The following is an 83,602-nucleotide window of genomic DNA, read 5'->3' on the forward strand; positions in this document are numbered from 1 at the left end:
CCGTGACTCGCGGCTCGTGCACCGAATCGGCGAGGCGCACGATCGCGGCGTGGTAGTCGTCGCCGACGTCACCACCGATGGTGCCCAGGTCGGCGGTGTGTATCGCGCGAACGGACTGCTCGGCCTGCTCCAGAATGGTCAGCCAGTCGTTGACCGTATTCCACTCCCACACCGTCGCACTGCGCGAAGGTATCTGCGCCAGCAGCTCTTCCGCGCGTTCGAGCTGGCGGGCGGCGATGAGGCGCAGTGGCTCCACCTCCTCGCGCGCACCCCGGGCGTCGAGCACGGTCTGGGCGATCGTCAGCACCCGATCCACCACCGCGGGATCCTTGCCGAGGAGCACGTTGAAACGCATCCGCAGGTCGTAATGCCCGCCGGGTTCGGACGAGCCGGCGACGCCGTCCATCGGAAGTTCCTGCCCCAGCGCCGAACTCAAACGTTCCCGCAGCGGCAGCGGCGGCACCCGGGTGCCGTTCTCGATCTGCTGTACGAGGCTGCGTGAACAGTCCGCCTGTTTGGCCAGCGCGGCCTGGGTGAGACCGGACTCGATACGGAGCCGGCGCACCAGTTCGCCGATCCGTTCGCCACCGTCTGGGTCAGATTGTGTCACGATGCGGAATTCTAATCACATGTGGCCCATTGCATCATCAGCTAAACATCAATTTTTCATTACTCCGATGAACGCACCTCGAACACCGCTCGTCGATAACTCGAATGCGCTGGGCCCGCTGCGGATTCTGCCACAAGGCGCCCGAACTCCTTCCGCGAAGCCAACTTTCACCCCTTCATACCCACCACTGGTAATCAATGCGGATATTCGCTGGGCATATCTGATTCAAGATGGGCATTGAGGTCCCGAAGATATCTCAGATAAGCACAGATGCTTAGTTGACAGCCCCGGAAAGCCGTCCTTAGCATTTAGCTATAGCCACCGGCTCTCCGTTTATCGGAGCGGCAACGACCGCCGCAGCGGCCGGCTTGGTGGAAGGGGAATGCCATGACGCTTCATATCACCGACTGGTTGATGACCAGCGATGTCACCCCGGAATCTGCCCAGCGTCTGCCCTCACTTCCCGGGCAGTGGCTGCTGAGCTGGCTGCCCGGCGAGCTTCTGACCCAGGAGCAGGCGCTGAGCGGCATGATCGTCGACGAGATCCTGTCCGATCCAGCTTTCGTGGACGATCTCGGGGCCGTCGAGATGGCCACCCTGCACGCCGCCGAACTCGGCATCACACTGGACGAGGCGGTGATCCGGCTGTGCGCCCGGGTCCTCGAGCGCACCGCCCTGCGATCCGGCGAAATCGGACCGGGCGATATCGAGCCCGGGGATATCGGGCCGGGCGACAGGGAGGCGAGCACCACGGAATACGGCCCGGTCCGAGGCCACCCACACCTACCGCACGCCCACCGCACCCCGGTCTCGCCGCACCGGCCGCGGCATACCGATCACGATCTGTCGGCGGCGCCGTCGTAGCAGAGCCGCAGGTCGTGGGCGATCCGCTCGCCGTCGACCGCGACACGCGCACTGGCGGGCGGATAGCCGCGACCCACCACCGTGTAGTCCCCGGCGGGAAGATCGTCGATCCGGTAGCGACCGTCGCCGTCCGTCAACGCGGCGGCCACCACCGTGCCGCCCGAGTCCAGCACCGCGACGTGGGCATGGGCGACCGGGCCGCGCTCGGAGCGCACCCGGCCCGACAGCACCGCCGTCGGCGCGAGCTCGATGTCATAGCGCAGCATGCCGGTCGCGGGCACGGTCAACGTCGTGGCATCGGGCCTGCGATATCCGGCGACCGCGACCAGGGTGTAGGTGCCGGCGACGATGCCGTGACAGGCGTAGGCGCCGTCGGGTCCGGTCACCGCCGCACCGACGACCTCGCCCCGCCGATCGGTCAGCGTGACGGTCACGCCCGCGAGGGGCCGGCCCGGGCCCTCGGTGACGATGCCGGACAGCTCCCCGGCGCCTAACAGCGTGAGGTCGGCCGTCTGCGGCTCGGCACCGATCGCGACGTTCACCGCGGCGGGCTGATGCCCCTCGGCGGAAACGATCAGCACATGGTTTCCGAGGTCCGGCGCGCTCAGGCGGTAGGCGCCCGCGCCGTCGGTCGTGGCTCGGGAAACCTGATGTCCCCGTTGGTCGATCAGAGTCAGCGCCGCGCCGGATACCGGTTGCCCGTCTTCGCGGTGAATGCGTCCGGACAGGGGCGCGTCGCCGGCGCTCTCCGGGAACGCGGGGTGCGCCCCCGTTCCGGCGGGTGCCGGCTCCGGCCGGGCGGCTCCCTCGTCGTCCTCCCGCAACCGCTCTCGCTCCCAGGCGTCCGGCTCCGACCCGGCCGTCTCGGCGCCGCCGGCGGGCGCGGCGTCGAGGTCGAGCACGGCCGGCTCATCCGGTGCCGGCTCCGCGCGCTGCGGTTGCGCCGGTGGGGTCGGACTGTCCTGCAGCGGAATCTCTTTCATGAACAGCAGCACCACACAGGCCAGCAACGCCACCCCGGCGGCGGCGTAGAAGACGCCGTGCAGGGATTCGGTGAAGCCGATGAGAATCGGATCGCGCACCTGCGCCGGCAGCACCGCGATGCCGCTGGTGTTGGCCTGCAACTGGTCGAGTTTCCCGGCGTCGAATCCGGGTGGCAGCACACCACCGAAGGCGTCGATGATCTTGTGCGGCAACAGATTGAACAGAATCGTCAGGAACACCGCGACGCCCAGCGTGCCGCCCATCTGCCGGAAGAAGGTCGCCGACGCCGTCGACACACCCATATCCGACCGCGGACCGGCATTCTGCGCCGCGATGATCAACGTCTGCATACAGCCACCGAGTCCGAAGCCGATGACCGCGCTGTACACCAGCGGTTGCCAGAGCGGGCTGTCGTAATGCACCTGCGCGTACAGCGCCGCCCCGCACGCGATGACGAAAGTACCCAGCACGGGCAGGATCTTGTACCGGCCGGTGAGCTTGGTGATCTGCCCGGCGATCAGCGAGCCGATCATGATGCCCAGCACCAGCGGCAGCATCAGCAATCCCGCCTTGGTGGGCGAATAACCACGCACCACTTGCAGATACAGCGGCACCATACTGATCGCGCCGAACATCGCGATACCGACGATGAAACCGCCCAGAATGGTGATGGAGAACGTCGAATTCCGGAACAGCCGCAACGGAATCAGCGCGGCATCCTTCATCAGGAATTCCACGAGGAGGAACAAGACCAGACCGGCGGCGCCGATTCCGTAGCAGAGCAGCGCCCGCGGTGATTCCCAGCCCCAGCCGCGGCCCTGTTCGGCGACGATCAGCAACGGCACCACACAGATCGCCAGCGCGATCGCGCCGAACCAGTCCACGCGATGCCGCTGCCGCTCGTGCGGCACGTTGAGCACCTTCGCGACCACGGCCAGCGCGAGCACGCCGATCGGCACGTTCACCAGGAACACCCAGCGCCAGCCGTCGATACCCCACAACGTGTCGTAATCGGAGAAGAAGCCGCCGAGCACCGGGCCGGCGACCGTCGCGGTGCCGAACACCATCATGAAGTAGCCTTGATACCGCACGCGTTCGCGAGCGGGCACGATATCGCCGATGATGGTGAACGCCAAGGACATCAGGCCACCGGCGCCCAAACCCTGGAACGCCCGGAACGCAGCCAACTCGTACATCGACGTCGCGAACGTACACGCCGCCGACCCCACCACGAAAATACCGATCGCCAGCAAATAAAACGGCTTACGTCGCCCACGCCTGCTGATCGAAACCATGCAAACTATTCGCGATCCGGACAATCGCCACACTCACAATATTCTGATCCAGCGCCGCCAAGAACATCCCCAGCAACAAACCGGACAAAATAGTCAAAATCTGGCGATGCGAAAGCCCTGTTTCGGTTCGGCCGTCGATGGTGGGGTTGATTCGATACCGCAGTTGAGCCGGTCGAGCAATGCGATCAGCGTGGACCTGTCCGCGGCGGGCCAATCGGCCATCACCTCGGCGATCCAGAGGTTGCGCAAGCGCCGATTCTCGGCGAACACCCGGACACCCTCGTCGGTCGCGGCCAGTACGCATGCCCGGCCGTCGATCGGATCGGCGCGACGCTCGACCAGGCCGTGTGCCACGAGAGATCTGGTCTGCCGGCTGATGGTAGAGATCTCGGCGTGCAATTGCTCGGCCAGCTTGCCCGTCCGCTGCGGTCCGTCGTGAACCAGACAGAAGAGCATGGCGTAGGCGAGTTTCTCCAGTCCGTCCGGGCCGGTCTTGGACAGCTGCGTCTTGGCGCGATTCACCGCGCGTACGAACCGGATCAATTGGGCGCCGAGTCGATCGGCGTCGTCGAGCGCTGTGGCAGTGACGGTGCGGTCAAGGCCGGCAGCGGTCATCGGGTGTCCCCTTTTCCCAGATCTGCAGACTTGCTTAGCGCGTACAAGTAGTTGCCGACGCCAACTATACAGACGGCGTACGGCGGTGGTTCATTTCGTTCAGAACAAGGTCATCGGCTCGATCGGCGGCGGATCCACGAGGGCCGGCAGTTCCGCGCCGGCGGACCGCACGTCATCGTAGAACCGCCGGGCCAGCGGTAGCGAATCCGCATTGTCGGGAGTGTGGACGAATACCGTCGGCGACCGTCCTTCCCGCAACCACTCGACGACGAGGTCGCGCCACGGCCGCCAGCCGGCGACGGTCGCCTCGACATCGTCGTTGCCGTGATACCGCACGATCGGATAGTCGGTCAGTGCGCGCAAACGGCGTGGCAGCCTCGGCTTCTTCGCGCTCGCCTCGTACTCAGCCGGGCTGCGCGGTGGTGCGGCGAACAGGGTGGTGGTGTCGAACGGAATCCATTCGGCGCCAACCCGTTCCAGCACGTACTCCAGCCGGTCGGCCGCCTCGGGATCGGCGAAGAACGCGCGGTGGCGCACCTCGACCGCGCAGCGGTACCGGCGCGGCAGGCGCTGCAGCAGTCCGGCGAGCACGCCGAGATCGTCCGGCCCGAACGAGGCCGGCAATTGCGCCCAGAGCGCGTGGATGCGCGGCCCCAGCGGCTCGACCGAGCGGAGGAATTCCGCCAATTCCGTTTCCGCACCGCGCATCCGGCGTTCGTGGGTGATGGTCCTCGGCAGCTTGAGCACGAATCGGAAATCGTCGCGCGTCTGCTCGACCCACGACCGCACGGTGGCCGGACTCGGCGTCGCGTAGAAGGTGGTGTTGCCCTCCACCGCGGTGCAGTACCGGGCATAACCGCCCAGCCGCCGCCGCGAATCCGGCTGATACGCGCGCCACGCCTCGTGGGTCCACTGCGCGCATCCGACCGAGAGTGTCATGGTGTCGACGGTAACCGCCCACGGTGACAGGGAACGCGGGGCAGCTCAGTCCTCCCGCGTGCCACCACGGAAGAACAGGATCTGGTCGCCGTAATCGGCCAGGGCACGCGCCTGCCCCGCCTGCCGGATTCCACTGGCGGGCAGGTTGGTCAGCTTGGCGAACATGCCGGAGTTGCCGAACGCCGCCCGGACCTGGGTTTCGGAGGCGTAGTCCGCGCCGTAGTCGGCGAGCATCGCGAAGTCCAACGGCGCCAGCGGAGTATCCAGCGGCTCCTGTCCGGCCGGGCGGCCCAGGGCGGCGAACTGCCGCGCGGCACCGTCGGCGTACCAGCACAATTCGTAGGTCAGATTCTCGATGGTGTTGACCGCGAGCACCGGCCACTGTCGCGAAAGCCGCAGCGCCAGCGGGTTTTTCCCGGTGGGCGCGAGTTCCCAGAACAGGCTCAGCACATGCACCCAGCTGCCCGCACGCTGCAGCAGCACCACGTCGTCACCGAGGTTCGGAGCGGCGTTGAGGACGGGATCGGGCATATGCCAATGGGTTTCGCCGACCCCGGCGAAGGCGCTGCTGTCCACCGGATGCGCGCCGTCGGCGGCATAGGCCTCGATCACCGCCGCGCGCACCCGGGCCACCGCGTCGGCGGCGGCGCAGCGCACGCTCAACGCACCGTAGGAGGTGGCGATCTCCATGGGCTTGGACGGCGGGTCCGCCAGCGCACCGGCGGCGAGGGGTTTGAGCCCGACCAGGCCGAGCTTCCAGTTGATCTCCTCGATCGTGGTCAGATCGCCGGCGGTTTGGTAGAGGATCTGCTGCTGGGTGAGATATCCGGCGCGCTCGAGCGTCGGGCATTCCAATTTCACCAGGGCGCCATGGGTTTTGCTGGTGAATTCGAGTTCGTCGATCGAGGTCTCACGCAACCGCGTGGTCATCTCGGGCGTGGTCCACGCGGAATACCGTTCGCGATACATCGCCAGGGCCTGTTTGCGCCCGCGGCCGATCATCAGGGTGCGCAGCAGCATGTTCAGGCTGGCCAGATAGCGGCCCGCCTGATCGGGATTGGCGGCGAACAGGCCCGCGCGGATGCGCACCGCCTCGGCACTGGCCGCCACCGCCGATTCGGGATCCAGCCGGCACAGCCACACCCCGCATTTGGACAGACCGTCGGCACACACCCCGGCCGCCATCGGATAGTTCTGCGCCACTTGGTGATACGCGTCGCAGGCCTGGCGGATGGTCGCGGTGGCCAGTTCACGATGGCCGATGGTGCGGGCGGCCTGTTCGAACAGTCGCAACGCCTCGGTGACCTGCCCGGCGAATTGCGCGGTCACATGACCGGCGGTCAGCCAGTGCAGCCGGATCAGCACCGCCTCCTGGGCGGGTTCCAGCGCGGCCGGCGCGCGGTCGCGGTCGGCGCCTTCGGTCTTGGTGTCCAGGCAGGCCTTGGCCAGCTCGCACAGCGACGTCGCCAGGCGCAGTTCGGCCTCGGCCGATCGTTCCTGAGCGGCGGCCCGTCTGTGGTCGGCCACCTGCTGTTCGATCGCGCTCAGCGCACTCGCCATCCCAACTCCCGCATCACCTTCCACATACGGTCGTCGACCGGCCGCATCGTGCCGTGCCGAGTCTGCCACATCCGGGGACCGCGCAGCAGCCGACGACGCCCGCTTGCCGCGCCGCCGCCGGACCGCAGACCGCCGGCAGACCGGGCCGACTCTCGGAAAAGAAGCGAATCGGTGTTAACTTATAGCAGAACCTCGAGTAACTTTGATCGATCGGAGTGGCTATGACCACGGCAGTCGTCGTCGATGTCGTCCGGACCCCGTCCGGTAAGGGAAAAACCGGTGGCGGCCTGTCCCAGGTCCACCCGGCCACCCTGCTGGCCGGAGTGCTGTCCGACCTGGTCGCACGCAACGACCTGGATCCGGCGCTGGTCGACGATGTGATCGCGGGCTGCGTGACGCAGAGCGGGGAACAGGCGTTCAACATCGCCCGTACGGCGGTGCTCGCGGCCGGATTTCCGGAGGCCGTCCCCGCTACCACCGTGGACCGCCAGTGCGGCTCCAGTCAGCAGGCCGCGCACTTCGCCGCTCAGGGCGTGATCGCCGGCGCCTACGACATCGCCATCGCCTGCGGTGTGGAGTCGATGTCGCGGGTTCCGATGTTCTCCAACGGCCAGGGCGCCGACGCCAATCGCGGTCCGATCGCCCATCGCTACCCCGAAGGTCTTGTGCAGCAGGGTATTTCGGCCGAGGTGATCGCCGCGCGGTGGAAGTTCGACCGCGCCGCGCTGGACGAATTCGCGGCCCGGTCGCACCGGCTGGCCGCCGAGACCGCCGCTGCGGGCGGGTTCGATCGCGAGATCGTCGCGGCCGGAACCCTGCAGGCCGACGAGACCATCCGCCCGTCCACCACGGTCGAGGGCCTGGCCGGTCTGCGTCCCGCCTTCGCCGACGACCAGTACCTGGCCCGCTTCCCCGAGATCGACTGGTCCATCACGCCGGGCAACTCCTCCCCGCTCACCGACGGCGCCTCCGCGGCCCTGATCATGAGTGAGGAGAAGGCCGCCGCGCTCGGCCTGCGCCCGCGCGCCCGCTTCCATTCCTTCGCCGTCACCGGCGACGACCCGCTGCTGATGCTGACCGCGGTCGTCCCCGCGACCCGGAAAGCGCTGGCGCGCGGCGGTCTGTCGATCGACGACATCGACGCCTGCGAGGTGAACGAGGCCTTCGCGCCGGTCCCGCTGGTGTGGTCGCACGAACTGAACGCCGACCCGGCCAAGCTGAACCCCCGCGGCGGCGCCATCGCGCTGGGGCATCCGCTCGGCGCCTCGGGCGTCCGCATCCTCGCGACGCTGGTCAACCACCTCGAACAGTCGGGCGGCCGCTACGGCCTGATGACCATGTGCGAGGCCGGTGGTCTCGCCAACGCCACCGTCATCGAACGACTCTGAGGATCGATCGGATCACGTGTGCCGGTCGGCGTCCCCGACGCCGACCGACGCACGCTACCCACGGCGCCGGCAACTGTCGGGCACGATATGCCCGGCGGTTACCAGCGCGTCGAACGCCGCCTGCTTGATACCGCAGCCGTCGGTCGAACAATCGGTGTGCAACTGCATCACCTGATGCGCACGCTCCACTGTCAATGGCCGGGTGGGCGCCGAATGTGCCATCACCACAATGAGATAATCGGTAGACAACTCCATGACATTGCCCCATATCCGGTTCTACATGTTGATGTAGCTACACGGTAACTCCACAACGGGGCGTCGCCGACGGACAAGTACCGGACAATCCGGTGCCCAGAGGACATCTCAACGGGCACACGAGGATTGCCTCACCTAATCAGCCTCCCCCGCTCCGCCGCGGCTAGTCGTCGGAGACGTCCGGGAAGGCCTGCTGGCGGCGGCCGCCGCGCAGGGTTCCCGTCAGATATGCGGCCTTACAGGCACGTCGGGCGATCTTCCCGCTCGACGTGCGCGGAATCGATCCGGCCGGCACCAGGAGCAGTTCGCGCACGGTGACCCCGTGGCGCGCCGAAATCGCCGCCCGCACCACCTCCGCCACCGGCCCCGCATCGAGTTTCGCTGCGCCACTTCCCCGTTCGGCCACGATCACCAGATGTTCGCCTCCGGCCCCGGAGGCGGCGAGTTCGGCGGGCAGCTCGTCACCGCGCACCGAGAACGCCGCCACGAAACCCGGCCGCAGTGCGGCCGACGACTCCTGTGCCGACATCTCCAGATCCTGCGGATAGTGGTTGCGCCCGTCGACGATCACCAGATCCTTGACCCGGCCGGTGATGTACAACTCGCCGTCGTGATACACGCCGTAGTCCCCGGTGCGCATCCAATATGCCTGTGGCGCAGCACCTTCGGCATGGCTGCCGACGGGCTGCCGGGCGCTGAGCCGGTTGTGGAAGGTCGCCTCGGTCTCCTCGGCACGGCCCCAGTAGCCGATGCCCATGTTCTCCCCGTGCAACCAGATCTCGCCCACCCGGCCGTCCGGCAGTTCGGCGCCGTTGTCGTCGACGATCACCGCCCACTGTGAACGCGCCACATATCCGCAGGACACCTGTGCCACGGCGTCTTCCGCATCCGGGGCGACCTCGACCAGGTCTCCGGCGTTGAGGCGGGTGCGGTCGGCGTAGACGACCCGCGCGGCGTCCTCGCGCCGGGTGGCCGACACGAACAGGGTGGCCTCGGCCATCCCGTAACACGGCTTGATCGCCGTCTTCGGCAATCCGTAGGGCATGAAGGCATCGTTGAATTTCGCCATCGACGACACCGACACCGGCTCACTGCCGTTGATCAGACCGATCACATTCGACAGATCGAGGTGCTCACCCGCCTTCGGGCGTCCGCGCGTCGCAGCGTGCTCGAACGCGAAATTCGGTGCGGCGGCATAGGTTGCGGCGCCGTCGGAGGCGGCGGCCAACTCCTTGATCCAGCGATAGGGCCGCCGGACGAACGCACTCGGCGACATGATGGTGATGAACTTGCCGCCGATCGCCGGCAGAATCACACACAGCAGACCCATGTCGTGGAACAGCGGCAACCAGGTGACGCCGCGGGCGGTTTCGTCGATGCCGAGCGCGTCGATCATCTGCAGCAGATTCGTGCCGACCGAGCGATGCGTGATCTCCACGCCGGCGGGCGTGCGGGTGGAACCGGAGGTGTACTGCAGATACGCGACGCTGTCGATATTGATATCCGGTTCGGTCCAGCCCGCGCCGACGCTGTCGGGAATCGCGTCGACGGCGATGATGCGCGGGCGCTGACCCGTCGGCATGCCGCGGAAGAATTCGCGCACCCCGGCCGCCGCGGAACTCGCGGTCAGAATCGCGGTCGGCCGGCAGTCGCCGAGGACGGCGTGCAGCCGGTCGGTGTGGCCGGGTTCGTCCGGATCGAACAGGGGTACAGCGATATTGCCCGCGTATACCGCCGCGAACATCGCCACCACGTAGTCCAGGCCCTGCGGCGCCAGAATGGCCACTCGATCCCGCGGCCGGGTCACCTGCTGCAACCGGGCCGCCACCGCCCGCAATCGCGCACCGAACTGACGCCAGGTGAGCTCGTGGTACTCACCGTCGCGCTCGCGCGAATAGTCGATGTAGCGGTAGGCCAGCTCGTCCCCGTTCGCCGCACTGTGCTTGTCGACGAAATCGATCAGGGTCGCGTCACCCAGGATCTTGATGTTGCCGTGTTCGTCCAGATAGTCATCGAAGGTCTCGCCGATCATTCCCTCATCCTTTTCACGCACGAACATCACGCACGAACAGTCACGCAGGAACGAAAGCCCGGAGCCCGCACTCGGCGGAGCTCCGGCGGGGGCAACTCAATACCGGCCGAAGGTCAACGACACGTTGTGACCGCCGAATCCGAAGGAATTGTTGACCGCGTAGTCGATCCGTCCCGCCCGGGCCTGGCCCTTGACGATGTCCAGATCGACATCCGGATCCTGGTTGTCCAGATTGAGCGTGGGCGGGACGATGCTGTCGCGAATGGACAGCACCGTGAGCACCGATTCCAGGGCCCCGACGGCGCCGATGGAATGTCCCAGCGCCGATTTCGGCGCGTAGACCGAGGCGTGATTGCCGACCGCCGCGGCGATGGCACGGGCCTCCGCGGTATCGCCGATCGGGGTGGCTGTGGCATGCGCGTTCACATGTCCCACATCGGTTTTCGACAGTCCGGCGGTCTGCAGCGCGCGGGTGATGGCCCGCGCCGCGCCTGTGCCGTCCGGATCCGGCGCCACCAGGTGGAAACCGTCGGAGGTGAGGCCGGCGCCGAGCAGCCGGGCGTGCACGGTGGCGCCGCGAGCCCGGGCGTGTTCCTCGGATTCGAGCACCATCATCGCCCCGGCCTCACCGAAGACGAATCCGTCGCGATCGGTGTCGAAGGGACGCGAGGCGCGTTTCGGATCGTCGTTGCGCGTACTCATCGCCCGCATCATGGTGAACGCGGCGATCGGCACGGCCTGGATCGACCCCTCCACACCGCCGGTCACGACCACATCGGCATCGCCCATCACGATCATCTTCCACGCATTGGCGATGGCCTCCGACCCCGAGGAACACGCCGAAACGGGGGTCGCGATACCGGCTTTGGCGCACAATTCCAGCCCGACCACCGCGGACGCGCCGTTGGGCATGATCATCTGGACCGCGAGCGGGCTGACCCGGCGATATCCGCCGTTGGCCATCTTGTCCTTGACGTCGATGAGCGCCTCCACACCACCGAGCCCGGTGCCGATGGAGACGCCGAGCCGCTCCGGATCGACCTCGGGCGCACCGGCGTTGCGCCACACCTCGCGCCCCAGCACCAATGCCATCTGCTCGACGTAGGACAGCCTGCGGGTCTCCTCACGGCTCAGAACGGTGGACGGAACGACCTTGAGGTGACCGCCGATGCGGACCGGAAGTTCGAACTGGTCGATGAAACCGTCGTCGAGTACGTCGATTCCGCTCTCACCGTTCAACAGCCCCTTCCAGGTGGAGTCGACATCACCGGCGATGGACGTGGTCGCGGCCAGGCTGGTGACGACGACATCGCGGTAGCGCATACGGCTGGAAACCGTCATTCTCGGCTCACTTTCGACAGGCAACACTGCGGAACAGGGGCAACACTGCGGCGAATACAAGCTGGAGCGACAACGGTGGCGGTGGAGCGGCTACATTAGCGAGACGAACACGACCGGCACAGCCCTGAGTGCCACCCGGCAACCCGGTCGTGACTGCACTGTACCGGTTTCCTCCCGCAGCGCCGCACGGCGATCCACAACGAGGAAGGGCAACACCGTGGTCAGGAATCTCACCCAACTCGAGTTGCTACTGGAACTCGAGCCCGTAGCGGAGAGCAACGTGCATCGGCATCTGTCGATGGCGAAGACGTGGCATCCGCACGACTACGTCCCGTGGGATGCGGGACGCAATTTCGCGGCCCTCGGCGGAACCGATTGGGACCCCGCCCAGTCCCGGCTGAGCGAGGTCGCCCGCGCCGCGATGGTCACGAATCTTCTCACCGAGGACAATCTGCCGTCCTACCATCGCGAGATCGCCGAGAACTTCTCCACCGACGGCGCCTGGGGAACCTGGGTGGGGCGCTGGACGGCCGAGGAGAACCGGCACGGCATCGTGATTCGCGACTATCTGGTCGTGACCCGCGCGGTCGACCCCGTGGCCCTGGAACGGGCCCGGATGGTCCACATGACCAACGGATACGACGCGATGAAACTCGTGCGCGAAAGCGACAAGGCCAGCGTGGTGGAGCGGGCCGACACCGGATTCCTGCACTCGGTCGCCTATGTGACCTTCCAGGAACTGGCCACCCGCGTCTCACACCGCAACACCGGGAAGGTCTGTGACGATCCGGTCGCCGACCGCATGCTGGCGCGCATCTCCGCGGACGAGAACCTGCACATGATCTTCTACCGCAATATGTGCGCGGCGGCTTTGGATCTGGCGCCCGACCAGGCGCTGGAGGCGATTACCGATATCGTGTGCAATTTCCAGATGCCGGGCGCCGGAATGCCGGATTGGCGGCGCAACGGCGTGCTGATGGCCAAACACGGAATCTACGATCTGCGCCAGCATCTGGAGGAAGTGGTGATGCCGGTGTTGCGCAAGTGGAATGTGTTCGATCGCAACGACTTCACCGCGCGCGGCGACCGGGCACGCAATACCCTCGGGGAATTCCTGGAGAAACTGCGAAACGATTGTGCGCGTTTCGAAGAACAGCGGGACCGGGCGCTGGCCCGGGAGGCCCGCAAACGGGAGCTGGTGGGCTCCCGGTCGTGAGCGGCGGCAGCGCGGCGGTGTAAGCGACTGCATCCCCGAGCATTTCGATTGGGTTTCGAAAGCGACAGAGCGGCAGAACACATTGCCAGAAAATAGCCGCGGGTGCACACTGGGAGTTATGACCGCTTCACCCCGCGCTGCTCACTCCACGGACCGCGAAACCGTGGCGCTGATCGACGCATCCCATCCCGTCGTGCACGTCGAATTCCGGATCGGCGATCCGCACCGGCAAGCCAAGATGCGCGCGGTCATGGACCGGCTGCGCGTGGGAAACCGGTTCCGGAACCGCTGATTTCGCCTGCCGCCCCGACCGCCCGCTAGACCGCGATACCGACCAGGTGGCCGACCACATAGGTCGTCGCCATCGCCAGCGCACCGCCCGCCAGCACGCGAATCGTCGCGCGCCCCACCGGCGCCTGCCCCAGACGGGCGCCGATGGCGCCGGTCGCGGCCAGTGCCACCAGAACCGCCGTCGCGGTGACCGGAACCCGGATCGCCGCCGGTACCAGCATGGCCAGCAGCGGCAGCAACGCCCCGATGGTGAACGCCGAGGCCGACGACAGCGCGGCATGCCACGGGTTGGTCAGTTCGCTCGGATCGATGCCCAATTCGGCCTCGGCATGGGCGGCGAACGCGTCCTTGGCCGTCAACTCCTCGGCGACCTTCCACGCGGTGGCCGGCGTCAGGCCCTTGCCCTCGTAGATGGCGGCCAGCTCGGCGAGTTCACCCGCCGGGTCCTCGGCGAGTTCCCGCCGTTCCACGTCCAGCACCGCGCGCTCACTGTCGCGCTGTGTGCTCACCGACACATACTCGCCCAGTGCCATCGACACCGCGCCCGCCGTGAGTCCCGCGACGCCCGCGGTGACGATCGCCGACGTCGACGTAGTGGCGGCCGCCACACCCACGACAATCCCTGCGACGGAGACGATTCCGTCGTTGGCACCCAGCACCCCGGCCCGCAGCCAATTCAGTCGTACCGACAAACCCGGTCCGTGAGTTTCCGGCCGGACCGCACTCTCCATTACCGCCGTATCCGCTTGCACCAGACAAAAATAACCCGGCCTCCTTTTCCTCGCCAGCAAAGAAAGGCTGCCCGAATTTAGGTAAACCATTGCACAGGAAGGTATTCCATACCTTATTTCGAAAAGCCGGAACACTCGCCCGACTATTGCGTCGGTAATCGAATTGCGTTCGTCGCCAAGACTTTCGGCGGTGCCTCCCGGCGGGCCCCGCACGGGTTGCGGCGCTGTCCGATTCGCGCCGGTCGCCCGGGGGACCGCGGGCGGTCCCGGCCGGGTGGTGTGCGCCACCCATCGATGGGAGGGCCGGATTGCGGGGTGATTGCGGCTCTCGGCGCTTACACTTTGCGAGACCAACTGGAAAGGGACTGGCGCAGAATGGACGCGGTCGTCACGGAAGTTGCGGTCGAAGGTAAGCGGCTCATCGACGAGGTGTGGCTGGGGCGGATCAGTCGCGAGCAGGCGGTACATCGGTTCGTGCAGGTGGGCGACGGTTTGGTCGAGTTCGACACGGCCGCCGACATCGTCGACGACGGACTGGCCTGGCTCGATTCCCACGCCTCCCGGCTACGACTACTGGCCTGGTGCTCCTGGCTGGAACTACCGGTCTTCGGCGGCCTGGCCGTGCTCGGCGTGCTGACCGAGGACTACCTGTCCACCGGATTCTCGCTGATCCTGCTGGCCGCCCTGCAATTGGTGCACCGGCACATCGGTCCGCCCCGGCCGCCGATCCGGCGGCGACAGCGCAGCATCTGAGCGCTCGGACTTCCAGCGCCGATACGCCTCCGGCAGACATCGCGCGCACGGACGGTATCCGGCGGCGACGGCGGTGGCCTCGTCGGCGAAGAACACCCGATATGCGGCGTAGTTGCCGCGGCGCAGGGCGCGCAGTGCCGCTGGACAGTCCAGCCGCCCGTAGATGCGCTGACGCCGATGCCCGCCGACCGTGCCCGCGGTCGGGCTGCGGTACGGCACGGCGTCGGAGCCGAGCAGCACGTAATACCGCGCCGGAGCACGGTCCCCGTCATCCATCGACACCCCTGTCGACGCCGCCCTCACGCATCGTGGAAAACCAGGCCGAGGGTATGGCGGTATCCACTGCGCACCACGCTCACGCCGTGGCGCATGGGCGCGGCCGACCAGCCGCGGGTGGACCGCACCGGGCGCTCGCGGGTGGTGAAGACCAGCCCGTGCCCCTGCGGCAGAGTGACCGCCGCGCCGCGGGATTGGGCGCGCGGGCGCTGTTCGACCATCAGGAATTCGCCGCCGGTGTAGTCCGCGCCGGCGGCATCCAGTCCGATCACCACCTGCAGCGGAAAGATCATGTCGCCGAAGAGGTCTCGATGCAGCGCGTTCCAATCGCCCGGGCCGTAGCGCAGCAGAATCTGCGCCGAGCGGTTCTGCCCGGCCCGGTGGCACTGGGCGATCCAGTCGTCCAACTCGTCCGGCCACGAACCCGGGCGGCCCAGTCGTTGCGCCCACATCCGCGCGATGGGCAGCAGTTTCGGATACAGCGCGGCGCGCAACTCGGAGACCACCGGAGGCAGATCGTGGGTGAAGTAGCGATATTCGCCGGACCCGAAACGGTGGCGCGACATCTCGATGGTGGAGCGGAAGCGGTGGTCCTCGGCGTACAGGGCCGCGAGCGAGCGGCATTCGTCCGCGCTCAGCAGGCTGCCGCTGAGCGCGTACCCGTGCTCGTCGAGGTCGTCCGCCATCCGCGTCCAGTCCTGCGCATCCACCCGAGCGCCGAACGGCGTCGCGGTAAGCCCCGGTCCGGTCGCTGCCGGACCGTTTTCACGCGGCATGTTCGAGCTCCAGCAGTTGCCGCTTGCGCTCGAGCCCGCCCGCATAGCCGGTCAAGCGGCCGTTCGCGCCGATCACCCGATGGCACGGTCGCACGATCAGAACCGGGTTGGCACCGATCGCGGCCCCGACCGCCCGCACCGCAGCCCGCGGCGCACCGACCCGGGCGGCGATGTCGCCGTAGGTCACCGTGCGGCCGTACGGGATGTCGTCGAGCGCCTGCCACACCCGACGCCGGAATTCGCTGCCCTCGACCGCGTAGTCGAGTTCGAAGCGGGTGCGCCGCCCGGCGAAGTAGCTGTCGAGCTGGTCGGCGACCGATTCGAACGGTGCGCGATCCTCGGTCCAACCGGGTTGCGCTACAGCACCTTTCCCGCCCGCGATGGACAGGGCGGTGAGGGCGACACCACCCGGGCGCACCTCGCCGACGAGCATGAGCTCACCGAGCGGACTCGCCGTCGTCGTGTAGACCGTCATTGCTGATCCTTTCGGTATTCGATCCGTACGCTCCCCAATCTGCCGGAGCCCCGGATCGAATACCGGCGGAAATCAGACATCGCGTCCGAGCCGCGCGGCGGGTGCGCGCACCGCGGGAATGAAACGATTCGCGCAGGCGTCGGACCGGATATGCGACTTCCCGATTCCGCGCGCGAATTCGTCGGCGCCGGCGCCAACGCGACCCTGGTCACCCTGAATGCCGACGGCAGCCCGCAGATTTCCGTCGTCTGGGTGGCGTTGCAGTCCACTCCCGAGGGCGACGAGCTGGTCAGCGCACATCTCGGCGAATATCTGAAGGTGCGCAACGTGCGCCGCGATCCGCGGGTGGCGCTGACCATCGTCTCGGATCAGCCCAGCGAGTTCATGCGGCCGTATCTGTCGGTCACCGGCACCGCGCGCATCGTCGAGGGCGGGGCGCCCGAACTGCTGAAGGAACTGGCCGCCGTGCTCGCCGCACCGGGTCTGAACTTCCCTCCTGCCGACGCACCGCCGGGACTGCTGACCCGCGTACGGATCGACAAGATCGGCGGCGTCGGCCCCTGGGCGAGCTGACCGGACCGGTCCGGCGCTGTGCTCAGGCGTTCGACAGCGCCGCCGTGCGCCGGACCGGCTGCAGCGTCTTGTCCAGATTCGTGCGCATGGTCGTGGCCGAATCCAGCAGGTAGTTCTGCCGCACCTTCCACGGATGCCGATCGCCCTGCCGCGGGAAGTCGCCGATGGACCGCTGGATGTAACCGGCGGCGAGGTCGAGCAGCGGATGTTCGGTGAGCTCGCCCTGCGGCTGCGGTACCACCGCGTCGTATCCACGCCGGTCCATATGTGCGATCACCCTGCACACCAGCCGTGAGGTCAGGTCGGCGCGCAGCGTCCAGGACGCATTCGTGTAGCCGATGCAGACCGCGAAGTTGGGAACGCCGGTGAGCATCGTTCCCTGCCAGACGAACCGGTCGGACAGGTTCACCGGCTCACCGTCGACCTCCAGCGTGATACCGCCGAAGGCCAGCAACTTCAGGCCGGTCGCCGAGATGACGATGTCGGCGGGGAGCACCCGGCCCGATGTCAGCCGGATGCCCTCGGGCACGAAGGTGTCGATGTGATCGGTGACCACCTCGGCCTTACCCTTGCGCATCGCCTTGAAGAAGTCGGCGTCCGGCACCGCGCACAGCCGCTGATCCCACGGGTTGTACTCCGGGGTGAAGTGTTCGGCGACCAGCTTCTCGTCCTTGAGAATGCGAGTGGTCAGCCCGGTGAGCAGCTTGCGCGCCGCCTGCGGACGACGTCGGCAGTACTGATAGAAACCGACGTTGAAAAGGATGTTCTTCGTGCGGATCACGCGATGCGCCAAGCCCGCCGGCAGCAGTTCCCGAATCTTGTCGGCCTGCTTGTCCCGGCCGGGCACTGCGGAGATCCAGGTCGGTGAACGCTGCAGCATGGTCACCAGTTCGGCCTGCTCGGCCATCGCCGGAACCAGCGTCACGGCGGTGGCGCCGCTGCCGATGACCACGACCTTCTTGCCGGCGTAGTCGAGATCCTCCGGCCAGAACTGCGGATGCACCATGGTGCCGGAAAAGGTCTCCACGCCCGGGAATTCGGGCGCGTGGCCCTCGTCGTAGTCGTAGTAGCCGGCGCACGAGTAGAGGAAGCGGCAGCTCAGCGTGCGCTCCGCATCGCCCTGCCGCAGGGTCAGCGTCCATCGCGACTCGGCGCTGGACCATTGTGCCGCAACGACTTTGGTGCCGTAGCGAATATGCTTGTCGATCCCGTAGCGGCGTGCCGTCTCGGTGATGTAGCGCAGAATCGAGGGACCGTCGGCGATCGATTTGGCATCGCGCCAGGGCTCGAACGGGTAGCCGAGGGTGAACATATCCGAATCCGAGCGGATGCCGGGGTACCGGAACAGGTCCCAGGTGCCGCCCAGCGACTCGCGCGCCTCGAGAATCGCATAGGACTTTCCGGGCAATTCGGTCTGCACGCGGTAACCGGCGCCGATTCCGGACAGACCAGCGCCCACGATGACGACGTCGACATATTCACCAGCTGCGGTCATGGTTCCAGTCTCCTGGTTCCGCCCGCGGCATTCTTGACTTTGCGCGACAAGTATTTGATTCTGGACGACATGTCGGTGATCCGCTCGGCCGGTTTGCGCGGTTTTCGCGCGACCGTGGCCGAACTCGGGGGAAATGCGGAGGAATACGCGGCCGCGGCCGGTTACCCGATCGCAGCCCTGGACGCGGACGATCTGCTGGTGTCGGACGAGGCGATGGCGCTGGTGCTGGAGATCGCCGCCGACCGGCTGCGATGTCCCGATCTGGGCCTCCGGATCGCCGCCCGGCAGGACCTCGGCATGCTGGGACCACTCGCGCTGGCCATCCGCAGCTCGCCGACCCTGGCCGATGCGCTGGAGTGCACCTCGCGCTACCTGTTCGTGCACGCGCGCTCGCTGAGCCTGACCATCGAACCGGATCCCTACGGCGACCGCGGTGTGACGGCCCTGCGCTACGGCGTCGAACCGGGGTTCCCCCAACCCGTCCAGGGCACCGATCTCGGCCTGGGATTTCTGCATCGCACGCTGATCCGGCTGGTCGACGGCCCGTACGGCCTGCGCTCGGTGGAGCTGCCGTACCGCCCGCCGGGTCCGCGCGCGGCCTACGAGAATTTCTTCGGCGTCCCGGTGCGCTTCGAGCGACCGGCGGCCATGCTGCGGCTGCCGAGCAACCTCACGAGCCGGGCGATCGCGGGCGGTGATGCGAATCTGCGCCGGCTGGCGGTGGCATTCCTGGCCGAACAGGCCGGTGACACCGGCGCCTCCACGGTGCCGGGGGTGCGGGCCGCCGTACAACAGCTGCTGGGCACGACCGCACCGCAGATCGATTCGGTAGCAAGGCTTTTGACGATCCATCCGCGCACCCTGCAGCGACGCCTGGCGGCCGAGTGCACAACCTTCGCCGCCATCGTCGACGATGTGCGCCGCAGTGAGGCCCGACGCTATCTGACCACAACGGATCTGCCGATGAGCCAGATCGCCTCACTGCTCGGCCTCGCGGAACAGGCCACCCTGACCCGCTGCGCGCGCCGCTGGTGGGACAGCACTCCCACCGCGATCCGGCGCACCGCCCGGGCCTGAGCGGCCGACCGGATCAGTGCGTGACGCTGGGGTCCCAGCGGCTGGCGGTGATGGTGAATCCTTGGATCGAGGACAGCGGCATCATCGCCTCGTAGTTGCGCTGATAGCCGGTCTTCGTGATGCGCCAGCGGCCGTCGGATTCACGGCGGTAGGTGTCGCGGTAGTACGCGGCGCCGCGAATCATGATCCCGTGCTCGGGAACGATGACCGTATCCTCGAGACACCAACTGCCGGAGGCGGAATCGCCGTCCACCGCGATCTCGGGATGACTGCACACATGCGAGGTGATCATGGTGCCGGTCATCGCGCCGCTGAGATAGCCGACGATGGCGTCGCGGCCCTCGAACTGCAGCGGCTTACCGCCCGACGGCGAGCCGTAATCGGCCACCGCGTCCGCGGCGAGGGTATCGGCGAACTCGTCCCACTCCCGCAGATCCAGCGTCCGCAGATAGCGGTATTTCAACGCACGAATCTCTTCCAACGCAACCAGATCCATCGCGGTCACCTCCTGGTTTCGGCCCCGCCAGCACAATAGAACACGTTTCTGTTTCGGTCCGGGCTTTCCCGATGACCGGGACGGCCCGGACCGATTCGCCGCATCAGGCGTGGGTGCCGCCGTCGATGCGCACCTCGGTGCCGGTGATGAAGGCGCCGTCGTCGGACGCGAGCATGGCCACCACGCCGGCGACCGTGTCGGGCGAGGCGAAGCCCTGGCCGAGCATCGGCATGAGCTTGGTGAACAGCGAGAAGTCGGCGTCCTCGGGCAGGCCCGGGCCGCGGCCGTCGGTCATATCGCTCGAGATCGAGCCGGGCGCCACGGCCACCGCGCGCAGGTTCTGCTTGGAGTATTCCGAGGCCAGCGCATGGGTCATCGACATGATGCCGCCCTTCGACGCGGCATAGGCGGCCATATACGGGTGCGCGAAGTAGGTGGACGTGGAGGCGAAGTTCACGATGACACCGCGGCCGCTGTCCAGCAGCGCCGGCAGCGATTCCCGGATCATCAGGAAGGTGCCGGTGAGGTTGGTGGTGATGATGCGGTTCCAGTCCGCCAGCGGCATCTCGTGGGTATGCGCCGAGCGGAGAATGCCGGCCGCGTTGACCAGCGCGTCCAGCCCGCCCAGGGTCTCCACGGCCTTGGCGACCCCGGCCTGCACCGAGGACTCGTCGGAGATGTCGATCGTGACGGTGGTCAGCCGATCGGCGCTGCCCTTCTCGGCGGCCTGATTCGCGGTTTCGGCCAGCCCCGCCTCGTTGACGTCGGCGGCCACCACGGTGCCGCCCTCGGACAGGATGCGATGCACGGTGGCGCGGCCGATCCCGGATCCGCCGCCGGTGATCAGAACCCGGCGGTCTGCGAAACGCTCCATTGCGAAGACTCTCCTCAACTGCGATTTTCTCGTTTGATTGACACAGTACGCCTGAGTGGCACGTTGTGCCAGAGTGACAATTCGCGCTTAGACTGTGCGGACAGGAGGTGACTCATGCCCGAGTCGAGAACCGGCCCGTCCGCCCCCGCATCGCCACGCCCGAACCTGGCCGCGCGGCGCAAGTCGGCGACCCGGATGGAGATCGCCCACACCGCCGCCCGCTTGTTCGCCGAGCGTGGCACCGCGGCGGTCACCGCCGAGCAGATCGCCGCCGCCTCCGGCGTCGGCCTGCGCACCTTCTATCGCTATTGCCGCACCAAAGAGGATGCCGTGGAACCGATGCTGTCGGCGGGTGCGTCTCGCTGGCTGGACATTCTCGGCGACGGACCGGACCGATTGCCTACGATCGCAGAACTGGAGACCGCCGCGATCCGCGCCCTGAACGTGGTGGACCGCGACGAACTCGACATCACCCGCGGCCTGTTGCGCGCGATGGCCGACGATTCGGCCCTGCGCGCGGTCTGGTTCCGGGTCAACCTCACCGGTGAGCACGCCCTGCTGGAGTTGCTGACGAAACTGTCCCCGGACACCGATCCGCTGCGCCTGCGCACTCTGGCCGCCGCGGCAGCCGGCGCGATCCGCATCGGACTCGAGCAATGGGCCGACGACGACGGCCCGGTGGCACAGCCGGGTAGTGTTGCCGAAACATCCTCGGCCGCAGCGCGAACCGATACGCGAGCGAGCGGACCGGCTCCCCTGGTGGTCAGATGTATGCGCGAACTCACCGCCGGCGTCTACGCACAAGCCCCTGCGGACACGACAACGGCGAGCTGAAAACGGCCACGGCGCCGGACCGCGCGATCCGCCCACGGCGACGTGCGGGCCTGCGCCGATCCGCCGCACGACGGGTCCATGAACTCTGCCGGAGAGATCCGTCAATCCACCTGTGCGGCATCATGTTTCAGCTTGCGCCAGCCGCCCGCGCGATTGTTCGCGATGATCTGGCGCAGCATCGCCGACAGCGCGGGGGCGTTGATCGTCTCCCCCTCGCGAATCGCCACGGTGCGCGCCGTCGTGTTGTCGTGACCGCCCGTGATGATGCCCTCCGGATCGGGCACCATCGCCCCGTCGTAGAGGAATATGTCGACGTGCGTCTTCGTCGCCAGAAGCGCGCAGATGTTTCCGTCGAGGACGAAATACGGTCGCACTCTGCGCTTTACGGTCTCGGTGACATCCCGGTCGGCGGCGTGAACGAGTTCGCGCACCTGGCGGCAGAGATCACGCTGCCACGCCGGTAGCGCGTCGATGTAGGCGTCGACGCGCGGGTCGGCCGCGTAACTCACCATGCCGGACTCCTGGCGGATGTCAGCTCTTTCCGGATTTCGCTCCGGACTTCTTCTCGGACTTGGCATCGGACTTGGCCTCGGACTTACCGTTCGCCTTCTTACCCTTCGGCTTCTGGCCGTTCGCGGAGGCATCGAGCGAGCGTTCGGCCCCGGATCCGGCCACCGCGGCGACGAGCAGCCCGGACTCGTCGGCATCGACGCGCACGGTGTCGCCCGGGTTCAGCTCGCCACCGAGCACCAGCCGGGACACCTGATTCTCCAGCTGCTTCTGCACCGTCCGACGTAGCGGGCGAGCGCCGAATTCGGGCTGATAACCGTTCTCCGACAACCAATCCCGCGCCGCGTCGGTGACGTCTAGTTCGATGTCCTGGGCGCGCAGGCGGCGCCGAGGGCCGTCGAGAACCAGATCGACGATGCGGCGCAGCTGTTCCTGGTCGAGCCGGTGGAACACGATCGTCTCGTCGATGCGGTTGAGGGATTCCGGCCGGAAATGCTGTTGCAGCCGCTCCATCAACCGCGGGGTGATGGCGTCGAGCTCCGCCGAAGTGGCCTTCAGAATCAGATCCGATCCGATATTGCTGGTCATGATCACGATGGTGTTCTTGAAATCGACCGTGCGGCCCTTGGCGTCGGTGACGCGCCCGTCGTCGAGCAACTGCAGCAGCACATTGAAGACGTCCGGATGCGCCTTCTCCACCTCGTCGAACAGGATCACCGAATACGGCTGGCGGCGAACCTTGTCGGTGAGCTGTGCGGCATCCTCGTAGCCCACATATCCGGGCGGTGCGCCGACCAGACGGGACACCGTGTGCTTCTCCTGGAATTCGCTCATATCGAATCGGATCAGCCGGTCCTCGTCGCCGAACACCGCCTCCGCCAGCGCTTTCGCCAATTCCGTCTTGCCCACACCGGTCGGGCCGAGGAACAGGAACGAGCCGATCGGACGGTTCGGATCCTTCATCCCGGCGCGGGCGCGGCGCACCGCCTCGGCGACGGCCACGATCGCCTCGTCCTGCCCGATCACCCGCTTGTGCAGCACGTCCTCCAGCTGCAGCAGGCGCTGTCGTTCCTCGACCGTCAACTCCGACACCGGAATTCCGGTCTGCTTGGACACCACCTCGGCGATGTCGTCGAGAGTGACCGTCGGCGGCTCGTCGGCGGTGATGTGGCCGACCCGTCCCTCGGCGGCGGCGATCTCGCTCTTGAGTTCGTCCGCGCGGGCGTAGTCCTCGGCCGCGACGGCGGCATCCTTCTCGCGCTCGAGGCGAGACAATTCCTCCTGTGCCGCACGCAGATCCGGGCCCGGCATGCGGGTGCGCAACCGGACCCGGGCGCCGGCCTGGTCGACCAGGTCGATCGCCTTGTCGGGCATGAACCGGTCTGTGATGTAGCGGTCGGACAGCTCCGCCGCGGCGACCAGCGCCTCGTCGTCGTAGTGCACCTGATGGTGCTCCTCGTAGACGTCGGCGAGTCCGCGCAGGATTTCGATGGTGTCGGCGACCGACGGTTCCGGGACCAGCACCGGCTGGAAGCGGCGCTCCAGGGCGGCGTCCTTTTCGATGTAGCGCCGGTATTCGTCGACGGTGGTGGCGCCGATCGCATGGAGTTCGCCGCGGGCCAGCGCCGGTTTGAGCAGGTTGCCCGCGTCCATCGAACCCTCGCCGCCGGTGCCGGCGCCCACGATGGTGTGCAACTCGTCGATGAACAGCACCAGTTCGTCGGAGTGCTCGCGGACCTCGTCGAGAATCTTGGTCAGCCGCTCCTCGAATTCGCCGCGATATTTGCTGCCCGCCACCAGCGAGCCCACATCGAGGGCCACCACCCGCCGGTCGGCCAGGGTGCTGGGCACATCGCCGTTGACAATGCGCTGCGCCAGGCCCTCGACGATCGCGGTCTTGCCGACACCGGGGTCGCCGATGAGTACCGGATTGTTCTTGCGCCGCCGGGAAAGGATTTCCACGGTCTGCTCGATCTCCTCGGCGCGGCCGACGACCGGGTCGACCTTGCCCGCGCGGGCCTCGGCGGTCAGATCCCGGCCGTATTCGTCGAGCGTCGGTGTGTCGGTGGGCTTCTTCTGCCCCTCGGCGACGGGCAGTTTCGCCCTCGAAAGAGCCTGCGCGGCAGGACTTTCCAGATTGTCGGCAATGCCCAGCAAGATATGCTCCGGGCCGATGTAGCTCGATCCCGCTTCGGCGGCGTTGCGCTGCGCGGTGCGCAGGGCCAGTTTGGCGCCGGGTCCCAGGACGACTTGGCCGCCCGCGGTCGCGGTGGCCTCTCCGCTGCCGGCGGCACCGCGCATCTGGGCGGCGACCTGATCCGGATCCCGGCCCAGCTGGGCGATGATCCCGCGCGACGGTTCGACCTGGGTGGCGGCGTAGAGCAGATGTTCGGCGGTGACCTCCGGATTACCCCAGTCCTGCGCGGCCGAGCGGGCGATCGCGATCAGCTCCTTGGCGCTGTCGCTGAGCAGCCGGCCCAGATCGATGCGCTGTACCGGTGGCTGCGCGGCCATCCCGGGGCCGAAGAAGCGATTGAACAGATCGTCGAAGGAGTTGAACGAACTGGGCCAGGCAGCGGTCATGTCCACACCTCGTATCTCGGAATCTCGTCGTCGCAGCGGCGAGCGAACGGACAGCTACGGTCCGCACCGCCGCACTCACCTCAGAACCACTCCGAAACGGTCGGGTCCCACCGTACTCCCGGCCGTCGTTTCCGTGGAGGTCACCGAAGCATCCGTTACTTCCCAGCGATCCCCGTGGAAGTTTCCGGCGATCCATCTGCCGGGAAGTGGGTATCGATGGGAGCATGGGCGCGTCCGGCGAAGATCACGACCGATCGCGCACCGATACCCGGCGGGATTCGACACGTTGATCTTGCCGCGGTGCCACACTCGAAGATGGTTGGGCTCGAGGAGGAACTGTGACTACAGCACCATCTCGCGGCGCCGCCGAGATCGAAGCCGCAAGGCCTTATCCCCGGCGGATCGCCCCGAAGGGTTCGCAGCTCTGGACGATCGTCACGACGACCGATCCGAAGCTGCTCGGCATGATGTACATCGTCAGCTCGATGGCGTTCTTCCTCGTCGGCGGGCTGATGGCGCTGCTGATGCGGGCCGAGCTCGCTCGCCCGGGTCTGCAGTTCCTGTCGCCGGAGCAGTTCAATCAGCTGTTCACCATGCACGGCACCCTGATGCTGCTTTTCTATGCCACGCCCATCGTGTTCGGCTTCGCCAACTGCATCCTGCCGTTGCAGATCGGCGCGCCCGATGTGGCGTTCCCGCGGCTGAACGCGCTCAGCTACTGGCTCTATCTCTTCGGCGCCTCGATCGCCACCGCCGGATTCGTGACTCCCGGCGGCGCCGCGGACTTCGGCTGGACCGCCTACACCCCGCTGTCGGATATCGTGCACTCCCCCGGCGTGGGTTGCGATATGTGGATTCTGGGTCTGGCCGTCTCCGGTCTGGGCACCATCCTCGGTGGTGTCAACATGCTCACCACCGTCATCGTCCTGCGCGCGCCGGGTATGACCTTGTTCCGGATGCCGATCTTCACCTGGAACATCGTGGTGACCAGCGTGCTCGTCCTGATGGTCTTCCCGATCCTCACCGCGGCGCTCATGGCCCTGGCCTACGACCGCCGCCTCGGTGGCCACATCTACGATCCCGCCACCGGCGGCAACCTGCTCTACCAGCACCTGTTCTGGTACTTCGGCCATCCCGAGGTCTACATCATCGCCTTGCCGTTCTTCGGCATCGTCACCGAGATCTTCCCGGTGTTCAGCCGCAAACCTGTCTTCGGCTACACCGCGCTGGTCTACGCAACGATGAGTATCGGGGCGCTGTCGGTGGCGGTCTGGGCACATCACATGTTCGCCACCGGAGCCGTACTGCTGCCGTTCTTCTCCTTCATGACTTTCATGATCGCCGTCCCGACCGGAGTGAAATTCTTCAACTGGATCGGCACGATGTGGAAGGGCCAGCTCACCTTCGAAACGCCGATGCTGTGGGCGCTCGGATTCCTCGTCACCTTCCTGTTCGGCGGCCTGTCGGGCGTCATCCTCGCCAGCCCGCCGCTGGACTTCCATGTCACCGACACATATTTCGTCGTGGCGCACTTCCATTACGTGCTGTTCGGCACGATCGTGTTCGCGACGTTCGGCGGCATCTACTTCTGGTTCCCGAAGATGACCGGCCGGCTGCTCGACGAGCGACTCGGCAAGATCCACTTCTGGACCACCTTCGTGGGCTTCCACACGACCTTCCTGGTGCAGCACTGGCTGGGTGCCGAAGGCATGCCGCGCCGCTACGCCGACTATCTGCCCTCCGACGGATTCACCACGCTCAACACTGTGTCCACCATCGGTTCGTTCATCCTCGCCTTGTCGATGATCACCTTCGTCTGGAATGTGTTCCGCAGCTACCGCTACGGCGAGGTGGTCACGGTGGACGACCCGTGGGGGTACGGCAATTCGCTGGAGTGGGCGACGACCTGCCCGCCGCCCCGGCACAACTTCTACGAACTGCCCCGAATCCGGTCGGAGCGGCCGGCATTCGAGTTGCACTATCCGCACATGATCGATCGCCTGCGCGCCGAATCGCATATCGGCTGGGGCGCCCCGCATGCGGATGTGCACGAGACCGCCCCGGCCGAACAGGAACGGGCCTAGATCGTCGGGACCGCCGGTGGCGGCAGCGGTTCCAGCGGGCCGAGCCTGCGATGGACCACGTGCTGCTGCACGAAGGTCCAGGTATTGCTGGTCGCGAAGTAGACCAGGATGCCGACCGGCATCACCAGGCCCGCGACCAGTGTGCCCAGCGGAAACAGCCACAGCGTCATCGCGTTGATCAGCCGCATCTGCGGGGTGATCTCGAGCTGGCGAGCGATCGACGCCCGCGCGGTGCAGTGGGTCGCGACGGCCGCGATCAGCACCAGCGGGATCGCCACGACGGCCACCGACGCCACGCTGTCGGTGGAGGTCAGCGTCGCCGACAGCGGTGCGCCGAACAGATCGGCGTGCAGGAACGACCGCACCTGCTCCGGTGCGAACACGTAATTCGCGGTATCGGCGTTCTGCGCCGCGGACATCGCCGTGGTGCTGCCGAGGAACGGCACATACGAGCCGCCGCCGGTGCGGTCGAAGGAATGCAGCACATGCAGCAGCCCCAGGAACATCAGCAGTTGCACGAGCACCGGCAGGCAGCCGCTGAGCACGTTGAAGTTGTGCTGCTGCTGCAATTTCCGGGTTTCCACGGCCAATCGCTCGCGGTCGTCGCCGCATTCGGCGCGCAGCTGCCGCATCTTCGGCTGCAGAACGGCCATCGTGCGGGAGAACCGGACCTGAGCAAGGAAGGGCCGATACAGGGCAGCGCGCAGGGTCACCACCAGCATGACGATCGCCAGGGCCCAGGACAGGCCGCTCGCGGCGCCGAACAGGACGGCGAATCCGGTGTGCCAGAGCCAGAGAACGGCGGCGACCGGGTAGTACACGAAATCGAGCATGGGATATCACCTCACTTCGAGGCACCCGTGAAGGTACGGGCGAGTGAACAGGGGCGGCTGGACAGCTGCGCGTTCACTGCGGCCGGCTGGGAGCACCGGCGTGGGTTAACGCGCGATCAGCTCCAGCGACCCGGCGCCCTGGGCCGCACCCGGCCCGCCGTATCCGGATTGCTCTGTCGCAGAAAAGATCCCCGCCGCCGCTGCTGCGCCGACACGGGTGGTCCACTGCTGCCACCGATCGGCTGCAGTCGCACCCGGCTGGAGTAGGCGGCGACCACCGCCAACGCGAGAACCGCCGCGGCGGCAACCGCCAGCAGTGAATTCGGTTCGCCCGCAGGCATGATCGTGGCGGCGACCACGGACAGCACGAGGGCGCACAGCATCAGCGCCGTCGAACGGATCCGCATCACCATGCCGATCAGGGTACCGAACGGCACGGCGCACCGAGCTGAGCCGACGGCCTGGTGTCCGGGCAAAGGGACCGACGGCAGACCCGGCAAAACACCCACAGCGAACCAAGCACTTGCTAGTGTCGGAGTGATGATCTCGACGATCGTCTGGGGTACGGGCAATGTCGGCCGTGCCGCGATCCGCGCCGTGCACGCGCACCCCGAACTGGAATTGACCGGGGTGCTCGTGCACGATCCGGCCAAAGTGGGGCGCGATGCGGGCCGGCTGGCCGGACTCGACCACGACCTCGGTGTCCCGGCCTCGGCCGATGTCGACGCCCTGCTGGCGCGCCATCCCCGCGCGGTCGTGTACGCGGCGTCCGGGGATATCCGGCCCGACGACGCCCTGCGCGATATCGTGGCCGCGATCCGCGCGGGCGCCGTGGTCGTCACCCCCGCCCTGTACGCGCTCTACGATCCCCGCAACGCTCCCGCCGAGGTGCGCGAGCCGGTGCTGGCGGCGATCACGGCGGGCGGTGGTTCGCTGTTCGTCTCGGGTATCGATCCCGGGTGGGGCAACGATGTGCTGCCGCTGCTGGTCAGCGGGCTCGGTCACCGGGTCGACACGATCCGCTGCCAGGAGATCTTCGACTATTCCACCTACGACCAGCCGGATTCGGTGCGCTACCTGGTCGGGATGGGACAGCCGATGGACTACGAGCCGCCGATGACCGCGCCCGGCGTCCCGACGATGGTGTGGGGCGGTCAGATTCGCCTGATGGCACGCGCCCTGGGCGCCGAACTCGACGGCATCCGCGAGACGCTGGACCGGCGTGCCCTCGACACCACGGTGACCACCGCGGCGATGGGTGACTTCGACGCGGGCACCCAGGGTGCGGTGCGATTCGAGGTGCAGGGCATGGTCGGCGGCCGGCCGCGCATCGTGATCGAACACGTCACCCGCATCCACCCCGACTGCGCACCCGACTGGCCGCGCCCGCCCGACGGCGCGGGCGCGCATCGCATCATCGTGGAGGGCGATCCGCGCATCGAGGTGACCGTCGAGGCCGAGACCGAGGGCGGTAACCGCGCGGCCGGCGGAAATGCCACTGCCGTCGGCAGATTGGTCAATGCCATCGACTGGCTGGCCGCGGCCGAGCCCGGCCTCTACGACGCCCTCGACGTCCCCTTGCGCCCCGCGGTCGGCAGATTCGCGAGCGACCCATCCGAAAGGACACCGCAATGAACATCGACATCCCCGAAGGGAAGGATCCGATCGGCTACGTCTGGGGTGAGATGGTGCCGGGGATCGGGCCCGCCGCCTCGAAACTGTCGCTGGCGGTCTACTCCCACAGCACCCTCGGACTGCGAGAGTTCGAGGCGGCGCGGCTGCGGATCGCGCAGATCAACGGCTGCCTGTTCTGTCAGGACTGGCGCACCGAGCGCGACGGGCAGAAGGTGGAGATCGGCTTCGAGCAGGCCGTCACCGATTGGCGCACAACCGATTCCTTCGACGATCGAACCCGGCTGGCCGCCGAATACGCCGAACGCTACGTCCTCGACCACCACAATCTGGACGACGAGTTCTGGGCCCGGATGCGTGCGCACTACAGCCAAGCCGAGATCGTCGAGCTGAGCATGTGCATCGGTTCGTGGTTGGCGTTCGGCCGGCTCAACCGCGTCCTCGGACTCGACACCGTGTGCGTGCTGCCGGGCCACTGAGGGTCCGGGCGCTGCCCGGGGGTGCTACTGCTCGGGCAGGGCTGTCACTGTTTGGGCAGGGCCCCGGCCATTCCGCCGACGTCGGTCACCTTCCAGCCGCTGCCGGGATCGACATCGACCGTGTAGGTGACGGTGGTCTGCGCGCCCTGCGGCGTCTGTGCGCTGGTGGAGTTCACGTCGAGGAAGACGTCGACCTTGTAGACGCCGTTCTCGTTGCTCATCACCTTGGCCGCGATCGGGGTCGCCGACGACGTCCACTTCAGCGGGACCAGGATCTCCTGCAGTTTCGGTGCGGTGGCATCGAATTTCCCGGCCAGCTGCGGCGAGGTGCCGGCCTTCAGCTTGCCGATCCACGCGCCGACGTTCCGGTAGTCGATATTCGAGGCGCCGACCGCGTAATCCGTGGCGACCTGCTCGGCATGCTGCTGCGCGGCCGCCCGGTCGTCGCGGTCGCGCAGATCGCCGCGCGCCGACAGCCACAGCGATCCGAAAACCGCGGCCGACGCGATCAACGCCACACCGGCCGCCACGGTGGCGACGGTCGACAGCCGGATCGACAGTGTGCGAGGCGTTTTCGCGGTGGTCTCGGCTGCGGTCTTCTCGGCAGGCGCGGCCACGGAGGACTCGGCCTCCGCGTCGACTGCCCGCTTCGGTTCGGTACCGATGTCGTTCGACATGGTGTCCTCCTTCTCGGTGGTACTACTTGACATTGATGCGCACCCGCACGGTTCCGTCGGTGCCCACATCGTCGAGGGCCTGCGTGATCAGATCGGAGATGTCGATGCGCGGCGCGGAATCGGTGGTCGCCGCCGCCAGCGGCGCGAGCGCCGGGCCAAGGGATTTCAGTTCCGGGCCGAGTTGCGCCAGCCGGTCGGTCAGCTTCGCAAGGAACGGCACCAGGCCGTTGCCCTCGGTGTAGCTTTCGGCGGGACGGGCGTCCACCATCCGGCCCACTGCCGCGACCAGATCGTTCAGGGCGTGGGTGAACCGCACGAACGCCGGTGCCGCCGTACTCGTGGCCGGACCGGCCCACTCGATATCGGCGGCGGCGGCCTGAAAGCTGTTGAGCAGATCCGCGATCCGCGGGCTGCGGCTCATGATCGCGGCGGCCAGCAGATCTCCGGAACGGGTCAGATTCGGAATCGCGGCGTCGGTGCCGTTCAGCGCGGAGCTCGCGGTGGCGACCAGCGAGCCGACCACCTCGGGATCGAGCTGGTTCATGGTCTTGGTGACCAGCCGCGCGACGTCCGGAATCGACAGCGGCATGCGCACATTCGACGTTTCCAGGCGCTGGCCGTCGTGCAGGTACGGCCCGTTGCCCGAGGTGGGCCGGAATTCGACGTACGGTTCGCCGAGGGCCGACAGATGTTCGATGGTCACGGTGCTGTCGGCCGGCACCCGTTTGTCCGCGGCCAGCCGCATCCCCACCTCGACACCCGCGGCGGTATGCCGCACGGCGGTGACGCGGCCGACCTCGAGTCCGGTGAGCAGCACCGGCGATCCGACACCCAGACCACCGGAATCGGTCAGCACCATGGTGGTTCGGTTGTAGTCGGCGAACGGGTCGGCTCGTACGACGCCGAAGGTCAGATAGCTCGCTCCCAGGACGGTGATCGCGACGATACCGCCCAGCGAGGTCAGCGCGCCCCACCTCATCGCACTACTCCGATCATCCGCAGGGTCGCCAGGATGCGGTCGGTCTGCTGATCGGGCGGCACGTCCGCGGACGCGTCCGAGCGCACGCCGACGATATTCACCTTCGGCCCACGTTCGACGAACGGAATCACCTTGTCGCGCAGCAATTCCACGACCGCCTGCACGTTCGACGGCCGGCTCAGGTCCACAGGTCCGGCCGAGAGCAGCAGCGGCGCGAAGGCCTGGGCGGCACCGTCGGCGCCGCGCAGCACCGGCCCGAGCCAGGTCAGCGACGCACCCACCGGCCCAGCCCACCGAAGATCTTGGTCACGCCCACGATGGAATCGGTGATGCCGTTCATTCGGTCGACCGAGGTCCGGCTGAGAATGTCGTCGAGTTCCGGCTGAATATCGTGCAGTACCTGAGCGTTGGTGCCCAGACCGTTGAGCAGCGCGTCGACGCTGTCCAGGTTGTTCGACAGATCCGTGGCATCGGTGGCCATGGTGTGCGAGATGCGGGCGGTCTGCGCCGGATCCTGCGGCAGGGTGCGATTGAACTGCTCGATGACGTCCTGCAGCTGGGTCACCGCACCGCCCTGGGTGAAGGCGGCGATCAGCGCCATCGTATCTTCCAGTTGCACAGGCGGTTTCGACTGTGCCATCGGAATCGTGGACCCGTCGTGCAGCAGAGTGCCGAAACCGTTCGGCGGGGTGGTCAGCGCGACGTGGATATCGCCGAGCACCGTGTTCTGCCGCAGTTCGGCGACGGTGGTCGCGGGGAGTCGCGCCGATGTCGAGATGTCGGCGTCGACCACGACGTAACCGCCGCGTCCGCCCGAGGCCGCCGGATTCACGACGGTGACCCCGGAGACCGTGCCGACCTGCGCGCCGTTGGCCATGATCTTGGCGCGCGCCGGCAGGTTCAGCACATTCGAGAACTCGATGCGCACGTGGTAGGTCGGGCCGGACACGGTGGTTCCCGGTACCGGCACCGACGACGGGTCGAACGCGCATCCGGCGGCCGACACTGCTGCCGCCAGGACGATCACCGAGCCGGCGGTGAATCGACGAAACCTCATCGCGCACCTGCCATTCCGAATATCAGGGCCGCCATGTCCACCTTCGCCAGGCCGTCGGCGGCGGTGCAGCGCCCGGGGGCGAGCGCGTCGATCGCCGCGCACACCTGATCGGCGTGTTCCTGCGGAATCGCCACCTTCGGCGGGGCGTAGCCGATGCCGGAGTCGCCGATCGTGTGCACGGCCCGGGCGAGAACCGGTGTCAGCGAGATCATCTGGGCCAGTGAGCCCACATTCGCGCGCAGGAATTTCACCAGCGGAACGGTGTCGTCGAGGGCGCGCATGATCGGATCGCCGAACAGGGTGGTGATGTCGTCGAGCATCGGCAGCACCTGCCCGAGACCGTCGAACAGCGCCGCGCCGGGCCGCAGCAGATCCTCGGTGGCCTGGTCCAGGACCGGCCCCAGGCGGGTGAGCATGGTCTTCAATTCACCCCAGTGCGCCTCCACATCCTTGGACACCGAGGCGAACGCGTCGAAAATGCCTGCCAGATGGGCGATATCGGCATCGGGCGCGGACAACGCGGTACCGAGTTTCTGCACCAGCGCGTTGATCTGCGCCCCGGTGCCCGCCGTGGCGTCGTTCAACGAGGTGAGTCCCCGCGCCAGGGCATCGGGGTGCGCGGCGTCCGGGCCCTGGATCTGCGACGACAACTGGGCCAGCGCGTTCAGGGTGTCGCTGATGCTCTTGGGCGTCAGGGTTTTGGTGAGGCAGCGGGCGGGATCCCAGCGTGCGGTCTCCTTGCCACCGGACACCACCGCGAGTTCGCGGGAGGCGACGATGCTGTCCGACAGCGTCGTCGCACCGGCGTCGGCGAGTATCGGATGATCGGATCGGACGTCGAATTCGACTTTGACCGTATTGCCCTGTGTGGCCACGGATTTCACGGTTCCCACGGTGATGCCGCGCATGGTGACCTGGTTGCCGGGATAGAGCCCGACACTGTCGGGCATGATCGCGCAGTAGGCCGTGGTCGCCCGCATCGGCTGGAAGGCGACGAGATAGCCCACCACCGCGACCGCGACGACGGCCACCGTCCCGGCGATCGACATGAAGGCCCGCGAACCGAGCAGCTTGTGCAGCATCAGCAGTCCTTCCCCGGCACCGGAATACACAGGTGGGCGGCCGGTGCGCCGACCGTCTGCCCCGACTGGTCGACCGTGACCGCGTCGTCCGCACCGCTGAGTTGCGCGAACTTCTGCTGCAGGCTCCGCACCGTCCCGATCACCGGCTCGAGTTCGCCGCCGAGCTTTTCCAGCTGCGGCAGGGCGTCACTCAGCTGCTGCAGTTTCGGTTTCAGCGCCGAATCGTAGGTGGGCGCCAGCGCCGCGACCCGCTCGATCACCGCGCGCAGCAGCCGCACGCCCTCGCGCAGTTCGGCGCGCTTGTCGACCAGCAGCGTCTCCATCTGGTTGACGTTGACCATCAAGCGGCCCAGGTCGTGTTCGGCCCCGTCGTACATCGTGACGTATTCGTCGGCGACCGCGATCGCGTCGGTGACCTGGGTGCGCTGCCGGTTGAGCGCGTCGACATAGGTGCCGAGCGTGTTCAGGGTGGTGCGCAGCGCATCCGGCGCGGCCTCGATGGAGGTGTCCAGGGCGGCCAGATTGCGGCGCAGCGTGTCGCCGTCGATCTGCCGCAGCGGTTGCGCCGCATCCTGGAAGGTCTGCACGAGGCTGTAGGGCAGTCGCACCCGATCCATCGGAATCGGCTTGTCTCCCAATGGTTTACCGCCCGCGGGAAACAGTGCGACGTAGTTGCCGCCGACGATGGTCAGCATCCGGATGTCCAGCGTGGACTGATCGCCGACGAAGACGTCCGAATCGACGGTGAACCGCATCCGCACCCGATCCGGATGCAGCTCGAGCGATTTCACCGTGCCTACCGGGATGCCGGCGACGCGAATATCGTCGCCGACCTTCACCGACTGCGCTTCGGACAGTTCGGCGGTGTAGGTCTTCTTGCCGAACGGCACCACGTAGAGGATGCCCGCGGCGGCCGCGCAGACCACCACGAGCGCGACGCCGACGATACCGAGCCGGATTTCGCGCCGGCGGGTGGTCGCCGCATCCGCCACGCGCCTATCCCGCGACCGGAAGAGACTCGCCCGGAACAGTTTCAGCCGTTGCATATCGCCACCTGCTGTCCCGCGACGAGCACCCGCACCACCTGCGGCAGTTCGGCATTTCCCTTGGAGCACTGCGGTTTCCAGCCCGCCACCGGCTTCGGCGTCGCCGCATCCAGCCCGCCGAGCAGGGCCGGCAACTTGCCGAAGACGTCCACAGCCTCCTTCGGGTCGGGGAACAGCCGCCGGATCAGTGCGTCGACGTCGTTGCCGGACTGCAGGCCGAGGGCGTCGAACAGGCTGTCCAACGGTCCCAGCACCGACGGCGCGGCCATCGCGAACTGCGCCAGCCCCCCGATATTGGTCTGCAGGGCCTGGAAGATATCGGTGAGCCGGGCCAGCAGCGGCACCAGATAGTGCACCCGCCCGCCGACGCGCTGCGACAGATCCGACATGTTGTGGATCAGGGCGCCGATCACCTGCTGGCGGTCGTCCACATAGGCGGCAAGCCGGCCGATCGCGGCCAGCACCGGTTCGACATTGCTGCCGTCGCCCTCGATCAGCGCGACCATACTGGCGCTGAACTGGTTGATCGCCTCCGGGGAAATGGTGGCCAGCACCGGTTTCAGGCCGTTGAACATGCTCGTGACATCGAACGACGGCACGGTGTGATCGCTGCCGATCGTGCGTCCGGCCGGCAGCCGCGTCCCCGGCTTCGGCTGCTGCTGCAGGTCGATATAGCGCTGACCGGTGAGATTCTGATAGCGGATGGCGAGCTTCGAATTGTCGAAGATCGGCGCATCGGTCTTCAGCGACAACCGGACTCGTGCCAGTGTCCCGTCGAGGGAGATGTGCTCGACCTTGCCGACCTGCACGCCGAACTGGCGCACATCGTCGCCCACCTTGAGCCCGTTGGCATCGGTGAACAGCGCCTGATGCGTAGCGGTATCGCCGGCGACGGGCCGCTCGATCGCGGTGAACACGACCGACAGCACGACGATCATCACCACCGCGAACAGGCCCAGCCGCCAGGCGGCGGCGCCCACCTTCATCGGATCCCTCCCAGCAGCGGTGCCAGCACCGGCACGCCGCGCACATCGATTTCCGTGTCGAGCACCGGGCCGTCCGGGGTGTCGTGCAGGCCGGCGCGCAGGCGGCGCACCAGTTCGGCGAGATCGGCGCCGGACTGCTGCGGCCGGGGGACCATCCGCGCCAGCACCGCGAGGACCGGAGCCACCGCGTCCGTGCTGCCGGACAATTCGGATCCGGCACGAGTGCCCAGACCGGCCAGCGCGGGCAGGACCGAACCGGTCAGCGCCGACGTTCCGGCGTCGTAGGAGGCCCGATTGTCTTGCAGCCGTGGGATATTGCTGATCAGGTCGAGGACCTGGATGGTCGCGCCCGCGAAGCGGCCGCCACCGTCGAAGGCCGGGCCGAGCCTGCCGACCAGTTCGGAACTGGGCATCTTCTGGTTGTCGGTGATGGTCTGTGCCACCGAGATCAACGCCCGGGCCAGCGGCGTGAAGCCGCGCACGTCGTTGGAGACCTGGGCGATCACCGTGGCCATCTGCGGGGTCAGGAGTGCGTTGCCGGTCTGCGACAGCCCACGCAGCAGTCCGCCCATGGTCGCGTCGTAGACCGCGTCGGCGTGCTGCCCGGTGAGGTCGATGGTGGACCCGCCGCGCAGCGGGGCGCCGCCGGAGCCCGGCCGCAGCTCGATCTCGCTGATGCCGAACAGGTTCGCCGGCGCGTAGTCCACCCGCAGGCTGTCGTCGATGCCGTGCAGCTGAGATCGGTCCAGTCGCAGCGTGATTCGCTGCGTGCCGCCGTCGGCGGGCACGATCGCCGCGACCTCACCGACCTGCACACCGTCCACCCGCACCGGTGTGCCGGTCAGCACCCCGTCGCCGATCTGCTCGGTGTGCAGCGCGATGCGCAGGCTGTCGTCGGCGCGCAGGCCGCGATAGGCCAGCGAGGCGATCGCGACGGCGGCCACTAGAGCGATCGCCACGCCGCCGACCAGCAGCGAGCGCCGCTTGTCCACCGCCACTCCGGGCATTCCGTAATTCGGCACCTGTACTACCCCGTGAAGTCGATCGACGCGTTGAAACCCCACAGCATCAGCGTCAGCACCATGTCGATGGCCACAATCGCCACCGACGACGCACGCACCGCGCGACCGGACGCGATGCCGACGCCCTCGGGCCCGCCGGTGGCGAAGAAGCCGTAGTAGCTGTGGATCAGGATCACGACGGTCGCGAAGATCGCCACCTTGATCACCGCGGCGATCACGTCGAATCCGGAAACGAACTGGAAGAAGTAGTGGTCGTAGACACCGGCCGACTGGCCGTGGACCAGTGTGATGAGTCCGCGGCAGGCCAGATACGACAGGATCAGCCCGATCAGGAAGGTCGGCACGATCGAGACGGCGCCGGCGATCACCCGGGTGGTCACCACGAACGGGACCGACCGCAGGCCCAGGGCCTCGATCGCGTCGATCTCCTCCGAGATGCGCATCGAGCCGATTTCGGCGGTCATGCGACAGCCGGCCTGGGCGGCGAATCCGATGGCGGCCACGATCGGAGCCAGCTCACGGGTGGTGGCGTAGGCCGAGACGATGCCCGAGACCGGGCCCATGCCCAGGATGTTCAGCATGGTGAAGGATTCGACGGCCACCGAGGCGCCCATCACCAGGCCGAGCACGATCATCATCGGCACCGTGCCGCCGCCGACGATCACCGACCCGCGTCCCCAGGTCATATCGGAGATGATGCGCAGCGTCTCGTCGCGATACCGCCTGAGCGTCAAGGGAATCGACGACAGCACCTGCCAGATGAAGGCCAGGACGAAACCCAGTCCCTCCACGCGAGCCAGCAGCAAGCCGCGGCGGCGATAGAAGCGCACGAAGTGGCTGAGCCCCTTGGGCATATAGGTCGAGATCGCCACGTCAGACCAGCCTCGTCGGCAGGAACATCTCGACCACCTGGGTCACGCCGAGATTGACGATCGCGATCGACACCACCGACAGCACCACGGCCGCGTTCACCGCATCGGCCACGCCGCGCGGGCCGCCCTTGGCCTCCAGTCCGCGCTGGCAGGCGATGATCACGACGAGAAATCCGAACAGCACGGCCTTGAGCAGCGAGACCCACACATCGGCGACGGTGGTGAAGGATCCGAAAGTGGCCCAATAACTTCCGGGGGTGACGTTCTGACCGCCGACGGCCACGGCATAGCCGGCGACGATGCCGACGAAGATGATCAGGATGTTCAGCAGCGGCGCGACGAGGATCATCGCCACCAGGCGCGGGATCACCAGCCGGTGAATCGGCGAGATGCCCATCGTGTTGAGCGCGTCGATCTCCTCGCGGATGGTCCGCGCGCCCAGATCGGCGGCGATCGCGGCCGCGCCCGCGCCGCCGAGCAGAAAGCCGGTGGCCAGCGGCGCGCCCTGTTTGATCACCCCGAGCCCGCCGGTCGCGCCGAGCAGCGAATCCGCGCCCAGGGTGTGGATGAGGTTGCCGACCTGCACCGAGACGATCACGCCGAACGGGATGGCGATCAGGATCGCGGGGATCGCGGTCACCGTCACCAGCCGCCACGCCTGCAGAATCGCTTCGCGCCACTGGAATTCGCGCCGCACGACGTCGGTGGCCGTGCCGGTCACCGATTCCCGGGCGATATCCACGGCCCTGCCGAAGGTTCGCAGTGCGGACACGACGGTGTCCGAGAAATTCTTGCGAACGATACGAACAGCGGACGCGCCCGAGGAGGCCCGGGTCACCGGCGCCATGATCGGCAGGCCGCGTCCGGGCGGTGTGGCTCGAATTTCACAATCGTCTCTCCGTGATCGGCAACACTGCCAACACGAAGCTATCGGTTACAGCTAGTTACAGTAAAGCTGATCACGGTGTGAGGGTGACCGCTCCGAGGGGCGTTCGAAATGCGGCGATAAATCCAGCTCACGTGCATGTTTTCTTAAGTGAACGCGAGTTCTGGAACCTGTTATCAGCAACGATCGGCTATCGCTATGACCCGCGTCACGTGTGACCGGCCACAAGGCGGCTACCAGAGACCGGGGACGAGCCGCCTCGTGCGAGCGCGGTAGTCCTCGTAGGAACGGCCCAGGGTGTCGACCATCGCCCGTTCTTCCACATCGATACGACGCAGAAATGCCAGGGTGGGCACGACGATCAGCAGCAGCAGCGAAATCCAGTTCCCCGCAGCGACACCGAAACCGATGGTGAGCAGCAGAACTCCGGTATAGGAGGGGTGCCGCACCCAGTGGTACGGCCCGCGATCGACGACGGCCTGATCGGCATCGACCTCGACGGTGGTGCGAAAGGCCTCGCCCAGCACCGTGATCGCCCAGAGTCGCACACCGAGCCCCACGATCATCAGCGCGACTCCGGCAATCTGCCAGACAACCTCGTGATGGGTGGTGAAGCGCAGATCGCTGTCGGCCGGCAAGACGATCGAGACCACGTTCGCCACTGCGATCGATACGGCGACGACGATCATGATAATGGTCCGGGTTCCGCGGTCGCGGGCGGTGGATCCTTTGCGGCGCAAACGGTCCCGAATCGCCAATCCGATCTCGAAGAGCAACCAGATCCACGTCGTCACCACCGCGGCATTCACGACGACCCTCCCATGGGCTCGCGGCGGACCGGGCGCCCGCCGGTACCGAATAAACCACCGCCACCGCGTCCGGCACATCGGGAAAGTCCCGGAGATCTCCCCCGATCTCCATCCAGGAGGCCTCGCGCCGTTCCGACAGAGCTGCGCAGTATTACTGTATTGATCCGACGGCGAACGGGCATGCCGCGTGAAGGGGAGCCGATGAGCGCCGAACTGATTCCGGGCGAGCTGACCCATGACGGCCGGCGCCGGAGCTTTCATCTGCGACCACCCCGGGATCCGGACAGTCCGCTGATCGTCGCGTTGCACGGGAATATGGGACCGGATGCCGAGGGCGGCGGTCTGCTCATGCACGACTGGACCCGATTCGCCGATCACGCCGAGGAATGGGGTGTCGGTGTCGTCTATCCGGACGGCTGCCACGGCAGTTGGGCGGACGGCCGGGGCGTCACGGCCGCGGAGGAGAACGGGGTGGACGATGTGGGGTTCCTGCGCACCCTGATCGACTGGTGCGCGGAGAAGTTCCGGACCGCATCCGATCGAACGCTGGTGGCCGGAATATCCAACGGCGCCTTCATGTCCCATCGTCTCGCGCTCGAATGCAGTGAACGGGTCGCCGTCTTCGCCGCGGTGGCCGGGGCGCTGCCCGCCGATCTGACCGCGGTGCGGCCGACCCACGCGGTGTCGGCGATGCTGATCAACGGCGATGCCGATCCCCTGGTGCCGCTCGCCGGCGGCCATTCCCGCCACCGCGGGCCGGACGGCGAACCGCGCGGGCGGATTCTCGGCGCCGCCGCGACCGCCGAGCACTGGGCGAGCCTCGACCGATGCGCGGACGAACGAACTACCGTCACGACCGCCGGCTCACGACGCGTCACCGCCGCACACGGCATCGGCGATACCGCCGTGACGGCATGGACGGTAGTCGGCGGCGGTCACACCTGGCCGGGTGTCGCCGTCCCGGAGGAGTGGGCCGGTGCTCCCGGTGCGGTATCCACCCTGGAATTCGATGCCACGGTCGAAATCCATCACTTCGCCCGCCCGCTGCTGCGACCGGCGGCGCGGCGGCTACGTCCACCTCGGTCGGAGAAGGAGAACCGATGAGCATCCTCGGCAAACTGCTCGCCAATCGCCGCGCCGGTACCTCGGAGCTGGCGTGGAATCAGCCGAACCTGTGCAGCGACACCGTCTTTCGGCTCACGAGTCCGGATTTCGAGCCGGAGACCACGCTCGACATCCGGCATGCCTCCCACCGAATCGGTGGCGCCGACGAGTCCCCGGCGCTGGACTGGAGCGGCGCGCCCGACGACGCGACAGGCTTTCTGCTGGTCGTCGAGGATCCCGACGCTCCGATGCGGAAGCCGTTCGTCCATTGCGTCGCGCTCCTCGAGCCGTCGCTGCGGAGCCTGGCACGCAACGCATTACGTGCCGATACCACCGAGCCGGGGGTACGGGTGCTGCGCTCCGGTTTCGGCAGCGGGTACATGGGTCCCGCGCCGGTCAAGGGACACGGTCCGCACCGGTACGTCTTCCAGTTGTTCGCCCTCGGCGCGCCCCTCACCACAGCCGCGGGCACACCTGTCGAGAACGCGAAACCCCGGGATGTGCTGGCGGCCGCGCAGGCCGTGGGCCGGGCCCGGATCGACGGTTTCTACGAACGTCGTTGAGGCTCAATCGCCGTTCGGCCGATAGCTGCGCAGGGCCTGCCGCAGTACCGCCAGTCGCTGGTCGCGAAAGTCCGTGCGGCCCTGCTCGATCGCGTCCAGTACGTCGAGGGCGGGGTCGGCACATGCCCAGAAGCGCAGCTTGGTCTCGGTGACGGGCTCGAGATCCCGCGCGCGACAGCGTTGGATCTCGCGCACGAAGTCGCGTCCCGCCTCCGGGTACAGGTAGCAGAGGTCGTAGTCGGGGTCGCCGATCTCCACATCGCCGAAGTCGATCAGGCCGCTGATCGCGCCGCCGGTTATCAACAGATGATCCAGGCTCATATCGGCATGGATGAGGGTCGGTTCGAAGTCGAAGTTCGCGTCGTCGTCGAGATATCGCTGCCAGGCCGCGGACAACTCCTCGGCCTCGGCCGCGTCCAGCAACGGAAGCACCTCGGCGCGAACGGACTTCAGATCCGCGGCGAAATCACCCCGCAGATCGGTGACCTCGACACCGAAGCTCCGTGCCCGGTCCACCGGAAACGAATGGATCCGATCGATCAACTCCGCGATCGTCCGCGCCGCGTCCGAGCGCAGCAATTCCCGCTCGACCCATTCTTCTTCGTCGAGCGATTCGCCCGGTACCAGCGGATACACGCAGAACTCGCCCGGCCCCAGCGGATTCGGCGCGGTGAACAGGAATTGCGGAATCGGCACCGGCAGCAACGGGGCCAATTCCGGAAGCAGACCGGCCTCGCGCGCGATTCCTTCCGCGCCGTGCGGGTCCTGGGGCAGACGCAACACGTAGGGCTGTCCCACCGAATCCAGCTGCAGCGCAACGCTGTCCAGCCCGGCGCCCAGCAGACGCAGCGAACCACTCGCCAACTCCGGCCGGGGCGAGCCGGCGAGGGCGCCGCGTACCCGGTCCTGCCAGTCGGGGGGAAGCTCCACGCTCGCGCGCATATCCATGTCCGAATCGTAGGACCGGTGTCCACCGGTTATCGCCGAGCGGCGATCGGCGCACGCCGGGCGGCCGGGGTGATGGCCGTCTAAGATCGGCGGCGTGCCGGAATCCGGGAGCTCAGTACCCGCCTCGGTCCAGGTGTGGCGGGCGTTGCAGCGGGTGTACGTCGACCTGCGCCCGGAGCTGGATGCCCAACTCCGTCGCGGCTACGGCATGCCCGCCAGCTGGTACGACATGCTCGTGGAACTCGCCGGCACGCCGCGTCTGCGGATGAGCGACCTCGGCGCGACCATGGTCCTCAGTCGCACCCGGGTGAGCCGCCTGGTCACCGAACTGGAGGCGCGCGGCCTGGTCACCCGCGAAACCAATCCCGCGGACGGCCGCTCGGCGTACGTCGCCATCACCGTGGCCGGGCGGCAGCGGTTACACGAGGCCACCCCCCACCATCACGCGGTCGTCGACCAGCATTTCGCCGGTCTGGGTGCCGACGAACTCGGCGCTCTCGCCACCGCCCTGCACAAGGTGCTCGCCGAGGACCGTCCGTGACCCGGTGGCGCACAATGGACCGATGTCCGCTCTCTCGACGGTGCTCGATCCGCTTCGGCACACCGCCGGCTATGCCCGCTACTTCCTGAACAAGAGCGCGCGCGACCGCGAAGATGCGCAGGCATTGCGCGAGCTCGAAGCCCGGCCGCTGACGCTGCCCGCCGGTCTCGAACTCGAATGGCTGGGCACCGCCGGGTATCGGATGACCTACGAGGGCGCGACACTGCTCGTCGATCCGTTCCTCACCCGGGTGCCGTTGTCGACGGTGGTGCGCCGCCGCACCGCGCTTCCCGATCCCACGTCGATCGACCGCTTCCTGCCAGGCCTCGGTGACGTATCGGGAATCGTTGTCGGACACGGTCATTGGGACCACGCGCTGGACGCTCCCGAGCTCGCGCGCCGTTTCGTCTGCCCGGTCTACGGCTCACGGTCGGTGCGCAATCTCATGGCCCTGCACGGACTCGGCGAACAGGGTGTGGAGGTGGAGCCGTACCGCCGCTACGAACTCGGACCGTTCACGGTGACCTTCGTGCCGAGCGTGCATTCGAAGATCCCGTTCGGCACCCGGATCCCCTCCCCCGGCGACACCAGCTGCGAATCCCTGGCCGCGCTGGCGCCGATGGCGTACGGCTGCGGACAGACCTGGGGCATCCATATCGCGGTGGCCGGTATCGAGATCTACCACCAGGGCAGCGCCGACCTCATCGATGACGCGATCCGGCACCGCGAGGTCGACATCTTCCTCGCCGGAGTGGCCGGACGGTCGGTGACGCCGGACTACTGGCACCGGATCCTGACGCGGCTGCGCCCCGCCACCGTCGTGCCGATGCACTACGACGATTTCCTCCGGCCGCTGGACGCGCCCATGGGCTTCACGGTCGATATCGCCCTGGCCGCGGTGCCCGACGAGATCGGCGCCGTGAGTCGCGCGATCGACGTGGTCGCCCTGCCGGCTCTCAGTCCTCGCGAACCGGACGCCCGATGAGCAGATGAGCCGGAATCGGCTGCCGGTCGATCTGCCGGTGTTCGACCGCCAGCCCTGCTCGTTGCAGCGCGCCCGATACCTCGTCGACCGGCCGCAGCCGGAAGCCGTGCGCCGTGAACGGCATCTTCGCCATCGCCGCCGGATCCCCGATGCCGACCACCACCCGGCCACCCGGGCGCAGCACCCGCGCCAGCTCCGCGCAGGCCTGGTCCAGATCGTCGATGAAATAGACGGTATTCACCGTGATCACCGCATCCAGGCTCGCCGATGCGAGCGGCAGCTCGGTGAGCGCGCCTTCCACGATCCGCAACCGGCCGGTGCCGATATCGCGGGCGAAGCGAGAACGGGCACGCGCCGACATATCCGGAGAGATCTCCACGCCGTGCACGGTCCCCGCCTCACCGACGGTGCGCAGCAGGATCGACAGCCCCACACCGCCGCCGAAGCCGATATCGGCCGCGGCCTGTCCCGAGCCCACCTCGGCCGCCTCGACCGCGGCGTCGATGGCGAAGCGATTGGCCCGGTTCAGCATCCGCGCCACCACCTTGCCCAGCACCCCGTGCGGATTGCCCAGCTGTTCGGCGACCGTGGACATAGCGCGTGTGACAAGGGAATTCATGGCACGCATGCTACCGATCCGGGCTCGCCTCGGCGGCGGACGCGGCTCGCCTGCGGCGCAGGTCCACCACCCGGCCCGCTCGACGGCCTACTCTGCATCCGTGAACGACTCCGACAATGTGCGCGACTCCGGGAGCTGGAAGCATCCGCACGAACCCCACGGCGGCGGTTTCGCCTCCCGGCTGAACTGGTTGCGGGCCGGAGTGCTGGGCGCCAACGACGGCATCGTGTCGACCGCGGGCCTGGTGGTGGGCGTCGCCTCGGCCACCGCGGCCACCACGCCCATCCTCACCGCCGGTGTGGCCGGGCTGGTCGCGGGTGCGCTGTCGATGGCGGCCGGTGAATACGTCTCGGTCAGCACCCAGCGCGACAGCGAACGCGCCCTCCTCTCGCTGGAGAAGCGGGAGCTCGCCGAAGATCCCGATTACGAACTGACCGAGTTGACCGAGATCTATCGGCACAAGGGACTGTCGGAGGCGACCGCGCGGCAGGTCGCGCAGGAATTGACCGCCCACGACGCCTTCGCCGCGCATGCCGAGGCGGAATTGGGTCTGGACCCGAACGAACTGACCAACCCGTGGCAGGCCGCGTTCTCCTCCGCGCTGGCGTTCACCTGCGGCGCCCTGTTGCCGCTGCTGGCGATTCTGCTGCCGCCGGCGAACTGGCGCATTCCGGTGACCTTCGCCGCCGTGCTGGTGGCGCTGGCCGCGACCGGATCGCTGAGCGCGCGCCTGGGCGGCAGCAATCGACGCCGGGCCGTGCTCCGGGTGGTGATCGGTGGTGCGCTGGCCATGATCGTGACCTACGGTATCGGCCAGATCCCGGGCGTATCCAGCGGCTAGTCGCGGATCTGATTGTCGCGCACGATGATTCCCGCGGCCCGCGCGAAGGCGGGCGCCATCTCCATCAGCTGGGGTGTGGTGATGATCGCCCCCTTCAGCGTTCCGATATCGGCGATGAGGTCCAGGGCGGCCGCGCCCCGCAGGTCCACATCCTTCAAGGTGGCCCCGTGCAGGGCGACGCCTTCGAGCCGCGATCCGGGAAAGTCGACCTTCCGAAGTGTGGCGGCGGAGAAGTCGGTATCGCGGAAGACGCAGTCGGCGAAGGTCACGTCATGCAGTGTGGCCGCGCGAAAGTTCACCGATTCGAATTTGCACCCCTCGAACCGGATGCGGCGCAGCTGCGCGTCGACGGCGATGACTCCCGACCACGCGGAGTCGACGAATTCGGCATTCAGCCACCGAGTTTCGCAGGCGTCGATCCCGATCCACCGCACCCCGCGCAGCCAGACGTCGTCGAATCGGCAGTGATTCAGGCTGCCGCCGCCGAGGACCACACCGGTCAGCGCCGACTCGCTGAACCAGGAGCCGCCCGCCGACACCTCGTCCAGGGACGTGGCGTCCAGGTGGACCCGCTCGTACTCGGTGTCGGGTGCGAGCGGTTCCACCAGCGGCGTCAGACTCCGGGCATACGGCAGATCGGCGAGGTCGCGAGGCATTCCTGCACCCTAGACATGCGCACCGACAGGCCCGCGGCGGCTCACTTCACGAATTGGTGGTCGGTGCGCACCCTCCCGTCGGTGTCGAAGGTCAGCACCTCGAGTCCGGATCCGGCGACCGTGCCGTCCGCGCGCGAACGCATCACCCAGGTCAGGGCCACGGCGGCCCCGGCGTGCCGAACCGGCTCGCCCTCGGGCTCGAAGACATGCTCACCGTCGGCGACGAACATGTCGTATGCCCGGGTGACACGGGTGAACATCGCGTCGTAGCCGCGGACCTCGATCGCCGGTGCGGAGACCCCGTAGTGGCGGGCGGTGTCGCGAATGCCCTCGGGCGGATTGACCATGACCTGATAGCCGTCCTCGGCCCAGAGCTCGCGGATCAGCGCGCGACGCCGGTCGGCATCGGGTTCGTTCCACTGCCCGACCCAGCGGTCGAGCAGATTCTTCAATTCGATATCGGTGGGTTCGTAGCTCATGCCGCCGAGTCTGTCCGCCGGCCCGCACTCGCGCGATTCCCTCCAGGGTATGGCGGAGCGCCACGCCGGGGCCGACGATGATCCCATGACGACAGTCGCGCAACCGGGACCCTTCGCGCAGGAACTGCGACGCTGGCGGGGGCTGCGGCGGTGGAGCCAGCTCGACCTGGCCATCCGCGCCGATACCACGCAGCGCCACCTCAGCTATCTCGAACAGGGCCGCTCCCGGCCGGGCCGATCCATCGTGCTGCGGCTGGCGGAATCACTGGAACTGTCGCTGCGCGAACGCAATGCGCTGCTGGCGACGGCCGGCTACGCCCCCGCCTACGACGAATCCGGTGTGGACGCACCGCAATTGGCTCCGGTGCGCGAGGCGCTGCGCACGATCCTGTCCGGGCATATGCCCTATCCGGCGCTGATCGCCGACCGCTACGGGTGTTTGATCGAAGCGAACGCCGCGTTCGACGTCTTCACCAACGGCTGTGCGCCCGAACTGCTCACCGCGCCGATCAATGTGCGCCGCTTGGCATTACATCCGGACGGCCTGGCACCTCGGGTGGTCAACTTCGCCGAATGGGGCCGCCATGTCACCGAATCCATGCGGGCACGCAACCGCCACTCACCGGATCCGCGCGCCGAGGAACTGGTCGCCGAATTCGAGAGCTACCTCCCGGACGCCGACCCCGGGCCCGGCTATCTGGGCTTCGCGGTGCCGCTGCGACTGCGCGGCGAGGCCGGCGAGTTGCGTTTGATCACCACGCTGACCTCGTTCGCCACCGCCACCGACGTCTCGCTGGCGGAACTGCATCTCGAGGCCTTCCTGCCCGCCGACGAATCCACCGCGGAACTGCTCCGCCGGCGCGCCGGGTGACCGATCGCGCTCGACCGGCCGGCGTCGAAACCTACTGCACCGGTTCGAAATCCATGCGGCCGTCTTCGGTCACCGCGTAGATGCCCGAGGCCAGATCCAGCGCGACCACGGTCCGTGCCGCGGCCTCGGCGATATGAATGCGCGGCGGATCGGGCCGGTCCGCGTCCTCCGGATAGTAGGTTCCGGGACCGTAGAACTGGCCGTAGCGCAGGACGACGCCACCGATCCCGAGCACCGCATCCTCCAGGAACTGCTTGGCGGCCTGTCCCTCTCCGGTCATCTCCCACGCGACGCTCTGGGCGAGAAAGCGTTTCGCGCCCGCTGCCTGTGCCGCGGCGATCAAATTCGCGGTGCCCTCGCGGCGCATCCGCGAATTCGCCGCCCGTCCGGCGGGCAGATCGGCGGGATCGTCGGGCAGGTCGGTGAGCTGGTGCATCACCAGATCGGGCGCGAAATCGCGCACCGCCTGTTCCAGCGCCGCCGCGTCGTAGACATCGCAGACGACCGGCAGCGCGCCGAAGCCGGTGAGCATCGACGTCTTCGACTCCGAGCGCGTGAGCCCGGCTACCTCGAATCCGGCCGAGACCAGCAGAGGTGTCAATCTGGCGCCCAGCACCCCGGTCGCGCCCGCCACAAAGATCCGCACGACGAATCACGATAACCGCCCGACGCCGGTCGGCCGGTCCGACACTCTCGACTACCCGGTGTGTGCGCTCCTTCGTTCGTCTCGCTCTTGCCCGGCCATACTCGTAGACGTATATTCGTAGACGAGTAAGGAGGTGTGGGCGATGCTCAAGAAGCGGAAAGTCGCCAATCTGCTGGCCCTGGCGGTCCTGGCGACGCTGATCGAACGTCCCATGCATCGCTACGAGATCGCGGCCCAGATGCGCGAACGCGGCAAGGACCGCGATATGGACATCAAGTGGGGTTCGCTCTACACGGTTGTGCAGAATCTCGAGAAGCACGGATTCGTCGAGGTCATCGGCAGCGAGCGCGACGGCGCCCGGCCCGAACGGACGATCTACCGGCTCACCGACGCCGGCCGCGCCGAGGCCGAGGACTGGATCCGGGAACTGATCTCGACCCCCGAACCCGAACCCCATCGGTTCGTGGCGGGCCTGTCCGTCGTGGCCCTGCTGTCGCCGGACGAGGTGATCACACTGCTCGACGAGCGCACCCGGCTGCTCGCGGCGGAGATCGCCGAGCGCCGCCGCGAAATCGAGGAGCAGACACGATTTCTGCCGCGGCTCTTCCTGGTCGAGGCCGAATTCGGCGTCGCGATGCTCGAGGCCGAGGCGGCCTGGGTCGCCGAACTGCGTACGGAACTCGCCTCCGGCACCTTCCCCGACATCGATTTCTGGCGGCGCGCCCACTCGGAGCAGATTCCGCCCGCCGAGGTCGCCGCGATGGTGGAAGGAGGGACGTTCCGACAGCCGACCGACGACTGAAATCCACGCTACGACAATCCACCGACGAACCGGGCCCGGCGCAGTGCGGCAACACCGCGCCGAGCTCGATCCACTTACCTCTCGAACCGCATTCACGCAGGCGAACCCAGCCCGAGTATGGCAACTTCAGGATAACTGGGCAGCGCGTGCGCGGATCGGATCGGGTTCATCCACTCGAGGAGAATTCCCATGTCCGCAGTCACATCCGCCCTCGTCATCGGCGGCGGTGTCGCCGGCCCCGTCGCCGCCACCGCCCTGCGCAAGGCCGGAATCGAGGCGACTGTCTACGAGGCCTATCCGGGACCGGCCTACAACATCGGCAGCGCCCTGGGTTTCGCACCCAACGGCCTGGCCGCCCTGGACACCATCGGCGCCGGCGATGCCGTGCGGGCCGTCGCTCTGCCGATCACTCGCACCGTGATGTCGTTGGGCCACAAAGACATCGAGCTGCCGACGGCCGCCGGCCTGGAACCGCTGCACGCGATCGATCGCAGCGCCCTGCATCAGGTCCTGCACGATCATGCCGTCGACACCGGCGTGGCGGTCGAATACTCCAAGCGCCTGGTCGGCGTCGAGGAACATCGCGACGGCGTGACCGCCCGGTTCGCCGACGGCTCCACCGCCACCGCCGACATCCTCGTCGGCGCCGACGGCATCAAGTCGCGCGTGCGCGCGCTCATCGATCCGAACGCCCCGGGCGCCGACTACACCGGCATGCTCGGTTTCGGCGCCTACACCGCATGCTCGCACCCGGTCACCCCGGAGACCATGGTGTTCGCCTACGGTCGCAACGCCTACTACCTGTATTGGTCGATGCCCGACGGCCGGATCGCCTGGGGCGCCAATCTGCCCCACAAGCAGTATCTTTCGCTGACCGAGGCGCGGGAGGTCCCGGCCGAACGGTGGTTGCGGACCCTGCGCGAGGTCTACGGCGAGGACACCCCCGGCGCCGAACTGGTTCGCAACACCCGGCCGGAAGAATTGGTCGTCACCGGCGGCCTGCACATCATGCCGCCGGTGCCGCACTGGTATCGCGATCGCATGGTGCTGGTCGGCGACGCGGTGCACGCGCCGTCCAACAGCACCGGCCAGGGAGCGTCGATGGCCATCGAGAGCGCGGTGCAGCTCGCTCGCTGTCTGCGCGATTTCGATTCACCGGCAACGGCTTTCGCCGCCTACGAACGGATCCGTCGTCCCCGGGTGGAGAAGGTGGCGGCCCGGGGAGCCAAGATCAACCAGTCGAAGACCGTCGGCCCGGTGATGCGCCGGATGATGCCGCTGGTCATGCCGCTGGCGACCAGACTCTTCAAAATGGAGGAGGTCATGGCCCGCGAACAGAGCTACACCATCGACTGGGACGCGCCGGTCGACGAGCGCGCCGAACTCGCTATCGCGTAAGTATTCACCTGGAGGGCAGGGTAATCGAGCCCGGGCGCTGCGGCCGGCGGTGATCACACGGTCAGCCGCAGCGCCTCCGGCCGTTCCACTTCCTCCAGCAGTTTCGCCGCGATATTGTCCAGCGCGCGGTCGAAGAGTGCGCGATCATCCGGGTCGGCGCAATCCCAATCGTCGAGGTAGCGGCACAGCCACTTGCGCCAGGCGGCGAGAATGCGGTCGTACTCGGCTTGGCCACTCGCGGTCAGATCCATTCGGTCGCCGTCGAATTCGATGTAGCCGGATCGCACCGCCTTGTCGTACACCGGTTCCAGCACTTCCGGCGGCATCCAGTGCGCTCGCGCCACCGCCGCCAGCTCGGCCGAACCGCGGGCGCGCTGCAACATCTTCACCTGCCCGATGGCCCAGGCCTGATCCCGGCCGAGCGGACTGTCCGCGGCCGCCAGGATCTGCGGATCGGGCAGCTCGTCGTCGCGCAGTCTGCGCAGTACGTTCGCCAGCGAATGTTCCAGGCGGACAATATGATCCGGAGAATCGGGTACCGAGAAACCGCCGCCCACATCGGCCGCCTCCGCGCGTACGCTGTCGCGCAACGGCACCTGCTTCAGGAACCACGCCACGACGAAACCGACCACGGCCACCGGCACCCCCCAGCGGAAGACGTAGTCGATGGTGTCGGCATAGGCGTCGATGATCGGGATCGCCTGGGCGTACGGAAGCTGGTGCAGCAGTTGCGGACTCTGCGCCACCGTGGGCGGCACCCCGGGCACCTCGGTGAGTGCCTGGCGCAGATTCGGTTCCAGCTGATTGCTGTAGAGCGTGCCGAAGATCGCGGTGCCGAAGGCCGACCCGACGGTCCGGAAGAAGGTGACACCCGAGGTGGCGGTGCCCAGGTCCTGGTACGGGACGGTGTTCTGCACGACGATCGTCAGCACCTGCATCGCCAGGCCGATGCCCAGACCGAGGATCAGCATGTACAGCGATTGCAGCCAGAAGCCGGTGGTCCGGCCCATGGTCGACATCAGATACAGCCCCACCGCCATGACCGCGGTGCCCGCGACCGGGAAGTATTTGTAGTAGCCGGTCCGGCCGACCACCTGCCCGGAGATGATCGAGGTGGTGAACAATCCCACCACCAACGGCAGGGTGCGCAGTCCGGACGCGGTGGCCGAGACACCGTTGACGTATTGCAGATAGGCCGGCAGATAGGTCATCGCGCCGAGCATCGCGAAGCCGACGATGAAGCTGAGGATCGAGCAGACGGTGAAGACATTGCTGCGGAACAGATGCATCGGCAGCATCGGCTCGGCCGCGCGGGTCTCGACGAAGACGAACGCTGCCAGCAGGACCACCGCGGCCGCGAACAGTCCGATGATGGTCGCCGAACCCCACGGATACTCCTGGCCGCCCCATTCCAGTCCGAGAATCAGACAGCTGACGCCGATCGCGACCAGTGCGATGCCGGCGTAGTCGACCACCGGCCGCACCGCGGCGCGGATCGACGGAATCGCCCGTGCCGCAACGGCGATCATCAGAATCGCCAGCGGCACGTTCACGTAGAAGCACCAGCGCCAGCTGGCATGGTCGGTGAACAGCCCGCCCAGCGTAGGGCCGACCACGGTGGTGATGCCGAAGACCGCGCCCAGCGCACCCTGATATTTGCCCCGGTCACGCAGCGGGATCACATCGGCGATCAGCGCCATCGAGGTCACCATCAGCCCGCCCGCGCCGACCCCCTGGATGCCGCGCGCGACGATCAGCAGCGTCATGCCGTGGGCGAGCCCCGCCACCATCGACCCGATGATGAAGATCAGGCCGCTGAGCTGGAAGATCAGTTTGCGGCCGAACAGGTCGCCGAATTTTCCCGCCAGCGCGGTGGCGACGGCCTCGGCCAGCAGATACGCCGTCACGACCCAGGCCATATGCCCGGCGCCACCCAGGTCGGCGACGATGGTCGGTAACGCGGTCGACACGATGGTCTGGTCGAGCGCGGCCATCAACATCCCCAGCACGACGGTGGCGAAGACGACGTTGACGCGGGTATGGCTCACGGGTGCGGGCGATTCCGCGACTGCGGCGACACCGGACATTAGCTCAGTATGTGCCCTGGGCCCGATTCGATCGGCATAAAAAGGGAATACGCCAGCTCGCGTCCCTCATCCGCAAATCTCCGGCATTCATATCGCCCATGCCGGAGCCATGGTCGATACCCTGACGACACGGCGGCCGAACCCTACCGCCGGAACTTACTCTGGAGTAAGGTCACGCGGTGAGGATGCGACGAGGCTCCTTCTCCCAAACGTAAACAGTGAGGTCTCACCATGGCGTGGAATCCCAGCGAGATCCCGGCGCAGCACGGACGCACGTTCGTGATCACCGGAGCCAACGGCGGTATCGGCAAGCACACCACCCGAGCACTGGCCGCCAAGGGGGCGACCGTGATCATGGCCTGCCGCAACACCACGACAGCACAGCAGGTCGCCGACGGTATCGAGGGTGATGTCAGAGTTTCCGCACTGGATCTGGCCGATCTCGCCTCGATTCGCGAATTCGCCGAGCGCACCGGGGAATTCGATGTGCTGATCAACAACGCGGGACTGATGAACATCCCCTTCTCGCGGACCGAGGACGGCTTCGAAACCCAGTGGGGGGTCAACCATCTCGGTCACTTCGCGCTGACCGGACTGCTGCTGGACCGTATCGGCGACCGGGTGGTCACTCTCGCCAGCATCGCGCACCGGCAGACGCCGAAGCTGTGGATCGACGACCTCAACTACGAAAACCGCCGCTATCAGCGCAACCTCGCCTACGCACAGTCGAAGTTGTCGAATCTGATGTTCGCGCGCGAACTGCAACGGCGCCTGGCCGAGTCCGGATCCGCCAAGCGGGCCTATGCCGTCCATCCCGGCGTCTCGCCCACCGATCTGTTCACCCGGACCGAGACCCCGCTCGACAAGGTCGCCAAGCCCTTCATCGCATTGGCCGGGCACTCCCCGCGCAAGGCGGCGGAGTCGAGCCTCTACGCGGCCACCGTGCCGGACGCCGATCCGAACACCTACTGGGGACCGACGCTGCTGTTCGGTTCCCGCGGTCCGGTGCGGCCGTCACCGTCGAGCGGGCTGTCGAAGAACACCGATCTGCAGCGGCGGCTGTGGGAGGAATCCGAGCGGCTGACCGGCGTGACCTACAAATTCTGACCAGCGCCGATCGCCGGGCACCTCACACTACGGCCCGTGTAGTAGACCGAGTACCGTGGTAGGCGTGTCCGCTCCACATCGTCGCCCGGCCCTGATCATCCTGGTGGTCGTGGCCGCGCTGGCGTGCCTGGGGTTGGGCTGGTGGCAGTGGGGACGGTTCGAATCCTCGTCCGGAACCGCGCAGAACCTCGGTTACGCGCTGCAATGGCCGCTGTTCGCCGGATTCGTGGTCTTCGCTTATTTCCGGTTCGTGCGACTCGAACGCGATACCGCCGCCCAGCACACCGAGGCGACGGAACCGGCCGAGGCATCGAGCCCGGCCGACTCCGCGACCCCGGCTCGGCGGAAGACCAAACGGGCTGCTCCGCGCGAGATCCCGGCCGGCATCCTGCCCGAACGGCCGACCGCCGCCCGCGACGACGACCCGGTGCTGGCCGAATACAACAAATACCTTGCCGATCTGCACGCACAGGATGTGCGCGAGCGGATGCACGCCGTGGGGCTCGACGGCCCCGACACCGAGAGGAGAGCCGGTTGAGCGCCGACCACCCCACCACCCCGGCCGCCACCACCACACCGGCACCGGCCGGCACGCCCGCCCCCGCGGCCCGCGACACCGGCCGCATCCGGTCGGCGCTGACCCGCTACCGCGTGCTCGCCTACATCACCGGTGTCTGGCTGCTGCTGTTGTGCGCGGAGATGGTGTACAAATACCTGCTGCTCGACGACAGCAGCAAGGCGCCGCACTGGCTGTTCTACATCGGCCAGATCCACGGCATCTTCTACATGCTGTACCTGGTGTTCACCATCGACCTGGGCATCAAGACGCGCTGGAAGCCGCTGACGCTGGTGATCACCGCGCTCGCCGGAACCATCCCGTTCCTGTCCTTCGTCTGCGAGCACTACCGCACCCGCCAGGTCCGAGCCGAGTTCTTGAGCTGAGCCGCTGAGCCGCGCTCAGGACTCGGCCAGGTCTGCCAGTGCCGGGAGCAGGGCGCGCAGGGCTCGGCCGCGGTGGGAGGCGGCGTCCTTGTCCGCCGGAGTGAGCTGGGCCGCCGAGACCGATCCGCCGGCCGGGACGAACAAGGGGTCGTAGCCGAAACCGCCGTCGCCGACCGGCTTTCGCGCGATCCTGCCCGGCCATTGGCCGAGGGTGACGACCTCACGGCCGTCGGCGACCAGAGCGCAGGCCGAGACGAAGCGGGCGCCGCGGCGTTCGTCGGGGACGTCTCCCAGCTGGGCGAGCAGCAGCTCGTTGTTGGCCGCGTCGTCGCCGTGGCGGCCCGCCCAGCGCGCGGACAGCACGCCCGGCATACCGTTGAGAGCGTCGACCGCGAGGCCGGAATCGTCTGCCACACAAGGCAATCCGGTGGCCGCCGCACCGTCGCGAGCCTTGGCGAGAGCATTCTCCTCGAAGGTCGCACCCGTTTCGGGGGCCTCCGGGAACGGCGGCACCTCGTCCAGGCCGATGATCTCCAGACCCGCGACGCCCGCCTCGGCGAGGATGCGGCGCAGTTCGCCGAGCTTCTTCGCGTTGCGACTGGCCACCAGTACCCGGCGCGCCATTACTTCCTCTTCTCGCCCGGCTCGGGCAGATGTCCCGGATACGGCAGCGCGAGCGCCTGCTTCTGGACCTCGAACAGCTGCTCACAACCGGCCAGCGCGGAATCCAGCAGCTTGTCCAGAGTCGAGCGGGGGAAGGTGGCGCCCTCGCCGGTGCCCTGGATCTCGACCAGGGTGCCGGTGTCGGTCGCGACCACGTTCATATCGACCTCGGCGCGCGAATCCTCCTCGTACGGCAGGTCCAGGCGCACCCGCCCGTCCACCACACCGACGCTGACCGCGGCGATCATGCACGAGATCGGCTGCGGATCGGCCAGGCGGCCGGCGGCTCCGAGGTAGGTGATCGCATCCGCCAGCGCCACATAGGCGCCGGTGATCGCCGCGGTGCGGGTGCCGCCGTCGGCCTGCAGGACATCGCAGTCGAGGGCGATGGTGTTCTCGCCGATCGCGGCCAGGTCGATGCACGCCCGCAGCGACCGGCCGACCAGACGGCTGATCTCCTGGGTGCGCCCGCCGACCTTGCCCTTCACCGATTCGCGCCCGCTGCGGGTGTGAGTGGCGGCCGGCAACATCGCGTATTCGGCTGTGAGCCAGCCCAATCCGGAGTCGCGCCGCCACGGGGGCACGCCCTCGGTGACGCTCGCGGTGCACATCACCCGCGTCTGACCGAATTCGACCAGTACCGAACCCGCCGGATGCGTGGTGAATCCCCGGGTGATCCTTACCTCGCGGAGCTCGTCGTCCGCTCTGCCATCGGCTCGTCTAGACACCACGCCAGCCTAAGGGATGGGTACGACGCCCCTCCCCCGGCGGGGCACCAACATCTCCACCCGGCGGGGTCGGCGCTCAGATGTCGATGACCTCGCCCGGCGAGACCGCGTGCACGGGCCCGCTGAACTGCTCCTTGGCCTCGGCGATGACGTCCTCGCGCGAGGTCCACGGCGGAATGTGGGTGAGCAGCAGTTCGCCGACATTCGCACGGGCGGCGATCATTCCGGCCTCGGTACCCGAAAGGTGAATCCCCGGTGGGCGATTGGCCGGATCGTGCGTCCAAGAGGCTTCCGACAGCAGGATGTCGGCGCCCTCCGCGAGTTCGAAAACGGCGGGGCACAATGCGGTGTCACCCGTGTAGACCAGGGTGCGGCCGGTGGCGGTGGTGATGCGCAGGCCGTAGGACTCCGGCGGGTGGTACATCCGGCGGGCGACCACCGTGTGGCCGGGACCGAAGCGCACCTCGGCGCCTTCCTCCCAGGGGCGCATATCGATCACGTCGGACCAGTCGTCGCATTCGCCGCCGATCTCGGCCGAGGCGTTGCCGATTCGCAGCGCCGAATCCGAGGGGCCCTGCACGATGGCCTTCCCGGTCGGCGGGTTCGGGTGATACCGCCGCCACACCAGCAATCCGGGCAGGTCCAGGCAGTGATCGGCGTGCAGGTGGGTGAGGAAGATGTCGACCTCGCCGGGATCCAGGTGGCGCTGCAACGCACCCAGCACGCCGGGACCGAAATCGATCACGGTGGGGGTCATATCCGGACCGGTCAGCAAATAGCCCGACGCAGGGGAATCCGGGCCGGACACACTGCCCGAACACCCGAGGACGGTGAGGCGCATTCCCCCATGCTGCCACGCTGCATTCTCACTCAACTGGGGATCCCCCAAATCGCCGGCCGAGTTCCGCAGTCACCCCGACGATGCGAGGCGGCCGGCACTCTCCCCGCGACGATGACGACGTTCATTCGATGAGAGTACCCAGCCGGCCAGCAGTCCACCCAACGCACCGAAAAGATGCCCTTGCCAAGAGATTCCGGACTGTCCGGGCAGCACACCCCACAGAATCGAGCCGTAGAGCACACCCACGACGACGCCCACGAGGATCTGCCACAGGTTGCGGGTGAACAGGCCGCGCGAGATCAGATAGGTGAGCCAGCCGAACACCAGGACCGAGGCGCCGATGTGCACCGAACCGCTCGCTCCGGTGAGCCAGGTGCCGATCCCCGCCACGATCCAGACGATGGCGGTGGCGGCCAGACCGCGACCGATCCCGGTGAGCAAGGTCAGCAGTCCGAGCACGATCACCGGCAGGGTGTTGCCGATCAGATGCGCCCAATTCGCGTGCAGGACGGGGGCGAAGACGATGCCCTCCAGACCCGCGGCCGTCCGGGGCCTTACCCCCGCACCGTCGAGGTCGTGGTTCGAGACGGTGTCGACCCCCTCGACCGCGTACAGCAGCGCCACGAAGCTGAGGGTCATCGCAATCGCCCGCTGCCACAACAACTTCAGCGCGGCGGTGCGTCCGGACTCGGATGCCGGCGTAGCGGGAACGGGCCGCGGCGACGGAGATTGCGAACCGGACGGTACGGAACCGGCGGGCGTTCCCGCGGACTTCTGCAGTTCGGCCCGCAGCGCGGCAATCCGATCCGGGTCGAAGGACGGGCCCATCTGCTCGGCCACCGCCATCACCTCCTCGCGAGACCGGCCGTCCGGTCGCTCGCCCTCAACGGTACCGCTGCGGCGAGGAACCGGACTCGGACCGGCGCTGCGGCCGGTCCACCGGGATTACGCCCAGAGCTGACCTTCGAGCCGTTCCTCGGCTTCCTCGAGCGTGCCGTCGTACGCGCCGGTCGACAGGTATTTCCAGCCACCGTCGGCCACCACGAACGCGATATCGGCCCGCTTGCCCGCGCGCAACGCCTTGTTGCCCACACCGAGGGCGGCGTGCAGGATCGCACCGGTGGAGATGCCGGCGAAGATGCCCTCCTCCAGTACCAGCTCCCGGGTGCGCCGCACCGCGTCGTAGGGCCCGACGGAGAACCGCGAGGTCAGCACCGACTCGTCGTAGAGCTCCGGAATGAAGCCCTCGTCGATGTTGCGCAAGCCGTAGACCAGTTCGCCGTATCGCGGCTCGGCGGCCACGATATCGATCTCCGCGACCTTCTCGCGCAGGTAACGACCGGTTCCCATCAGAGTCCCGGTGGTGCCCAGACCGGCGACGAAGTGGGTGATCTCCGGAAGGTCCGCCAGGATCTCCGGGCCGGTGCCCTGATAGTGCGCGTCGGCATTGGCGGGATTGCCGTACTGGTACAGCATCACCCAGTCGGGATGTTCGGCGGCGATCTGCTTGGCCTTCGCGACGGCCTGGTTGGAACCACCGGCCGCCGGCGAGTCGATGATTTCGGCGCCGAACATGGTCAGCAGCTGCCGCCGCTCGACCGAAGTGTTCTCCGGCATCACACAGACCAGGCGATAGCCCTTGAGCTTGGCGGCCATGGCCAGCGAGATGCCGGTATTGCCACTGGTCGGCTCCAGAATCGTGCAGCCGGGCCGCAGCGTGCCGTCGGCCTCGGCCTGTTCGATCATGCGCAGGGCGGGTCGGTCCTTGATCGACCCGGTCGGGTTGCGGTCCTCGAGTTTGGCCCACAGCCGGACGTGGTCGTCACCGTCCCATTTGGGCGACAGCGTCCGCAGACCCACCAGCGGGGTGTTGCCGAGGGTCTCGATCAGCGATTCGTAGCGTGCCACGGAAATCAGCGGCCGAGCGCGCCGCCGGCGACGGTGCTGTCCAGGCCGCCTCCGGCGACGGCGGGAAGAATGGTCACCGATCCGTTGGCCGGAACCTCGGCCTCCAGCCCGCCGGCGAAGCGCACGTCCTCGTCGTCGACGTAGATGTTGACGTAGCGGTTGAGCTTGCCGTCGGACAGCAGGCGCTGTTCGAGTCCGGGGTAGTTGGTCTCGAGGTCACCGATCACCTCGGCGAGGGTGGAACCGGTCGCCTGGACCCGCTTCTCACCTCCGGTGAGGGTGCGCATGATGGTCGGGATGGACACGGTTACCGACATGGGTGCTCCTGTTTCTTCTAATCGCCTGGTTCGCGGACGCGTCGGGCTCAGGCCCGGGGGTATTCGGTCACGATCTTCACCGGTTCCTCGGTGACCACACCGTCGAGGATCCGGTAGCTGCGCAGTTCGTGCTCGTGCGGGTCGCGGGTGGACACCAGCACGTAGTGGGCGTTCGGCTCGGAGGCGTACGAGATGTCCGTCCGGCTCGGATAGGCCTCCGTGGCGGTGTGCGAGTGGTAGATCACCACCGGCTCCTCGTCGCGGTCGTCCATCTCCCGCCAGACCCGCAGCTGTTCGCCGGAGTCGAATCGATAGAAGGTGGGCGAGCGCTCTGCGTTGATCATCGCCACGAATCGCTCGGGGCGGTCGGAGCCCTCGGCGCCGGCGATCACACCGCAGGCCTCGTCGGGATGATCGGCGCGGGCGTGCGCCACCATCGCATCCACGAGATCGGCCCTGATCACCAGCACAGTTCGAATCCTTCCGCTCACGCCCGCGACGCGCCCGGCCCGCGCGGGTCGTATCGCTGCCGTCAACGGCCGAGGATATTCGGCTATTCCCACCCACCGCGCGGCCGGGCCTGATATGGCACGTCGGAGGGCGGCGGAATACCTCGATCGGGGCGGACGCCACTCAGCCGAACAACTCGCGGTAGGTCGGAATGCCCGCCACCGGGTTCGCCCGCAGGACCGCGTCCACGATCGCCCGCTCCACACAGACCGCGGCCGCGGTGCACAGTTCGTCGAGCAGCAGCAGATCCGCCGGAAACGCGGGCGGCAGCGCGATATTCGATTCCGTGGTCACTGTGCCGGTGGCCAGCGCGAACAGAGTGTCGCCGTCCAGCGGGGAATGGGCGGGACGGATCGCGCGGGCCAGCCCGTCGTGCGCGGTGACGGCGAGGCGGCGACATCCCGCCGGATCCAGCGCCGCATCGGTGGCCACCACACCGATGGTGGTGTTGAGCACGGTTCCCTTCACCGGCAGGGCATTGGCGCGGGCCAGCGCTTCGGTGGTGGCGGGTGCCAGACCGTGCTCCGGTCCGTCGGTACCCGCTCCCCACGGCAGACCGGTCCGCGGATCGAATACCGAGCCGACCGGATTGGCGACCACCAGCGCACCGACGGTGTGACCGGCGGCCGGGCCCGCGGTGAAACGCACACTGGCCGTGCCGATTCCGCCTTTGAGGGAACCGGCTCGCGCGCCGGTACCGGCGCCCACACTGCCACGCTCGAACACCGCACTCGCCGATTCCGTTGCGCGATAACCGAATTCCGCGGTCGGCCGGATATCCCACGCTCCCACCGGAAGATCGAAGATCACCGCGCCCGGAACGATCGGCACCACCCGCGAGGGATCGGCCGGATCCATCGGAATGCCCTCGCCGTCCTCCTCCAGCCGGCGCATCACCCCGTCGGCGGCCGCCAGCCCGTAGGCGCTGCCCCCGGTGAGCAGCACCGCATTCACCTGCCGCACCGTCTGTCCGGGATCGAGCAGATCGGTCTCGCGGGTACCCGGTCCCCCGCCGCGCACGTCGACCGAGGCGGTGGCGCCGCCCGGCACGCGCACCACGGTGCATCCGGTCGCGGCGCCGGAACCCAGCGTCGCGTCCGGATCGAGTTCGTGATGATGGCCGACGAGCACACCAGCGATATCGGTGATCGAATCGCGAGGTCCCGGCACCGAAGTCACATGTCCTCCTGCAGAGGTCGGCATCCGCGCGGCGAGAGCGGAGTCAGGGAGCGAGGGCGTGCAGCAACGAATCCTGCATCCAGGTGAGCCAGTGGTAGACGTCCAGGTGCGGGGCGCGGGGGTCGTCCGGATCGAGTTGGTCCGGCGTGTCGGGATCGATGCCCAGTGCGGTGCCGAGCGCCAACCGCACGTCGTTGAGCGCGTTCAGCCAGGCGTCGGCCTGTTCGGGGGTGAGCACGATCTTGCCGCCGCGCTCGGGCAGGGTTTCCAGAACCACCGTACCGGCGGCGACCTTCGCGTCGATGATCTCGGGTTCGTGCAGGCTGCGCAGAGCGCTGTTGAGATCGGCGCGGTCGGCGTCCGGGGAACCGGGTTCCTTGCGATGAAAGTCGGGCAGCAGCCGCGCCAGCCGCGGGTCCTCCGGCGGAGCGCTGTTGCCGGTGCGAAGTCCGGTCAGCTCCGCGAGATCGTCCTCGGGGGTGGACCGGGCCCGATCGGTGAGCAGTCCGGTTACCGCCCCCACCAGCGAACGCAGAACGTCCGCCTCCCTGGGGTCCATTTCCGACCGCAGCTTGAGCCCGCTCAGCGAGTTCTTCCTGCTCCACTTGCGCACGGGGCTACCGTAGCCGTCGCGGTCACTGGTCACGTTGCATGGTCGCCCAGAGTCCGGCGGCATGCAGACGCTGAACGTCGTGCTCCATCCTGTCCCGGGACCCCGACGACACCACCGCCTTGCCCTCGTTGTGTACCTGCAGCATCAGTTCGGTTGCCTTGGCTTTGCTGTAACCGAACAGCTTTTGGAAGATGTAGGTGACGTAGTGCATCAGGTTCACCGGGTCGTCCCAGACCACCGTGACCCACGGCCGGTCCTCGGCCTCCAGGATCTCGGTGACCTCGACGGTTTCCGGTGTGGCCTGAGCCGCCGACAACTGTCCGGCTACGGCGCATACGCGGCTGGTTCGCCCCGCCCACGACTGCTCCGACCATGCCGTGTCCTGCGGGCCCGTCGCTCGCGCCGCTGCCTGGTTCGCGCCGACCGGACCGGCGGCGATCCGGACGGCGTCTCTCATGCACAGACCCATACCCTCAGAGTACGACGCGCCTCCGGATAAACAACACCCGCGCCGAGCAGGTCCCGAAGGCCATCCGCGCCGCCGCGCGTCCGGTATGTCTACAGTGGCCGCGTGGACACATCGGCCGCCGCCGCGAGCACCGCCCTGCTGACCGACCAGTACGAGCTGACCATGCTCGCGGCCGCCCTGGCGGACGGTTCGGCCCAGCGGCAATGCACCTTCGAGGTATTCGCTCGCCAGTTGCCACACGGCCGCCGATACGGCGTCGTCGCGGGTACCGACCGGTTGCTCACCGCGTTGCGGGACTTCCGTTTCGGCGAAGCCGAACTCGCTGTGGCAGCGCGATTCCTGGACCCGCGGACCCTGGAATGGCTGCGCGATTTCCGCTTCACCGGCGATATCGACGGCTATCTGGAAGGCGATCTCTACTTCCCCGGCTCGCCGATCCTGTCGGTGCGAGGCAGTTTCGCCGAGTGCGTGGTACTGGAAACGCTGATCCTGTCGATCCTCAACCACGACAGCGCGATCGCCGCCGCGGCGGCTCGGATGGTCAGCGCGGCCGCGGGACGCCGGATGATCGAGATGGGTTCGCGCCGCACCCACGAACTGGCCGCTCCCGCCTGCGCCCGCGCCGCCTATCTGGCCGGATTCGACGCCACCTCGAATCTGGAGGCGGTGCGGCGCTACGGGATTCCCGGCGCCGGCACCAGCGCTCACGCCTTCACGCTGCTGCACAGCGGCCCGGACGGACAGCACGAGGCGGCGGCGTTCCGCAGTCAGGTCGACGCGCTGGGCATCGGCACCACACTGCTGGTGGACACCTTCGACATCACCGCCGGGGTGGCCCGGGCCATCGAGGTGGCCGGGCCCGAATTGGGCGGTGTGCGTATCGATTCCGGCGACCTGGGCGTCTTGGCGCGGCAGGTGCGCGATCAGCTCGACGCCCTCGGCGCGAAACACACCCGCATCGTGGTATCCGGCGATCTGGACGAATACGCGATCGCCGCCCTGCGCGCCGAACCGGTCGACGTCTACGGCGTGGGCACCTCCCTGGTCACCGGGTCGGGCGCGCCGACCGCCGGAATGGTCTACAAGCTGGTGGAAGTCGAGGGCGTACCGGTGGCCAAGCGCAGCAGTCACAAACAGTCGCGAGGCGGTACCAAGCGCGCCGTGCGACTGTCCCGCGATACCGGCACCATCGTCGAGGAGATCGTGTATCCGGCCGCGGCACCCCGACCCACCGGCAACGGGTACGAGGTGCGGGATCTGCTGATTCCGCTCATTCGCAAAGGCGAGCCGGCAGCCGATTCACCGGACCTGGCCGGCAGCCGGGAGTTGGTGGCACGCGGGCTGGTCAGCCTCCCCTGGGAAGGTTTGAAATTGTCCGCGGGCGAACCGGCTGTAGCGACCACATTCCTACAATGAAGGAGAGGCAACCGGCGCGAAACGAGGTGCGGGAGATGGGTAGAGCACTCATCGTCGTCGATGTGCAGAACGACTTCTGCGAGGGCGGCTCCCTCGCGGTCGCGGGCGGGGCCGCGGTGGCCCGGCAGATCAGCGAGTATCTGGTCGCCCGGGGCGACGACTATGCCGCCATCGCCGCCACCCGCGATCTGCACATCGATCCGGGCGGCCACTTCTCCGATCGGCCCGACTTCGTGGACACCTGGCCGCGTCATTGCGCCGCCGGCACCCCGGGTGCGGATTTCCACCCGAACCTGGAGATCACACATTTCGAGGCGGTGTTCTCCAAGGGCGCCTACAGTGCCGCCTATTCCGGCTTCGAAGGCGCGACCGAAGACGCGGTCGGATTGGCGGAGTGGTTGCGCGCCAAGGGCATCGACGCGGTGGACGTCTGTGGCATCGCCACCGACCACTGTGTCCGCGCCACCGCCGCCGACGCCCGCGCAGCGGGTCTGTCCACGCGGGTTCTGCTCGATCTCACCGCGGCGGTGTCGGCGGAGACGACGCAGATCGCGCTGGATCGTCTGCGTGCGGCCGGTGTCGAGTTGTCCGGACAGGTCCCTTTGCTGAACTGACCCGAGCCTTGCTGAACTGACCCGAGCCGCGCCGCGGTCCCGGGCGGACCGGACTTCGACCCCGCCCGATCTCAGCCGGCCAGGAAGCCGACCAGCGCACCGGCCACCGCCTCGGGGTTCTCGACTTGGGGATAGTGACCCGTCGCGGGCGGCTCGTCCAGCACTTCGAAGCGCGCTCCCGGCAGCCGTTCCCGCAGGCGCGGAAGGAGATGGCCGCCACTGATCGGATCGGCCGGACCCCATACGAAAAGCGTGGGCCCGGAATACGTTTCGAGCGCCTGCTGCCAGCGTTCGGCATTGGCCCGGCGCTCGGCGTGGTAGCGGTTGAGCGCCCATTGCACGTGCTTACCGCCGCCGTCGGTCATCGCCAGCCACATCTGATGCAGATCGGCATCGGGGACCGGGCGCCCCAGGATCCTGCGCAGGGTCATCCGGAAGGTCGTCTCCGACATGAGCGGATTCAGTATCTTGCCGATCGGGGTGGTCATCAGATGCTGAATCGGCAAGGGCCGGTACAGGTCCGGGTACAGGCCGCCGTTGAGCCAGGCCATCCGCTGTACCCGCGTACTGTCACGGGCCAGCAACTCCTGTGCCACGCTGACCCCGTAATCGTGTGCCACGAGCGCGGTGCCGGTGATTCCGAGCCGCTGCCAGAGCTGTTCGACCAGCGTGGCCTGTTCGGTCATCCGGTAGTCGTGCCCGCGCGGTTTGTCGCTGGCACCGAAACCGAGGAAATCCAGAGTCGTTACCCGGCAGCCGGATTCGGTGAGGGCGGGCAGGATCGAGACCCAGTCGTGCGAGGACGTCGGATATCCGTGCAGCAGCGTCACCGGCCGCCCGTCGATCGGGCCGTCCTGCCGGTGGAAGATCCGGTGGCCACTCAGCTCCAGGTGCGAACCCCCGGCGATCCAGGTGCGGTAATCCGGCTCCACGCGCATCTCCTTCCCCGTACCGCACCCCCTGATGCGGATTACCGCCAACCCTACTGGCCGCCCCGGACGCGGCCACCGGATCCGGCGTCACCGCGACGGCCCCTGTGGACAACCGCCGGCCTGTGCACAACCTCGCGCGGACGGGAGCGGGCAGGCACGGGCGACCGCCGCCGGTCGGGTCGATTGTCGGCAGGGGGCGCTAGTCTTCCTGGGTGCCCGAACTCCCGCCCGTACCGACCCTGCTGGCGACCGCCGTGGAAGCACTCGGCGGTACGGCGCGTACCGGTCAGCAGACGATGTCGGCCGCGGTCGCGCACTCCATCGACACCAAGGAGCACCTGGCCGTCCAGGCCGGAACCGGCACCGGTAAGTCGCTGGCGTATCTGGTGCCGAGCCTGCGGCACGCGGTGCAGAGCGGACGGACGGTCGTGGTGTCGACGGCCACCATCGCGCTGCAGCGGCAGCTGGTCGACCGCGATCTGCCGCGGTTGGCGCAGGCGCTGGAGAAACCACTGGGCCGGCGCGCCCGGTTCGCGATCCTCAAGGGCCGCAACAACTATCTGTGCCTGCACAAGATCAACAGCGCGATCCCGGACGAACCACCGGAGACCGAACTGTTCGACGCCTTCGCGATCTCCCGGCTCGGGCGCGAGGTGCAGCGACTCAACGAGTGGGCCTCCGATACCGAGACCGGCGACCGGGACGAACTGGTCCCCGGCGTCAGCGACCGGGCATGGCGCCAGGTCAGCGTGTCGGCGCGGGAATGCCTGGGCAAATCGCGCTGTCCGTTCGGCACCGACTGTTTCGCCGAACGCGCCCGCGCGGAATCCGGACAGGCCGATGTGGTGGTCACCAACCACGCGCTGCTGGCCATCGATGCCATCAGCGGCATCCAGGTGCTGCCCGAACACGATGTGGTCGTCATCGACGAGGCGCACGAACTGGTGGACCGGGTCACCGGCGTGGCGACCGCGGAACTGTCCACCGCCACCATCACCGCGGCGGCCAAGCGCTGCACCAAACTCGTCGACGAGGGCGATCTCGACCGGCTCGAGGGTGCGGCGGAGGCTTGGCACGAATTGCTCGAGGATCTGCCGGCGGGCCGCTGGGACGAGTTACCCGCCGGCGGCGATCAGGTTCTGGCCCTGCTGCGCGATGCCGCCTGGACCGTCCGCACTTCCCTCGCACCTCCCGGTTCCGGTGCGCCACAAGGCGATCCGGAGGCCGCCGCGGCCCGCAACATGGCGGTGGCCGCGGTCGAGGAGGTGCACGATACGGCCGTGCGCGCGCTGACGGCGTTCGAGGAACCCGATCCCGCGGCCCGACGCGATGTGCTGTGGCTGGCGGTGGACGAGGTGCGCGGCGTCGCCCGGCGCACGCTGCACATGGCCCCGCTCTCCGTGGGCGGGTTGCTGCGCAGCCGGTTGTTCGGCACCGCGACGGTCATTCTCACCTCGGCCACGTTGCAGGTCGGCGGATCCTTCGACGGATTGGCCGTCACCTGGGGCCTGCCCCCGCAGACACCCGATCGCGCCGGAACCGACGTCCCGGGCGCCGACCGCGCGGACAAGGGCATCCGCCGCATCGACCCGACCATGGCCAACGGGGCCGAAGCGCCCGCCGACACCTCGGCCATGCGCTGGAATTCGCTGGATGTGGGCTCACCCTTCGATCACGCGAAATCCGGCATCCTCTACGTCGCCAAACATCTCCCGGCCCCCGGTCGCGACGGCCTGGCCCCGTCCTATCTGGACGAGATCGAGCGGCTGATCGAGGCGGCCGGCGGGCGCACGCTGGGGCTGTTCTCCTCGATGCGGGCCGCCAAGGCCGCCAGCGAAATCCTGCGCGAACGCCTGGACACACCCATCCTGTGCCAGGGCGAGGACGCCACCGGCACGCTGGTCCGCCGCTTCGCCGACGATCCCGCGACCTCGCTGTTCGGCACGCTCTCGCTGTGGCAGGGCGTGGACGTTCCGGGACCGTCGCTGAGCCTGGTCATTCTGGACCGGATTCCCTTTCCCCGGCCCGACGATCCACTGCTGGTCGCCCGGCAGCAGGCTGTCCAGGCACGCGGCGGCAACGGCTTCCTGACCATCGCGGCCAACCACGCCGCCCTGCTGCTGGCTCAGGGCACCGGACGGCTGCTGCGCAGCGTGCACGATCGCGGCGTGGTGGCGATTCTGGATTCCCGGCTGGTGACCGCCCGGTACGGCGGATATCTGCGCGCCTCGTTGCCGCCGTACTGGGAGACCTCCGATCCCGAGGTCGTCACCAAGGCGCTGCGGCGCCTGACCGCCACGGCCGCCGATCTGACCACCGCCGCCGAAAAATGAACCGTACCGTTATGTGACACCACCCACATTGGCTGGGAAACTACTTCTATCCGGAAGTAGGTTGGCGGGCGATACTTCCGGTGCACCCCCAATTCCCACATCGGAGTATCCGAGGTCCCCGCGTCGCGAACCCTGCACGCGACGTGGGGACACTCATATCGCCCGGGTCGCGAAACTACTTCACCAACAGGGTGATCACCGCGGCCACCACACCGATCACGACCGCACCGACTCCCCAGACGATGCCGTGCCGCTGCCACGGCCGCCCGTGGTCGACTGAGAACCGGCCCGGGCCGGTGAAGCCCAGTGCCACCGCGACCACCGCGAACAACAGGGCGGATTCGTATCCGGCGAGCCCGTGCGGCCAGGTCACATGCATCGCATTGATCATGGTGCCGAGCACGATCGCGGCAGCCAAGGGCGTCACCAGCCCGAGGAACAGCAGTCCGCCGCCGACGGCCTCACACAGCCCGGCCAGGGTGGCGAAGAATTTTCCGGGGTCGTAACCCATCTGCTGGAATCCGTCGGCGGTCGCGGACAGGCCGTAACCGTTGAACCAGCCGAAGAGTTTCTGGGTGCCGTGCACGAACAGCAGTCCGCCGAAGACCAGCCGCAGCAGTAGGAGGCCGATATCAGCGGCGACGGGATCGGCGACCGTCCGGAATTCCAGCGGGCGGGCGGTCCGGGTTTCGGTGTTGGCAGTCATGATCGCGGAGTCCTCATCTCGTTAGTTGGCGAAAGCAAAACGGACTGCGGTCCGATTGATAACACGGTCACCAACCGAACCCGGTTCACGGAGTTGTTCCGTGCGGTTCGTTCCGTCCGGCTTGCTCATAGGACGAGGAATCCCCGCCGAACTCATCGGCGGCCGCCGAGCGGTCTACTCGGCGAGGAAGAAGAAGTACGCGAGGAAGACCGCCATCAGCACCCACATGACCGGGTGCACCTCCCGCCCGCGCCGCCGCGCGACCATGACGACGGGATAGAAGGTCAGCCCCATCGCGATTCCGTTGGCGATCGAGTAGGTCAGCGGCATCATGATCACGGTGATGAACGCCGGGATCGCGAATTCGAGCTTGCTCCAATCGATGTCGCCGAGCGCCCGCGACATCAGCACACCCACCACGATCAGCGCCGGCGCCGTCACGGCGGGAACGTCGGCCACCACCGCGAAGATCGGGAAGAAGAACATGGCGGCCAGGAACCACCCCGCGGTCGACACCGCGGTGAGCCCGGTACGCCCGCCCGCACTGACACCGGCCGTGGATTCGACATAGGCGGTGGTCGTCGAGGTGCCGATGATCGCGCCCGCGGCGGTACCGATCGAATCGGCGGCCAGCGCCTGCGCGGCGCGCGGCAGTTTCCCGTCGGGCCCGAGCAGCCCGGCCTGGTTGGCGATTCCGATCAGCGTGCCCGAGGCGTCGAAGAAGTCGACGAACAGCATGGTCAGCACGACGATCGCCATCTGACCGGTGAAGGCGTGCGGCAGATTCACGATGGCTTGGCCGAAGGTCTGGTCCAGCCCGTGCGGCAGCGCCACCACCTGATGCGGCAGGTGCACCAGCCCGCTGACGATGCCGACGACCGTTGTGCAGACGATGCCGTACAGCACCGCGCCGTGCCAGCCCAGCACCAGGAAGACCACCGTCACCAGCAGTCCGAACAGAGCCAGCAGCGTGGTCCCCTTGGTGAAATCACCCAGGTGTACGAAGGTCGCCGGATCCGAGACCACGATCCCGGCGTTCTTGAAGCCGAGGAAGGCGACGAACATGCCGATCCCCGCGCCGACGGCAAGTTTCAGCTGCAGCGGAATCGCGTCGATGATCTTCTCGCGAACCTTGGTCACCGCGAGGATGAAGAAGATGATGCCCGACAGCAGCGTGCCCGACAGCGCAACCTGCCAGTCGATCCCCATCCCCAGCACGACCGAATACGCGAAGAAGGCGTTGAGCCCCATCCCGGGCGCCAGCGCGATCGGATAGCGCGCCCATACCCCCATCACCAGCGTGCCCACCACCGCGGCCACCGCGGTCGCGGTGAACACCGCCTGGGTCGGAATGCCGCGCGATCCGAGTTGACCGTGGTCGCCGAGAACCGCCGGGTTGACCGCGAGCACATAGGACATCGCCAGGAAGGTGACGGTGCCGGCCATGAGCTCGCGCTTCACGGTCGATTCGAGCCTCGCGATTCCGAAGTAGGAATCGAGGCGTCCCTTGGACCGTGACAGGACGTCGACACTGCTCATGTACTGCTCTCCACCCTTGCCCCGGACCTATCGGACTGTGCCGAGGGCACCGTATCGGTCCCGGACCGTTCGATGCCATTCAGATCGGCGAACATGCGGCAAATCACGTTCGCCGATATCCCCGCTGACCAGACGTTCTACGGCCGCGCCGCGGCGACCAATCCGAGTTCTGCCGGACCCGACAGCAAACGGTGTCTGGGCAGCACGCGGACGGTATACCCGACAGCACCGGAATGCGGCACCGGCGTGGTGACCGCGAACTGCTCGGTGCCGGCATCCGTGGCGATGTGGTCCATGTCGACGACCTCGGTATCGGTCAGCTCGTCGTCGGAACCGACCCGGCCCAGTACCGCCTGCACCACCACGTCGCCGACGGACAGCCCGGCGAGATCGATGCGGGCCCGCAGCGACAGTTCCGCGCCGATCACCGGAATATCGGGCAGGCCGGAGCTGTCGACCTGCAGGACCTTCACCTGCGACCACGCCCCCTCGAGGCGGCGGCGGTAGTCGGCCAGCTCCCGCGCCCCGACGAAGTCGTCGGCCGCGATCGCGGCATACGACGCGGCGGCCGGGAGATAGTAGCCGGTGGTGTAGTCGCGGACCATGCGCGAGGCGAGCACCTTCGGGCCGAGGGTGCGCAGCGTGTGGCGCACCATTTCCATCCAGCGCACCGGCAAGCCGGAGTCGTCGCGCTCGTAGAACCGCGGCAGCACCGAACGCTGCAGCATCTCGTACAGCGCGGCCGCCTCCAGATCGTCGCGCCGGTGTTCGTCGCGGACGCCGTCGGCGGTCGGGATGGCCCAGCCGTTGTCGCCGTCGTACATTTCGTCCCACCAGCCGTCGCGGATGGAGAGATTGAGGCCGCCGTTGAGTGCGGCCTTCATCCCGGAGGTCCCACAGGCTTCCAGCGGACGCAGCGGATTGTTCAACCACACATCGCAACCCCAGTAGAGGTAGCGGGCCATCGACATGTCGTAGTCGGGCAGGAACACGATGCGATGCCGCACCGCCGGATCGTCGGCGAACCGCACCACCTGCTGGATCAGTGCCTTACCCCCGTCGTCGGCGGGATGGCTCTTACCCGCGACCACCAGTTGCAGCGGCCGCTCCGGATCGAGCAACAGCGCGCGCAGCCGGTCCGGATCGCGCAGCATCAGCGTGAGCCGCTTGTAGGTGGGCACCCGCCGGGCGAATCCGATGGTCAGCACCCCGGGATCGAAAACCTCGTCCACCCAGCCCAATTCGGCCGGGGCCGCGCCGCGTTCGAGCCAGGATTCCCGCAACCGGCGACGCACCTCGGCGACCAGCACCGCACGCAGCGTCGCCCGGGTCTCCCACAGCTCGCGCAGATCCACCGACCGCAGCTGTTCCCAGCCGCGCGCCTCGGCCACGAGCTCCGGCCCGACGAGATCGCGCGCCTTGTCTATCCATTCGCGAGCCGCCCAGGTCGGGGCGTGCACCCCGTTGGTCACCGAACCGATCGGCACCTCGGCCGCGTCGAATCCGGGCCACAGCGGCGCGAACATGTCGCGGCTGACCTCGCCGTGCAAGCGCGAAACACCGTTCGCGCGCTGGGCGAGTCGCAAACCGAGGTGGGCCATGTTGAATACCGACGGATCGGCCTCACGTCCCAGCGCCAGGATCCGGTCCACCGAAATTCCCGGCAGCAGTGGTGATTCCCGTTCCCCGTGGGCGCCGCCGAAGTAGCGGCGGACCAGCCCGGCGGCGAACCGGTCGATGCCGGCGGGCACCGGAGTATGCGTGGTGAAGACGGTCGCGGCCCGCACCGCGGCGAGCGCGGAGTCGAAATCCATTCCGCCCGACATGTATTCGCGGATCCGCTCGATCCCGAGAAATCCCGCGTGGCCCTCGTTCATATGCCACACGTCCGGATCCGGCAGACCGCGAGCCCGGGTGTAGGCGCGGATCGCGCGCACGCCGCCGATGCCGGCCAGAATCTCCTGTTTGATGCGGTGGTCCTGATCGCCGCCGTAGAGCCGATCGGTCACCGCCCGCAGTTCCGGATCGTTGTCGCTGATATCGGAATCGAGCAGCAGCAACGGAATTCGCCCCACCTGCGCGATCCACACCCGAGCGCGCAGCACCCGGCTCTCGGGCATGGGCACGTGGACGAGCACCGGGGCGCCCTCCTCGGCCAGCAGTCGCAGCGGCAGACCTTGCGGATCGAGGTCGGGATAGCGCTCGGCCTGCCAGCCGTCGGCGGTGAGCGACTGCCGGAAATAGCCCGACCGATACAGCAGGCCGACGCCGATCAGCGGCAATCCCAGATCCGAGGCCGCCTTGAGATGGTCACCGGCCAGAATTCCCAGCCCGCCCGAGTAATTCGGCAGCACCTCGGTCACACCGAATTCCATGGAGAAGTAGGCGATACCGCGCGGCGCCGGGGTTTGCGGTTGCGCGGCGATATGTTCGGCGAACCAGCGGGGTCTGGTCAGATAGTCCCGCAGGTCGGCCTCGGCGGCGTCGACGGCCGCCTGATAATCGGGGTCCGCGGCCCACTCGTCGAGCCGGTCCGCGTCCACCTCGCCGAGCATCCGCACCGGATCGCGGCCGACCCGCACCCACAACTCGGGATCCAGCTGCGCGAACACATCCTGAGTAGGCCCGTGCCACGACCACCGTAGATTGGCGGCCAGCTCACCGAGGGCGGCCAACCGCTGTGGCAGATGGGCACGGACGGTGAAACGACGCAATGCCTTCACCGGGTAGACCCTACACGGCGGCACCGGGCCGCACCCCGCACGCCGAGACCGGGCCAGCGCGCTGACCTGCTGCGAAAGGTGTTATCCCCGCAGCGTCCGAGCGAGCAGGGCCAGCAGTTCGCGCCGGTGCCGCGCATCGGCTTCGCGGTCGTAGGCCGCGGTGTCGGTCTGGGTGTAACCGTGGTGTGCGCCGGGGTAGACCTCGGTGCGGTAGCGCACTCCGGCCGCGGCCAGCGCCTTGTCGAACGTCTCGATCTGGTCGGGCGTCAGCGACCGGTCCTGGTCGGCGTGACCGAAATACATTTCCGCCGTGGCACTCTCGACGGCGAGATGCGGGCTGTCGGGGCCGTCGACGACCAATCCCCCGGTGTGGAAGCCGGCCGCGGCGGCGATCCGGTCACCGAACGCGCCGGCCGTGTACACCGCCAACCGGCCGCCCATGCAGTAGCCGGCGGTGGCCATCGGCCCGCCGGCCGTGTGCTCGAACGCCGTGAGCCAGTCCAGATAGGCGCCGGCGTCGCGGACCACGAGATCGCGGGTGAGTTCCCGCAGCATCGGGACGATCGTGGCGAACAGGTCCGGGCGCTGCTGCGGATCGATGAAATCCGGCAACTCGACCAGCGGCGCCCGGCCGTGCCGGTAGAAGACGTTGGGCACCAGCACCGTGTATCCGGCCGCGGCGACATCGTCGGCCAGCGCCCGCAGGCTCGGACGCAGTCCGAACGCGTCCATGTACAGCAACACACCGGGGTACTTCCCGCCCGCCGCGGGATAAGTGACGTACGCGTCGGCGACACCGTCGGGCGTCGCGATCTCCACGGCCTGCCCCTGCACCGCTGTCATGCGCAATTCCCTTTCTCTCGGCTCTCTCGGCGAATTCGTTCGTGCCGGTAGTCCGCACCGGCGTCCACAGAAACGGAACCAACGCCCCGGAAAGTCTGCCACGGGCACCTCCGGCCCGCAATCGCCCAGGCCCACGTCGCGCGTGTTCGTGGTCGCGGCCGGACTACCGGTACGGTTGGTGCCGTGACCGGTCGCATCGCCATCGATGACACCGCCCCGGCCGTCGCGGGCGGATATCCGGCCAAGGCCGTGGTCGGCGAGGTGGTGCCGGTACGAGCCGTGGTGTGGCGCGAGGGCCACGACGCGGTGGCGGCCACCCTGGCCGTGCGCGGACCGGGCGGCGGACGCACCCAGCGGATCCGGATGGCGCCCGAGTTCGAACCCGATGTCTTCAACGCGGTCTTCACCCCGAATACGCCGGGGCTGTGGACCTTTCGCGTCGAAGGCTGGGGCGATCCGATCACCGGGTGGCGGGCCGCGGTCGAGGCGAAACTCGCCGTCGGCCAGAGCGCGGCGGATCTGGCCAACGATCTCGAGATCGGTGCCCGGCTGTTCGAACGGGCGGCCCAGGCGGTGCCGAAACGCCAGTGGGAGAAATTGCGCGCCGCCGCGGCCGCGCTGCGCAGCGATGCGCAACTGCCGGCGCGGGTGGCACCCGCCTTCAGCGCCGAGGTGGCCGAGATCCTGCGCGAGACGCCGCTGCGCGATCTGGTGACCCGCGGTCCGGTCCACACCGTGCTCGTCGAGCGGCGACGAGCGCTGGTCGGCTCGTGGTACGAATTCTTCCCCCGCTCCACCGGCGGCTGGGACGCCGACGGAAATCCGGTGCACGGCACCTTCGCCACCGCGACGAAGGAACTGCCACGCATCGCGGCCATGGGTTTCGATGTCGTCTACCTGCCGCCGATCCACCCGATCGGAACGGTGAATCGCAAGGGCCCCAACAACTCTCTGACCTGCGGTCCCGACGATTTCGGCTCCCCCTGGGCGATCGGCTCGGCCGAGGGCGGCCACGACGCCGTCCACCCGCTCCTGGGAACCGAGGCGGATTTCGCCGAATTCGTCCGTGCCGCGGGCGAACTCGGTCTCGAGGTGGCGCTGGATCTGGCGCTGCAGTGCGCGCCCGACCACCCGTGGGTGCGCAGCCATCCGGAATGGTTCACCACCCTGCCCGACGGCACCATCGCGTTCGCGGAGAATCCGCCGAAGAAATATCAGGACATCTACCCGCTGGATTTCGACAACGATCCGGACGGGCTCTACGCCGCCGTCCTGGGCGTCGTGCGGCATTGGATCGCCTTGGGAGTCACCATCTTCCGGGTAGACAATCCGCACACCAAACCGGCCGACTTCTGGGAATGGCTCATCGCGCAAGTGCGCCGGACCGATCCCGACGTGATCTTCCTGTCCGAGGCATTCACCCGCCCGGCCCGGCTCTACGGTCTGGCGCGGCGCGGATTCTCCCAGTCCTATACCTATTTCACCTGGCGCACCGGCGCCTACGAACTGGCCGAATTCGGTCGCGAACTCGCCGCCAAGGCCGACGAGGCCCGGCCCAATCTGTTCGTCAACACTCCCGACATCCTGCACGAGAGCCTCCAACACGGCGGTCCGGGCATGTTCGCCGTGCGCGCCGTGCTGGCGGCGACGCTGGGCCCGAGCTGGGGTATGTATTCCGGTTTCGAACTTTTCGAGCACCAGGCGGTGCGCCCCGGCAGCGAGGAATATCTCGATTCCGAGAAGTACCAGTTGCGCCCGCGACGATTCGCCGAGGCCGCGGCCCGCGGCGAGTCGCTGGAACCGTTGATCACCCGGCTGAACGAGATTCGCCGAGCCCATCCCGCGCTACAACAATTGCGCTGCATCGCCTTTCACCACGTCGACAACGAGGCACTGCTGGCGTACTCGAAGATCGACCCGAGCTCCGGAGACGCGGTGCTGGTCGTGGTCAACCTCAACCCGTTCGGCGCCGAGGACGGGATGATCTCGCTCGACATGCCGGCCATCGGACGGGAATGGCACGACCGGCCGACGGTCCACGACGAGATCAGCGGCGAGGAATACCACTGGGCGCAAACCAATTACGTGCGACTCGACCCCGTGCGCGCGCCCGCTCACATCCTCGCCCTCCCCGCGGTCTCCGCGGCCGCGCGCACCGAATTGGCCTACCGCAGGACCTTCCGGTGACGGCACGCCGGACCACGGCACGGCGGCCGCGCCGATGAATCGGCGCGATCTGATGTTGCTGGCCGCCGGTACCCACACCGACCCGCACACGGTCCTCGGCGCCCATCCGCATCCGGACGGTACGGTGATCAGAACCCTTCGCCCCCATGCCGATTCGGTGTCGGCGCGCATCGGCGGCGTCGACCATCCGCTGCACCCCATCGGCCACGGCGTCTTCGAGGGCGTGGTCGAATTTCCGGATCTGTGGGACTACCGCCTGATCGTGTCGTATCCGGGCAGCCGGACCGTGCTGACCGCCGACGGATACCGGTTTCTGCCGACCGTCGGCGAACTCGATCTGCACCTGCTCGGCGAGGGACGACACCGGCGGCTCTGGGAGGTACTCGGCGCCCATCCGCGCCGCTACACCACCCTCGACGGCGAGGTCACCGGCACGTCGTTCGCGGTATGGGCGCCGAATGCGCGCGGCGTGACCGTCTTCGGCGATTTCGACAGCTGGAGCGGAACCAGTACACCGATGCGCCGGCTCGGATCGTCCGGGGTGTGGGAGGTGTTCGTACCCGGCGTCGCGGCGGGCACGCGCTACAAATACCGCATCCACGGCGCCGACGGACGGATCGCCGACCATGCCGATCCCCTCGCCTTCGCCGCCGAGACCCCGCCCGCGACGGCATCGGTCGTCGCCGACGCCGACTACCGGTGGACCGATCAGGACTGGTGCGCCACCCGTGCCCGGCGCGACCCCACCCGCGAGCCGATGAGCGTCTACGAAGTTCATCTCGGCTCGTGGCGGCCCGGGCTGGACTATCGCACCGCCGCCGAACAGCTCGCGGAATACGTTCGAGCCCAGGGCTTCACCCACGTCGAACTGCTACCCGTGGCGGAACATCCCTTCGGCGGCTCCTGGGGCTATCAGGTCACCTCCTACTACGCACCGACCGCTCGCTTCGGCTCCCCCGACGATTTCCGGGCCTTCGTCGACCACCTGCACGCCCACGGGATAGGTGTCATCCTCGATTGGGTGCCTGGCCATTTCCCGCGCGACGAATGGGCCCTGGCCCGCTTCGACGGCACCGCCCTCTACGAACATCCCGATCCTCGCCGCGGCGAGCAATTGGAATGGGGCACTTATATTTTCGACTACGGCCGCAACGAGGTGCGCAACTTCCTGGTCGCCAACGCGCGGTTCTGGCTCGAGGAGTTCCATATCGACGGGCTGCGCGTCGACGCCGTCGCCTCGATGCTGTACCTGGACTACTCGCGTCCGCCCGGCGGCTGGGAGCCCAATGTGCACGGCGGACGGGAGAATCTGGAGGCCGTCGCCTTTCTGCGCGAGTTGAACGCCGCCGTCCACGCCGATCATCCCGGCGTGGTGACCATCGCCGAGGAATCCACCACCTGGCCGGGCGTCACCCGGTCCACGGAGGTCGGCGGGCTGGGCTTCACCCTGAAATGGAATATGGGCTGGATGCACGACACCCTCGGCTACTTCGGACGCGATCAGGTGCATCGCAGCTGGCACCACAACGAGATCACGTTCTCGGCGGTCTACGCGTGGAGTGAGAACTATCTGCTGCCGATCAGCCACGACGAGGTGGTGCACGGCAAGGGCACGCTGTGGACCCGCATGCCCGGCGACGACTACGCCAAGGCCTGCGGCGTTCGCGCGTTGCTGGCCTATATGTGGGCGCACCCGGGCAAACAGCTGCTGTTCATGGGCCAGGAGTTCGGCCAGTTCCGGGAGTGGTCACACGATCGCGGACTGGACTGGGGCGAACTCGCCAACCCCCTGCACGACGGTATCCGCGCCCTCGTCGCCGATCTCAACACCGTCTACCGCGCCCACCCCGCGCTGTGGACCCAGGACACCGCGCCCGGTGGCTACGCCTGGATCGAGGCCGACGACCACGCGCACAACCTGCTCGCCTTCCTGCGCTACGGCACCGACGGCTCGGTCGTGGCCTGCGTCTTCAATTTCTCCGGCGTCGAACACCGCGACTACCGCATCGGCCTGCCGGCCTCGGGCACCTGGCGCGAAATCCTCAACACCGACGCCACCTCGTACGGCGGCAGCGGCACCGGCAACCTCGGCGCGGTATCGGCATCCGCCTGCCCCTGGCACGGCCGGCCCTATTCGGCGGAGGTCACCGTCGCCCCCAACAGCGCGATCTGGCTGGCCCCCGATCACCACCGCAGCATCGGCAACGGCCGCAACGGATGACGCAGCGCGCACCACGTGGCGCTCTCGGCGATGACGATCGGATGGTCGGTGCGCACGGTCGTCCGGGCTCAGAACTTCCAGGGCGCCGGCAGGTCCGGGACCACACACCCGTAGGTGTGCTCGATCGACACCGGGGTGCCGCGAACCGTACCGTGCGCACGCAACTCCACCGGGTAGTACCGGAAACAGCGAACTCCGGAATCCGAATCGGGTAAGGCCAGTTCGGCATCGGCCAGATACGCGCACGCGGCGGCGGCCTCGGGATGTGAGCCGCCGGTCGGATCGCAGGTCAACGTGACAGTGCGAGGCGAGCGATCGGGTTCGGTGCGGGTGAAGATCAATTGGGTGGCCGCATCATGGGCTGCCGCGCTGCCCGCCGGCATCAGCACTGCCGCGGCGCATACGGCGCCGATCAGACCACGCATCGTCGCCTTCACATCGGCCTCCCGTCCCCGCGCCGACGGCGGATTCCGCCGGCGCCTGCGCCGATTATCGGTCGTCGCGGCCGATCGGTCGACCACCGCGACGACCGGGCGTGGCTCAGTACAGTGCTGGGCTCAGTACAACGCAGTCGCCAGCTTGCGCCGGGCCGCGACCACCACCGGATCGGCGGTGTCGAACAGCTCGAACAGTTCGACCAGGCGGGTGCGCACGCGGTTGCGGTCGTCGCCCGCGGTCCGCTTGATCAACCCGATCAGCCGATCGAAAGCGGCCTCGGGCTGCTGGTTGAACAGTTCGGCGTCGGCGGCGGTGAAGGCGGCGTCGATATTGCCGGGATCGGCGTCGGCCACCGCGATCGCATCGGCCGGCAGCTCGCGGGCACGGCCGAAGAACCGCACCTGGCGCAGCGCCGCCTTGGCTTCCTCGTTGGCGGGTTCGGCGGCGAGAATCGCCTCGTAGGCTGCTTCGGCCCCGGCGATATCACCGCGATCGAGCGCCTCTTCGGCGGCGACGAACCGCGGATCCTCGGGCACGGGCGCCTCGCCTTGGTCGTCACCGGCGCCGGGAAGTTTGCCCCGCACCGCGTCGACGACCGCGGCCAGCCACTGCTTGACCTGTTCCTCGGGCTGCGAGCCCTGGAAATCGGCCAGCGGCTGCCCGGCGGCCACCGCGATCACGGTCGGAATGCCCTGCACCCCGAAGGCCTGCGCGATCCGCATATTCGGCTCGGCCTCGATGGTGGCCAGCTCCCAGCTGCCCCCGGCGCTGCCGACCAGCCGCTCGAAGAGCTTGACCAGTTCGACACTTCCCGGGCTGCGCTGCGAATACAGGACGACGACAACCGGCACCTCGAGCGATCGCCGCAGCACCTTGGTCTCGAAATCGGCCTCGGTGACGGCGTGATCGCCCGGGACGTCCGTGGCGGCCGGCTGTTTCAGAGCGGACAGATCCACCGCGCCGGACATGGCAGCGGCAGCGGCGGGCGAGGGACGACGTGCAGCAGGTCGAGTCACGACATCCAGTTTGTCATGACGCGGCGGGCGCCGGGGCCGCGGCCGGGCTCAGCTCTCCCAATTGTCCGGTCCGAATCGCCCAGCGCTCGAACCACACCGAGGAGAACGGCACCACCGACGAGACGAGACCCAGCAGGATCGTCTTACCCGGCCATTCGTATTCGCGCCACGCCAGCAGCAGGCTCACCGCGTACAACACGAAGATGAGCCCGTGCAGCATGCCGAACACCATCACCGGCCAGGTGATGGGTTCGGGCAGCCGCTTGAGCACGGAACCGAGCAGCAACAGCGCCCACGACGGCGCTTCCAGCAGTCCGAACAGACGCACCCGCTTGGCCACGGTGCTCACGTCGAAGAATTCGCCCATGGCCACCATTGTGCCCAACGACTACGCAGCGTCGTAGTAGGTGTGGGTCATGCCACAGCGCGAATCGAGGTCAGACGCGGACGATGAGCGCGTCGCCCTGGCCGCCGCCACCACACAGCGCCGCCGCACCCACACCGCCGCCGCGGCGCTTCAACTCCAGCGCCAGGTGCAGCACGATCCGCGCGCCCGACATGCCCAGCGGGTGACCGATCGCGATCGCACCACCGTTGACGTTGACCTTCTCCGGATCGATCCCCAGCTTGCGGGTCGAGGCGATCCCGACCGCCGCGAAGGCCTCGTTGATCTCCACCAGATCCAGATCCGCCGGCGAGATACCTTCCTTCGCGCATGCTTTCGCGATGGCGTTGGCGGGCTGGTCCTGCAGCGTGGAATCCGGACCGGCCACCACACCCGCGGCCCCGATCTCGGCGATCCAGCTCAACCCCAGCTCCTGGGCCTTGGCCTTGCTCATCACGACCACCGCGGCCGCACCGTCGGAAATCTGCGACGCCGACCCCGCGGTGATGGTGCCGTCCTTGGCGAAGGCCGGGCGCAGCTTGCCCAGCGACTCCGCCGTCGTATCCGCGCGCACGCCCTCGTCCTCGCTCACCACGATCGGATCGCCCTTGCGCTGCGGCACCGACACCCGCACCACCTCGTCTGTGAAGACACCGTTCTTCCACGCCGTGGCGGCCTTCTGATGCGAGGCGGCGGCGAACGCGTCCTGCTCGGCGCGGCCGATCCCGTCGCCGGCGTTGCGGGACTCGGTCAGCGCGCCCATCGCCTGGTCGGTGAAGATGTCGTGCAGCCCGTCGTAGGCCATGTGGTCACGCAGGGTCACATCGCCGTATTTGAAGCCCTCACGGGACTTCTCCAGCATGTGCGGGGCCCGGCTCATCGACTCCTGACCACCGGCCACCACGATCTCGTACTCACCGGCGCGAATCAGCTGATCCGCCAACGCGATCGCGTTGATACCCGACAAACACACCTTGTTCAGCGTCAATGCCGGAACATCCATCGGAATACCACCGGCCACCGCGGCCTGACGCGCCGGAATCTGGCCCGCACCCGCAGTCAGCACCTGACCCATGATCACGTAGTCGACCTGCTCGGGCGCGACCCCGCCACGCTCCAGCGCCGCCTTGATGGCGAAACCACCCAGATCCGAACCGGAGAACCCGGACAACCCACCGAGCAGCCGACCGACCGGAGTACGGGCGCCGGAGACGATGACAGAGGTGGTGGCCACGATGAACCTCGCTTCTCACATTCGGGGACGCAGCGGCGTGCCGCCCTCGTACTCGGCGACGGGCCGCTCTCGTACTCAACGGTAACCCTTCCCGTCCCGGCAGCTCCAGGTAGGTGCGCGCTACCTTCGTAGAGTGAGCACTACCGATACGTCCGCTTTCATTCCCGCCGATTACGTCATCGCCGTCGATCACGTCGGCGTCGCCGTGCCCGATCTCGATACCGCCGTGGCGTGGTATTCGGACAATCTCGGCATGGTCGAAACCCACCGTGAGGTCAACGAGGCCCAGGGCGTGCACGAGGCGATGCTGTCGCTGCCCGGTTCCGGCGACGACGCCACTGCTCTGCAGTTGCTGGCGCCGCTGAACGAGGAGTCCACGATCGCCAAGTTCATCGACCGCAACGGCCCCGGATTGCAGCAACTGGCCTACCGCGTGACCGATATCGACGCGGTAGCTACTTTCCTGCGAGGCCGCGGCGTCCGTTTGCTGTACGACGCTCCCCGCGCCGGAACCGCGAACTCGCGGATCAATTTCATCCACCCCAAGGATGCTGGCGGTGTGCTCGTCGAACTAGTCGAACCGGCCGCGAATCCTACTCACTAGTACCGCAATCCGGCCACGGAAACAGTTCATAACGACATTCGCAGTCGACTCACCATGGTGGGTCGACAGGCTGTAGTTTGTGGGGCATGTCGTCCACTGAGCCCGATCGCAATCGCTTCGTCGCGTTGCCTTTCACGGTAGTACGTAAAGGCTACGACCGTGACGAAGTACGCAATTACTTCGACCGTTTCGATGCCGAGCTGAGGGTCACCGCAACAGATCGCGATGCCGCCGCCGCTCAGGCCCGTAACCTGGCCGCCCAGCTGGAGGACGCCCGCGACGAGATCGATGAGCTTCGCAAGGAAGTAGATCGCCTGTCGGTTCCGCCCACCACCGCGGAAGGCATGAGCGACCGAATCTCCCGGATGCTGCGATTGGCATCCGACGAGGCGTCCGAGGTCCGCGCGCAGGCGCAGGCCGAGGCTGCCGAGATGATCTCCATCGCGGAGCAGCAGGCCACCGAGATGCGTGGCAAGTACGAATCCCTGCTGGCCGAGACCAAGGAGAAGCGCGAGGCGCTCGAGGTCGAATTCGAGCAGACGCTGTCGAACGCGCGCGCCGAGTCGGCCAAGATCGTCGAGGCCGCCCAGGCCGATGCCACCCGCATCACCAAGGAGGCCGAGGCCAAGCGCAAGGCCGCCCAGCAGGACTTCGAGGCCACGATGGCCGAGAAGCGGACCAAGCTCACCAAGGCCATGGAGGAGCTGGAGGCATCCAGCCGCTCCGACGCCGCCCAGCGCATCAAAGAGGCCACCGACGAGGCCAACCGCCTGGTCACCTCCGCCACCCAGTCCGCCGATCGCAAGATCGCGCACGCCAAGGAACTGGCCGAGGAGATGCGCGTCCTGCGCGGCCGAGTTCTGGCCCAGCTGCTGGGTATCCGCGGCCAGCTCGATTCGGTCCCGGCCATGCTGGCCGCGGTCAACCGCGAGAGCGAGCTGCTCGACGGTGCACCGGAGCAGCGTTCGCTGTCCGGTAAGCAGTCCGGTTCCGGCCGGCAGAAGGCCATCCCCGAGGTCAAGGCGGAAGACGAAGAGTCCGTCGACGAAGAGCGCGAAAGCGCCGAAGTCTCGAGCTGACAACACGCGCCACCCCCTCAGGGCGACACATTCACCACCCGTTTCGAGGCCGCTCCCGCACCGCGGGGGCGGCCTTCCCTATGCCCGCACCCGGGGCCGGGTTACGACCAGCGCCGCGTGATCGTGCGGGTATGGCGACCGCGCCAGCAGCCGGAATGCCAATGGCGACGGTCGTTCTCGTCGCCGTCGGCCGGCCACGCCACGATATGCGCTGTGCCGGGCGGGATCTCGTGATCGCAGCCCGGGCACCGGTAGGTCTTCACCGCACGGGAGCCCGGGATCGTGCGCACCACGAAGGTTTCCGCGCCACCGGGCCCGTCCTCGGTGCGCCCGAAGACGTCACCGATGGGCCGCGGTTCCCGAGGGAGCCGCGACGATGTCGGACGGGGTTTCCGGCGTGGCACGAGCGCCTCAGAACAACCGGAATTCGGTGCTGTCGGTGCCGCGCAGGGCGTCGTAATCGAGTGTGACGCAGCGGATCCCGCGATCGGTCGCCAGGGTCCGCGCCTGCGGTTTGATCTGCTGTGCCGCGAAGACACCGGTGACCGGCGCCAGCAGCGGATCCCGGTTCAGCAATTCCAGATACCGGGTGAGCTGCTCCACCCCGTCGATCTCGCCCCGGCGTTTGATCTCCACCGCCACCGTGGCGCCGGTGGCGTCGCGGCACAGGATGTCCACCGGGCCGATGGCGGTCATGTATTCGCGGCGGATCAGCGTATAGCCGTCACCCAGCGTGCCGATGTGTTCGGCGAGCAGCTCCTGGAGATGGGCCTCGACGCCATCCTTCACTAGCCCGGGATCCACGCCGAGTTCGTGCGCGGAGTCGTGTTCGATGTCCTCGACGGTGATCCGGAGTTCCTCACCGGCTTTGTTGGTCACCACCCAGAGCTGGGATCCGTCGGGCATCGTCTCGACATCGGTCTCGCGCTCTTCCAGCCAGCAGGGCGGGCTCATCCAGTTCAGCGGCTTGTAGGAACCGCCGTCGGAATGCACCAGCACCGAGCCGTCCGCTTTCATCATCAGCAGCCGACGGGCCATCGGGAGATGTGCGGTGAGCCGACCCACGTAATCGACCTGGCAACGAGCAATCACAAGGCGCACCGGTCGAGTTTAGGCCCTCGCCGAGACCGCTTGCGCGCGGGGCGATCAGCCGACGAGCAAGATGTATCCGAGTACGGCCGCGATGACGAGCAGACCCGTCTCGAACCGGTTGAGCCGGTGTGCGCGGGCATGACCGCTGCGCAACAGCAACCACCCGGTGAGCAGCCCGATCGTCAGGGCGATCAGATGCCCGACATTGGTGAAGGTGTGGCCCATGACGACCCCCGCGACGGCGACGGCACCGAGCGAGATGGCCCATGTCGGTCGCCACTTGGCGGGCAGAACCACCATCAGCGAACCGATGACCGCCAGCGCGCCGTAGCTGACCCCGACGTCCTCGGCGAGGGAAATACTCGTCGGCAGCCATTTCACGCTCACCGCCACCCACAGGCCGCCGGCGACGAGGAGTGTGGCGCCGATATGGCCGGCGATGAAGATTCGCAGCAGCGACAGGGCGCCGAATCGCCATTCCGCCAGAATGAGCAGACAGACCAGCAGCGGGATGAGCAGCGCGCCCGCGGTGCCGTCACCGATGACGAACGCACTGGAGAACAGGGTGCCGAACCGTCCGGCCAGCAGATTGTGCAGATTGGTGCTCGCATGCTGGATGACGCGGGTCTGCTGCGTATCGCTGAGTACCGACACCAGCACGGTCACCGCGATGAGCAGGGCGCCGTAGCTGTAGGTCATCGGCAGCTTGAATCGATCCCGCAGCGTGAGGGAACGGCCGGCCTGCGCGGGGCCGGACTCCAGTGCTGACTGTGTGGCCGGCTCCTGGAGTAGAACCATTCGGATCACCTTCCGCTACCAGACCGGTACCGATTGCACCGGGTCGACACCATCCATGATCCCGATCGATCCCCCGAATGGGGTCAGGCTTACTTAGGAAAGTCCTGTGAACCCGGGGATACCCACCCGAACCGATCCCATTCGCCCGAAAATCCGCCGGGCGAGTCGCAAGTCGACTCGGCCGGCGACGCACGCATCGACCCGACCGGGTCCGGATATGGGTAAGGCCCCCAACCTGTTGGTTGGGGGCCTTACCTGAATGTATGTTCCGGCGGTGTCCTACTCTCCCACACCCTGTCGAGTGCAGTACCATCGGCGCAGGTGGCCTTAGCTTCCGG

85 protein-coding genes and 2 pseudogenes (1 of these 87 cut by a window edge) are annotated in these 83,602 nt (G+C 67.7%); 29 read left to right on the top strand and 58 right to left on the bottom strand.

Annotation, left to right across the window (positions count from 1 at the left end; translation table 11 throughout):
* On the bottom strand, positions 1 to 610 hold the 5' portion of the coding sequence (locus IG65_RS34815) for a helix-turn-helix transcriptional regulator (RefSeq protein WP_036524955.1). The gene continues 440 nt to the left of window position 1, outside the view; the window shows 610 of its 1,050 coding nt (coding positions 1–610); it begins with the start codon at positions 608 to 610; its stop codon lies beyond the left edge, outside the window.
* 387 nt (positions 611 to 997) lie between these two features.
* On the opposite strand from IG65_RS34815, the gene IG65_RS35960 reads away from it, so the two are divergent.
* Positions 998 to 1,474: a hypothetical protein gene (locus IG65_RS35960; RefSeq protein WP_051756361.1), complete on the top strand. Its 477-nt coding sequence runs from the start codon at positions 998 to 1,000 to the stop codon at positions 1,472 to 1,474.
* Here IG65_RS35960 and IG65_RS34820 read toward each other — a convergent pair.
* The 4 genes and pseudogenes from IG65_RS34820 to IG65_RS0117830 all read right to left on the bottom strand — a co-directional run bounded on the left by IG65_RS34820 (position 1,447) and on the right by IG65_RS0117830 (position 6,867).
* Positions 1,447 to 3,820: pseudogene (locus IG65_RS34820) on the bottom strand (MFS transporter). The gene IG65_RS35960 and the pseudogene IG65_RS34820 sit on opposite strands and share 28 nt — an antisense overlap.
* Before the next feature lie 26 nt (positions 3,821 to 3,846).
* A complete protein-coding gene (locus tag IG65_RS0117820) occupies positions 3,847 to 4,368 on the bottom strand; it encodes a MarR family winged helix-turn-helix transcriptional regulator (protein WP_030516054.1) in 522 nt (173 codons plus the stop codon).
* 99 nt (positions 4,369 to 4,467) lie between these two features.
* The gene (locus IG65_RS0117825) at positions 4,468 to 5,307 is read right to left on the bottom strand and encodes a DUF72 domain-containing protein (protein ID WP_030516055.1); all 840 of its coding nucleotides are present in this window, start codon (positions 5,305 to 5,307) and stop codon (positions 4,468 to 4,470) included.
* Between the two features lie 45 nt (positions 5,308 to 5,352).
* The gene (locus IG65_RS0117830) at positions 5,353 to 6,867 is read right to left on the bottom strand and encodes a hypothetical protein (protein WP_030516056.1); all 1,515 of its coding nucleotides are present in this window, start codon (positions 6,865 to 6,867) and stop codon (positions 5,353 to 5,355) included.
* 221 nt (positions 6,868 to 7,088) lie between these two features.
* On the opposite strand from IG65_RS0117830, the gene IG65_RS0117835 reads away from it, so the two are divergent.
* Entirely contained in the window at positions 7,089 to 8,255 is a 1,167-nt protein-coding gene (locus tag IG65_RS0117835) for a thiolase family protein (RefSeq protein WP_030516057.1), read from the top strand.
* 54 nt (positions 8,256 to 8,309) lie between these two features.
* Here IG65_RS0117835 and IG65_RS0117840 read toward each other — a convergent pair whose 3' ends face one another.
* The 3 genes from IG65_RS0117840 to IG65_RS0117850 all read right to left on the bottom strand — a co-directional run bounded on the left by IG65_RS0117840 (position 8,310) and on the right by IG65_RS0117850 (position 11,883).
* Entirely contained in the window at positions 8,310 to 8,510 is a 201-nt protein-coding gene (locus tag IG65_RS0117840) for a hypothetical protein (protein ID WP_030516058.1), read from the bottom strand.
* A gap of 163 nt (positions 8,511 to 8,673) precedes the next feature.
* Positions 8,674 to 10,542, bottom strand: coding sequence for a long-chain-fatty-acid--AMP ligase FadD32 (fadD32, locus tag IG65_RS0117845; protein WP_030516059.1), 1,869 nt, complete (start codon positions 10,540 to 10,542; stop codon positions 8,674 to 8,676).
* 96 nt (positions 10,543 to 10,638) lie between these two features.
* Positions 10,639 to 11,883 (bottom strand): KasA/KasB family beta-ketoacyl-ACP synthase, encoded by a 1,245-nt coding sequence (locus IG65_RS0117850; protein WP_030516060.1) that lies wholly within the window; start codon positions 11,881 to 11,883, stop codon positions 10,639 to 10,641.
* A gap of 217 nt (positions 11,884 to 12,100) precedes the next feature.
* Between IG65_RS0117850 and IG65_RS0117855 the strand changes: the two genes are divergently transcribed.
* Positions 12,101 to 13,099, top strand: coding sequence for an acyl-ACP desaturase (locus IG65_RS0117855; RefSeq protein ID WP_030516061.1), 999 nt, complete (start codon positions 12,101 to 12,103; stop codon positions 13,097 to 13,099).
* 118 nt (positions 13,100 to 13,217) lie between these two features.
* On the top strand, positions 13,218 to 13,391 hold the full coding sequence (locus tag IG65_RS37830) for a hypothetical protein (RefSeq protein ID WP_156055668.1): 174 nt from the start codon (positions 13,218 to 13,220) through the stop codon (positions 13,389 to 13,391).
* A 25-nt stretch (positions 13,392 to 13,416) separates the two neighbouring features.
* Here the strand turns inward: IG65_RS37830 and IG65_RS0117865 are convergent, their stop codons facing one another.
* Positions 13,417 to 14,121 (bottom strand): VIT family protein, encoded by a 705-nt coding sequence (locus IG65_RS0117865; RefSeq protein ID WP_030516062.1) that lies wholly within the window; start codon positions 14,119 to 14,121, stop codon positions 13,417 to 13,419.
* Between the two features lie 375 nt (positions 14,122 to 14,496).
* Here IG65_RS0117865 and IG65_RS39140 point away from each other — a divergent pair, with 375 nt between their 5' ends.
* Complete coding sequence (locus IG65_RS39140) at positions 14,497 to 14,874, top strand: hypothetical protein (protein ID WP_030516063.1); 378 nt, start codon at positions 14,497 to 14,499, stop codon at positions 14,872 to 14,874.
* On the opposite strand, the pseudogene IG65_RS39145 reads toward IG65_RS39140, so the two are convergent.
* From IG65_RS39145 to IG65_RS0117880, 3 genes and pseudogenes are all read right to left on the bottom strand, one after another.
* A pseudogene (locus tag IG65_RS39145) lies at positions 14,875 to 15,150 on the bottom strand (Ada metal-binding domain-containing protein); the annotation flags it as partial. It lies immediately after the preceding gene.
* 23 nt (positions 15,151 to 15,173) lie between these two features.
* Positions 15,174 to 15,926 (bottom strand): 2OG-Fe(II) oxygenase, encoded by a 753-nt coding sequence (locus IG65_RS0117875; RefSeq protein WP_051756364.1) that lies wholly within the window; start codon positions 15,924 to 15,926, stop codon positions 15,174 to 15,176.
* Positions 15,916 to 16,401 carry a methylated-DNA--[protein]-cysteine S-methyltransferase gene (locus tag IG65_RS0117880; protein WP_030516065.1) on the bottom strand — a complete coding sequence of 162 codons (486 nt, stop codon included), beginning with the start codon at positions 16,399 to 16,401 and terminating at the stop codon, positions 15,916 to 15,918. The genes IG65_RS0117875 and IG65_RS0117880 overlap by 11 nt, the downstream gene beginning before the upstream one ends.
* A 150-nt stretch (positions 16,402 to 16,551) precedes the next feature.
* On the opposite strand from IG65_RS0117880, the gene IG65_RS0117885 reads away from it, so the two are divergent.
* Positions 16,552 to 16,974 (top strand): PPOX class F420-dependent oxidoreductase, encoded by a 423-nt coding sequence (locus IG65_RS0117885; RefSeq protein WP_030516066.1) that lies wholly within the window; start codon positions 16,552 to 16,554, stop codon positions 16,972 to 16,974.
* 22 nt (positions 16,975 to 16,996) lie between these two features.
* Here the strand turns inward: IG65_RS0117885 and IG65_RS0117890 are convergent, their stop codons facing one another.
* Complete coding sequence (locus IG65_RS0117890; protein ID WP_030516067.1) at positions 16,997 to 18,469, bottom strand: NAD(P)/FAD-dependent oxidoreductase; 1,473 nt, start codon at positions 18,467 to 18,469, stop codon at positions 16,997 to 16,999.
* 39 nt (positions 18,470 to 18,508) lie between these two features.
* Here IG65_RS0117890 and IG65_RS0117895 point away from each other — a divergent pair, with 39 nt between their 5' ends.
* Positions 18,509 to 19,546 (top strand): AraC family transcriptional regulator, encoded by a 1,038-nt coding sequence (locus IG65_RS0117895; RefSeq protein WP_231509264.1) that lies wholly within the window; start codon positions 18,509 to 18,511, stop codon positions 19,544 to 19,546.
* Between the two features lie 13 nt (positions 19,547 to 19,559).
* On the opposite strand, the gene IG65_RS0117900 is transcribed toward IG65_RS0117895, so the two are convergent.
* Entirely contained in the window at positions 19,560 to 20,042 is a 483-nt protein-coding gene (locus IG65_RS0117900; protein WP_030516069.1) for a nuclear transport factor 2 family protein, read from the bottom strand.
* 103 nt (positions 20,043 to 20,145) lie between these two features.
* A complete protein-coding gene (locus IG65_RS0117905) occupies positions 20,146 to 20,916 on the bottom strand; it encodes an SDR family NAD(P)-dependent oxidoreductase (protein ID WP_030516070.1) in 771 nt (256 codons plus the stop codon).
* 114 nt (positions 20,917 to 21,030) lie between these two features.
* Here IG65_RS0117905 and IG65_RS0117910 point away from each other — a divergent pair, with 114 nt between their 5' ends.
* The gene (locus IG65_RS0117910; RefSeq protein WP_081879560.1) at positions 21,031 to 21,750 is read left to right on the top strand and encodes a TetR/AcrR family transcriptional regulator; all 720 of its coding nucleotides are present in this window, start codon (positions 21,031 to 21,033) and stop codon (positions 21,748 to 21,750) included.
* A gap of 101 nt (positions 21,751 to 21,851) precedes the next feature.
* Here the strand turns inward: IG65_RS0117910 and IG65_RS0117915 are convergent, their stop codons facing one another.
* A complete protein-coding gene (locus IG65_RS0117915; RefSeq protein WP_036524957.1) occupies positions 21,852 to 22,262 on the bottom strand; it encodes a DUF1801 domain-containing protein in 411 nt (136 codons plus the stop codon).
* Between the two features lie 19 nt (positions 22,263 to 22,281).
* Positions 22,282 to 24,843 (bottom strand): ATP-dependent Clp protease ATP-binding subunit, encoded by a 2,562-nt coding sequence (locus IG65_RS0117920; RefSeq protein ID WP_081879561.1) that lies wholly within the window; start codon positions 24,841 to 24,843, stop codon positions 22,282 to 22,284.
* 338 nt (positions 24,844 to 25,181) lie between these two features.
* On the opposite strand from IG65_RS0117920, the gene ctaD reads away from it, so the two are divergent.
* Entirely contained in the window at positions 25,182 to 26,927 is a 1,746-nt protein-coding gene (ctaD, locus tag IG65_RS0117925; protein WP_081879562.1) for a cytochrome c oxidase subunit I, read from the top strand.
* Here ctaD and yidC read toward each other — a convergent pair.
* Together yidC and IG65_RS0117935 are read right to left on the bottom strand one after the other, a co-directional pair.
* Positions 26,924 to 27,760, bottom strand: coding sequence for a membrane protein insertase YidC (yidC, locus tag IG65_RS0117930; protein ID WP_051756367.1), 837 nt, complete (start codon positions 27,758 to 27,760; stop codon positions 26,924 to 26,926). The genes ctaD and yidC overlap by 4 nt on opposite strands.
* Before the next feature lie 116 nt (positions 27,761 to 27,876).
* Positions 27,877 to 28,173, bottom strand: a complete 297-nt coding sequence (locus IG65_RS0117935; RefSeq protein WP_030516076.1) for a DUF6412 domain-containing protein — start codon at positions 28,171 to 28,173, stop codon at positions 27,877 to 27,879.
* 127 nt (positions 28,174 to 28,300) lie between these two features.
* Between IG65_RS0117935 and IG65_RS0117940 the strand changes: the two genes are divergently transcribed.
* Positions 28,301 to 29,395 (top strand): dihydrodipicolinate reductase, encoded by a 1,095-nt coding sequence (locus IG65_RS0117940; RefSeq protein ID WP_051756370.1) that lies wholly within the window; start codon positions 28,301 to 28,303, stop codon positions 29,393 to 29,395.
* The gene (locus IG65_RS0117945) at positions 29,392 to 29,871 is read left to right on the top strand and encodes a carboxymuconolactone decarboxylase family protein (RefSeq protein ID WP_030516078.1); all 480 of its coding nucleotides are present in this window, start codon (positions 29,392 to 29,394) and stop codon (positions 29,869 to 29,871) included. Before IG65_RS0117940 ends, IG65_RS0117945 begins: the two co-directional genes overlap by 4 nt.
* A gap of 44 nt (positions 29,872 to 29,915) precedes the next feature.
* Here IG65_RS0117945 and IG65_RS0117950 read toward each other — a convergent pair whose 3' ends face one another.
* The 11 genes from IG65_RS0117950 to IG65_RS38545 form a co-directional block, all read right to left on the bottom strand.
* Positions 29,916 to 30,548, bottom strand: a complete 633-nt coding sequence (locus IG65_RS0117950) for a hypothetical protein (RefSeq protein WP_030516079.1) — start codon at positions 30,546 to 30,548, stop codon at positions 29,916 to 29,918.
* A gap of 22 nt (positions 30,549 to 30,570) precedes the next feature.
* Positions 30,571 to 31,527 carry an MlaD family protein gene (locus IG65_RS0117955; RefSeq protein WP_030516080.1) on the bottom strand — a complete coding sequence of 319 codons (957 nt, stop codon included), beginning with the start codon at positions 31,525 to 31,527 and terminating at the stop codon, positions 30,571 to 30,573.
* Positions 31,524 to 31,808 carry a hypothetical protein gene (locus IG65_RS39150; RefSeq protein ID WP_231509265.1) on the bottom strand — a complete coding sequence of 95 codons (285 nt, stop codon included), beginning with the start codon at positions 31,806 to 31,808 and terminating at the stop codon, positions 31,524 to 31,526. The genes IG65_RS0117955 and IG65_RS39150 overlap by 4 nt, the downstream gene beginning before the upstream one ends.
* A complete protein-coding gene (locus tag IG65_RS34825; protein WP_231509267.1) occupies positions 31,793 to 32,584 on the bottom strand; it encodes an MlaD family protein in 792 nt (263 codons plus the stop codon). Before IG65_RS34825 ends, IG65_RS39150 begins: the two co-directional genes overlap by 16 nt.
* Complete coding sequence (locus IG65_RS0117965) at positions 32,581 to 33,666, bottom strand: MlaD family protein (protein ID WP_030516081.1); 1,086 nt, start codon at positions 33,664 to 33,666, stop codon at positions 32,581 to 32,583. The genes IG65_RS34825 and IG65_RS0117965 overlap by 4 nt, the downstream gene beginning before the upstream one ends.
* Entirely contained in the window at positions 33,666 to 34,658 is a 993-nt protein-coding gene (locus IG65_RS0117970; RefSeq protein WP_231509269.1) for an MCE family protein, read from the bottom strand. Before IG65_RS0117970 ends, IG65_RS0117965 begins: the two co-directional genes overlap by 1 nt.
* A 41-nt stretch (positions 34,659 to 34,699) precedes the next feature.
* On the bottom strand, positions 34,700 to 35,698 hold the full coding sequence (locus IG65_RS0117975; protein ID WP_030516083.1) for an MlaD family protein: 999 nt from the start codon (positions 35,696 to 35,698) through the stop codon (positions 34,700 to 34,702).
* Positions 35,695 to 36,720 (bottom strand): MlaD family protein, encoded by a 1,026-nt coding sequence (locus tag IG65_RS0117980; RefSeq protein WP_081879563.1) that lies wholly within the window; start codon positions 36,718 to 36,720, stop codon positions 35,695 to 35,697. The genes IG65_RS0117975 and IG65_RS0117980 overlap by 4 nt, the downstream gene beginning before the upstream one ends.
* 5 nt (positions 36,721 to 36,725) lie before the next feature.
* Positions 36,726 to 37,592 carry an ABC transporter permease gene (locus IG65_RS0117985; protein WP_030516085.1) on the bottom strand — a complete coding sequence of 289 codons (867 nt, stop codon included), beginning with the start codon at positions 37,590 to 37,592 and terminating at the stop codon, positions 36,726 to 36,728.
* Between the two features lies 1 nt (position 37,593).
* The gene (locus tag IG65_RS0117990) at positions 37,594 to 38,439 is read right to left on the bottom strand and encodes an ABC transporter permease (protein WP_030516086.1); all 846 of its coding nucleotides are present in this window, start codon (positions 38,437 to 38,439) and stop codon (positions 37,594 to 37,596) included.
* Positions 38,440 to 38,711: 272 nt separating this feature from the next.
* Positions 38,712 to 39,287: an isoprenylcysteine carboxylmethyltransferase family protein gene (locus IG65_RS38545; RefSeq protein WP_030516087.1), complete on the bottom strand. Its 576-nt coding sequence runs from the start codon at positions 39,285 to 39,287 to the stop codon at positions 38,712 to 38,714.
* 201 nt (positions 39,288 to 39,488) lie between these two features.
* Here IG65_RS38545 and IG65_RS38550 point away from each other — a divergent pair, with 201 nt between their 5' ends.
* Together IG65_RS38550 and IG65_RS0118005 are read left to right on the top strand one after the other, a co-directional pair.
* On the top strand, positions 39,489 to 40,391 hold the full coding sequence (locus tag IG65_RS38550; protein ID WP_051756373.1) for a PHB depolymerase family esterase: 903 nt from the start codon (positions 39,489 to 39,491) through the stop codon (positions 40,389 to 40,391).
* Entirely contained in the window at positions 40,388 to 40,954 is a 567-nt protein-coding gene (locus IG65_RS0118005; RefSeq protein WP_030516089.1) for a YbhB/YbcL family Raf kinase inhibitor-like protein, read from the top strand. Before IG65_RS38550 ends, IG65_RS0118005 begins: the two co-directional genes overlap by 4 nt.
* 3 nt (positions 40,955 to 40,957) lie before the next feature.
* Here the strand turns inward: IG65_RS0118005 and IG65_RS0118010 are convergent, their stop codons facing one another.
* Positions 40,958 to 41,902: a phosphotransferase gene (locus IG65_RS0118010; RefSeq protein ID WP_030516090.1), complete on the bottom strand. Its 945-nt coding sequence runs from the start codon at positions 41,900 to 41,902 to the stop codon at positions 40,958 to 40,960.
* A 94-nt stretch (positions 41,903 to 41,996) separates the two neighbouring features.
* On the opposite strand from IG65_RS0118010, the gene IG65_RS0118015 reads away from it, so the two are divergent.
* Positions 41,997 to 42,443 (top strand): MarR family winged helix-turn-helix transcriptional regulator, encoded by a 447-nt coding sequence (locus IG65_RS0118015; RefSeq protein ID WP_063833650.1) that lies wholly within the window; start codon positions 41,997 to 41,999, stop codon positions 42,441 to 42,443.
* A gap of 22 nt (positions 42,444 to 42,465) precedes the next feature.
* On the top strand, positions 42,466 to 43,428 hold the full coding sequence (locus IG65_RS0118020) for an MBL fold metallo-hydrolase (RefSeq protein WP_081879565.1): 963 nt from the start codon (positions 42,466 to 42,468) through the stop codon (positions 43,426 to 43,428).
* On the opposite strand, the gene IG65_RS0118025 is transcribed toward IG65_RS0118020, so the two are convergent.
* Positions 43,400 to 44,047, bottom strand: coding sequence for a class I SAM-dependent methyltransferase (locus IG65_RS0118025; RefSeq protein ID WP_036524961.1), 648 nt, complete (start codon positions 44,045 to 44,047; stop codon positions 43,400 to 43,402). The genes IG65_RS0118020 and IG65_RS0118025 overlap by 29 nt on opposite strands.
* A 100-nt stretch (positions 44,048 to 44,147) precedes the next feature.
* Between IG65_RS0118025 and IG65_RS0118030 the strand changes: the two genes are divergently transcribed.
* Positions 44,148 to 44,888 carry a VIT family protein gene (locus IG65_RS0118030; protein ID WP_036524962.1) on the top strand — a complete coding sequence of 247 codons (741 nt, stop codon included), beginning with the start codon at positions 44,148 to 44,150 and terminating at the stop codon, positions 44,886 to 44,888.
* Here IG65_RS0118030 and IG65_RS0118035 read toward each other — a convergent pair.
* Positions 44,885 to 45,544: a pentapeptide repeat-containing protein gene (locus IG65_RS0118035; RefSeq protein ID WP_030516095.1), complete on the bottom strand. Its 660-nt coding sequence runs from the start codon at positions 45,542 to 45,544 to the stop codon at positions 44,885 to 44,887. The two genes, IG65_RS0118030 and IG65_RS0118035, sit on opposite strands and share 4 nt — an antisense overlap.
* 41 nt (positions 45,545 to 45,585) lie before the next feature.
* Entirely contained in the window at positions 45,586 to 46,023 is a 438-nt protein-coding gene (locus IG65_RS0118040; protein WP_030516096.1) for a hypothetical protein, read from the bottom strand.
* Positions 46,024 to 46,108: 85 nt separating this feature from the next.
* Here IG65_RS0118040 and IG65_RS0118045 point away from each other — a divergent pair, with 85 nt between their 5' ends.
* A complete protein-coding gene (locus IG65_RS0118045; protein ID WP_030516097.1) occupies positions 46,109 to 46,894 on the top strand; it encodes a helix-turn-helix domain-containing protein in 786 nt (261 codons plus the stop codon).
* A gap of 31 nt (positions 46,895 to 46,925) precedes the next feature.
* Here the strand turns inward: IG65_RS0118045 and IG65_RS0118050 are convergent, their stop codons facing one another.
* Entirely contained in the window at positions 46,926 to 47,540 is a 615-nt protein-coding gene (locus IG65_RS0118050) for an NAD(P)-dependent oxidoreductase (RefSeq protein ID WP_030516098.1), read from the bottom strand.
* Positions 47,541 to 47,682: 142 nt separating this feature from the next.
* On the opposite strand from IG65_RS0118050, the gene IG65_RS0118055 reads away from it, so the two are divergent.
* Both IG65_RS0118055 and IG65_RS0118060 read left to right on the top strand, forming a co-directional pair.
* On the top strand, positions 47,683 to 48,342 hold the full coding sequence (locus IG65_RS0118055; RefSeq protein WP_030516099.1) for a PadR family transcriptional regulator: 660 nt from the start codon (positions 47,683 to 47,685) through the stop codon (positions 48,340 to 48,342).
* 189 nt (positions 48,343 to 48,531) lie between these two features.
* Complete coding sequence (locus IG65_RS0118060; protein WP_030516100.1) at positions 48,532 to 49,740, top strand: FAD-dependent monooxygenase; 1,209 nt, start codon at positions 48,532 to 48,534, stop codon at positions 49,738 to 49,740.
* A gap of 53 nt (positions 49,741 to 49,793) precedes the next feature.
* On the opposite strand, the gene IG65_RS0118065 is transcribed toward IG65_RS0118060, so the two are convergent.
* Positions 49,794 to 51,827, bottom strand: a complete 2,034-nt coding sequence (locus IG65_RS0118065; RefSeq protein WP_030516101.1) for an MDR family MFS transporter — start codon at positions 51,825 to 51,827, stop codon at positions 49,794 to 49,796.
* A 231-nt stretch (positions 51,828 to 52,058) separates the two neighbouring features.
* Between IG65_RS0118065 and IG65_RS0118070 the strand changes: the two genes are divergently transcribed.
* From IG65_RS0118070 to IG65_RS0118080, 3 genes are all read left to right on the top strand, one after another.
* The gene (locus IG65_RS0118070) at positions 52,059 to 52,934 is read left to right on the top strand and encodes an oxidoreductase (RefSeq protein WP_030516102.1); all 876 of its coding nucleotides are present in this window, start codon (positions 52,059 to 52,061) and stop codon (positions 52,932 to 52,934) included.
* Positions 52,935 to 52,998: 64 nt separating this feature from the next.
* Positions 52,999 to 53,472 (top strand): glucitol operon activator, encoded by a 474-nt coding sequence (locus tag IG65_RS0118075; protein ID WP_030516103.1) that lies wholly within the window; start codon positions 52,999 to 53,001, stop codon positions 53,470 to 53,472.
* Positions 53,469 to 53,876 carry a DUF3817 domain-containing protein gene (locus tag IG65_RS0118080; RefSeq protein WP_030516104.1) on the top strand — a complete coding sequence of 136 codons (408 nt, stop codon included), beginning with the start codon at positions 53,469 to 53,471 and terminating at the stop codon, positions 53,874 to 53,876. The genes IG65_RS0118075 and IG65_RS0118080 overlap by 4 nt, the downstream gene beginning before the upstream one ends.
* A gap of 15 nt (positions 53,877 to 53,891) precedes the next feature.
* Here IG65_RS0118080 and IG65_RS0118085 read toward each other — a convergent pair whose 3' ends face one another.
* The 10 genes from IG65_RS0118085 to clpS form a co-directional block, all read right to left on the bottom strand.
* Positions 53,892 to 54,500 carry a non-canonical purine NTP pyrophosphatase gene (locus IG65_RS0118085; RefSeq protein ID WP_030516105.1) on the bottom strand — a complete coding sequence of 203 codons (609 nt, stop codon included), beginning with the start codon at positions 54,498 to 54,500 and terminating at the stop codon, positions 53,892 to 53,894.
* Positions 54,500 to 55,267 carry a ribonuclease PH gene (gene rph / locus IG65_RS0118090; RefSeq protein ID WP_030516106.1) on the bottom strand — a complete coding sequence of 256 codons (768 nt, stop codon included), beginning with the start codon at positions 55,265 to 55,267 and terminating at the stop codon, positions 54,500 to 54,502. The genes IG65_RS0118085 and rph overlap by 1 nt, the downstream gene beginning before the upstream one ends.
* A 76-nt stretch (positions 55,268 to 55,343) precedes the next feature.
* Positions 55,344 to 56,108, bottom strand: a complete 765-nt coding sequence (locus tag IG65_RS0118095; RefSeq protein ID WP_030516107.1) for a cyclic nucleotide-degrading phosphodiesterase — start codon at positions 56,106 to 56,108, stop codon at positions 55,344 to 55,346.
* A gap of 69 nt (positions 56,109 to 56,177) precedes the next feature.
* A complete protein-coding gene (locus IG65_RS34835) occupies positions 56,178 to 56,936 on the bottom strand; it encodes a rhomboid family intramembrane serine protease (protein WP_030516108.1) in 759 nt (252 codons plus the stop codon).
* Between the two features lie 117 nt (positions 56,937 to 57,053).
* The gene (locus IG65_RS0118105) at positions 57,054 to 58,016 is read right to left on the bottom strand and encodes a cysteine synthase (protein WP_030516109.1); all 963 of its coding nucleotides are present in this window, start codon (positions 58,014 to 58,016) and stop codon (positions 57,054 to 57,056) included.
* Positions 58,017 to 58,021: 5 nt separating this feature from the next.
* Positions 58,022 to 58,333, bottom strand: coding sequence for a MoaD/ThiS family protein (locus tag IG65_RS0118110; RefSeq protein WP_051756375.1), 312 nt, complete (start codon positions 58,331 to 58,333; stop codon positions 58,022 to 58,024).
* 47 nt (positions 58,334 to 58,380) lie between these two features.
* A complete protein-coding gene (locus tag IG65_RS0118115; RefSeq protein WP_030516111.1) occupies positions 58,381 to 58,803 on the bottom strand; it encodes a Mov34/MPN/PAD-1 family protein in 423 nt (140 codons plus the stop codon).
* 163 nt (positions 58,804 to 58,966) lie between these two features.
* A complete protein-coding gene (locus IG65_RS0118120; protein WP_030516112.1) occupies positions 58,967 to 60,022 on the bottom strand; it encodes a P1 family peptidase in 1,056 nt (351 codons plus the stop codon).
* A gap of 43 nt (positions 60,023 to 60,065) precedes the next feature.
* Complete coding sequence (locus tag IG65_RS0118125) at positions 60,066 to 60,635, bottom strand: DUF2017 domain-containing protein (protein WP_030516113.1); 570 nt, start codon at positions 60,633 to 60,635, stop codon at positions 60,066 to 60,068.
* A gap of 22 nt (positions 60,636 to 60,657) precedes the next feature.
* Complete coding sequence (gene clpS, locus IG65_RS0118130; protein ID WP_081879572.1) at positions 60,658 to 61,092, bottom strand: ATP-dependent Clp protease adapter ClpS; 435 nt, start codon at positions 61,090 to 61,092, stop codon at positions 60,658 to 60,660.
* Between the two features lie 114 nt (positions 61,093 to 61,206).
* Here clpS and IG65_RS0118135 point away from each other — a divergent pair, with 114 nt between their 5' ends.
* Positions 61,207 to 62,520, top strand: coding sequence for a nicotinate phosphoribosyltransferase (locus IG65_RS0118135; RefSeq protein ID WP_030516115.1), 1,314 nt, complete (start codon positions 61,207 to 61,209; stop codon positions 62,518 to 62,520).
* 35 nt (positions 62,521 to 62,555) lie between these two features.
* On the top strand, positions 62,556 to 63,134 hold the full coding sequence (locus IG65_RS0118140; RefSeq protein WP_030516116.1) for an isochorismatase family protein: 579 nt from the start codon (positions 62,556 to 62,558) through the stop codon (positions 63,132 to 63,134).
* A gap of 71 nt (positions 63,135 to 63,205) precedes the next feature.
* On the opposite strand, the gene IG65_RS0118145 is transcribed toward IG65_RS0118140, so the two are convergent.
* Entirely contained in the window at positions 63,206 to 64,066 is an 861-nt protein-coding gene (locus tag IG65_RS0118145; protein ID WP_231509271.1) for an alpha/beta fold hydrolase, read from the bottom strand.
* A gap of 212 nt (positions 64,067 to 64,278) precedes the next feature.
* Between IG65_RS0118145 and IG65_RS0118150 the strand changes: the two genes are divergently transcribed.
* Positions 64,279 to 66,399 (top strand): ATP-dependent DNA helicase, encoded by a 2,121-nt coding sequence (locus tag IG65_RS0118150; RefSeq protein WP_030516118.1) that lies wholly within the window; start codon positions 64,279 to 64,281, stop codon positions 66,397 to 66,399.
* A 175-nt stretch (positions 66,400 to 66,574) separates the two neighbouring features.
* Here IG65_RS0118150 and IG65_RS0118155 read toward each other — a convergent pair whose 3' ends face one another.
* The 4 genes from IG65_RS0118155 to IG65_RS0118170 all read right to left on the bottom strand — a co-directional run bounded on the left by IG65_RS0118155 (position 66,575) and on the right by IG65_RS0118170 (position 72,210).
* The gene (locus IG65_RS0118155) at positions 66,575 to 67,105 is read right to left on the bottom strand and encodes a DoxX family protein (protein WP_030516119.1); all 531 of its coding nucleotides are present in this window, start codon (positions 67,103 to 67,105) and stop codon (positions 66,575 to 66,577) included.
* 174 nt (positions 67,106 to 67,279) lie between these two features.
* Positions 67,280 to 68,644 carry an NCS2 family permease gene (locus IG65_RS0118160; RefSeq protein WP_030516120.1) on the bottom strand — a complete coding sequence of 455 codons (1,365 nt, stop codon included), beginning with the start codon at positions 68,642 to 68,644 and terminating at the stop codon, positions 67,280 to 67,282.
* Positions 68,645 to 68,781: 137 nt separating this feature from the next.
* Positions 68,782 to 71,367, bottom strand: a complete 2,586-nt coding sequence (gene glgP / locus IG65_RS0118165) for an alpha-glucan family phosphorylase (RefSeq protein ID WP_030516121.1) — start codon at positions 71,365 to 71,367, stop codon at positions 68,782 to 68,784.
* An 81-nt stretch (positions 71,368 to 71,448) separates the two neighbouring features.
* Positions 71,449 to 72,210 carry a dienelactone hydrolase family protein gene (locus IG65_RS0118170; RefSeq protein ID WP_030516122.1) on the bottom strand — a complete coding sequence of 254 codons (762 nt, stop codon included), beginning with the start codon at positions 72,208 to 72,210 and terminating at the stop codon, positions 71,449 to 71,451.
* 183 nt (positions 72,211 to 72,393) lie between these two features.
* Here IG65_RS0118170 and IG65_RS0118175 point away from each other — a divergent pair, with 183 nt between their 5' ends.
* Both IG65_RS0118175 and glgB read left to right on the top strand, forming a co-directional pair.
* Positions 72,394 to 74,397 carry an alpha-1,4-glucan--maltose-1-phosphate maltosyltransferase gene (locus IG65_RS0118175; RefSeq protein WP_030516123.1) on the top strand — a complete coding sequence of 668 codons (2,004 nt, stop codon included), beginning with the start codon at positions 72,394 to 72,396 and terminating at the stop codon, positions 74,395 to 74,397.
* Positions 74,398 to 74,431: 34 nt separating this feature from the next.
* A complete protein-coding gene (gene glgB, locus IG65_RS0118180; RefSeq protein ID WP_051756382.1) occupies positions 74,432 to 76,618 on the top strand; it encodes a 1,4-alpha-glucan branching protein GlgB in 2,187 nt (728 codons plus the stop codon).
* A 68-nt stretch (positions 76,619 to 76,686) separates the two neighbouring features.
* Here the strand turns inward: glgB and IG65_RS35970 are convergent, their stop codons facing one another.
* The 4 genes from IG65_RS35970 to IG65_RS0118205 all read right to left on the bottom strand — a co-directional run bounded on the left by IG65_RS35970 (position 76,687) and on the right by IG65_RS0118205 (position 79,691).
* On the bottom strand, positions 76,687 to 77,055 hold the full coding sequence (locus IG65_RS35970; protein ID WP_156055670.1) for an SSI family serine proteinase inhibitor: 369 nt from the start codon (positions 77,053 to 77,055) through the stop codon (positions 76,687 to 76,689).
* Between the two features lie 120 nt (positions 77,056 to 77,175).
* On the bottom strand, positions 77,176 to 78,024 hold the full coding sequence (locus IG65_RS0118195; protein ID WP_030516126.1) for a tetratricopeptide repeat protein: 849 nt from the start codon (positions 78,022 to 78,024) through the stop codon (positions 77,176 to 77,178).
* Positions 78,025 to 78,085: 61 nt separating this feature from the next.
* Positions 78,086 to 78,439, bottom strand: a complete 354-nt coding sequence (locus tag IG65_RS0118200) for a DUF3817 domain-containing protein (RefSeq protein WP_051756420.1) — start codon at positions 78,437 to 78,439, stop codon at positions 78,086 to 78,088.
* Positions 78,440 to 78,509: 70 nt separating this feature from the next.
* Entirely contained in the window at positions 78,510 to 79,691 is a 1,182-nt protein-coding gene (locus tag IG65_RS0118205; protein ID WP_030516128.1) for an acetyl-CoA C-acetyltransferase, read from the bottom strand.
* Positions 79,692 to 79,824: 133 nt separating this feature from the next.
* On the opposite strand from IG65_RS0118205, the gene mce reads away from it, so the two are divergent.
* A complete protein-coding gene (gene mce / locus IG65_RS0118210; protein WP_030516129.1) occupies positions 79,825 to 80,295 on the top strand; it encodes a methylmalonyl-CoA epimerase in 471 nt (156 codons plus the stop codon).
* Positions 80,296 to 80,381: 86 nt separating this feature from the next.
* The gene (locus IG65_RS0118215) at positions 80,382 to 81,374 is read left to right on the top strand and encodes a hypothetical protein (RefSeq protein ID WP_030516130.1); all 993 of its coding nucleotides are present in this window, start codon (positions 80,382 to 80,384) and stop codon (positions 81,372 to 81,374) included.
* 101 nt (positions 81,375 to 81,475) lie between these two features.
* Here the strand turns inward: IG65_RS0118215 and IG65_RS0118220 are convergent, their stop codons facing one another.
* Genes IG65_RS0118220 through IG65_RS0118230 form a run of 3 tightly spaced genes read right to left on the bottom strand, consistent with a single transcriptional unit; the run spans position 81,476 to position 83,264 of the window.
* Positions 81,476 to 81,778, bottom strand: coding sequence for a hypothetical protein (locus tag IG65_RS0118220; protein WP_030516131.1), 303 nt, complete (start codon positions 81,776 to 81,778; stop codon positions 81,476 to 81,478).
* 7 nt (positions 81,779 to 81,785) lie between these two features.
* Positions 81,786 to 82,475 (bottom strand): endonuclease NucS, encoded by a 690-nt coding sequence (gene nucS, locus IG65_RS0118225; RefSeq protein ID WP_030516132.1) that lies wholly within the window; start codon positions 82,473 to 82,475, stop codon positions 81,786 to 81,788.
* A gap of 45 nt (positions 82,476 to 82,520) precedes the next feature.
* Entirely contained in the window at positions 82,521 to 83,264 is a 744-nt protein-coding gene (locus IG65_RS0118230) for a rhomboid-like protein (RefSeq protein WP_030516133.1), read from the bottom strand.
* Between the last annotated feature and the right edge of the window lie 338 nt (positions 83,265 to 83,602).

The sequence above is a fragment of the Nocardia sp. NRRL WC-3656 genome (genome assembly GCF_000720265.1).
Lineage (GTDB): Bacteria > Actinomycetota > Actinomycetes > Mycobacteriales > Mycobacteriaceae > Nocardia > Nocardia nova.

Coding starts and splice junctions, on each gene's coding strand:
- IG65_RS35960 (WP_051756361.1), top strand. CDS start 998: ATGACGCTTCATATCACCGACTGGTTGATGACCAGCGATGTCACCCCG.
- IG65_RS0117820 (WP_030516054.1), bottom strand. CDS start 4,368: ATGACCGCTGCCGGCCTTGACCGCACCGTCACTGCCACAGCGCTCGAC.
- IG65_RS0117825 (WP_030516055.1), bottom strand. CDS start 5,307: ATGACACTCTCGGTCGGATGCGCGCAGTGGACCCACGAGGCGTGGCGC.
- IG65_RS0117830 (WP_030516056.1), bottom strand. CDS start 6,867: ATGGCGAGTGCGCTGAGCGCGATCGAACAGCAGGTGGCCGACCACAGA.
- IG65_RS0117835 (WP_030516057.1), top strand. CDS start 7,089: ATGACCACGGCAGTCGTCGTCGATGTCGTCCGGACCCCGTCCGGTAAG.
- IG65_RS0117840 (WP_030516058.1), bottom strand. CDS start 8,510: ATGGAGTTGTCTACCGATTATCTCATTGTGGTGATGGCACATTCGGCG.
- fadD32 (WP_030516059.1), bottom strand. CDS start 10,542: ATGATCGGCGAGACCTTCGATGACTATCTGGACGAACACGGCAACATC.
- IG65_RS0117850 (WP_030516060.1), bottom strand. CDS start 11,883: ATGACGGTTTCCAGCCGTATGCGCTACCGCGATGTCGTCGTCACCAGC.
- IG65_RS37830 (WP_156055668.1), top strand. CDS start 13,218: ATGACCGCTTCACCCCGCGCTGCTCACTCCACGGACCGCGAAACCGTG.
- IG65_RS0117865 (WP_030516062.1), bottom strand. CDS start 14,121: ATGGAGAGTGCGGTCCGGCCGGAAACTCACGGACCGGGTTTGTCGGTA.
- IG65_RS39140 (WP_030516063.1), top strand. CDS start 14,497: ATGGACGCGGTCGTCACGGAAGTTGCGGTCGAAGGTAAGCGGCTCATC.
- IG65_RS0117875 (WP_051756364.1), bottom strand. CDS start 15,926: ATGCCGCGTGAAAACGGTCCGGCAGCGACCGGACCGGGGCTTACCGCG.
- IG65_RS0117880 (WP_030516065.1), bottom strand. CDS start 16,401: ATGACGGTCTACACGACGACGGCGAGTCCGCTCGGTGAGCTCATGCTC.
- IG65_RS0117885 (WP_030516066.1), top strand. CDS start 16,552: ATGCGACTTCCCGATTCCGCGCGCGAATTCGTCGGCGCCGGCGCCAAC.
- IG65_RS0117890 (WP_030516067.1), bottom strand. CDS start 18,469: ATGACCGCAGCTGGTGAATATGTCGACGTCGTCATCGTGGGCGCTGGT.
- IG65_RS0117900 (WP_030516069.1), bottom strand. CDS start 20,042: ATGGATCTGGTTGCGTTGGAAGAGATTCGTGCGTTGAAATACCGCTAT.
- IG65_RS0117905 (WP_030516070.1), bottom strand. CDS start 20,916: ATGGAGCGTTTCGCAGACCGCCGGGTTCTGATCACCGGCGGCGGATCC.
- IG65_RS0117910 (WP_081879560.1), top strand. CDS start 21,031: ATGCCCGAGTCGAGAACCGGCCCGTCCGCCCCCGCATCGCCACGCCCG.
- IG65_RS0117915 (WP_036524957.1), bottom strand. CDS start 22,262: ATGGTGAGTTACGCGGCCGACCCGCGCGTCGACGCCTACATCGACGCG.
- IG65_RS0117920 (WP_081879561.1), bottom strand. CDS start 24,843: ATGACCGCTGCCTGGCCCAGTTCGTTCAACTCCTTCGACGATCTGTTC.
- yidC (WP_051756367.1), bottom strand. CDS start 27,760: ATGCTCGATTTCGTGTACTACCCGGTCGCCGCCGTTCTCTGGCTCTGG.
- IG65_RS0117935 (WP_030516076.1), bottom strand. CDS start 28,173: ATGGTGATGCGGATCCGTTCGACGGCGCTGATGCTGTGCGCCCTCGTG.
- IG65_RS0117940 (WP_051756370.1), top strand. CDS start 28,301: ATGATCTCGACGATCGTCTGGGGTACGGGCAATGTCGGCCGTGCCGCG.
- IG65_RS0117945 (WP_030516078.1), top strand. CDS start 29,392: ATGAACATCGACATCCCCGAAGGGAAGGATCCGATCGGCTACGTCTGG.
- IG65_RS0117950 (WP_030516079.1), bottom strand. CDS start 30,548: ATGTCGAACGACATCGGTACCGAACCGAAGCGGGCAGTCGACGCGGAG.
- IG65_RS0117955 (WP_030516080.1), bottom strand. CDS start 31,527: ATGAGGTGGGGCGCGCTGACCTCGCTGGGCGGTATCGTCGCGATCACC.
- IG65_RS34825 (WP_231509267.1), bottom strand. CDS start 32,584: ATGAGGTTTCGTCGATTCACCGCCGGCTCGGTGATCGTCCTGGCGGCA.
- IG65_RS0117965 (WP_030516081.1), bottom strand. CDS start 33,666: ATGCTGCACAAGCTGCTCGGTTCGCGGGCCTTCATGTCGATCGCCGGG.
- IG65_RS0117975 (WP_030516083.1), bottom strand. CDS start 35,698: ATGAAGGTGGGCGCCGCCGCCTGGCGGCTGGGCCTGTTCGCGGTGGTG.
- IG65_RS0117990 (WP_030516086.1), bottom strand. CDS start 38,439: ATGGCGCCGGTGACCCGGGCCTCCTCGGGCGCGTCCGCTGTTCGTATC.
- IG65_RS38550 (WP_051756373.1), top strand. CDS start 39,489: ATGAGCGCCGAACTGATTCCGGGCGAGCTGACCCATGACGGCCGGCGC.
- IG65_RS0118005 (WP_030516089.1), top strand. CDS start 40,388: ATGAGCATCCTCGGCAAACTGCTCGCCAATCGCCGCGCCGGTACCTCG.
- IG65_RS0118010 (WP_030516090.1), bottom strand. CDS start 41,902: ATGGATATGCGCGCGAGCGTGGAGCTTCCCCCCGACTGGCAGGACCGG.
- IG65_RS0118020 (WP_081879565.1), top strand. CDS start 42,466: ATGTCCGCTCTCTCGACGGTGCTCGATCCGCTTCGGCACACCGCCGGC.
- IG65_RS0118025 (WP_036524961.1), bottom strand. CDS start 44,047: ATGAATTCCCTTGTCACACGCGCTATGTCCACGGTCGCCGAACAGCTG.
- IG65_RS0118035 (WP_030516095.1), bottom strand. CDS start 45,544: ATGCCTCGCGACCTCGCCGATCTGCCGTATGCCCGGAGTCTGACGCCG.
- IG65_RS0118040 (WP_030516096.1), bottom strand. CDS start 46,023: ATGAGCTACGAACCCACCGATATCGAATTGAAGAATCTGCTCGACCGC.
- IG65_RS0118045 (WP_030516097.1), top strand. CDS start 46,109: ATGACGACAGTCGCGCAACCGGGACCCTTCGCGCAGGAACTGCGACGC.
- IG65_RS0118055 (WP_030516099.1), top strand. CDS start 47,683: ATGCTCAAGAAGCGGAAAGTCGCCAATCTGCTGGCCCTGGCGGTCCTG.
- IG65_RS0118060 (WP_030516100.1), top strand. CDS start 48,532: ATGTCCGCAGTCACATCCGCCCTCGTCATCGGCGGCGGTGTCGCCGGC.
- IG65_RS0118065 (WP_030516101.1), bottom strand. CDS start 51,827: ATGTCCGGTGTCGCCGCAGTCGCGGAATCGCCCGCACCCGTGAGCCAT.
- IG65_RS0118070 (WP_030516102.1), top strand. CDS start 52,059: ATGGCGTGGAATCCCAGCGAGATCCCGGCGCAGCACGGACGCACGTTC.
- IG65_RS0118085 (WP_030516105.1), bottom strand. CDS start 54,500: ATGGCGCGCCGGGTACTGGTGGCCAGTCGCAACGCGAAGAAGCTCGGC.
- IG65_RS0118095 (WP_030516107.1), bottom strand. CDS start 56,108: ATGCGCCTCACCGTCCTCGGGTGTTCGGGCAGTGTGTCCGGCCCGGAT.
- IG65_RS34835 (WP_030516108.1), bottom strand. CDS start 56,936: ATGGGCCCGTCCTTCGACCCGGATCGGATTGCCGCGCTGCGGGCCGAA.
- IG65_RS0118110 (WP_051756375.1), bottom strand. CDS start 58,333: ATGTCGGTAACCGTGTCCATCCCGACCATCATGCGCACCCTCACCGGA.
- clpS (WP_081879572.1), bottom strand. CDS start 61,092: ATGAGAGACGCCGTCCGGATCGCCGCCGGTCCGGTCGGCGCGAACCAG.
- IG65_RS0118140 (WP_030516116.1), top strand. CDS start 62,556: ATGGGTAGAGCACTCATCGTCGTCGATGTGCAGAACGACTTCTGCGAG.
- IG65_RS0118155 (WP_030516119.1), bottom strand. CDS start 67,105: ATGACTGCCAACACCGAAACCCGGACCGCCCGCCCGCTGGAATTCCGG.
- IG65_RS0118160 (WP_030516120.1), bottom strand. CDS start 68,644: ATGAGCAGTGTCGACGTCCTGTCACGGTCCAAGGGACGCCTCGATTCC.
- IG65_RS0118170 (WP_030516122.1), bottom strand. CDS start 72,210: ATGACAGCGGTGCAGGGGCAGGCCGTGGAGATCGCGACGCCCGACGGT.
- glgB (WP_051756382.1), top strand. CDS start 74,432: ATGAATCGGCGCGATCTGATGTTGCTGGCCGCCGGTACCCACACCGAC.
- IG65_RS0118195 (WP_030516126.1), bottom strand. CDS start 78,024: ATGTCCGGCGCGGTGGATCTGTCCGCTCTGAAACAGCCGGCCGCCACG.
- IG65_RS0118200 (WP_051756420.1), bottom strand. CDS start 78,439: ATGGGCGAATTCTTCGACGTGAGCACCGTGGCCAAGCGGGTGCGTCTG.
- IG65_RS0118215 (WP_030516130.1), top strand. CDS start 80,382: ATGTCGTCCACTGAGCCCGATCGCAATCGCTTCGTCGCGTTGCCTTTC.
- IG65_RS0118230 (WP_030516133.1), bottom strand. CDS start 83,264: ATGGTTCTACTCCAGGAGCCGGCCACACAGTCAGCACTGGAGTCCGGC.